Annotated in this window: 114 protein-coding genes and 1 tRNA gene (2 of these 115 cut by a window edge); 57 read left to right on the plus strand and 58 right to left on the minus strand. The window is 62.7% G+C overall.

Translation table 11 applies throughout. From position 1 onward, the window contains the following. The 6 genes from DQG18_RS05640 to DQG18_RS05665 form a co-directional block, all read right to left on the minus strand. Positions 1–176, minus strand: the 5' end (the start) of a protein-coding gene (locus DQG18_RS05640) for a hypothetical protein (protein WP_157970019.1). It extends 268 nt beyond the left edge of the window; 176 of the gene's 444 nt are visible here — the first part of the coding sequence; the start codon lies at positions 174–176; its stop codon lies beyond the left edge, outside the window. Between the two features lie 148 nt (positions 177–324). Then, positions 325–819, minus strand: coding sequence for an MmcB family DNA repair protein (locus DQG18_RS05645; protein WP_425454212.1), 495 nt, complete (start codon positions 817–819; stop codon positions 325–327). A gap of 23 nt (positions 820–842) precedes the next feature. Next, positions 843–1,304, minus strand: a complete 462-nt coding sequence (locus DQG18_RS05650; protein ID WP_116653245.1) for a GNAT family N-acetyltransferase — start codon at positions 1,302–1,304, stop codon at positions 843–845. A gap of 54 nt (positions 1,305–1,358) precedes the next feature. Continuing rightward, on the minus strand, positions 1,359–1,727 hold the full coding sequence (locus tag DQG18_RS05655; RefSeq protein WP_116653246.1) for an MliC family protein: 369 nt from the start codon (positions 1,725–1,727) through the stop codon (positions 1,359–1,361). Between the two features lie 93 nt (positions 1,728–1,820). Continuing rightward, on the minus strand, positions 1,821–2,141 hold the full coding sequence (locus DQG18_RS05660; RefSeq protein WP_116653247.1) for an AzlD domain-containing protein: 321 nt from the start codon (positions 2,139–2,141) through the stop codon (positions 1,821–1,823). Continuing rightward, positions 2,138–2,845, minus strand: coding sequence for an AzlC family ABC transporter permease (locus DQG18_RS05665; RefSeq protein WP_245958374.1), 708 nt, complete (start codon positions 2,843–2,845; stop codon positions 2,138–2,140). Before DQG18_RS05665 ends, DQG18_RS05660 begins: the two co-directional genes overlap by 4 nt. A 199-nt stretch (positions 2,846–3,044) precedes the next feature. Here DQG18_RS05665 and DQG18_RS05670 point away from each other — a divergent pair, with 199 nt between their 5' ends. The 5 genes from DQG18_RS05670 to DQG18_RS05690 all read left to right on the plus strand — a co-directional run bounded on the left by DQG18_RS05670 (position 3,045) and on the right by DQG18_RS05690 (position 8,271). Continuing rightward, positions 3,045–3,536, plus strand: a complete 492-nt coding sequence (locus DQG18_RS05670; RefSeq protein ID WP_157970020.1) for a hypothetical protein — start codon at positions 3,045–3,047, stop codon at positions 3,534–3,536. 142 nt (positions 3,537–3,678) lie between these two features. Next, positions 3,679–5,298, plus strand: coding sequence for an apolipoprotein N-acyltransferase (lnt, locus tag DQG18_RS05675; RefSeq protein ID WP_116653249.1), 1,620 nt, complete (start codon positions 3,679–3,681; stop codon positions 5,296–5,298). Positions 5,299–5,423: 125 nt separating this feature from the next. Continuing rightward, positions 5,424–6,593 (plus strand): methionine adenosyltransferase, encoded by a 1,170-nt coding sequence (metK, locus tag DQG18_RS05680; protein ID WP_116653250.1) that lies wholly within the window; start codon positions 5,424–5,426, stop codon positions 6,591–6,593. A 155-nt stretch (positions 6,594–6,748) separates the two neighbouring features. Further along, the gene (trmB, locus tag DQG18_RS05685) at positions 6,749–7,462 is read left to right on the plus strand and encodes a tRNA (guanosine(46)-N7)-methyltransferase TrmB (RefSeq protein WP_116653251.1); all 714 of its coding nucleotides are present in this window, start codon (positions 6,749–6,751) and stop codon (positions 7,460–7,462) included. Continuing rightward, on the plus strand, positions 7,459–8,271 hold the full coding sequence (locus tag DQG18_RS05690; protein WP_116653252.1) for an inositol monophosphatase family protein: 813 nt from the start codon (positions 7,459–7,461) through the stop codon (positions 8,269–8,271). The genes trmB and DQG18_RS05690 overlap by 4 nt, the downstream gene beginning before the upstream one ends. Here DQG18_RS05690 and dld read toward each other — a convergent pair. Continuing rightward, the gene (gene dld / locus DQG18_RS05695) at positions 8,255–9,940 is read right to left on the minus strand and encodes a D-lactate dehydrogenase (RefSeq protein WP_116653253.1); all 1,686 of its coding nucleotides are present in this window, start codon (positions 9,938–9,940) and stop codon (positions 8,255–8,257) included. The genes DQG18_RS05690 and dld overlap by 17 nt on opposite strands. 108 nt (positions 9,941–10,048) lie before the next feature. Beyond that, positions 10,049–11,854, minus strand: a complete 1,806-nt coding sequence (locus tag DQG18_RS05700; RefSeq protein ID WP_116653254.1) for a polysaccharide biosynthesis tyrosine autokinase — start codon at positions 11,852–11,854, stop codon at positions 10,049–10,051. A gap of 161 nt (positions 11,855–12,015) precedes the next feature. Here DQG18_RS05700 and DQG18_RS05705 point away from each other — a divergent pair, with 161 nt between their 5' ends. After that, positions 12,016–12,993, plus strand: a complete 978-nt coding sequence (locus DQG18_RS05705) for an NAD(P)H-quinone oxidoreductase (protein WP_116653255.1) — start codon at positions 12,016–12,018, stop codon at positions 12,991–12,993. Positions 12,994–13,042: 49 nt separating this feature from the next. Here the strand turns inward: DQG18_RS05705 and DQG18_RS05710 are convergent, their stop codons facing one another. The 3 genes from DQG18_RS05710 to DQG18_RS05720 are packed head-to-tail and all read right to left on the minus strand — an operon-like array spanning position 13,043 to position 16,692. Continuing rightward, positions 13,043–14,533 (minus strand): hypothetical protein, encoded by a 1,491-nt coding sequence (locus DQG18_RS05710; protein ID WP_116653256.1) that lies wholly within the window; start codon positions 14,531–14,533, stop codon positions 13,043–13,045. 10 nt (positions 14,534–14,543) lie between these two features. Beyond that, positions 14,544–15,479 (minus strand): DUF6384 family protein, encoded by a 936-nt coding sequence (locus DQG18_RS05715; RefSeq protein ID WP_245958376.1) that lies wholly within the window; start codon positions 15,477–15,479, stop codon positions 14,544–14,546. Positions 15,480–15,513: 34 nt separating this feature from the next. After that, positions 15,514–16,692, minus strand: a complete 1,179-nt coding sequence (locus tag DQG18_RS05720) for a cell surface protein (protein WP_116653258.1) — start codon at positions 16,690–16,692, stop codon at positions 15,514–15,516. A 152-nt stretch (positions 16,693–16,844) separates the two neighbouring features. Between DQG18_RS05720 and DQG18_RS05725 the strand changes: the two genes are divergently transcribed. The 14 genes from DQG18_RS05725 to upp all read left to right on the plus strand — a co-directional run bounded on the left by DQG18_RS05725 (position 16,845) and on the right by upp (position 30,611). Next, on the plus strand, positions 16,845–17,312 hold the full coding sequence (locus DQG18_RS05725; RefSeq protein WP_116653259.1) for an SRPBCC family protein: 468 nt from the start codon (positions 16,845–16,847) through the stop codon (positions 17,310–17,312). A 154-nt stretch (positions 17,313–17,466) separates the two neighbouring features. Then, entirely contained in the window at positions 17,467–18,471 is a 1,005-nt protein-coding gene (locus tag DQG18_RS05730) for a BMP family lipoprotein (protein WP_116653260.1), read from the plus strand. A gap of 24 nt (positions 18,472–18,495) precedes the next feature. Beyond that, positions 18,496–20,079 carry an ABC transporter ATP-binding protein gene (locus tag DQG18_RS05735; protein WP_116653261.1) on the plus strand — a complete coding sequence of 528 codons (1,584 nt, stop codon included), beginning with the start codon at positions 18,496–18,498 and terminating at the stop codon, positions 20,077–20,079. Continuing rightward, positions 20,076–21,185 carry an ABC transporter permease gene (locus DQG18_RS05740; RefSeq protein ID WP_116653262.1) on the plus strand — a complete coding sequence of 370 codons (1,110 nt, stop codon included), beginning with the start codon at positions 20,076–20,078 and terminating at the stop codon, positions 21,183–21,185. The genes DQG18_RS05735 and DQG18_RS05740 overlap by 4 nt, the downstream gene beginning before the upstream one ends. Before the next feature lie 2 nt (positions 21,186–21,187). Continuing rightward, positions 21,188–22,150 (plus strand): ABC transporter permease, encoded by a 963-nt coding sequence (locus tag DQG18_RS05745; protein WP_116653263.1) that lies wholly within the window; start codon positions 21,188–21,190, stop codon positions 22,148–22,150. Then, entirely contained in the window at positions 22,151–22,570 is a 420-nt protein-coding gene (locus DQG18_RS05750) for a cytidine deaminase (RefSeq protein ID WP_116653264.1), read from the plus strand. A gap of 11 nt (positions 22,571–22,581) precedes the next feature. Beyond that, positions 22,582–23,376: a purine-nucleoside phosphorylase gene (locus DQG18_RS05755; RefSeq protein ID WP_116653265.1), complete on the plus strand. Its 795-nt coding sequence runs from the start codon at positions 22,582–22,584 to the stop codon at positions 23,374–23,376. Then, positions 23,373–24,362, plus strand: a complete 990-nt coding sequence (gene deoC / locus DQG18_RS05760) for a deoxyribose-phosphate aldolase (RefSeq protein ID WP_116653266.1) — start codon at positions 23,373–23,375, stop codon at positions 24,360–24,362. Before DQG18_RS05755 ends, deoC begins: the two co-directional genes overlap by 4 nt. Positions 24,363–24,372: 10 nt before the next feature. After that, positions 24,373–26,748, plus strand: a complete 2,376-nt coding sequence (locus DQG18_RS05765; protein ID WP_116653267.1) for an aldehyde dehydrogenase family protein — start codon at positions 24,373–24,375, stop codon at positions 26,746–26,748. A gap of 71 nt (positions 26,749–26,819) precedes the next feature. Further along, positions 26,820–27,047: a DUF433 domain-containing protein gene (locus tag DQG18_RS05770; RefSeq protein ID WP_116653268.1), complete on the plus strand. Its 228-nt coding sequence runs from the start codon at positions 26,820–26,822 to the stop codon at positions 27,045–27,047. Further along, complete coding sequence (locus DQG18_RS05775) at positions 27,044–27,421, plus strand: DUF5615 family PIN-like protein (RefSeq protein ID WP_116653269.1); 378 nt, start codon at positions 27,044–27,046, stop codon at positions 27,419–27,421. The genes DQG18_RS05770 and DQG18_RS05775 overlap by 4 nt, the downstream gene beginning before the upstream one ends. After that, complete coding sequence (gene deoA, locus DQG18_RS05780; protein WP_116653270.1) at positions 27,418–28,746, plus strand: thymidine phosphorylase; 1,329 nt, start codon at positions 27,418–27,420, stop codon at positions 28,744–28,746. The genes DQG18_RS05775 and deoA overlap by 4 nt, the downstream gene beginning before the upstream one ends. Beyond that, complete coding sequence (locus tag DQG18_RS05785; RefSeq protein WP_116653271.1) at positions 28,746–29,963, plus strand: phosphopentomutase; 1,218 nt, start codon at positions 28,746–28,748, stop codon at positions 29,961–29,963. The genes deoA and DQG18_RS05785 overlap by 1 nt, the downstream gene beginning before the upstream one ends. Before the next feature lie 18 nt (positions 29,964–29,981). After that, positions 29,982–30,611 carry a uracil phosphoribosyltransferase gene (upp, locus tag DQG18_RS05790; protein WP_116653272.1) on the plus strand — a complete coding sequence of 210 codons (630 nt, stop codon included), beginning with the start codon at positions 29,982–29,984 and terminating at the stop codon, positions 30,609–30,611. Positions 30,612–30,619: 8 nt separating this feature from the next. Here upp and hrpB read toward each other — a convergent pair whose 3' ends face one another. Together hrpB and DQG18_RS05800 are read right to left on the minus strand one after the other, a co-directional pair. Next, the gene (hrpB, locus tag DQG18_RS05795) at positions 30,620–33,073 is read right to left on the minus strand and encodes an ATP-dependent helicase HrpB (RefSeq protein ID WP_116653273.1); all 2,454 of its coding nucleotides are present in this window, start codon (positions 33,071–33,073) and stop codon (positions 30,620–30,622) included. A 42-nt stretch (positions 33,074–33,115) separates the two neighbouring features. Then, a complete protein-coding gene (locus tag DQG18_RS05800; protein WP_116653393.1) occupies positions 33,116–34,624 on the minus strand; it encodes a helicase HerA domain-containing protein in 1,509 nt (502 codons plus the stop codon). A gap of 201 nt (positions 34,625–34,825) precedes the next feature. On the opposite strand from DQG18_RS05800, the gene DQG18_RS05805 reads away from it, so the two are divergent. Beyond that, entirely contained in the window at positions 34,826–35,326 is a 501-nt protein-coding gene (locus tag DQG18_RS05805; protein ID WP_157970021.1) for an NUDIX hydrolase, read from the plus strand. On the opposite strand, the gene DQG18_RS05810 is transcribed toward DQG18_RS05805, so the two are convergent. The 7 genes from DQG18_RS05810 to DQG18_RS05835 form a co-directional block, all read right to left on the minus strand. Then, positions 35,293–36,798 carry an inorganic phosphate transporter gene (locus tag DQG18_RS05810; RefSeq protein WP_116653275.1) on the minus strand — a complete coding sequence of 502 codons (1,506 nt, stop codon included), beginning with the start codon at positions 36,796–36,798 and terminating at the stop codon, positions 35,293–35,295. The two genes, DQG18_RS05805 and DQG18_RS05810, sit on opposite strands and share 34 nt — an antisense overlap. A 98-nt stretch (positions 36,799–36,896) precedes the next feature. Next, positions 36,897–39,575, minus strand: coding sequence for a bifunctional diguanylate cyclase/phosphodiesterase (locus DQG18_RS05815; RefSeq protein WP_342771496.1), 2,679 nt, complete (start codon positions 39,573–39,575; stop codon positions 36,897–36,899). 617 nt (positions 39,576–40,192) lie between these two features. Next, positions 40,193–41,896, minus strand: coding sequence for a SulP family inorganic anion transporter (locus tag DQG18_RS05820; protein ID WP_116653276.1), 1,704 nt, complete (start codon positions 41,894–41,896; stop codon positions 40,193–40,195). Positions 41,897–41,994: 98 nt separating this feature from the next. Beyond that, entirely contained in the window at positions 41,995–42,879 is an 885-nt protein-coding gene (locus DQG18_RS05825; protein WP_116653277.1) for a hypothetical protein, read from the minus strand. Next, a complete protein-coding gene (locus tag DQG18_RS16295; RefSeq protein ID WP_198669667.1) occupies positions 42,879–43,355 on the minus strand; it encodes an AAA family ATPase in 477 nt (158 codons plus the stop codon). The genes DQG18_RS05825 and DQG18_RS16295 overlap by 1 nt, the downstream gene beginning before the upstream one ends. Beyond that, complete coding sequence (locus DQG18_RS16300) at positions 43,291–43,764, minus strand: ATP-binding cassette domain-containing protein (RefSeq protein WP_198669668.1); 474 nt, start codon at positions 43,762–43,764, stop codon at positions 43,291–43,293. Before DQG18_RS16300 ends, DQG18_RS16295 begins: the two co-directional genes overlap by 65 nt. Then, positions 43,761–44,117, minus strand: a complete 357-nt coding sequence (locus DQG18_RS05835; RefSeq protein WP_116653278.1) for a GntR family transcriptional regulator — start codon at positions 44,115–44,117, stop codon at positions 43,761–43,763. Before DQG18_RS05835 ends, DQG18_RS16300 begins: the two co-directional genes overlap by 4 nt. Positions 44,118–44,255: 138 nt before the next feature. On the opposite strand from DQG18_RS05835, the gene DQG18_RS05840 reads away from it, so the two are divergent. After that, positions 44,256–44,960: a pyrimidine 5'-nucleotidase gene (locus tag DQG18_RS05840; RefSeq protein WP_116653279.1), complete on the plus strand. Its 705-nt coding sequence runs from the start codon at positions 44,256–44,258 to the stop codon at positions 44,958–44,960. Positions 44,961–45,032: 72 nt separating this feature from the next. Next, positions 45,033–46,244: a hypothetical protein gene (locus tag DQG18_RS05845; RefSeq protein WP_116653280.1), complete on the plus strand. Its 1,212-nt coding sequence runs from the start codon at positions 45,033–45,035 to the stop codon at positions 46,242–46,244. Between the two features lie 247 nt (positions 46,245–46,491). On the opposite strand, the gene DQG18_RS05850 is transcribed toward DQG18_RS05845, so the two are convergent. After that, positions 46,492–47,340, minus strand: a complete 849-nt coding sequence (locus DQG18_RS05850) for an LOG family protein (RefSeq protein ID WP_116653281.1) — start codon at positions 47,338–47,340, stop codon at positions 46,492–46,494. Between the two features lie 181 nt (positions 47,341–47,521). On the opposite strand from DQG18_RS05850, the gene dapD reads away from it, so the two are divergent. From dapD to DQG18_RS05865, 3 genes are all read left to right on the plus strand, one after another. Further along, a complete protein-coding gene (dapD, locus tag DQG18_RS05855) occupies positions 47,522–48,367 on the plus strand; it encodes a 2,3,4,5-tetrahydropyridine-2,6-dicarboxylate N-succinyltransferase (RefSeq protein ID WP_116653282.1) in 846 nt (281 codons plus the stop codon). Positions 48,368–48,372: 5 nt separating this feature from the next. After that, positions 48,373–49,542, plus strand: a complete 1,170-nt coding sequence (gene dapE, locus DQG18_RS05860) for a succinyl-diaminopimelate desuccinylase (protein ID WP_116653283.1) — start codon at positions 48,373–48,375, stop codon at positions 49,540–49,542. A 102-nt stretch (positions 49,543–49,644) separates the two neighbouring features. Next, positions 49,645–50,199: a hypothetical protein gene (locus tag DQG18_RS05865; protein ID WP_157970022.1), complete on the plus strand. Its 555-nt coding sequence runs from the start codon at positions 49,645–49,647 to the stop codon at positions 50,197–50,199. Here the strand turns inward: DQG18_RS05865 and truA are convergent. Genes truA through def form a run of 3 tightly spaced genes read right to left on the minus strand, consistent with a single transcriptional unit; the run spans position 50,196 to position 52,397 of the window. Then, a complete protein-coding gene (gene truA, locus DQG18_RS05870) occupies positions 50,196–50,933 on the minus strand; it encodes a tRNA pseudouridine(38-40) synthase TruA (RefSeq protein ID WP_116653285.1) in 738 nt (245 codons plus the stop codon). The genes DQG18_RS05865 and truA overlap by 4 nt on opposite strands. Before the next feature lie 2 nt (positions 50,934–50,935). Beyond that, positions 50,936–51,859 carry a methionyl-tRNA formyltransferase gene (fmt, locus tag DQG18_RS05875; RefSeq protein ID WP_116653286.1) on the minus strand — a complete coding sequence of 308 codons (924 nt, stop codon included), beginning with the start codon at positions 51,857–51,859 and terminating at the stop codon, positions 50,936–50,938. Between the two features lie 22 nt (positions 51,860–51,881). After that, positions 51,882–52,397 carry a peptide deformylase gene (gene def / locus DQG18_RS05880; protein WP_116653287.1) on the minus strand — a complete coding sequence of 172 codons (516 nt, stop codon included), beginning with the start codon at positions 52,395–52,397 and terminating at the stop codon, positions 51,882–51,884. Positions 52,398–52,502: 105 nt separating this feature from the next. Between def and DQG18_RS05885 the strand changes: the two genes are divergently transcribed. Further along, complete coding sequence (locus DQG18_RS05885) at positions 52,503–53,648, plus strand: DNA recombination protein RmuC (protein WP_116653395.1); 1,146 nt, start codon at positions 52,503–52,505, stop codon at positions 53,646–53,648. 127 nt (positions 53,649–53,775) lie between these two features. Here DQG18_RS05885 and DQG18_RS05890 read toward each other — a convergent pair whose 3' ends face one another. Continuing rightward, positions 53,776–54,564, minus strand: coding sequence for a DUF72 domain-containing protein (locus DQG18_RS05890; RefSeq protein ID WP_116653288.1), 789 nt, complete (start codon positions 54,562–54,564; stop codon positions 53,776–53,778). A gap of 90 nt (positions 54,565–54,654) precedes the next feature. Between DQG18_RS05890 and recQ the strand changes: the two genes are divergently transcribed. Then, positions 54,655–56,529 (plus strand): DNA helicase RecQ, encoded by a 1,875-nt coding sequence (gene recQ, locus DQG18_RS05895; RefSeq protein WP_116653289.1) that lies wholly within the window; start codon positions 54,655–54,657, stop codon positions 56,527–56,529. 191 nt (positions 56,530–56,720) lie between these two features. Here recQ and DQG18_RS05900 read toward each other — a convergent pair whose 3' ends face one another. The 9 genes from DQG18_RS05900 to DQG18_RS05940 all read right to left on the minus strand — a co-directional run bounded on the left by DQG18_RS05900 (position 56,721) and on the right by DQG18_RS05940 (position 65,146). Continuing rightward, on the minus strand, positions 56,721–57,704 hold the full coding sequence (locus tag DQG18_RS05900; protein WP_116653290.1) for a type II secretion system F family protein: 984 nt from the start codon (positions 57,702–57,704) through the stop codon (positions 56,721–56,723). Between the two features lie 14 nt (positions 57,705–57,718). Next, positions 57,719–58,696 (minus strand): type II secretion system F family protein, encoded by a 978-nt coding sequence (locus tag DQG18_RS05905; protein ID WP_116653291.1) that lies wholly within the window; start codon positions 58,694–58,696, stop codon positions 57,719–57,721. Further along, complete coding sequence (locus DQG18_RS05910; protein ID WP_116653292.1) at positions 58,696–60,186, minus strand: TadA family conjugal transfer-associated ATPase; 1,491 nt, start codon at positions 60,184–60,186, stop codon at positions 58,696–58,698. Before DQG18_RS05910 ends, DQG18_RS05905 begins: the two co-directional genes overlap by 1 nt. A 20-nt stretch (positions 60,187–60,206) precedes the next feature. Continuing rightward, positions 60,207–61,487 carry a CpaE/TadZ family protein gene (locus DQG18_RS05915; RefSeq protein WP_116653293.1) on the minus strand — a complete coding sequence of 427 codons (1,281 nt, stop codon included), beginning with the start codon at positions 61,485–61,487 and terminating at the stop codon, positions 60,207–60,209. 17 nt (positions 61,488–61,504) lie between these two features. Next, on the minus strand, positions 61,505–62,884 hold the full coding sequence (locus DQG18_RS05920; protein WP_116653294.1) for a type II and III secretion system protein family protein: 1,380 nt from the start codon (positions 62,882–62,884) through the stop codon (positions 61,505–61,507). Between the two features lie 6 nt (positions 62,885–62,890). Beyond that, a complete protein-coding gene (gene cpaB / locus DQG18_RS05925) occupies positions 62,891–63,799 on the minus strand; it encodes a Flp pilus assembly protein CpaB (protein ID WP_116653295.1) in 909 nt (302 codons plus the stop codon). A gap of 295 nt (positions 63,800–64,094) precedes the next feature. Continuing rightward, positions 64,095–64,649 (minus strand): A24 family peptidase, encoded by a 555-nt coding sequence (locus DQG18_RS05930; RefSeq protein ID WP_116653296.1) that lies wholly within the window; start codon positions 64,647–64,649, stop codon positions 64,095–64,097. Further along, on the minus strand, positions 64,649–64,819 hold the full coding sequence (locus tag DQG18_RS05935; RefSeq protein WP_116653297.1) for a Flp family type IVb pilin: 171 nt from the start codon (positions 64,817–64,819) through the stop codon (positions 64,649–64,651). The genes DQG18_RS05930 and DQG18_RS05935 overlap by 1 nt, the downstream gene beginning before the upstream one ends. A 138-nt stretch (positions 64,820–64,957) precedes the next feature. Then, on the minus strand, positions 64,958–65,146 hold the full coding sequence (locus tag DQG18_RS05940; RefSeq protein ID WP_116653298.1) for a Flp family type IVb pilin: 189 nt from the start codon (positions 65,144–65,146) through the stop codon (positions 64,958–64,960). 457 nt (positions 65,147–65,603) lie between these two features. Between DQG18_RS05940 and DQG18_RS05945 the strand changes: the two genes are divergently transcribed. The 11 genes from DQG18_RS05945 (at position 65,604) to DQG18_RS05995 (ending at position 76,940) form a co-directional block, all read left to right on the plus strand. Next, complete coding sequence (locus tag DQG18_RS05945; RefSeq protein WP_116653299.1) at positions 65,604–66,065, plus strand: pilus assembly protein N-terminal domain-containing protein; 462 nt, start codon at positions 65,604–65,606, stop codon at positions 66,063–66,065. A gap of 115 nt (positions 66,066–66,180) precedes the next feature. Continuing rightward, entirely contained in the window at positions 66,181–66,735 is a 555-nt protein-coding gene (locus tag DQG18_RS05950) for a TadE/TadG family type IV pilus assembly protein (protein WP_116653300.1), read from the plus strand. A gap of 225 nt (positions 66,736–66,960) precedes the next feature. Then, positions 66,961–67,764, plus strand: a complete 804-nt coding sequence (locus tag DQG18_RS05955; protein ID WP_245958377.1) for a sugar transferase — start codon at positions 66,961–66,963, stop codon at positions 67,762–67,764. A gap of 140 nt (positions 67,765–67,904) precedes the next feature. Next, positions 67,905–69,335 (plus strand): phosphohexomutase domain-containing protein, encoded by a 1,431-nt coding sequence (locus DQG18_RS05960; RefSeq protein ID WP_116653301.1) that lies wholly within the window; start codon positions 67,905–67,907, stop codon positions 69,333–69,335. Next, positions 69,332–70,768: a mannose-1-phosphate guanylyltransferase/mannose-6-phosphate isomerase gene (locus DQG18_RS05965; protein ID WP_116653302.1), complete on the plus strand. Its 1,437-nt coding sequence runs from the start codon at positions 69,332–69,334 to the stop codon at positions 70,766–70,768. The genes DQG18_RS05960 and DQG18_RS05965 overlap by 4 nt, the downstream gene beginning before the upstream one ends. Before the next feature lie 51 nt (positions 70,769–70,819). Continuing rightward, positions 70,820–71,794 (plus strand): NAD-dependent epimerase/dehydratase family protein, encoded by a 975-nt coding sequence (locus DQG18_RS05970; protein WP_116653303.1) that lies wholly within the window; start codon positions 70,820–70,822, stop codon positions 71,792–71,794. Between the two features lie 35 nt (positions 71,795–71,829). Next, on the plus strand, positions 71,830–72,567 hold the full coding sequence (locus tag DQG18_RS05975) for a WecB/TagA/CpsF family glycosyltransferase (RefSeq protein ID WP_198669670.1): 738 nt from the start codon (positions 71,830–71,832) through the stop codon (positions 72,565–72,567). Next, positions 72,564–73,868, plus strand: coding sequence for a lipopolysaccharide biosynthesis protein (locus DQG18_RS05980; RefSeq protein ID WP_116653305.1), 1,305 nt, complete (start codon positions 72,564–72,566; stop codon positions 73,866–73,868). The genes DQG18_RS05975 and DQG18_RS05980 overlap by 4 nt, the downstream gene beginning before the upstream one ends. Before the next feature lie 71 nt (positions 73,869–73,939). Beyond that, positions 73,940–74,653, plus strand: a complete 714-nt coding sequence (locus DQG18_RS05985; protein ID WP_157970023.1) for a sulfotransferase domain-containing protein — start codon at positions 73,940–73,942, stop codon at positions 74,651–74,653. After that, positions 74,650–75,780, plus strand: coding sequence for a hypothetical protein (locus DQG18_RS05990; RefSeq protein ID WP_116653307.1), 1,131 nt, complete (start codon positions 74,650–74,652; stop codon positions 75,778–75,780). Before DQG18_RS05985 ends, DQG18_RS05990 begins: the two co-directional genes overlap by 4 nt. Next, positions 75,777–76,940: a glycosyltransferase gene (locus DQG18_RS05995; RefSeq protein WP_116653308.1), complete on the plus strand. Its 1,164-nt coding sequence runs from the start codon at positions 75,777–75,779 to the stop codon at positions 76,938–76,940. Before DQG18_RS05990 ends, DQG18_RS05995 begins: the two co-directional genes overlap by 4 nt. 81 nt (positions 76,941–77,021) lie before the next feature. Here DQG18_RS05995 and DQG18_RS06000 read toward each other — a convergent pair whose 3' ends face one another. The 10 genes from DQG18_RS06000 to DQG18_RS06045 all read right to left on the minus strand — a co-directional run bounded on the left by DQG18_RS06000 (position 77,022) and on the right by DQG18_RS06045 (position 85,731). Beyond that, the gene (locus DQG18_RS06000; RefSeq protein WP_116653309.1) at positions 77,022–77,738 is read right to left on the minus strand and encodes an ABC transporter ATP-binding protein; all 717 of its coding nucleotides are present in this window, start codon (positions 77,736–77,738) and stop codon (positions 77,022–77,024) included. Further along, on the minus strand, positions 77,731–78,489 hold the full coding sequence (locus tag DQG18_RS06005; protein WP_116653310.1) for an ABC transporter ATP-binding protein: 759 nt from the start codon (positions 78,487–78,489) through the stop codon (positions 77,731–77,733). Before DQG18_RS06005 ends, DQG18_RS06000 begins: the two co-directional genes overlap by 8 nt. After that, positions 78,486–79,481, minus strand: a complete 996-nt coding sequence (locus DQG18_RS06010) for a branched-chain amino acid ABC transporter permease (protein ID WP_198669671.1) — start codon at positions 79,479–79,481, stop codon at positions 78,486–78,488. The genes DQG18_RS06005 and DQG18_RS06010 overlap by 4 nt, the downstream gene beginning before the upstream one ends. A gap of 13 nt (positions 79,482–79,494) precedes the next feature. Further along, a complete protein-coding gene (locus tag DQG18_RS06015) occupies positions 79,495–80,358 on the minus strand; it encodes a branched-chain amino acid ABC transporter permease (protein ID WP_116653312.1) in 864 nt (287 codons plus the stop codon). 153 nt (positions 80,359–80,511) lie between these two features. Beyond that, positions 80,512–81,681 carry an ABC transporter substrate-binding protein gene (locus DQG18_RS06020; RefSeq protein ID WP_245958378.1) on the minus strand — a complete coding sequence of 390 codons (1,170 nt, stop codon included), beginning with the start codon at positions 81,679–81,681 and terminating at the stop codon, positions 80,512–80,514. Between the two features lie 258 nt (positions 81,682–81,939). Beyond that, positions 81,940–82,260, minus strand: coding sequence for an HPr family phosphocarrier protein (locus DQG18_RS06025; RefSeq protein ID WP_116653313.1), 321 nt, complete (start codon positions 82,258–82,260; stop codon positions 81,940–81,942). Next, on the minus strand, positions 82,257–82,655 hold the full coding sequence (locus DQG18_RS06030) for a PTS sugar transporter subunit IIA (protein WP_116653314.1): 399 nt from the start codon (positions 82,653–82,655) through the stop codon (positions 82,257–82,259). The genes DQG18_RS06025 and DQG18_RS06030 overlap by 4 nt, the downstream gene beginning before the upstream one ends. Positions 82,656–82,750: 95 nt before the next feature. Further along, positions 82,751–83,218 carry an HPr kinase/phosphorylase gene (locus DQG18_RS06035; RefSeq protein WP_116653315.1) on the minus strand — a complete coding sequence of 156 codons (468 nt, stop codon included), beginning with the start codon at positions 83,216–83,218 and terminating at the stop codon, positions 82,751–82,753. Further along, complete coding sequence (locus DQG18_RS06040) at positions 83,215–84,918, minus strand: stimulus-sensing domain-containing protein (protein WP_116653398.1); 1,704 nt, start codon at positions 84,916–84,918, stop codon at positions 83,215–83,217. Before DQG18_RS06040 ends, DQG18_RS06035 begins: the two co-directional genes overlap by 4 nt. 96 nt (positions 84,919–85,014) lie before the next feature. Next, positions 85,015–85,731 carry a response regulator transcription factor gene (locus DQG18_RS06045; RefSeq protein WP_116653316.1) on the minus strand — a complete coding sequence of 239 codons (717 nt, stop codon included), beginning with the start codon at positions 85,729–85,731 and terminating at the stop codon, positions 85,015–85,017. Positions 85,732–86,055: 324 nt separating this feature from the next. Between DQG18_RS06045 and DQG18_RS06050 the strand changes: the two genes are divergently transcribed. Continuing rightward, complete coding sequence (locus DQG18_RS06050) at positions 86,056–87,654, plus strand: phosphoenolpyruvate carboxykinase (protein ID WP_116653317.1); 1,599 nt, start codon at positions 86,056–86,058, stop codon at positions 87,652–87,654. Between the two features lie 83 nt (positions 87,655–87,737). Here the strand turns inward: DQG18_RS06050 and DQG18_RS06055 are convergent, their stop codons facing one another. The 4 genes from DQG18_RS06055 to lepA all read right to left on the minus strand — a co-directional run bounded on the left by DQG18_RS06055 (position 87,738) and on the right by lepA (position 92,127). After that, a complete protein-coding gene (locus DQG18_RS06055) occupies positions 87,738–88,334 on the minus strand; it encodes a cell wall hydrolase (protein WP_116653318.1) in 597 nt (198 codons plus the stop codon). A gap of 216 nt (positions 88,335–88,550) precedes the next feature. Then, positions 88,551–89,444, minus strand: coding sequence for a cation diffusion facilitator family transporter (locus tag DQG18_RS06060; RefSeq protein ID WP_116653319.1), 894 nt, complete (start codon positions 89,442–89,444; stop codon positions 88,551–88,553). A gap of 87 nt (positions 89,445–89,531) precedes the next feature. Continuing rightward, complete coding sequence (locus DQG18_RS06065) at positions 89,532–90,224, minus strand: HAD family hydrolase (RefSeq protein ID WP_116653320.1); 693 nt, start codon at positions 90,222–90,224, stop codon at positions 89,532–89,534. Between the two features lie 85 nt (positions 90,225–90,309). Further along, complete coding sequence (gene lepA, locus DQG18_RS06070; protein ID WP_116653321.1) at positions 90,310–92,127, minus strand: translation elongation factor 4; 1,818 nt, start codon at positions 92,125–92,127, stop codon at positions 90,310–90,312. Here lepA and DQG18_RS15995 point away from each other — a divergent pair. Beyond that, positions 92,126–92,335, plus strand: coding sequence for a hypothetical protein (locus DQG18_RS15995; protein ID WP_157970024.1), 210 nt, complete (start codon positions 92,126–92,128; stop codon positions 92,333–92,335). The genes lepA and DQG18_RS15995 overlap by 2 nt on opposite strands. Positions 92,336–92,345: 10 nt before the next feature. Then, entirely contained in the window at positions 92,346–93,149 is an 804-nt protein-coding gene (locus tag DQG18_RS06075; RefSeq protein WP_157970025.1) for an alpha/beta fold hydrolase, read from the plus strand. Positions 93,150–93,155: 6 nt separating this feature from the next. Here DQG18_RS06075 and yihA read toward each other — a convergent pair whose 3' ends face one another. The 4 genes from yihA to rpmH are packed head-to-tail and all read right to left on the minus strand — an operon-like array spanning position 93,156 to position 96,211. Further along, a complete protein-coding gene (gene yihA / locus DQG18_RS06080) occupies positions 93,156–93,785 on the minus strand; it encodes a ribosome biogenesis GTP-binding protein YihA/YsxC (RefSeq protein ID WP_116653323.1) in 630 nt (209 codons plus the stop codon). A gap of 52 nt (positions 93,786–93,837) precedes the next feature. Continuing rightward, positions 93,838–95,673: a membrane protein insertase YidC gene (gene yidC / locus DQG18_RS06085; protein ID WP_116653324.1), complete on the minus strand. Its 1,836-nt coding sequence runs from the start codon at positions 95,671–95,673 to the stop codon at positions 93,838–93,840. After that, a complete protein-coding gene (gene rnpA / locus DQG18_RS06090) occupies positions 95,670–96,065 on the minus strand; it encodes a ribonuclease P protein component (protein WP_116653325.1) in 396 nt (131 codons plus the stop codon). The genes yidC and rnpA overlap by 4 nt, the downstream gene beginning before the upstream one ends. A gap of 11 nt (positions 96,066–96,076) precedes the next feature. Further along, positions 96,077–96,211 carry a 50S ribosomal protein L34 gene (gene rpmH, locus DQG18_RS06095; protein ID WP_116653326.1) on the minus strand — a complete coding sequence of 45 codons (135 nt, stop codon included), beginning with the start codon at positions 96,209–96,211 and terminating at the stop codon, positions 96,077–96,079. Between the two features lie 328 nt (positions 96,212–96,539). On the opposite strand from rpmH, the gene DQG18_RS06100 reads away from it, so the two are divergent. The 3 genes from DQG18_RS06100 (at position 96,540) to DQG18_RS06110 (ending at position 99,656) form a co-directional block, all read left to right on the plus strand. Next, on the plus strand, positions 96,540–97,964 hold the full coding sequence (locus DQG18_RS06100) for a dihydrolipoyl dehydrogenase family protein (protein WP_116653327.1): 1,425 nt from the start codon (positions 96,540–96,542) through the stop codon (positions 97,962–97,964). Positions 97,965–98,032: 68 nt separating this feature from the next. Next, positions 98,033–99,421, plus strand: a complete 1,389-nt coding sequence (locus tag DQG18_RS06105) for a sensor histidine kinase (RefSeq protein ID WP_157970026.1) — start codon at positions 98,033–98,035, stop codon at positions 99,419–99,421. A gap of 158 nt (positions 99,422–99,579) precedes the next feature. After that, positions 99,580–99,656, plus strand: a tRNA-Arg gene (locus DQG18_RS06110). Positions 99,657–99,747: 91 nt separating this feature from the next. Here the strand turns inward: DQG18_RS06110 and DQG18_RS06115 are convergent. Continuing rightward, positions 99,748–100,550, minus strand: a protein-coding gene (locus DQG18_RS06115; RefSeq protein ID WP_116653329.1) for an IS5 family transposase whose coding sequence is annotated in 2 segments (ribosomal slippage) — positions 99,748–100,220 and positions 100,220–100,550 — 804 coding nt in all. Because the reading frame shifts where the segments join, the coding sequence is not laid out codon by codon here. 59 nt (positions 100,551–100,609) lie between these two features. Here DQG18_RS06115 and DQG18_RS06120 point away from each other — a divergent pair. Beyond that, positions 100,610–101,410 (plus strand): ThiF family adenylyltransferase, encoded by an 801-nt coding sequence (locus DQG18_RS06120; RefSeq protein WP_116653330.1) that lies wholly within the window; start codon positions 100,610–100,612, stop codon positions 101,408–101,410. Further along, on the plus strand, positions 101,407–101,841 hold the full coding sequence (locus tag DQG18_RS06125) for a ubiquitination-like system serine protease family protein (RefSeq protein ID WP_116653331.1): 435 nt from the start codon (positions 101,407–101,409) through the stop codon (positions 101,839–101,841). Before DQG18_RS06120 ends, DQG18_RS06125 begins: the two co-directional genes overlap by 4 nt. 141 nt (positions 101,842–101,982) lie before the next feature. On the opposite strand, the gene DQG18_RS06130 is transcribed toward DQG18_RS06125, so the two are convergent. Continuing rightward, on the minus strand, positions 101,983–102,801 hold the full coding sequence (locus DQG18_RS06130; RefSeq protein WP_157970027.1) for a hypothetical protein: 819 nt from the start codon (positions 102,799–102,801) through the stop codon (positions 101,983–101,985). A 164-nt stretch (positions 102,802–102,965) separates the two neighbouring features. Continuing rightward, positions 102,966–103,103, minus strand: a complete 138-nt coding sequence (locus DQG18_RS16000; protein ID WP_157970028.1) for a hypothetical protein — start codon at positions 103,101–103,103, stop codon at positions 102,966–102,968. A gap of 99 nt (positions 103,104–103,202) precedes the next feature. Here DQG18_RS16000 and DQG18_RS06135 point away from each other — a divergent pair, with 99 nt between their 5' ends. Then, entirely contained in the window at positions 103,203–103,889 is a 687-nt protein-coding gene (locus DQG18_RS06135; RefSeq protein WP_116653333.1) for a ParA family protein, read from the plus strand. Position 103,890: 1 nt separating this feature from the next. Further along, positions 103,891–104,262: a stability/partitioning determinant gene (locus DQG18_RS06140; protein ID WP_116653334.1), complete on the plus strand. Its 372-nt coding sequence runs from the start codon at positions 103,891–103,893 to the stop codon at positions 104,260–104,262. Here the strand turns inward: DQG18_RS06140 and DQG18_RS06145 are convergent. Beyond that, positions 104,259–104,444, minus strand: a complete 186-nt coding sequence (locus tag DQG18_RS06145) for a hypothetical protein (RefSeq protein WP_116653335.1) — start codon at positions 104,442–104,444, stop codon at positions 104,259–104,261. The two genes, DQG18_RS06140 and DQG18_RS06145, sit on opposite strands and share 4 nt — an antisense overlap. A 263-nt stretch (positions 104,445–104,707) precedes the next feature. Between DQG18_RS06145 and DQG18_RS06150 the strand changes: the two genes are divergently transcribed. Continuing rightward, positions 104,708–105,700, plus strand: coding sequence for an IS481 family transposase (locus tag DQG18_RS06150; RefSeq protein WP_116653336.1), 993 nt, complete (start codon positions 104,708–104,710; stop codon positions 105,698–105,700). On the opposite strand, the gene DQG18_RS06155 is transcribed toward DQG18_RS06150, so the two are convergent. Together DQG18_RS06155 and DQG18_RS06160 are read right to left on the minus strand one after the other, a co-directional pair. Further along, entirely contained in the window at positions 105,663–105,953 is a 291-nt protein-coding gene (locus DQG18_RS06155) for an alpha/beta hydrolase (RefSeq protein WP_245958380.1), read from the minus strand. The genes DQG18_RS06150 and DQG18_RS06155 overlap by 38 nt on opposite strands. A gap of 88 nt (positions 105,954–106,041) precedes the next feature. Beyond that, the gene (locus DQG18_RS06160) at positions 106,042–106,926 is read right to left on the minus strand and encodes a LysR family transcriptional regulator (protein ID WP_198669672.1); all 885 of its coding nucleotides are present in this window, start codon (positions 106,924–106,926) and stop codon (positions 106,042–106,044) included. Positions 106,927–107,091: 165 nt separating this feature from the next. Here DQG18_RS06160 and DQG18_RS06165 point away from each other — a divergent pair, with 165 nt between their 5' ends. From DQG18_RS06165 to DQG18_RS06195, 7 genes are all read left to right on the plus strand, one after another. Then, positions 107,092–107,481 carry a RidA family protein gene (locus DQG18_RS06165; RefSeq protein ID WP_116653399.1) on the plus strand — a complete coding sequence of 130 codons (390 nt, stop codon included), beginning with the start codon at positions 107,092–107,094 and terminating at the stop codon, positions 107,479–107,481. Next, positions 107,481–107,954, plus strand: a complete 474-nt coding sequence (locus DQG18_RS06170; RefSeq protein WP_157970029.1) for a RidA family protein — start codon at positions 107,481–107,483, stop codon at positions 107,952–107,954. Before DQG18_RS06165 ends, DQG18_RS06170 begins: the two co-directional genes overlap by 1 nt. A gap of 60 nt (positions 107,955–108,014) precedes the next feature. Continuing rightward, complete coding sequence (locus tag DQG18_RS06175) at positions 108,015–109,004, plus strand: TAXI family TRAP transporter solute-binding subunit (protein WP_157970030.1); 990 nt, start codon at positions 108,015–108,017, stop codon at positions 109,002–109,004. A 72-nt stretch (positions 109,005–109,076) separates the two neighbouring features. Beyond that, entirely contained in the window at positions 109,077–111,005 is a 1,929-nt protein-coding gene (locus tag DQG18_RS06180) for a TRAP transporter permease (RefSeq protein WP_116653340.1), read from the plus strand. A 15-nt stretch (positions 111,006–111,020) separates the two neighbouring features. Continuing rightward, a complete protein-coding gene (locus DQG18_RS06185) occupies positions 111,021–111,875 on the plus strand; it encodes a fumarylacetoacetate hydrolase family protein (protein ID WP_116653341.1) in 855 nt (284 codons plus the stop codon). Continuing rightward, the gene (gene lhgO / locus DQG18_RS06190; RefSeq protein ID WP_198669673.1) at positions 111,872–113,089 is read left to right on the plus strand and encodes an L-2-hydroxyglutarate oxidase; all 1,218 of its coding nucleotides are present in this window, start codon (positions 111,872–111,874) and stop codon (positions 113,087–113,089) included. Before DQG18_RS06185 ends, lhgO begins: the two co-directional genes overlap by 4 nt. A gap of 3 nt (positions 113,090–113,092) precedes the next feature. Then, positions 113,093–113,420, plus strand: the start of a protein-coding gene (locus tag DQG18_RS06195) for an SDR family NAD(P)-dependent oxidoreductase (protein ID WP_116653342.1). The gene runs 437 nt beyond the window's last position; the window shows 328 of its 765 coding nt (coding positions 1–328); it begins with the start codon at positions 113,093–113,095; its stop codon lies off the right edge, out of view.

The raw sequence follows: 113,420 nt of genomic DNA on the forward strand, positions 1-113,420 counted from the left end.
ACGTTCGAGCCATTGAGGATGCCCCCATTGAGCACCGAGATATGGCCCGTCTGCACGCCGAGCAGATTGTTGCCCAGTCCGAGCAGACCGCTATTGCCCGAATTGAACAGTTGGGCATGCGCCGGAGCGGCAAGCGCCAAAGTCGCGGCAGCCGAGAGTACGAGAAGTTTCTTCATTTGAGCCTCCTTGGTAGCTTGAGAGGCACTGCGCCTCGTCAACGCGAGCGAGAAGGCCGCCGGAACGCCGGTGGCGCAACCAAAGGGCGCCATTTTATGCGTTTGATGCGAATGCCCGCGAAAATCGGCCGCAATTAACGATAAACGGTCACCTTGCGAGGGGGCCGGGGTCCATCAGGGCGTGCACACGGTCGGCGCCCAGCCGGGCGAGCTTGAGCATCATCGCCTTGCGCCGGGCGGGGGCGAGGGTATCGAGAGGGGCCGGGCGCAGGATATCGCCGCCATGGCCATCGGCAACCATCAGCCCTTCCCCGGCGGGAAAAATTCCGGCGTCGAGCTCGGGGGGCTTGCAGAAAAAGAAGCGGTCGCAGAAATCCTTGTAGTTGGGCCATTTCATATCGACCCGATAGTCGATGAGGCTCGACTTGATCTCGACGATCCAGATCTCGCCCTTGCCCCCCACCGCCAGCACGTCGGCCCGGCGGCCGTTGACCAATGGCACTTCGGCATAGCACGCCATATCGTGCACCGAGCGCAGGAACCGCATGACGCCGCGCTGTACGCGCAAGGCGGTCGGCGACTGGCGGCCATCGACGAGCACTGGCTCGATCGGGTTGGAATCGAATTGGGTCATAAATTCCATTTTACGCCTGCATCCTGGGACTGTCATCCTGATGGCAGGAACCCCATGCGCCGAAAAAACCTTTGGGCGGCGATGTTGGCGGGCAGGACTTTGAGGTCCAGCGTCTTGTGATAGCGGTTGCGGCAGGCCTCGAAGGTGCGCAGCATCAGTGCCTCGCCGATGCCCTGCCGCCGCCAGCCGGGCATGACGACGAGATCCTTCAAAAAGGCCGAATTCCGGCAATGAGCAAGAGCCACCAGCGCCCCATTGGAGGCCTGGGCCACCAGCATCAGTTCGGCATCGTATTCGGGGTCGGCACCGAGGGCAGCCCACCAACTGTCAAAACCGGGTACCTCGCCTTCGCCCTTGGCATAGCCCGCCTTTAAAAGCCCATGGAGTTCTTCGGCCATCGTTTCGGAAAACAGCACAGGGGCGACGCCATCGGGCCATGACGGCTCGGGGAAATCCGCGGTGAGGTCTCTGCGCATACGGATCGGATCGGCCATAGTGGCGCAACGATACCAGAAGCGGTGTCCCCGCTCAAACGCCCGGCCGTGTCCTCAGGGCGTATCGATATCGGAAAAGCACGAGAGGGGTTCTGCGTCCTCTGACGCCATCTCGTCGTAGAGCTGTGCCTCGACCCCGCGCGTCCACCAGACATATTGGCCGGACGCGTAGCGCGCGCCGGACCCCGAAATGACATTGACGAAGATAAGACGCTCGCCTTCGACCGGAACGATGGCGAGGAAAATCGGGTGGGCGTTGACATATTCGACCGTCAGCGGCTCGTCGCTTCCCTCGCACCGATAAACCATCACATCGCGCTGTGCATTGCCCTCGAGCGTCAGGACGAGCTGCATCGAGGTTTCGACCGCCGGAGCAGGAAATGCGAAGAGCCCCAGCGTTGCTGCGGCGAGGAGCCTTTTCATGGATCGTCTCCCTTTGGATCGATGGCAATGGCATCCAAAGCCTAGTCGAGTTCGGTAACAAGACCAAGGCGGGACCTCGGCGGGATGCGGTCCCTAAAGCAGCCAGAAGGCCAGCCCGTAGCCGAGCGCGCCGCCGATCGAGGCGATGGAGATATCGCGGCCCAGCCTGAAGCCGAGATAGGTTCCGGCAAGGCCAGCCGCAAGCATGGCCAGCGCCTTTACGTCGGCCTCGATGAGCGGGAGGAAGGACGCAACGCAGAGCGCAGCGATCGCGGCCGGGCCGGTGGCGTCCAGAAAGCGGCTGACGGGGCTGCCGGGCTTGATCGAGGACACATCGATCCTTGTCGGCAGATAGCGCATGGCCCAGGTGCCGACTCCCACGATCAGTCCGACAAAAAGCAGGTCGCTGTTCATCGATTGCCCCCTTTCCAGTCGACAAGGCTCGAAAGCGCGCCCGCCACCATGCCGCCAACGATGCCCACCGTGGTCGAAACGAAAAGCGTGAGCGGGACCGCCGCAAGGATGGTCACTGCCACGACCCCGAGCGTACGGCGCGAGACGAGGGCGAGCAGCATGGCAAGGAACAGCGCGGGCATCAGAAAGCCAAGCGCCGCATCGAGCACGGGATAGCCGGAGACCGCACCGGAAAAGACCGCCCCCGCCACGGTGCCGGCGAGCCATGAAAAATAGGGGCCGACACCCACGCCGAACATGAAGCGTTCGGAAAAATGGGCGCGCGACCTGTTGAGCGCGATGATCGCCGCGCCGAACGCGCCGTCGCTGAGCCATCCGGCCCAGCCCCAGGCGTGGCGGGTGGCGGCGCGCTCGCGAGCCTTTTCGAGAATGGCCGGCGCATAAAGGACATGCCGCAGATTGGTCGCCATGATCGAAAGCGCGGTGACGATCAGCGGGGCGCCGGTGCCCATCAGCGCGATGACGAGGAACTGACTGGCTCCCGCATAGATGACCGCCGACAGGAACCCCGCCTCGAGCGGAGAAAACCCCGCCCGCGCCGCCGCGATCCCGAAAGCGATACCCACCGGGAAATATCCAAGCGTAACGCCAAGGCTGGCCCTTGCGCCGGACCGGAAACTGTCTGGTGAACTCAAAGTGGACATTTGGGGGACAACTTGAATCTGGGGCTTTGCCTATAAGCCATCAGCCCAGGCTTGGCCAGCACGGCAACAGGTATGGCAGGCTGCATTTTTCTTTGTGGCAATTTTGCGCTTCCGCCACGAAATGGTCACGCAACCTCGCATCGGACGATCGCGTTTTCATCTCCGAGGGAGACAGCTCCCCACGCAAATGGAGATAAAAATGAACAAGCTTTCCGCTCTTGCCCTTGGCGCCGCGCTCGCGGTTGCCGCGCCTGTCGCCGCGACCGCACAGGATACCGATCTGGACCTCGACCTCGATAGCGGGGTTGGCGTCGAGCTTGGCGGCGATACCGTCGTCGGCGTCGACGCTGGCGCCGATGCCGGGGTTGAACTCGATCTCGGCGCCCTTACCCACGCCGATGTCGATACCGCCATACAGTCTTCGGGCAGCGTTGATCTGGGCGATGTGGATGCGACCACCGACATCAGGGTCGTGACGCTCTCGTCGCTCGCCGCCAATGATGGTGGCGATGCCTCTGTGCTCGCCGATAGCCGTGCGGCGCACGAGGCCGATATCACGGCGCTTCAGGGCAAGGTCAGCGCCAATGCCGACGTGGTCGCGGCGCTGGAAGCCGAAGGCTATTCGGCCCAGGACGTGATTGCCGTCTCGACGCAGGGCTCGGGAACGGTGGTGCTATTCGTGGACGCCTGAACCAATCACCATCTATGAAAGTTGCGGGCGGGCAGATTTCTGCCCGCCCGTTTTTTTGACCGTCTCGAGGCATCATTGACGCCCCTGCCCCTCGCGTTCACCGTTCCCGCAGACTGATTCGCGATTTTTCTCGGGAGCGCAGATGACCGCACTGGCCGAATTCGCCATGCTCAGCCACGGCTGGCGGCGGGCATTGCTGCTGATCGTTGCAGGTGGGATTGCCGCGCTATCGACCGCGCCGCTCTTTTTCCTTATCGCTCTTTTTCTGGGTCTGCCGGTGCTGGTCTGGACGCTGGACGGGGCCGAACGGCGCCGGGGTATCGGGGCAAGGATTTTCGGGCCCGCCTTCCGCATCGGGTTCTGGTTCGGACTGGGCTATTTTTCCGCCTCGCTGCACTGGCTCGGCTCCGCCTTTTTCATCGATGGCGGATGGCTCGTCGTGGTGATGCCGTTCGCGATCGTCGGGCTTGCGGGAATTCTTTCGATCTTCTGGGGCCTTGGGACCGCGGTCGCCCATCTTTTGTGGTCGGGCGGCACGGCGCGGATCTTTGCGCTCGCCTCGTGCCTGTCGCTGGCCGAACTGGCGCGCGGCACGCTTTTTACCGGTTTTCCCTTCAACCTTCTGGGCTACGCGCTCACCGCCAATATCGAGATGATGCAGGCGGCGAGCCTTGTGGGCGTTTACGGGCTGACCTTTGCCACCATCGTTGTCGCTGCGACCCCGGCGCTGGTCTGGCCTTCGGGCGACCGCTCGCTGGTTGCGCGGCTGCTGCCGCTTTTCGCCGGGCTGGGGCTCATCGCGTTGCAACTGGCCTGGGGACATCAGCGGCTTTCGAGCCTTGTGACCGAGCCCTATGACGAGGTTGCGATCCGCATCGTCCAGCCCGTGGTACCTCAGGACGAGAAATGGCAGGTTTTGGCACGCGAGGAGATCGTCAACCGCCTGATCGATCTTTCGGCCATGCGCACCGGACCGGACGATGCCGGACTCGACGACGTCGATCTTCTGGTCTGGCCCGAAGCCGCGCTGCCGTTCTTTTTGTCCGAAGAGCCGCAATATCTGGCGCAGATCGCGCGCATGCTGCCCGAGCAAACCATGCTCCTCACCGGCGCGCCGCGCGAGGCCTACGGGACCGACGGCATGATCGTTGCCGGGGCCAAGCCCTATAACTCGATCCTTGCCATAAACGCCGATGGCGAGGTGGTGACCAGCTACGACAAGACCCACCTCGTACCCTTTGGGGAGTATCTGCCGTTCCAGGATTTTTTCACCCGCTTCGGGATCAGCCAGTTCGTTCATGGCTCGGAAGGCTGGGCGGCGGGTGAGGCACGGCGGCTGATGGAACCGCCCGGCCTGCCCTCCTTCCTGCCGCTCATCTGCTACGAGATCGTTTATTCCGGCGCCCTCGGGCCGCTGGTCGAGGAGGCTGGCTTCATCCTTGTCGTCACCAACGATGCCTGGTTCGATGGCTCGATCGGCCCCGCCCAGCACTTTCATCATGCACGGATCCGGGCGGTTGAGGAGGGAAAGAGCCTCGTGCGCGCCGCCAATTCCGGCGTCTCGGCCTTCATCGATCCTCTGGGGCGGATCACCGGAACGCTTGCGCCGCGCGAATCGGGGGTTCTGGACGGTGCCCCCGCCAGACCGCTCGAAACCACGCTTTACGCCGATTTGCGGAACATCCCGTTCCTCGCCCTTGTCGGGGCCGGGTTCATCATCGCGCTGGCGGGGCGCCGGGGCGGACGCAGGAGGCGGACATAAGGAACTCTTTATGTCTATTGATTTCATGACGCCAACCTGCGACAAGCGCCGTTGAAAGTGCGCGGGAGAGGCCCGCGCACGCGCATCCCCCGTGCGCCCTCAGCCCACCTGCCAAGAGGTTCAACGTGGCCAGTTCTGATTATCTCTTCACCTCGGAATCGGTTTCCGAGGGCCATCCCGACAAGGTCTGCGACCAGATTTCCGATGCAATCGTCGATGCGTTCTTCACGCTCGACCCCTATTCGCGCGTCGCGGTCGAAACGCTGACCACCACCAACCGCGTCATCCTGGCCGGTGAGGTGCGCGGGCCCGCCGAAATCAACGCCGACAAGATGGAATCGCTCGCCCGCAACGTGGTGCGCCGCATCGGGTACGAGCAGGACGGCTTTCACTGGAAGAACCTCGATTTTTCCTGCTACGTCCACGAGCAATCCGCCCATATCGCGCAGGGCGTCGATGCCTCGGGCAACAAGGACGAGGGCGCGGGCGATCAGGGCATCATGTTCGGCTTTGCCGTCAACGAGACGCCCGAACTGATGCCCGCCCCGCTGATGTATGCCCACACCATCCTGCGCAAGATGGCCGAGGCGCGGCACAAGGGCGAGATTTCCGCCTTCGGGCCGGACGCCAAGAGCCAGGTGACCCTGCGCTATCGGAACGGCAAGCCGGTGGGCGCGACCTCGGTCGTCGTTTCCACCCAGCATGGCGAAAATATAACACAGGACGAAGTGCGCGAACTGGTGCGCCCGTTCGTTGAAGCGACGCTGCCCGAAGGCTGGATGCCTCCGGAGTCCGAGTTTTACGTCAACCCCACCGGCGCGTTCGTCATCGGCGGGCCGGACGGGGATGCTGGGCTTACGGGCCGCAAGATCATCGTCGACACCTATGGCGGGGCAGCCCCCCATGGCGGCGGCGCATTTTCGGGCAAGGATCCCACCAAGGTCGACCGCTCGGCGGCCTATGCGGCGCGCTATCTCGCCAAGAACGTCGTTGCGGCGGGGCTGGCGGACAAATGCGTCATCCAGCTCTCCTACGCGATTGGCGTTTCCAAACCGCTTTCCATCTTCATCGACACCTACGGCACGGGCAGGATCGACGACGACCGGCTCGAGCCAGTGCTCCAGAAGGTCATGGATCTCTCCCCGCGCGGCATCCGCTCCCATCTGGGCCTCAACAAACCCATCTACGAGCGCACCGCCGCCTACGGCCACTTCGGTCGCGAGCCGGATGAAGATGGCGGGTTCTCGTGGGAAAAGACGGATCTCGCCGAGGCGATCAAGGCTGAACTCACGTAAAGCAACCGTTCCGGTTGCTCACCCCTCCCCAGCCCTCCCCGTCAAGGGGAGGGTGTTTTCCTTTTCCTTGTTGTCTCCCTACGCACAAGGCCAGCACCTCCCCCCTTGCGGGGGAGGATGGGAGGGGGGTATCAGCGGCCCGACAAGGACAGGCCATGACTCTCAAACCCATTCCACAGGACCCGCGCGGGCCGCGCGCCTTTTTCGGGCGGCGCGCGGGGAAAAAGCTCCACAAGGGGCAGCAGGCGCTGTTCGAGACGCTGCTGCCCGCACTTTCGCTCGATATTTCCGTGCCGGTCGATCCGCGCGCCGTGTTTCCCGACGCGCAACGCATTCATCTGGAAATCGGCTATGGCGGAGGCGAGCATCTGGCACGGATGGCGCGCGAAAACCCCGAGGACGGGTTTATCGGCTGCGAGGTCTTTGCCGGCGGGATCGGCAAGCTGCTCGAAACGATCGATATCGAGGGCATCGAAAACATCCGCCTGTTTTCCGATGACGTCATCAAGCTGCTCGCCGTGATGCCCGCCGCATCGGTCGATTGCCTTTATGTGCTCTATCCCGACCCCTGGCCCAAACCGCGCCACCACAAGCGGCGGCTGATCCAGTTTCCGGTGCTGGCCGAGTTCGCCCGCGTCCTCAAGCCGGGTGGCACGTTCCGTTTCGCCACCGATATCGAGGACTATGCCAACTGGACGCTGGCCCATATCCTGAAGGCTCCCGGCTTCACCTGGCCGCCCTGCGCGCCCGGCACATGGCATACCCCCTATCCCGGATGGCAGGCGACGCGCTATGAGATAAAGGCGCGCCGTCAAGGGCGCGACACCAGCTTCTACCTTGAATTCAAGCGTACGGACCCTCAAGATTGACCCTTCATCCAGACCATCAAGCCCGCCATCGCGCGGTGCAGGCCATCGCGCGGGAAGCCGGGACGCTGGCGCTCGATTATTTCCTCAACCGCGAAACGCTCGTGATCGAGGACAAGGCGGGCCCGCAGGACGTCGTCTCGATTGCCGACCGCAACGTCGAGACCCTGATCCGCGAACGGATCGCCGCGCAATTTCCCGAAGACGGCATCATGGGGGAGGAGCACGCGCCGGTGCCGGCACGCTCGGGCTATACCTGGGTCATTGATCCAATCGACGGCACCTCGCCTTTCCTCATGGGACTTCCCGACTGGTGCGTGTCGATCGCCATCCATGATGGCAGGCAGACGGTTGCCAGCGCTATCTGTGCGCCGCGTGTCGAAGAGCTTTATCACGCCATACGCGGCGGCGGGGCGTGGCTCAACGGCAAGAAGATGGCCGCCGATCCGGAACGGACCGTACAATCAGGGCTGGTCGGTATGGGCGCCAATTACCGCATTCCGCGCACCTTCATCACCACCTTCGCCGAACGCCTGCTCGATGCGGGCGGCATGTTCTTTCGCAACGGCTCGGGCGCGCTGATGATCGCCTATGTGGCGGCAGGGCGACTGGTGGGCTATTTCGAGCCGCATATCAACGCCTGGGACTGCCTTGCGGCCAACCTCATGGTCGAGGAGGCGGGGGGATATCTCGCGCCCTATTGCCCGGACGGCGATCTGACGAAAGGCGATGCCATTCTGGCCGCCGCGCCGGGCGCGCGCGACGTCATGATCCGGCTGGCCGAGGGGCTGGCGCTCAGGCCCAGTTCTTGAGTTTCGATGTCTTGCCGATACCGGGGTTGAAGCTGTTGGTGGGGTCGAGGGACTTGTAGAAATCGGCGAGCGCGGGCTTGGCCTCGTAAAGATGGCCGACATTGTGCTCGGCGGGATATTCGACTCCTTCGGCATCGAACAGCGCCAGCAGCTTTTCCTTGATCGCCTCGACGTCGCCGCCCTTTCTCACCATGTAGTCGAGATGGAGCACGTGGCAGAAAAAGTGTCCGCAGGCGCCCTGATGGACCATTTCGCTGGCGATATCAGGCGGCAATGCGGGGACGAACCGGGTGGCGTTGCGCGGCAGGGCGACGTCAAGCGCGAGGATGTCCTCGACCTTTCGCGAATGGATGGCGCGATAACGCCCGCCCGCCCCGCCAAAGGCGAAACGATGCAGAAAGGCGTCGCGCCCTTCTTCGGGCGTGCACTCGAAAAAATCACCATCGGCCGACGGAAAGATCGAGGAGAGATAGGCCCGTGCCTCGGCAACCCCCTCTCCGCCCATCTTGACCATCAGATAATGGCTGAAGCGCTTTTCATAGTCGTTCATGCGCCTGGGCAGATGCTGGGGGAAAAACCGCACCAGTGCCTGCAAGACCTGATCGGTCACCCCGCTGCCCAGCCCGAGCTTTTCAGTCAGCCCGTCGAACCAGCTCTTGACCGCAAAGGCGAGCGGCACGCGGTCGGTGCCCAGATATTTGATGAGCAGGAAGACGTCTTTGCCGTATTTGCGCGTCGTCCCATAGGCGTCGCGGTCGAAATATTCGCCCTGGATGGGAAGAGTGCTGAAGTTTGCAAGGATATGCCGGCGGATGGCGGTCAGTTCGGCGGGATCGTTGGTGCCGATGTAAAAGACCTGACTTTGGTCGTCGGCGGGGAAGGTATCGAGCCGCAGCGCAAAGACCGCAAGCCGTCCGGCGCTGCCCGAGGCCTCGTAAAGCCGGCGCGGATCGGCGTTGAACCGGGCCGGCGTTGGCGCATCGATGTCGCGCACATGATCGCAATATTGGTGGTCGGACGCCCACTGATTGGTGCCATGGGCAATATCGGCTTCGGTGTAATCGCTCCGGTCGAGCCGGGAGAGAACGGTTTCGGCGTCCTCACCCAGTTCCACGCCCAGATGGTTGACCAGCCGCAACTGGCCGTCCGCACCGAGCTGGGCGAAGACCGCGAACTGGGTGTAGGCGGGCCCTCGCTGAATAAGCGAGCCGCCCGAATTGTTGCACACCCCGCCGGTGACCGACGCCCCGATGCAGGACGAACCGATCACCGAATGGGGCTCGCGCCCGATGGTGCGGAGCGTCTTTTCCAGTTCGTCAAGCGTTGCGCCGGGCAGGGAAATGACCTGCTTGCCACCATCGATCAGGTCGATGCGCTTAATGCGCATGACGTTGATGATGACCATGGGCCGGTCATATCCCTCACCGAACGGGGTCGATCCGCCCGTCAGCCCGGTATTGGCGGCCTGCGTGATGACGATGACGCCCGCCTCGACGCACGCCTTGAGCGCTCGCCATTGTTCGAGAAGACTACCCGGCCGCACCACGGCCAGCACCTCGCCATCCCCGAACCGGTAGCCCTTCCTGAAACGCCGCGTCGCCCGGTCCCCGACAAGGACGTGACGCGGCCCGGTGATGGAACGCAGGGTAGTGATGAGATGATCGGTCATGGAAGGCATTCTCTATAAAAATCGCCGGACCATAATCCGCCCTTGCCGATTTTGCCACCACGACCGCGATCATTGCGAAAATTTGACGCCTGGCCTTCGCTATGGCCATCATATTTCCGGCCATAGGCGAGGGAGCTGCTGGTTGAGCGCCATCAGGATGGGCGTGCCGGGCGGCGACATGAGCGCGAGCCGTTCGAGCGCACCACGCACGTCGATCTGGGCGGTGGCAGACCATTTGACGACAAACAGCACCGCATCAGCATGACCGGCAAGATAAAGCCCGTCCACCACCTCGCGGATGGGCGGAGTATCGAGAACCACGATATCGAAGTGATCGGCAGCTACCGCAACAAGCCGCGCGAAGATCGCGCCGGACACCAACTGGTCGGTGGGCATGCCCGAGCGGCGCGAGCCGACCAGGAGATTGAGGCCCGTATCCCCTTCCCGCACGACCATGCTGGTGAACGATCCGGCCTGACCATCCCCGATGAGATAGTCGAGCAGTCCCTTGTCGGGCTCGAAGTCGAGATGGTCATGGATCGAGGGACAGCGCAGATCGCAATCGATGATGAGCGTTTTGCGGCCCGACGCCGCATAGGCGCGCGCCAGCGAAAGCGCCAGCGCGGTCTTGCCCTCGCCGGTGAGCGAAGATGTGACCATCACCACCCGGCCCCGGGCCCCGTCGGCTTCGAGCGCCAACAAGTGTCGGTCCATGCCCGCGCGAAGCTGACGTATCGCTTCGGCATAACGCGACAGAGGCGCATCAATCATGAGTTGGGAAGCCGAGGCCATGTCGAGGGGCAATTTGTGGAATGGAACCTCGCCCAAAGCGGGCCGGCGCGTGACGGCCGCAAGCTGGGCACTGCTTGTCAGGCCGCCAAGGAAATTATCATAAATAAAGGCCAGCCCGATCCCCAGACCAAGCCCACCCAGCCCGGCAAACAGCAGCATTGCCCGCGCATTGGGGAAACTTGCCTCTGCCGGGGGAATGGCGGGCGATACGATGCGGCTGTCGGAAAGCTGGAGTTCGGCCTCCGCCTCGAGGTCGCTGCGGCGGGCCAGGAGCGTCTGATAGTGCGTGCGCGCCAGATCGGCGGCCTGCTGCAACGCAAAGAGCTCCGTCAGCACATCGAGCGGCAGATCGTCCGTCACGAGGCCCGAACGCATCTGCCGGCCCAGCCTGCCCATAGCCTCATCGGGCATTGCCGTCCCCGCCGTGCGCGTTTGCGCATCCTCGCTGGCGCTCTGTTCGATATAGCCTGACACAAAGATGTCGAGACGCCGTTCCGTTTCGGCCATATTGGTGCGCGCCTGCTCGGCACGCGCCTCGAGGGCCCTGCCCGCCGCCAATACGTTATCGATCTTGGCGCGCAACTGGTCCGCGATGTAGGCCTCGGCGAGCGTATTGGCGAGAAGCGCGGCGCGCACCGGATCGCGGGAGCGCACCTGTACCGAGATAAGGTAGGTAAGCCCCCGCCGCTGCACCGTTGTGGCGTCCTTGAGCTTACGCAATACTTCCTGGCGCGCCGCATCGCCCGTGGAGGGTTCTGCCTCTATGTACAGGAAGGCCCGCACACGATCCCGCCAGCCGGGGCGCACTCCGAATTCCGGGTCCGTTTCGAGCCCGAGCGTTGTAATGACATCGAGAAAGATCATGTCCGAGCGCAGGATTTCCGCTTCGCTGTCGATCCGCGCGTGGTCCGAGGCCGCGCTTGCTGCCTGCATGTCGGGATCGAGCAGGTTCTTGCGGCTCGGATCGATGAGGATGAGCGCCGAGGCGGTAAAGAACTTTGGAAGGGCGATCGCCGCCACCCCCGCCAATCCCGTAACCACCAGCAAGGTCATGACGATCAGGCGAAACCTGCGCCGCAGGAGACCCCAAATATCCCGTATATCAATGTCCGCCCCCGCCATGCCCGACCTACAATTCCCATAAGCCCTGCAAATTGCCCGGTTACATTAGCCCGGTAAGCCCGACATTGCATTCTGAATAAATTGAAGCCCGGGCATGGCATTGAACCGGCGCGCCTTTCATGACAGGGAGGCGCATCGGTTCTTGTGCAGAGTCTCCTTTCATGCGCGCGATTGAAATTTCCGAGCCCGGCGATCCGGACGTCCTGCGTCCGGCCGAACGCCCCCTTCCCCAGCCACAGCCCGGCGAAGTCCGCATCGCCGTAGCGGCAGCCGGAGTCAATGGCGCAGATCTGGCCCAGCGGCGCGGTGCCTATCCACCGCCAAAGGGAGCCTCGGACATCCCCGGGCTCGAGGTCTCGGGCGTCATCGATGCGTTGGGCACCGGGGTTTCCGGTCTTGCCATCGGCGACCGTGTCTGCGCGCTGCTGTCTGGCGGGGGGTATGCCCAATACTGCACCGTACCGGCCGGTCAGGTTCTGCCCCTTCCGCATTCCCTCGACATGATCGAGGGCGCGGGCCTGCTGGAAACCGTCGCAACGGTCTGGGCCAATGTCTTTGAACTAGGCAAACTCAGAGCCGGCGAAACCCTTCTGGTCCATGGCGGAGCGAGCGGCATCGGGACCACCACGATCCAGCTTGCAAAGGCATTCGGCGCAAAGGTTCTGGCAACGGGGGGAACAAACGAGAAGGCGGAAGCGTGCCGCAGGCTTGGCGCGGACCGGGCCATCAATTATCGCACCGAGGATTTTGCCGTCATTGCGCGCGAGGAACATAACGGCGCCGACGTCATTCTCGACATCATCGGCGGGCCTTATCTGGCGGGCAACATCAAGGCGTTGCGGCGCGGCGGCAGGCTCGTCTTCATCGCCTTTGGCGGGGGCCGGACGGGCGAACTCGACATCGCGCGGGTCATGATGAACGGGCTGACCGTCACCGGTTCGACCCTGCGGGCCCGGCCAGTTGCGGAAAAGGCGCAGCTCTTGTCCGAAGTGCGAACCCATGTCTGGCCGCTCATCGAGACCGGCGCGTTCCGGCCCGTCATCGATACCGTCTGGCCGTTGGACGAGGCCGCCGACGCGCACCGCCATATGGAAAGGAGCCGACACACCGGCAAGATCATTCTCAGGGTTGGCGGATAGCGGCGGGGTTACCTATATCCCCCCGCTCGTCCGGAAAAAGCACAAAGCCCTAAAACCCGCCGCCGGTGCGGAAGCCTCCTTTTTTTCCGATGCCGCCGGTGCGGGGGCGCGAGAAGCTGCCGCCGGATTTGCCGGACGATCCCATTGACTTGCCCCAGCTTCCTCCTGAGGGCGGACGCGGGCTGAAACCGCCTGGGGGGATGGGAAAGCCGCTCGAACGTGACGTTCGTTTGGGCGCAACGATCGGGCCGGGGGAGCCGGTCCAGTCCTGCGAACGCCGCCAGTGACCCCAATAGGTCGCCGCCGTCATGCCGCCCTTCAGGAACTCGGTCAAGAGATCGCCGACGAGATTGTCCTCCTTGAACCGCGAGCGCGGATCGTCGAATCTCGATTTCTTGAACTCATATTCGATGTCCTCAAGCTCGCGCCGCCGTGTCTCAAGTGTCTTGAGCCGGGCGCGCTGGTCCTTGAGTTCGCCTTCCTCCTCGGTAAACCGGGCGCGCACCTCATCGACCTTGGAGATGATCGCATCGTCCTGCGGGGTCGCCGTGCGACGGGCGTCTTCCATCAACTGGGCCGTATCGGCGTTACGCATGGCTGTGGTCAACATGTCCACCGCAGATGTGAATTTGGTGTCGCGCCCCTCGGCCAGCGCCTTCTGCCTTTCGGTCAACGTCTCGCGCGCGTCCTCGGCCTCAAGGCGCTTTTGATCGATTTCGGCGATCCGCGCCTGAGCCGCTTCCAGCGCCTCGCGCGCCGGGCGCCCACCCGCCGCATCGAACGCCTTGACCTCGAGCGCGGTTACCGCCGCCTGCGCATCATATGCATCCTGGGCAAGCCGATCGGCATGCTCACGCAGGCGGGCGGGGATTTCGTTGAGCATGGCGTAGTTAGGCCGCGCATCGGCGTAGCGCACCAGCCGGGCGACCCAGGCATCGAGCATACGCGCGATATTGCCCGCTTTATAGTCCGGGGTCAGATAACCGCGATCCCACAGATAGATGAACAGCGGATCGTCGCGATAGGGCTGGCCCTTTTCGGCACGATCCGTCTCGGACTGTCCGGCCTTCTTGTCGGCCTCCTCGGCGACCCGTTCGGCCTCGGCCTGCGCCTTGAGCGCATCGTCATAGGCGGGATCGGCCGCAAGGGCAGCCTCGACCGCACCCGAAAGTGCATCGAGTTCGGCCTGCCGGACCGCGACGGCTTCGAGTTCCTTGCCGCGCTCCATTCCCAGATCGGCGATGGCCGTCTCGTGGCCGGCCAGGTCGCGGTCGAGCGCGGCGAGATCGGCGGCGTGTTCCTTCAGCATTTCGCGGGCACGGGTTTCCGCTTCGCTCAACCGCCCGCCCAGTTCGGCCTGCGCCTCCGGGGAGAGCCGGATTTCGGCCAATACACGCAATTGGGCCAGTTCGGTCTCGTGCAGCTTGCCGATCCGGTCGGTGGTGCGCGCGATCCGGCGGGTGATCTCGTCTTCCTCGCGGCGGATGTCACGCAGCGCGTCCTCGATCGCCTTGATGGCCTGCGGTCCGTTAAGCGTCATGGCCTGGCCCTCACCATCGGGTTATCGCGCCGTCGAGAACGGGCATCGTATATTCGGTGTCGAGGAACCCGTATTGTTTTACGCCAAGAATGTTGCGCTGAATGATACCATCATCGAGCCGGTCGATGCGGATCGTCTCGTAGGTGACATCGGGCACGCGCTGGGCCCAGACCGAGACCTCCTCGGTTTCGCGGGTTTCCTCGTTCTCGATTGGCAGGGTCAGGACCTCGCCATCGAGCCCCACCGCCTCGACGATGATATAGTAGTTGGTGGCATCCGAATTGGCTTCCGGGAAGCGCCAGATGCCGGTCGATTCCCCTTCCTTGTCGACGATGCGCAGTGAATATTCGGCCAGAAGCGTCTGGAGGATCGTTTCGAGTTGTCCGATCGCGGTGAGCGCTGCGTCGCGGTCCCCCCGGTCGGCGGCGGCCTTGCCGCGCTCCACCCAGGGTTCGGCCAGATCGAGCGCGGTCTGCACCTTGGTTTCGGTATAGATCCGGTCGTAAAGCGCGTCGATCCGCGTAGGGAGCGTCTCGGCCAGTTCGATCCGCGCCGCCTCGGTCTGCGCCGCAAGATATGGCCGGTAGGCAAGGAAATATCCGCCCAGCCCCAGCGCCAGAACGGCGATGAGGATCAGGACCGGGCGGCCCCATTGGCCGCGATTGACATAGAGCCGGGCGAGCCGTGTCTGGAAATTGTCGGGGGGCGGGGTATAGACGAACCGGCTTTCATCGAGCGCCTTCACCCCTTCCTTGAGGATATGGTCGGGGACCTCGATGCCCTGATCGCGGTAGATGGCGCGCAGGCGGGCGATCAACTGGTCCTCGCGCTGGCTGGCGCCGAGTTCGCGGGCCACCAGATCACTCTGATGGCGCAGCGTATCGACCACGTCCATGGCGAGCATGACTTCGTCCAGCGGCGCTTTCTGACTTTTGGCGCCCGTCATCATCTCCTACCGCCCCCTGTCACGCGCCGCTATCTCAGCGCGCGCTCAAAAGCGCATTCCCATCGGCCGCCAGTGCTGCGAGCCGCTGCTTGCCATCCTCGACCGCGTCGCGGATTTCCCCGGAGTTCCTCGTTGCCTGTTCGCGCATCTCGTTGATGATGACACGTGAGTGCTCCTGAAAGCTCACCACCGAATCCACCAGCGCCTTGACCGCATCGGCCCGGATGGTGGGACCGTATCCGGCCTTCAATGCCTCTTCCTGCACCTTACCGCCGATTTCGGCCAGCGTTTCGAGGCTTTTCGACATACCCTCCTTCATGGCGTTGAGGGTTTCGGTCGATTCATGGAGCCCGAACAGGCCCGTAAACGAAGCGGAAAGCGCAGTGAACACCGTCTCGTTGGTCGAAAAGAACGAGATCGACTGCTGATAGACACGCTCCTTGGCGTTGGTGGTCTGCATAAGCCGCGCCATGATGACTTCCGAGGTGGAATAGGAAATCGTCAGATTGTCGGAAAGGTCCTTGGCGATCTGATAGCGGCGCTCCTCGTTCTGGAGCTCGCGCAGCCGCTCGTCGCGCGCCATTTCGAGCCGCGCGCGGTCGGCGGGTGTGCCTTCGGTGAACGCTGCAAGGGCATCGGCGGCGGCCTTGAGTTCGGCCTGTTTTGCGTCGAGCTTATCCTGGGCGATATCAAGCACCTCGAGCGCCATGACCTCGGCCTGCTTGAGCGCGCCGCGGAAATCGCGATAGGCCTCGAGGATGGTGTGCTCGCGGTCGATCTGGTCCTTGGTGTCGCGCGACACCCCGATATAGGTGTCCTTGATCTTGTCGAACCGGGTCGCGATATCACCGCGCGTCACCTTCATCCAGACGTTGGAGGCGCGCTCGAGGATATCGAGTTTGCCGTCATCAAGCTGATCGACCATTGACTTGGCGTCGTCGCGGATGGAATCGAAGGATTTGGTGATCTCCTCATAGCGCTCGCCGACATTCATCGCGGCAACCTGGGAGCGCACCACCTCGTTGAAGGCGCTCGCCTGAGTGAGAACGCGGCCGATGAGGACGACCCTCGTGTCGTCGAGATCGGTGATCTGGGCCAGAAGGCCGGTAATGGGAGCTTCCTCGGTCTCTTCGGGCCAGAGGCCCATCTGCTTGATGGCGCCCACCGCGCGATCGAGATACTGCAAGGGTTTATCGAGCACTTCGGTTGCCATTTTCGCGCATTCCCTGTTGATAGTCCGGCAGATGTAAGGACATGATTCCGCCTGGCAAGGTTCAAGACAATTGCCCAATCGCGTCAGGGGATTAATTTATTGCCATTGGTGCCAAAAAGCCGCAATCGGCGGCCCGGACGATGAGGTGAGCGGTGGAGTTTGGCGGACGGTACAGGCTGGGGGCGCCCCGATTGCAGGTCTGGGAGGCGCTCAACAGCACCGAGGTGCTCAAGGCTTCGATTCCGGGCTGCAAGCGCATAGAGTGGATCAGTGAAACGAACCTCGAAGCCGAGATCGGGGTCAATCTGGGGATCGCAAAGCCGGTCTTTACCGGGGATCTGATCCTTTCGGACGTCATCCCGGCGGAGCGCTATATCCTTACCGGTCAGGGCCGGGGCGGCGTGCTGGGCAAGGCGCAGGCCAGCGCCGAGATCGAACTTTCCGACATCGGCCTGGATACGCTTCTGGTCTTTACCGCCACGGGCGGCGCCTCGGGGCAGATCATGAAGCTGGGCAGGGCGCTGATCGGCAACTCCGCCCAGAAGGTGATCGACGGGTTCTTCGAACGCTTCGCCACCGCCATGGGCGCACCCGTCGAGCCCCTCGCGCATGAGGATTAGACGGCTCTTGCACCGGATTTTTGCCCAAATGGTCAAAAAGCTGAACTTGGCACTTGCGCCCGGACAAATTGCGCGATTGTATCGTGCCTCATCGTGCGCGATCGGCGGCGGCAACGCCGCCCTGTCCGCGGCGCGAAAATAGGGAGCATCATCAATGAAAATCAAGCAGACTCTAAAAACCCTTGTCGGCGGCCTGACCGTCACCGCGCTCATGGCAGGCACGGCCCTGGCGGACCCGGCGCTCGTTTATGACGGGGGCGGCAAATTCGACGGCTCGTTCAACGAAGCGGCCTATACCGGCGCCGAACGCTACAAGGCCGATACCGGCACCAATTATCAGGATCTCGAAATCGATGGCGTCGCTCAACGCGAGCAGGCGATCCGCCAGTTCGCCGCGCGCGGCAACAATCCCATCGTGCTCCCCGGCTTTTCCTGGGAAGAATCTCTGCGCGCGGTCGCCCCGGACTTCCCCGACACCATGTTCGCCATTATCGATACGGTCGTCGATGATCTGCCCAATGTCCGCTCGGTGGTGTTCAAGGAACAGGAAGGCTCCTATCTCGTGGGCGCGCTGGCGGCCATGGCCTCTGAAACCGGCACCATCGGCTTCATCCCGGCCTTTGACTTCTCACTGCTGCTTGCCTTTGGCTGCGGTTACAAGCAGGGCGCCAAATACGTCAATCCCGATATCGAGATCATCGAAACGGCGATCGGCACGGGTTTCGATGCCTTCAATAACCCGGGCGGCGGCACCGAGGTCGCCCGCTCGCAGATCGACCGCGGCGCGGACGTCATTTATCACGCGGCAGGCGGTGCGGGTGTCGGCGTGCTTCAGGCAGCGGCCGACGCAGGCATTCTGGGCATTGGCGTTGACTCCAACCAGAACCACCTGCATCCCGGCCAGGTCCTGACCTCCATGATCAAGCGCGTCGATGTTGCGACCTACAACGCCTTCGCCGATTATGAAAATGACGAATGGACCAGCGACGTGATCGTTCTCGGCCTTGCCGAAGACGGTGTCGGCGCCGCGTTCGATGAGAATAACGCCGACCTCATCACCGACGAGATGCGGGCAACGATCGAGGACATTACGGCCAAGATCGTCTCGGGCGAGATCGTGGTGCACGATTCGCGCACCGACAACACCTGCCCCGCCTGACCGGCTTCAAGACGCAAGAGCACGATGGCCAGTCCGACCCATCAAACCGACCAGCGGCCCTCACCGGCCGCTGGTTCTCCGCTGGCGATCGAGCTTAGAAAGATCAACAAGCGGTTCGGTCCGGTTCACGCCAACAAGGATATTGACCTCGCCGTCAAGCGCGGATCGGTGCATGGCATCGTCGGCGAGAACGGGGCAGGCAAGTCGACGCTCATGTCGATCCTTTACGGCTTTTACCACGCCGACAGCGGCGAGGTGCTCGTCGGCGGCCAACCCGTTACCATCAATAATTCCTCCGATGCGCTCGCGCTCGGCATCGGCATGGTGCACCAGCACTTCATGCTGGTCGACAATTTCACCGTTATCGAGAACGTCATACTGGGCGCCGAGGATTCCGCGCTGCTCGACCCCTCGATCGACAAGGCAAGGCGCGAGTTGCAGCGGCTCGCCGACGAATACGGCCTTGCGGTTCCCGCCGATGCGGTGATCGAGGATCTTTCGGTCGGCCAACAGCAGCGCGTCGAAATCCTCAAGGCGCTTTATCGCGGCGCCGACATCCTCATTCTCGACGAACCCACCGGCGTTCTCACCCCCGCCGAGGCCGACCATCTGTTCAAGGTGCTCGAAACCCTGCGCGACGAGGGCAAGACGATCATCCTCATCACCCACAAGCTGCGCGAGATCATGGCGATCACCGATACGGTCTCGGTCATGCGCCAGGGCGAGATGGTGGCAACGCTCGAAACCACCCAGACCAGCCCCGAGCAACTCGCCGAACTGATGGTGGGACGCCGCGTTCTCCTGCGCGTGGAGAAGGGGCCTGCAAAACCCGGCGAGGTTTTGCTCGAAATCGAAAATCTCGTGGTCGCCGACGATCTGGGCACCGAGCGCGTCAAGGGCGTGAGCCTTTCGGTGCGCGCCGGCGAAATTCTCGGCATCGCCGGCGTTGCAGGGAACGGGCAGTCCGAATTGCTTGAAGCCGTTGCCGGCATGCGGGCGGTCAGATCGGGCGCGATCCGCCTCAATGGAGAAGACGTCACCGCCCAGGACGAGGACAGCGCCGCGGACTTGCGCCGCAAGGGGCTCGCCCATGTGCCCGAGGACCGGTTGCGCATGGGGCTGGTGACCAATTTCTACGAATGGGAAAACGCCATTCTGGGCTATCACGGGGAGGCGCGCTACGGCAAAGGGGTGATGCTCAACGTCGACGCGGCGCGCGCCGAAGCCCGGCGCCAAATCGAAAAGTTCGACATCCGCCCTGCCGACACCGACTTGAAGACCGCCAATTTTTCGGGCGGCAACCAGCAAAAGATCGTTCTTGCCCGCGAGATGGAGCGCGACCCGGACGTACTGATCGTCGGTCAACCGACACGCGGCGTCGATATCGGCGCAATCGAGTTCATCCACGGCCAGATCGTCAAGATGCGCGATGCGGGCAAGGCGATCCTTCTGGTTTCGGTGGAACTGGACGAAATCCGCGCGCTCTCCGACCGCATCGTCGTGCTGTTCGACGGGCGGATCGTGGGCGAAGCCGACCCCGAGACCGCCGATGAGGGCGAACTGGGCCTGCTGATGGCGGGCGTCAACCAAAAGGAGGCGGGCCGATGAGCGCGCGCGTTTCCCTTCCGCGCTGGGTCGATATCGTTCTGTTGCCCGTGCTCAACGTGACGCTGGCCTTCATCATCGGCGGTATCGTCGTGCTCGTCGTGGGTGAAAACCCCATCGAGGCGGTGCGCATCATGCTTTATGGCGCGTTCGGCTATGGGTACGGGTTCGGGTTCACACTTTATTACACCACCAATTTCATCTTCACCGGGCTTGCGGTGGCGGTGGCCTTCCATGCCGGGCTCTTCAACATCGGCGGCGAAGGGCAATCCTATGTCGCCGGGCTCGGCGCGCTGTTGATCGCCTTTGCGGTGGGCGGGCTGCACTGGGCGCTCGCCCTGCCGCTCATCATCATCGCGGCAGGCCTCGTGGGCGGTTTCTGGGCCTTCATTCCCGGTTGGCTGCAGGCGCGGCGCGGCAGCCATGTGGTCATCACCACAATCATGATGAACTTCATCGCGACCTCGCTGATGAGTTATCTGATCTCGCGCATCCTCAAGCCCGCCAACGTCTCCTCGGACATGAGCGCGCCGATTGATCCGGTGACCCGGTTGCCGTTCCTTGCCGAATGGTTCCCGCTCTTGCGCAACACCCCGGCCAATATCTCCTTTTTCGTCGCCATCGCCTCGCTGTTCTTCGTTTACTGGCTGATCTGGCGTACCAAGTTCGGCTACGCTATCCGCACCATGGGCCACAACCCAACGGCGGCCCGCTATGCGGGCATGTCCAACGCCCGGCTGATCATGCTCACCATGGCGATTTCCGGCGCGCTGGCCGGGATGATGGCGCTCAACGAGACCGCGGGCGCGCAAGGCCGGCTGATGCTCAACTATGTCGCCGGGGCCGGGTTCGTGGGCATAGCGGTTGCCTTCATGGGCAAGGCGCATCCCATCGGCGTGGGACTTTCGGCGCTTTTGTTCGGGGTGCTCTATCAGGGCGGGCAGGAACTGGCCTTCTCCATGCCCGCCATCACCCGCGAAATGATCGTGACGATCCAGGCCCTCGTCATCCTTTTCACCGGCGCCATGAGCGAGATGCTGCGCCGTCCGGTCGAAATCGCTTTCTTGCTTTCAAGATTGCGAAGTGCCGACGAAGGGGGAGGGCGATAGCGATGGAAGACATCATTTCAATTCTCGTCACCACCGTGCGCGTATCGACGCCGCTCATTCTTGCGTGCCTCGCCGGGCTTTATTCCGAGCGATCGGGCATCGTCGATATCGGGCTCGAAGGCAAGCTGATCGCTTCTGCGTTCGGCGCGGCGGTCGTCGCCGCCGTCACCGGCAGCGCATGGGCCGGGCTTCTGGCCGGGATCGGGGTATCGCTGGTCTTTTCGGCGGTGCACGGGCTGGCGTCCATCAACTTCAAGGGCAACCAGATCATTTCGGGCGTGGCGCTCAATTTCCTTGCCGCCGGGCTCTCCACCTTTCTGGGAGCGGCATGGTTCGGGCGCGGCGGCAACACCCCTCCGGTTTCGGGCGACGCGCGCTTTTATGGCATCCAGTTGCCGTTTGCCGCCGAGTTGCGGGACGTGCCCATCGTTGGTCCGATCTATTCGGGGCTCATATCGGGCCATGCCATCATGACCTATATCGCCTTTCTCGCCGTGCCCGTCACCGCCTGGGTGCTCTGGCGCACGCGGTTTGGCCTGAGGCTCCGCGCGGTAGGCGAAAATCCCAAGGCGCTCGATACTGCCGGCATGTCAGTGTCCTGGCTGCGCTACAAGGCGCTGATCATTACCTCCGTTCTGGTCGGCATCGGGGGCGCATATCTTTCGATCGCACAGGCGGCGAGCTTTACCCCCAACATGGCGGCGGGCCGTGGCTATATCGCGCTTGCCGCGCTGATCTTTGCCAAGTGGAAACCGGTGCCGGCGATGTTTGCGTGCCTGCTGTTCGGGTTCCTCGAAGCCATGCAATACCGGCTGCAGGGGGTCGACCTGCCCGTTATCGGCCCGGTGCCCACCCAGGCCATGCAGGCCCTGCCCTATATCCTCACCATCCTGCTGCTCGCCGGGTTCGTGGGCCGCGCCATTCCGCCCAAGGCTTCGGGCCTTCCCTACGTCAAGGAGCGGTGAATGGTTACGCTTTCCGATGAGGATCGCCTGCTGTTCGATGCCGCCGAAAAAGTGCGGGCCAGGGCCTATGCGCCCTATTCGGGGTTTTCCGTTGGCGCGGCGATCCTTGCCGATGATGGAAACATCTATGCGGGCTGCAATGTCGAGAACGCCGCCTACCCCGTCGGCAATTGCGCCGAACCCTCGGCCATCGCCGCAATGCTGGCGGGCGGGGGCACGCGCATCGAAAAGATATTCGTGACGGGGCCGGGCACCGCCCCCGTTACCCCTTGCGGCGGCTGCCGCCAGCGCATCCGCGAGTTTGCCGGACCCCGGACCCCGATTATCTGCCTCGGGGTCGAGGGCGAACCGCTTTTTACGACGCTGGCAGAATTGCTGCCGCACTCCTTCGGCCCGGAATTTCTGGGCCGTCAACCATAGCGGTTCTCAAAATGGCCAAAGCACTCAAGACCATCCGCAACAAGGCAGGTGATGCGCCGATAGAGGCCGCGCTGATCCTTGGGTCGGGCCTCTCGGACGTCGGAACCCTTCTGGACGGCAAGATCACGATCCCCTTTTCCGAACTCAAGGGGTTTCCTCAAGGCGGGGTTTCGGGGCATGGCAAGGAGTTGCTGATCGGAGAGATGGGCGGCAGGCGCATCGCCATTCTCACCGGCCGCCAGCACTATTACGAGCATGGCGACCCCGCCGCCATGCGCCCCGCGCTCGAAACGTTGAAGCAACTGGGGGTAAGAACTCTTCTGCTCACCAATTCGGCCGGATCGCTCGACCGGGACGTGCCGCCCGGCAATCTGATGCTGATCGCCGACCACATCAATCATGCCGGGGTCAACCCGCTGATCGGCGAGGATACCGACGCACGCTTCGTCAATATGGTCGACGCCTACGATCCGACCTTACGCGCAGCCACCCACGCCATTGCGGCCCGCCTCGAAATCGCCCTCAAGGAGGGCGTCTATATGTGGTATTCTGGCCCGAGCTTCGAGACGCCCGCCGAAATCCGCATGGCGCAGGTGCTTGGCGCCAGTGCCGTGGGCATGTCGACGGTGCCCGAGGTGATCCTTGGGCGGTTTTTTGGAATGCGCGTCTGGGCGTGCTCCTCGATCACCAATATGGGCGCGGGGATGGCCGAGGAAACCATCTCCCACACCCAGACCAAGGAAGTGGCAAAATGGGGGGCGGAAAAACTGATGCGCCTTCTTCCGGCGCTGGTGGAGGAACTATGAGTCTCAAGATCGTTGATACAAGGCCACAGGCGCCCGCCCACAGGCGCAATCCCGGCTTCCCGCTCGATCTCGACTGGATCGGGCGCGTGAGGATGAACCGTTCGGCGCTCGAACGGCGCGCCGCGACCATCGGAACGCGCCGGACGGTCAAGAAGGACTATCAGCTTGCCTGGCTCTTGAAGGCCATCACGCTGATGGATTTGACGACGCTCAATTCCGACGACACATCGGGCCGGGTCGAGCGGTTGTGCGCCAAGGCACGCAATCCCCTGCGCGCCGATCTCGTCGAGGCCATGGGCGTCGAGCGGCTCGGCATCAAACCGGCGGCGGTCTGCGTCTATCACAATTTCGTCGCCACCGCGGTGAAGGCCCTCGAAGGCACCGGCATCCCCGTCGCTGCCGTCTCGACCGCTTTCCCGCATGGGCTGACGCCGCTAAAGATCCGCCTTGCCGAAATCGAGGCCTCGGTCGAGGACGGCGCCCAGGAAATCGACATCGTCATCGAGCGCCGCCTGGTGCTCAACGGGGAATGGGAAGAGCTTTACGATCAGGTCAGAGCCATGCGCGAGGCGTGCGGGGAAGCCCACATCAAGACCATTCTCGGTACCGGGGAGTTGGCAACCCTCACCAATGTGGCGCGCGCCTCGCTGGTGTGCATGCTGGCGGGGGCCGATTTCATCAAGACCTCGACCGGCAAGGAAAAGACCAACGCAACCCTCCCCACTTCCCTCGCCATGGTCCGTATGATCCGCTGGTTCTTCGAGGAAACCGGCATCGAGATCGGCTACAAGCCCGCCGGTGGCATTTCAAAGGCCAAGGACGCGCTCTCCTATATGGCGCTGATGAAAGAGGAGCTGGGCCGTAAATGGCTCGAACCCCACCTCTTCCGGTTCGGAGCATCGTCCTTGTTGACCGACATAGAGCGGCAGATCGAGCACGGCGTCACAGGCCATTACGCCGCCGATTATCGTTTCGCGATGGCTTGAGGAAAATCCAATGAGCAAGGTGGCGGAAATCTTCGAGACCCTTGAATACGGCCCGGCACCCGAAGCCGCCGGCCCTGCGCTGGAATGGTTGGAGAAATACGGGAAGAAATTCGGCCATTTCATCGATGGTGAATTTTCAAAGCCCGCAAAAACCTTTGCTTCGACCAACCCGGCGTCGGGCGAAAAACTGGCCGACATTTCGGAAGGCTCCAAGGCCGATGTGGACAAGGCCATCAAGGCCGCGCGCGCCGCTTTTGCCGGCTGGTCCGCGCTTTCCGGTTTCGAGCGCGCCAAATATCTCTACGCCATCGCGCGCCAGATCCAGAAGGAATCGCGACTTTTCGCGGTGCTCGAAACGCTCGACAACGGCAAGCCGATCCGCGAGACGCGTGACATCGATATTCCGCTGGTGGCACGCCATTTCTATCATCACGCGGGCTGGGCCCAGCACATCGAAAAAAGCTTCCCCGATCACGCCCCCTATGGCGTTTGCGGTCAGATCATCCCGTGGAATTTCCCGCTCTTGATGCTCTCCTGGAAGATCGCGCCCGCGCTCGCGGCGGGCAATACGGTGGTGCTCAAACCCGCCGAATTCACCTCGCTGACCGCGCTGCTCTTTGCTGAAATCTGCGGGCGCATCGGGCTGCCCAAGGGGGTGGTCAACATCGTCACCGGCGCGGGCGAGACCGGCGAAGCCATCGTCACCCACCCCGGCATCGACAAGATCGCCTTCACCGGCTCGACCGAGGTCGGCAAAATCATCCGCCGCGCCACCGCCGGATCAGGCAAGGGTCTTTCGCTCGAGCTGGGCGGCAAGTCCCCCTTTATCGTCTTTGACGACGCCGATCTCGACAGCGCCGTCGAGGGGCTGGTCGACGCCATCTGGTTCAATCAGGGGCAGGTATGCTGCGCGGGGTCGCGGCTTCTGGTGCAGGAAAGCATCGAGGAAAAATTCATCGCCAAGATCAAGGCGCGCATGGCAACGCTCCGCGTCGGCGATCCGCTGGATAAATCCATCGACATCGGCGCGCTGGTCGCCCCCGTGCAGGTCGAGCGTGTGCTCGATCTCTTGAAGGCAGGAAGAAAAGAAGGGGGCGAGTTTTATTCCCCCGACATGCCCGTGCCTGAACAGGGCTACTTTGTGCGCCCGACGCTGGTCACCGGCATTTCTCCCGCGCACACGCTGGCGTCAGAAGAAATCTTCGGTCCAGTACTCGTCGCCATGAGCTTCCGCACCCCCGAGGAAGCCGTGGCGCTGGCCAACAACACGAGGTATGGGCTCGCCGCTTCGGTGTGGACCGAGAACGTCAATCTGGCGCTCGACATCGCCCCGCAATTGAAGGCAGGCGTTGTCTGGATCAACTCGACCAACCAGTTCGACGCCGCGGTCGGCTTTGGGGGTTATCGCGAATCCGGCTTTGGCCGCGAGGGCGGGCGCGAAGGGATGAGGGCCTATCTCAAGCCAGACTGGGAGAAGGCGCTCAAAGCGGTTCCTCCCAAGGCGGCCTCCGCAAAAGCGGGAACCACCCGCAATGATAAGATGAGCATCGACCGCACCGCAAAGCTCTATATCGGCGGCAAGCAGGCGCGCCCGGATTCCGGCTATGCCCGGCCGGTCATCGGCACGGATGGCCAAATGCTCGGCGAAGTGGGCGAGGGCAACCGCAAGGACATCCGCAACGCCGTGGAAGCGGCGCGTGGCGCGCTCGACTGGGGCAAGGCGACGGCGCATCTGCGCTCGCAAATCCTCTATTATCTCGGCGAAAACCTCGACTATCGGAAAGCGGAATTTGCCGATCGCATCCGGGCGATGACCGGCGCTTCGGCAAACGCTGCGAAACGCGAAGTGGACCTCTCCGTCGAACGGCTGTTCGCCTTTGGCGGCTGGGCCGACAAGTTCGACGGCGCCGTCCACAATCCGCCCGCGCGCATGATGGCGGTCGCCATGGTCGAGCCCATCGGCGTCCTCGCCATCGCCGCACCCGATGAAAGCCCGCTGCTCGGCGCGGTCTCGCTGCTGGCTCCGGCGATGGCCATGGGCAACACGGTGGTTCTCGTCCCCTCCGAGCCGCACCCGCTGGCCATGACCGACTTCTATCAGGTGCTCGAAACCTCGGACGTGCCCGCCGGCGTCGTCAATATCGTCACCGGCCCCAAACGCGATCTGGCAAGGACCCTCGCCGAGCACGACGGCATCGAGGGCATCTGGTTCGCCGGATCGCTCGAGGACAGCACGATGGTCGAGGCGGCGAGCGCCGGCAACGTCAAGCAGAGCTGGACAACGCGCGGACTCGGTTTCGACTGGACAGCTCGGGAAATGGAAGGCCCCCACCTCCTCGACCGTGCAACCCAGATCAAGAACGTCTGGGTGCCTTATGGGGCTTGAGCCAAAGGGCGTTCGTTGCTTCTGGTGGGGAGCAAACGGCTGGCCTATATTGGCCTTAAAGGAGACGGGCCATGACTTTTGACCGCATTACAAGAACGCCGGGACTGATGGGCGGCAAGGCATGCATTCGCGGAATGCGCGTGACGGTCGGTATGATCGTCGGCCAGATCGGTGACGGGGTTTCGATTGAGGAAATTCTGGAGGCCTATCCCTATCTCGAGCGCGAGGACGTTCTCCAGGCTCTGCGCTATGCGGCATGGCGCACGGAAGACCGCGAAATCGACCTCGAGATCGCATGAAATTCGTCATCGATATGAACTTGTCTCCGAACTGGACGGCGGCGCTAAGGTCAGCAGGCTTTGAAGCCTTCCACTGGTCCAGCATCGGACCAGCCGATGCCAGCGACGTCGTGATCGCCGAATTTGCCCGCAGCAACGGGATGGCGGTCATCACCAACGACCTTGATTTCGGCAAGCTGCTTTCCACAGATCGCGCGCAGTTGCCCAGCGTCATTCAGATCAGGTTGGGTGATCTGAGGCCGGCAACCCTTTTGAGCACAGTCTGCCAAACCATAGAGGCGACCAGAGCGGATCTCGAGAAGGGCGCATTGGTGACGATCGGCGGCTCCAAGGTCCGCATTTCCACACTCCCCCTCGTAGACGGTGCCCCATGACCCTCCTCCCCCAGGAAATCATCGCCAGAAAACGCGACGGCGCGGTTTTGTCCCGCGACGAGATCGCCGGGTTCATCACCGGGCTCACCAGCGGCGCGGTCACCGACGCGCAAGCGGCGGCTTTTGCCATGGCGGTCTATTTCCGCAACATGGAGATCGACGAGCGCGTGGCGCTGACACTGGCCATGCGCGACAGCGGCACGGTGCTCGACTGGTCCCGCCTCGATGGCCCCGTCATCGACAAGCATTCGACCGGCGGGGTGGGTGACAATGTTTCGCTGATGCTCGGGCCCATCCTTGCAGCGTGCGGGGCCCATGTACCGATGATCTCGGGGCGCGGGCTCGGGCACACCGGGGGCACGCTCGACAAGTTCGACGCCATCGAGGGCTACACCACCAATCCCGATATTGAAACGCTGCGGCGCGTCGTCAAAGACGTCGGCTGTGCCATTATAGGGCAGACCGACGACCTCGCCCCCGCCGACCGGCGGCTTTACGCCATCCGCGACGTGACGGCGACGGTCGAGAACGTCTCGCTCATCACCGCCTCGATCCTGTCCAAAAAGCTCTCGGCGGGGCTCGATGCGCTGATCCTCGACGTCAAGGCCGGCTCGGGCGCCTTCATGAAAACGCTCGATGAGGCGACCGGGCTTGCCGAAAGCCTTGTGACCGTCGCCAATGGCGCGGGGATGAAAACCGGCGCGCTTCTGACCGACATGAACGAGCCCTTGGCCTCGGCGGCGGGCAACTGGCTCGAAGTCAAGAACGCCATCGATTTTCTGACCGGCGCACACCGGGACGAACGGCTGCTCGAAGTAACGCTTGGTCTTTGCGCGCACGGGCTCGTTCTCGGGGGGCTGGCGCTCGATCAGGACGATGGGTATCTGCGCGCCAAGGTGGCGCTTGAAAGCGGTGCGGCCCTGACAAAATTTACCGCCATGGTCCGGGCGCTGGGCGGGCCGCCGGACATCGAAAACCCCCGGCATGGTGAGCGGCACCACTGCCCCGTCATCCGCGACGTCTTTGCCGAGGGCGAGGGCCACGTCGCCGCCATCGATACGCGGGCGGTGGGCATGGCGGTCGTCGTGCTGGGCGGCGGGCGAACCGACCCCACCGCCAGCATCGATCATGGCGTCGGTCTCGACCGGCTGGCAAGGCTTGGCGCGACAGCCGACAGCAACACCCCCATTGCCCGCATTCATGCGCGCGATGAAGCGGCAGCCGACGAGGCCGAACGGCGTCTCAGGCGCGTATACAGGATCGGGGAAGCGCCCAAGGCCAACCCGGTCGTCTATCGCTATCTCGCACCGAAAGAGGAAAGCTGATGCCGCGCGCCATCCTTTGCGTTCTCGACAGTTTCGGAATCGGCGGCGCACCCGATGCCGCCGATTTCGGCGATGAGGGCGCCGATACGCTGGGCCATATCGCGCAGGCTTGCGCCCAAGGCAAAGCCGATGTGCCCGGTGTGCGTGCGGGGCCCTTGAGCCTGCCCAACCTCGATGCACTGGGCCTTGGCGCGGCAGCCGAACTGTCGACCGGCAAAGTGCCACCCGGCCTTTCCAACCATCCCAAGGGCGGATGCTGGGGCGTGGGGCGCGAGGTTTCGATCGGCAAGGATACGCCCTCGGGTCACTGGGAAATCGCCGGCGTGCCGGTGCCGTTCGAGTGGAGCTATTTCCCCAATACCGAACCCGCCTTTCCCGAAGCCCTGATCGAAAACGTCATCCGTGCGGGAAACCTTCCGGGCATCCTGGGCAATCGCCACGCCTCAGGAACCGCGATCATCGAGGAGTTGGGCGAGGAATCGATCCGCACCGGCAAGCCCATCTGCTATACTTCAGTCGATTCCGTGTTTCAAATCGCCGCGCACGAAACCCACTTCGGGCTCGAACGGCTCTACGATCTGTGCGAAACGGTTTTCCAGTTCACCGCGCCCATGAAGATCGGCCGCGTCATCGCCCGGCCTTTCGTGGGCGAGGATGCGAAAAGCTTTAAGCGCACCGGCAACCGTCGCGATTTTGCGATCGAGCCGCCGGAGCCAACGCTGCTTGACCGCGCCAACGAGGCCGGACGGCAGGTCTACGCCATCGGCAAGGTCTCCGATATCTATGCGGCGCGCGGGGTGACCCACAAAATCAAGGCCTCGGGCAATATGGTGCTGTTCGACAGAACGCTCGAAGCGCTCGACATGGCGCAGGACGGCGCGCTGGTCTTTACCAATTTCGTCGATTTCGACACCGAATACGGCCATCGGCGCGATCCCGGCGGCTATGCGGCGGCACTCGAGGCGTTCGACCGGCGGCTGCCCGAACTGATCGCGAAGCTGCGCGACGACGATCTTCTCATTCTGACGGCGGATCACGGAAACGACCCGACTTGGCGGGGCACCGACCACACCCGCGAGCAGGTGCCGATCCTGCTGTTTTCCCGTTCATTGCGCGCCGGGAGCATTGGCTTGCGCCCGGTTCTGTCCGATATTGGCGAGACCATCGCCCACTGGCTCGGGTTAGCCCCCGGCCCGCACGGCACCAGTGCGTTATAAGGACAAAAAGAGCGGCTCATGCAGAACCTGACTGTGATCGACCATCCCCTTGTCCAGCATAAGCTGACGATCATGCGCTGCAAGGAAACCTCGACCGCAGGCTTTCGGCGCCTCTTGCGCGAGATCGCACATCTCTTGTGCTATGAGGTGACCCGTGATCTCGAGGTTGAACTGGTCGATATCGAAACGCCGGTCAAGGCGATGCGTGCGCCAACCCTTAAAGGCAAGAAGCTGGTCTTTGCTTCCATCCTGCGCGCCGGCGAAGGGCTGCTCGAGGGCATGCTCGACCTCGTGCCCTCGGCACGCGTCGCCCATATCGGGCTTTACCGTGACCCGGAAACCCTCGAAGCGATAGAATATTATTTCAAAGCCCCGTCGGATGTCGCCGACCGCCTGGTGATCGTCGTCGACCCCATGCTCGCGACCGCCAATTCGGCCATCGCGGCGGTGACAAAGCTCAAGGAGCGCGGCGCCAACAATCTGCGCTTTTTGTGCCTTCTGGCCGCCCCCGAGGGGGTCGAGCGTTTTACAAAAGCCCACCCCGACGTGCCGGTCTTTACCGCCAGCGTTGACGAAAAGCTCAACGAACACGGCTATATCGTTCCCGGCCTCGGCGATGCGGGGGACCGGATGTACGGCACGAAATAGGCCCGGCGCTATCCCCTCGGCTTGGCACGATTGGTGGCTTTTGCCGCCAGCGGGTCATCGGGCCAGTGATGCCTGGGATAGCGGCCCTTGAGGTCCCTTGCCACATCCTTCCAGCTTCCGCGCCAGAAGCCCGGCAGGTCGCGGGTGGTCTGGATGGGGCGATGGGCCGGGGACAGCAGCGAGAGCAGGAGCGGCACCTTTCCCTCCGCGATTGAAGGATGCACGTCGAGCCCGAACAGCTCCTGCACCCGGATGGCCAGCACCGGGCCGTTCCCGGCCCCATAATCGATGGGGATGCGGCTGCCCGAGGGCGCATCGAAATGGGAGGGGAGCAGCCTGTCCATCTCCCCGCGCCTATCCCACGGCAAAAGATCGTAAAGCGCCGCCGAAAGGTGCTCGGCGGTGATCTCATCGAGGCGAGTAAGGCCATGGATATGAGGCGCGAGCCAGTCCGCATCATCTCCGGCCAGCGCCCTATCGGAGAGATCCGGCCAGTCATCGCCCAGATGCTGGCGGAGAAAGCCCGCGCGCCCGCGCAGGGATTTCTGCTCGCGGGCCCAGGGCAAGGCGGCGATACCGGTTTCGGCGATGCCCGCCGCGAGCAGCGTCGCGGCAGCGTCCATGTCGGTGATCCTTGCGGGTGCATCCCCGAGCCGCAGCGCGCCCAGCAGACGTTGGGTTCTCGCGCGTACCGCCCGTGCCTCGCGGTCGAAACCCAGAACGGTCTTGTCGATGATCCTTGAGGCGAAAATCTCCTCGATGGTCTGCCGGTCGATCGCCGCCGCCGCGCGGATCGTCGCGCTCGCCGCCTTGCCGGTCATGTCGGCAACGACAATGAGGGCCTCCTGGGCCAGCGCATCGGTTTCCTCGACACGCCCCTGACGGCCATTGGCGAGCCGGAAATGGCCGCGCGCCCCGGCGGCCTGCGCCACGCGGTCGGGAAAGGCGCGCGCAAGGTGACGGCCGATATCGAACGTACCCGCCTTTGCCGCCCCGGCCAGCCTTGCCCAGCCCTGGGCCATGCGCCGCGCCTCGGCGGCCCGTTTCGTATCCTCTCCCATGACGCGGCGGACGCGGGCGGCAAGGTCGGTATCGCTGCCGCCCAGCCCCTGCTCGCCCAGAACCACGCCGAGCAGCGCGGCATCGAACGCCGCGCCCTCTTGGCCCGCCAGCACGATCATGTGACCGAGGCGGGGGTGGAGTGGGAGTTTGGCGAGCAGCCTGCCGTGGGGTGTGATGCGGCCTTCACCGTCCAGCGCATCAAGGCTCTTGAGCAAGGCGACCGCCTCGGACCAGGCGGGCGCGGGCGGCTGGTCGGGGAACGTCAGGGTCCTTGGATCGGTAACGCCCCAACCGGCAAGGTCGAGCACAAGACCCGAGAGATCGGCCTCGGTAATCTCAGGGGGATCGAAGGGCACGAGGCTGGCCGTCTGGCCTTCGTGCCAGAGCCTGTAGCAGATCCCCGGTTCGGTGCGTCCGGCGCGGCCCCGGCGCTGGTCGGCGGCGGCGCGCGAGACGCGACGGGTCTCGAGCCGGGTGAGGCCGGTGTCCGGCTCATAGACCGGCAGGCGCGAAAACCCGGAATCGATGACGATCCGCACCCTCTCGATGGTCAGCGAGGTCTGGGCGATACTGGTTGCCAGAACGATCTTGCGGCGTCCCGCCGGGGCGGGCTGGATGGCACGGTCCTGCTCGGCGCCGCTCAACTGGCCGTAAAGCGGGGCGATGTCGGTATCCGGCCCAACACGTCCCGCCAGTGCTTCGGCCACGCGCCGGATTTCGGCCTGTCCGGGCAGGAACACCAGTGCCGAGCCCGGCTCCTCGCGCGTTGCGGAAAGAACGGCGGCAACAACAGTATTCTCGATTCTTGCGCCCGGCGCGGGCGTGATGTGCCGGGTTTCGACCGGGAAGGCCCGACCGGTACTTTCGATCACCGGCGCATCGCCCAGAAGCGAGGCGATCCGTGCGCCATCAAGGGTCGCCGACATGACGAGGATGCGCAGATCCTCGCGCAGCGCCGAGGCATCCATCGTCAGCGCCAGACCCAGATCGCCATCGAGGCTGCGTTCGTGGAACTCATCGAACAGCACCGCCGCGACGCCCGAAAGCTCGGGGTCGGCAAGGATCATGCGGGTAAAGACCCCTTCGGTCACAACCTCGATGCGTGTTTTCTCCGACACTTTCGTATCGAGCCTGACGCGATAGCCGACCGTTTCGCCCACCTTCTCGCCGAGCGTTGCCGCCATGCGGCGGGCGGAGGCACGGGCAGCAAGGCGCCGGGGTTCGAGCATTACGATTCTGCCATCGCCGCGCCATGGCGCATTGAGCAGCGCCAAAGGCACGCGGGTGGTCTTGCCGGCGCCGGGCGGGGCGACCAGCACGGCGCACGTATCGGCATCCAGCGCCGCTTGCAGCGCGGGGATCACGTCATCGATGGGGAGCGGATCATCTGGCAAACGCATTGCCCATCTCTTGCCGGTTTGCATACTGGAGGCAAGCGGGAGCTATTCGGCGGCGTCCCGGCCCGGCATGTCGGCGGGGGCATTGGGATCGCCCGCCAGCGTCTCGCAGCCCAGATCGGGGAAGGCTGCGATGCGGCGGCCGGAAAAATCCTCGCGCAGCACGATGAGGTCGCGTTCCTCGAAATAGGTCAGAAGCCGCCGCGCGCGCCCCGCCGAATGGCTGCCATAGGCGCGGGCCAGCGCCGCATCGGAGGGACACGGCAGACCATCGACCGCGGCGCGGGCCAGCAAAAGGAAAACGCCCTGCACGTCTTCGGTCAGCCCGTTGGCCAGGGCGAGCGCCTTGCGCCAGATCTCGCTTTCCGCCGTTTGTGCATCGACACCGGCACGGGCCACCGAGAAGCGACGCTTGAAACCGTTAAGATCGGGCGGAGCCCCCGGCACGCGCCTGATGCGGCAGCGCACGAGGAAATCCTGATAAAGCACCGCGACCGAGCGATAGCTCGCCTCAGGATCTTCGAGGATTTCCTCGAGCACGGCGGCAATCATTTCCTCGCGCTCGGCCTCGTCGATCTCAGGGAAAAGCGTTTCCGCCTGCGGTTGTGGAGCGGGCGTGCTCAACTGGGCGAGAATATCGAGGGTCGGGCGTGGCGCGGGCGGGGTGGCGCGCCGGGGCGGAACACGCAGATCCTCGTCGGCGCCGGGCGTAAAGATCAGATCGGCCGCATCCTCCCCGCGCGCCGCTTCAGGCAGCGGCATCAATCTGGGGCTCGTCGAACGGGCGCTGGTTTCGACCGCACCGATCACCACGGGAAGCGGGCGGCGCGACAGCGCGGGACCGAGCGCGACGAACTGGCCGCGCTCGAGATCGCGGAACATTTCCGTTCCGCGCCGGTCCATGCCCAAAAGATCGCCTGCCCGCGCCATGTCGATATCGAGAAAAGTGCGGCCCATCAGGAAATTGGACGCCTCGGCGGCGACGTTCTTGGCGAGCTTGGCAAGGCGCTGGGTGGCGATCACCCCGGCGAGCCCGCGCTTGCGGCCCCGGCACATGAGGTTGGTCATGGCGCCCAGCGAGAGTTTTCGCGCTTCATCGGAAACCTCGCCGGCGGCAGCGGGGGCAAAGAGCTGGGCTTCATCGACCACCACCAGCATGGGATACCAGAAATCGCGCTCGGCGTCGAACAGCCCGCCCATGAAGGCGGCAGCGGCGCGCATCTGAGCTTCGGCATCGAGCCCTTCGAGCGAAAGGACCACCGAAACGCGGTGCTGGCGGATACGGCCGGCGATCCGGGTCAACTCATTTTCCGAGCGGTCCGCCTCGACGACCACATGCCCGAACTTTTCGGCCAGCGTCACGAAATCGCCCTCGGGGTCGATGACGCATTGCTGCACCCATTTCGCGCTCTGCTCAAGCAGGCGGCGCAGAAGGTGCGACTTGCCAGAACCCGAATTGCCCTGCACCAGAAGGCGGGTGGCCAGCAACTCCTCGAGATCGAGCGGGACCGTCTGGCCGGTCCGTGCTGTGCCCATATCGATCTCGACGGTCATATCCCGATAAAGCTCCGACATTTCTCAAGGGGTGATTCCTGGTCGCGGATGCGGCCCGCGACAAGGTTATCCCAGCACGCGCCGCCGAACCATAGCTCGGAGATGGTTTTCCAGAGGGCTAACCTTGCCGCAGACGTTGCCGAATCCTTGCGATCCGCGATAGATTCGACCACTCGCCATATGAAGCTGGAAGGCCCGCTGATGCTCGATAGACTGCTCGCGCTCGTTCGCCGCCCGTTTCGCCGCGAAATCGAGCCCGCCGGGCCGCAATATGGCGCCCTGCCCTATACAGTATCCGACGGCCAACTCGTCGTGTTGCTCATCACCTCACGCGGGCGGGGAAAGTGGATATTCCCAAAGGGTGGGCTGATGGCGGACAAGACCCCCTGGGAGAGTGCGGCGCACGAGGCCTATGAGGAAGCGGGCGTCGAAGGGGAGATCGACCACACCCCGATCGGCTCCTATTTCCTCCCCGTCACCGATGAGCGGCCCGCCCCGGTCGAGGTCAAGATGTTCCCGCTCAGGGTCTCGAGCCAGCGTGAGGGCTGGAAGGAAATGGGCCAGCGCTATCGGCACTGGGCGGTGTTGGCCGAAGCCAGGCGCCTGATCACCCATGAAGGGCTCGCCGATCTGGCCGTAGCGCTCGCCGAACGCGAACTGGGTGGCGCTCAGAGCCCGAAAAGAAGCTTCATCAGAAGATAGATCCCCGCCGCGATCCCTGCCGCGGCAGGGACGGTCACCACCCAGGCCGCACCGATCGAAAAGGCGTGCTCGCGGCGCACGAGATAGCGGCGCTGACGCTTCTGAAAATTGGCGATGGCTTCCTCGGGCGTTGCATTGAGGTGGTCGGTCTTGAGAAAGACTCCCTCGGGGCTCACCGCCTTGTTGGGAATACCCTTGTTGGACAGGCTCTCGCGGAAAAATCCGACCCCGAAAACCGCGCCCACCGCAATATGGGTCGATGAGACGGGAAGCCCGAGCGCTGAAGCGATCAGAACCGTTATGGCCGCGGAAAGGGCGACGCAAAATCCCCGGATTTCGTTAAGCTTGGTGATCTTTTCGCCCACCGTGCGAATAACGCGCGGGCCGAAGAGCGCAAGCCCAAGGGAAATGCCCAGCGCGCCGATGGCAAGGACCCAGAACGGCAGGGCAACGCTGCCATTGCCGGCCCCGCCGCCGCCGGCGGCGGCCACGATGGCGGCGAGCGGCCCCACTGCATTGGCAACGTCATTTGCGCCATGAGCAAAAGACAGCAGGGCTGTCGAAAAGATCAACGGCAGGCGAAAAAGCGCGGCGATGTTCTTGTTGGTGCTCTGGCTGTCGCTGGTGCGTTTTTTGACCCAGGGCAAGGCAACGAGCCAGCCGATACCGGCAAAGGCAAGCCCGAGGAACAGGACGACATGGAATTCGGGGCTCCATACGCGCCTCAGCCCCTTCATTGCGATATACATCGCAAAAATGCCGGTCATCAGCGCAACGAGTATCGGCACCCAGATGCGCGCTGCCTCGGTCTTTTCGCGCTTGTTGAGAATGGTCGCATAAACGATGGCCAAAAGGGCTGCGGCAAGCCCGGCGCCCATGAGCGGGGAGATCACCCAGCTTGCCGCGATCCTCAAGATTGTCGGCCAGATGATTGCCGACATGCCGGCCGCCGCGACGCCCGCGCCCACAACGCCGCCCACAACGGCATGGGTGGTCGATACCGGCGCGCCCAGCACGGTTGCAAGATTGACCCATAGGGCGGAGGACAGGAGCGCCGCCATCATCACCATGATGAAGGCGTCAGTCGAAAGTGTGATATCGGGCGCTATGGTATCGCGCGAAATGGTCGTCACCACATCCCCGCCCGCAAGAAGGGCCCCGGCGGCCTCGAAGATCACCGCGATAACCAGCGCGCCGGTCATGGTCAGCGCCTTGGCGCCCACCGCCGGGCCCATATTGTTGGCAACGTCGTTGGCGCCGATGTTGAGCGCCATATAGGCGGCAATTACCGTTGCGATGACGACGAGATAGGAGAGCGGACCGCCGCCCACCACAAACACCGCCCAGACCAGCACGGCGAAAAGGAAGACAAGCGCCATCCCCGGTGCGGCTACGGCGCGGGCGGTTTCATGGGTGGCTGTTCCCAGTTGGCTGACCCGCTTGAGATCCTTGTCGATCGTCGTTTTTGCCATGTGCCCCAACTGGACGAGCTTAACTTCAAAGCCAGCCCATAGCCAAGCAGTCCGCGCAAAGCCAGAGCAAATGTGATAAAATTGCTGTATTTTTCCGGTTATCCGGCGTTTCGCCAGCCGGCCGCCCGGACGAAAGCGGTTATGTCATCGGCTGCCATGGGGCGGGCGAAGGCATAACCCTGTACGGCCGCGCAACCCATATCGGCGAGGATTTTCGCATGCTCACGACTCTCGACTCCTTCGGCAATCGCCGAGATGCCGAGCGTGGCGCCAATATCGATCATCGATTGCACCAGCGTGCGCTGTTCATGCGAGACGGTGATGGGCATGACAAGCTGGCGATCGATCTTGAGCCGCTTGGGCCTCAACTGCATGAGGCTCAGGATCGAGGCATAACCGGTGCCGAAATCGTCGATCTCGATATCGATGCCCAGTTCCTTGATCTGATCGATGTTCCAGCTCACGATGCCATCGCTTTCATCGAGATAGATCGATTCCACCAACTCGAACGCTATCGATCCGGGCGCGATATCGAGCGCCTTCAGATTCTTGATCAGCCCCTCATCATTTAGCCGCCGCGCCGAAACATTGACCGAGATGCGCGGGATAAGAACCCCGTCCCGGTCCCAGATGCCGCGCTGGGCGAGCGATTGCTCAAGAATCAGCCGGTCAAGGGTCGCAACGACGTTTATATCCTCGGCGATGGGCATGAAGGCGTCTGGCGCCAGAAGGCCGTGCAGGGGATGGTTCCAGCGCGCCAGCGCCTCGACCCCGATGATATCGAGGGTAACGGCATCGAACTGGGGCTGGTAGAATGCGACGAACTCGCCATTGTCGAGACCGGCAAGGATGTCGTCGGCCACCCGCTTTGCGGTCACGATCTCGGCCTGCAACTCATCGGAAAAGAATTCCGAGCGGTTGCGACCGTTCTTTTTGGCACGGTAAAGCGCGATGTCGGCGTTGACCAGCACCTGCTTGGGCATGACGCTCGTTCCGTTCGAGCTTGCAATGCCGATGGACACGCCGAACCGGCATTCGTGCCCCTGATAAGTCACCGGGCGACGCATGGCCGCGATGATCCGGTCGGCCAGCGCGCGCAGTTCATCGTCGGTCTTTTCCCCAAGGCAGAACACTACGAACTCATCGCCGCCGATGCGCGCCACGAAATCACTCTGGCGCACCGCCGATTTGAGGACACCTGCGGCATGGATCAGCATAGCATCGCCCGCCGCGTGGCCCAGCGTATCGTTGATCTGCTTGAACCGGTCTAGATCGACATGCAGGATCGAGGCGGAAATGGGTACCCTTGCAACCCGCCTTGCGTGCATTTCAAGCACATCGTCGAGATACCGCCGGTTGGGCAGGCCGGTGAGAGGGTCGTGCAAGGCGTTGTGCTCTATGCGTGCCTTGGCGGTTTCGAGCTCGAAATTCTTTGCCTCGGCCTGGGTCTTGGCGCGCATCAACGCTTCGGAAAGCAGGGCGTCGGAGGTGGCGTCGATATTGACCCCCAGGATGCGAGGCGCCGCCCCCTGATCCTGATAGAGCGCGCCGATCGCCCGGATATGGCGAAGCTGACCGTCCGGCGTCATGATGCGGAAACTGGAGACATAGCGCTCGCCGGTCCGCAGGGCCTCGTGAAACTCGCGTTCGGCCCGTTCGACATCCTCGGGGACGATCCTGTCGCGCCAGGTGTCGTAATCGCACGCGGGCCCGTTGCCTGGCACGCCGTAAAGCTCGTTCATCCTGTCGTCCCAGGACATTTCGCCCGTTGCAACGTTCATCTCCCAGACCCCGACCTGCGAGGTCTCGAGGGCAAGTTCGAGCCGTCGCGAAAGCCTGGCCAGGTCCACCTCACGCCGCCTTTGCTCGATAAGGCGCCGGCGGCGTTCCGTGTTAAGGTACGAGGCAAGGATGATGGGCACGAGAACGAGCGCGGCAGCGGCCGCCATGATGAGGCGCAGGGCCCATGTGTTGGGCGGCTCGGTTCCCCAGCCACCGCCGGGCGTGGCGGCGATCAGCCAGCGTCCGGTCGGCAATGTCACATCGGCAATAACCGGATCGTGTTCGAGGACGGCGGCATCGCCAAAAAACACGCGACCATCGCCGAGCGCGCCGTCGACACCGGCAACCGCAATTCTCAGATCGGGGGCAAGGTCGAGAAGCCCGCTTTCGGCATAGAGCCGGTCGGCGTCGATAACTGCCGAAACGATACCCCAGAACCGGTCCGGCCCATCCCCCTCATCGACAAAGACCGGGAAGCGCGCAATGAACCCGCGCCCATCCTGTACGAGGTGGACCGGGCCCGCCAATATCATCTCCCCGGTATCGCGGGCGCGCAGCGCGGTTTCGGACTGCTCGGGGTGGGCGGTGTAATCGAGCCCGATGGCGGCTTCGTTGCCAGCCACCGGATACATCAGCTCAAGAACGAAACCGGGCGCTGCCGCAAGGTTGTTGAGCTGATTTTTCTGGGCGAAAAGATAGCCGGCCAGCGCCGAGAAGCGCTCCTGGCTCATATCGGGTTCGGTCGCGATCGTCGAAACAAGGCCGTGGACGAGCTGGATATTGGAATTGACCATCCCCTCGAGCTGGGCGCGCACCAGTCCCACCTTGGCCAGCACCTCATTGCGTTGGGTCTGGATATGGATCGAGCGGTTCTGCATTTCGGCGAATGCCATCGCGGCAACCATCACGATAAGGGCGATGGCCGTGGGGATGTTGCTCGAATGGAAAGCCTTACGCGCAAACCGTCTCAGCGCGCCCGGAATGCCGCCTGCCACTCTATCCGATGCCCCCCTTGCACAGATTACCGGTGCGTTTGGCCGGCAAGTCTAGGGCTAGAGGGTTTAACAGGCCCTTTAAAGGATTTTCCGCCGCTCACAGATTCGTTACCGGCGGGCCTGCTCAAGAACTCGGGCGATACTATGGCTTTGCCAGCACAATCGCGGTAACATCGAGGTCTTCGCGAGAGCGCGAAGGGCAAGAGCAACCTTCGGCGGCGATATGGGGTCTCCCATGTTTCCGCCGTTTTTTTATCTGCCCCGGCCACTTCCCAAGCCTCCAAAGCAAAAGGACCACCCGGGTTTCGAGTGGTCCTTCCATGAAATCGTCACGCTAAAGAGTGACTGAACCAGACAACGGTTCGGTGGAGGGGGATCAAAGCGCCAAGGGCTGCCTCGCCGTTGTCACCCCACACCCAAGGCCACTCCCGCATGCGCGGATCTCACTAGACATTGGATCACCTCCTTTCATCTGGTTGAAACCGGGTTCGATGCTGCCCGTGTTCGATTCCGATGGCAAGGCCATAAGGGCCGATAAGAAAGGCGATTGGGCGGTTCACAAGCCCGATCGTTTGAACGATAATCCGCGCCTGATTTGCTCTGCTGATTTGGCGGGGTCAGCTTTCCTTCTTTTCGAGATGGGCCAGCGCGGTCTCGACGCTGCGCCGATACCTTACCAGCGGCGGACGGACGCCGTGGGTCATGAGCATGCGCCTTATGCCCGGCCGCGCGCCCGCGATGATGAAGCTGATCCCCGATTGCTTCGCCTTGCGGGCCGCCCCTTCGAGCGCATGGGCGGCGGTGGAATCGATCACCGGCAGGTCCGAACAGTCGAGAATGAAATTCTTGCGCTGGTCAGCGATGCGGTCGAGGATCGCGCCCACGCTGGCTGCCGCCCCGAAAAAGAAGGCGCCGGAAATCTTATAGACCACGGTATCGTCATCGGTCGCCTGGTGGGGGTCGTAAGGTGTCTCGCCATCGACCGGATAGGCAGCAAGCGCTGTCTCGCTTTCTTCGATCGCAACGGCTCCGGCCATGCGGTGGATAAAGAGCAGCGCGCCGAGCGAAAAACCGACGACGATCCCCTCGGTCAGATCGCGGAAGACAACGAGCAGAAAGGTTACCGCCAGAACCGCGGCATCGCCGCGCGACCCGCGAAACAGCGCCGAAATGGCGTGGCGTTCGACCATGTTCCAGGCGATGACGATGAGCCCGCCCGCCAGCGCTGCGAGCGGGATGTAGCTGGCCAGCGGGGCGGCGACCAGCATGAAGCCCAGAAGAAACAGCGAATGGAGCATGCCGGCGACCGGGGTCCGTCCGCCCGAGCGCACATTGGTGGCGGTCCGTGCGATGGTGCCGGTGACGCATATGCCCCCGAACAGGGCCGAGCCGATATTGGCGATCCCCTGCCCCAACAGCTCGGAATTGGATTTGTGCCGCCGCCCGGTCATCCCGTCGGCGACCACCGCCGAGAGCAGGGATTCGATGGAACCAAGCAGGGCAAAGGCAATCGCGTCCGGCAGGACGGCGATGATCCGCTCGGTGCTCAAGTCGGGCAGCGCCGGCATCGGCAGGGTGGAGGGAATGCCGCCGAACTGGCTACCGATAGTGGCAAGGGGAAGGTCGAACAGTCCCGTCGCCAGCGCAGCCCCGGCCACGGCAACGAGCAGGGCCGGCAGTCTTGGCGCGAAACGGGCGAGCGCCACCATCAGTGCAATGGTGGCAAAACCGACCGCGACGGCCACCCCGTTCATCGTCGGGCGCGCGGCCCAGAGCACCTGGAGCTTTTCGACCAGTTCGCCCGGTTCGGGTCCGGCCAGCGCCAGCCCGAACAGGTCGCGCAACTGGCTGGCAAAGATGATGACGGCGATGCCCGCTGTGAATCCCACGGTCACCGGATAGGGGATGAACTTGATATAGGAGCCCAGCCGCAACAGCCCGATGCCGATCATGATGACGCCCGAAATCAGGGTGGCGAGCAGCATGCCCTCGACGCCGTGGCGGGCGACGGTTGCCGCAACGAGGATGATGAAGGCGCCAGCCGGCCCGCCGATCTGGAAGCGGCTTCCCCCGAAAAACGAGACGAGGAACCCCCCGACGATCGCGGCGTACAGTCCCCGGTCGGGGGTGGTCCCCGAGGCGATCGCAATGGCCATCGACAGTGGCAGGGCGACGATGGCCACGGTCAGCCCTGCTATGGCATCGGCCCGCAGTTCGACGAGACCATAGCCTTCGCGAAGCGTGACCAGGCTCTTGGGGGAGAATTCTTCAATGAACCCGGGCTTGTCCGCCACGAGCTGGCGGGCGGGAACGGACGACATGGGAAAGGTGCCTCATCTGACAGGAGCGGCGAGGCGGCAAGATTAAGCTCTCACCGCCCGATAAGGCAACAAGCCGTCGCGAGGCCATCGCTGACGTGTCAGGCAAGCACCCAGCGGCGCCGGTATTCGCTGGCGAGCCAGACGAGGATCACGGCGATGGCAAGCCCGCCTGCAAGCGAAATCCAGTCGAGCCCGAGCACCATGCGCCCGATCAGTTCGGGCGCGTTCCATGGCTCGCCCAATATCCAGACCACCTCGAAATCGAGGCCATCGAAGCGGAAGTTCATACGTTCGCCCAGATAGCTCAAAAGCGCGCCGCCATCACGCGACCAGCGCCGCGTCACGAGATTTTCGGCCAGCCCCAGCGCCACGGGGATGAGAAAGGCCAGCGGAATGGCCCAGCGCCGGAAAAGGACGCTGAGAAGGCCCACCCAGGCAAAAAAGGGCGCATACCACAAGAGCCCCAGGGCAAAGAACACGATGGCGGTCGTCATGATGTTGGCCCAGGCACCGAGCGTGTCGAGAAAACCGGGAGGCGCATAGCCGGGGATCGCGGCGCCCACCGACAGGGCCGGCAGGTAGGCGATGATCCCGCTGATCGCCACGGCAAGCAGGATCGCGGCCGGAAAGACCGTGAACGCGGCGGCCATCTTGGAGCCGAAGATCTTGAAATCGGTCTGCGGCATCGATTTCCAGAACAGCATGGAATTGTTGCGGCTGTCGGACGAGAACGCATCGGCGAAATAAAAGAACAGCATGACCAGAAGATAGGCCCACCATCCCGCGACGATGATCGAGAACGCCGCTTCATAAAAGCGCAGGGAACCGGGAAGCTCATCGGCAATCCCGGTATGAACGCTCGCCGACCATGTCGAATAGAGCGATGCGAACAGCATCAGGCCGAGCAGAATGGCCGGACCGAAGACGAAGGCTCCGCGATGCTCGATATATTCACGTTTGACAAGTGCGATCATCGCCCGCATCAGGCCGCTCCAGCGTTAAAGGTTTCGCGCTGCATCAGCGCCACGAAAAGGTCTGAAAGGGTGGGCGTCGAGAGCTGGCCCAGAGCGGCCAGCGTCCCGCGCGGCACGCCGTCGAAGATCATCACGGTCTGGCCGAACCGGGTTTCGGTAAAGACCGGGCCCAGCGCCCGCGCTTTTTCCAGACTGGCGGGGTCCGAAACGATGAGCTGGAGATATTTCTCGTTCACGGTCTCCATCTGCATGTGCACGATCAACTCGCCATCGCGGATGAACATGATGTCCGAGAGCATGAACTCGATCTCATCGACCTGATGGGTGGTGATGAGCAGGGTGCGTTCCTCGGTCATGTAATCTTCGAGCAGGCGCCGGTAAAAGCGCTTGCGATAGGTGATGTCGAGACCCAGCGTCGGTTCATCGAGCACCAGCAGCCTCGCGTCGATCGCCATGACGACGGCAAGATGGAGTTGGGCGATCATGCCCTTGGAGAGATTCTTGATCTTCGCCCCTGGCCGGATGTCGGTTCCGGCGAGAAAATCCTGCGCCTTGGCTTGGGAAAAATTGGGGTGGATATTGGAGAGCAGGGAAAAAAAGCTCACGCACCCGCAAGAAGCGCGGCAGGCTGGCCACGTCGGAAATGAAGGCGACGTTCTCCATCAGCCTTGCGCGGTTGGCGAACGGATCGAGCCCCAGGACTTCGATGCGCCCCTCGCATTGGGTGAGGCCCAACAGCGCGTTCAGCGTCGTGGTCTTGCCCGCCCCGTTATGGCCGACGAGCCCATAGATGCGGCCCGCGGGGATGTCGAAATCGAGCCCGTGCAGGACTTCGGTCTTGCCGAACCGCTTGCGCAGGCCGCGCGCGGAAACGATAGGGGTCTCATCGTTCATTTGCTGTCTTCCCGGTTCAAGAGATCGTCTGCCGAAAGCCCGAGCGCTGCGATGCGCGCAAGGATGGCGGGCCAGTCTTCGGCGAGAAATTTTTCGCGCTCATGGGCGAGAAGCGCGGGCCGCGCGCCTTGCGTCACGAACATCCCCAGCCCCCGGCGCTTTTCGACAATGCCCAGATCGACGAGAGTTTCGTAGGATTTGGTAACCGTCAGGGGATTGACCGACAACTCGGTCGCCACCTGCCGGACAGAGGGCAAGGCGTCGCCTTCCCCGATGGTCCCGTTGAGGATCATGTCGATCATCCTTTGCCGGATCTGAACAAATATCGGCTGGTCGTCGCGCCACTGTGTCATGTGCAATTCCAGTTAGTGTGCTATATATGTAGCACACTAATACGCTATGGTCAACTTCCATTATGGACTTGCCAGCGCCGCCCCGGACCGGCACGAGTGCCATTTCCCATTTCAACCGCCTCATGCGATAATGGCTGAATGAACAAGATGATCCTTCCACAGCCCAAGCTCGATCACGTCACCGACTGGGTGTTCGACCTCGACAACACGCTCTATCCGCGCGAATGCAACCTGTTCGCGCAGATCGATATCCGTATCACCCACTACGTGATGGAACTGGCCCGGCTCGATTTCACGGCGGCGCGCGAGTTGCAAAAGACCTATTACCGGGATCACGGCACAACCCTCAAAGGGCTGATGCATACTCACGACATCGATCCCGACGACTATCTTTCCCAGGTCCACGCCATCGATTACTCCCCCGTTGCGCCCCATCCCAATCTGGTCGCGGCGATCAGAGCACTGCCGGGGCGCAAGTTCATCTTTACCAACGCGGATGCGGCCCATGCCCGGTCGGTGCTGGCCCGGCTGGGAGGCGAGGATCTGTTCGAGGCGATCTTCGACATCCGCTCGGCGCGCTTCCAGCCCAAGCCGCTGCACGTCGCCTATGAGGCGTTCCTTGAGAACCACGATGTCGACCCCTCCCGCGCCATCATGTTCGACGATCTGGAAAAGAACCTCGTCGTGCCCCACGAGCGCGGGATGACGACCGTGCAGGTGGTTGCGGGCGACGGTTTCATCCACGAGCAGGTCGACGAATGGGAGTTGGGGCGCGGCCATGAGCTTGCCCATGTCCATCACATTACTGACGATCTTTTGGGTTTTCTTCATCGCCTTGGGTGAACCCTCGCCCAACGATCAGACCGCGCATCCCGCAAGAAACAACGCGGCAGCGCCCAACAGCAGGGATTAAAGATGTTCGACAAGGTTCTGCCCATAACGGCATTGGGTGCGATAGCGGTTCTGGGCGCACAACCGGCATGGGCCCTCGATGCCGATCAGTTCGGCGCAAGGCTCAAGGGCGCCGTGGAACTGCTCGGCGTCGCCATCGACTACGACTCGGCCAGCGTTACCGGCGACACGGTAACGCTTTCCGATTTCACGATATTCATACCCGGCGAGGAAAAAGCCCGGGTGCCGGGCGATGTGGTCTTTTCGGGCGTTACGGAAACCGCCGAAGGCGGGTTCACCATCGAGACCGCGACGACCGCGGACCTCGAGATCGACGATCCCGAGGAAGGCCTGTCGCTTTCCCTGCGGAACGTCGCCATGGAAGGGATCACCCTTCCCGGGTCGATCGAGGAGGGCAATCTCGTGCCCGCCGTCATGAATCTATATCGCAGCATATCGGCCGGTCCGCTGACCGTCTCGCAGGATGGGTCGGAAATCTTTGGCATCAGGCGTTTTTCAACGACGATCGAGGGCCCCGCGGACAATAGCGATGTCGTTTCCCGCCTCGCCGTCGAGGGGATCAGCGCCGATCTTTCGGCGGTTCCCGATGCCGAAGCCCAGGAGATTGTCGCGGCCCTGGGGATCGAGCGCTTCAGCGCAGTCCTTACCGGAGATTCCGTCTGGAACCCGGAGACGAGCCGGGCCGGCATCAGCGATTTCACCTTCGCGGTCAAGGGGCTGGGATCGATCACGATGGACGGCGCACTCACCGGCTTTGACCGGGCGTTCGTTGAAGACCTCATGGCGCTCAACCTCCAGATGGCCCGGCTGGCGCAGGAGGACGAGGAGGTTCTGGAAAGCGAGATCGCCCGGATCGAGCAGACCATGCTCGATCGCTCGGCAAATACGGGAATCGAGGGCTTTTCAATCCGCTATAACGATGAATCGCTGTTCATGAAGGCGCTCGACATCGCCGCCGCCGAACAAGGGATCGACGGCCAGACGTTGGCGACCGGGCTCAAATTCATGGTCTCGATGGGGCTGACCGAATTGCCCGACGCCGCGTTCAAGGCCATGGCAACCACCCAGATCAACGCCTTCATCGATGATCCGCGCAACCTGACGATCTCCGCCGAACCCGATACGCCCGTCGACGTCACGGCCCTCGAAAATGCCGAGGAAGACCCGCTGGCCCTGATCGAGCTTTTCAACATCACCATCAAGGCGAACCAGTAGACGGGATTAACATCCGGCGTTTTTCCCCGCACCGCTGCCCCCTCCCTCCCAGCCCCTCTCCCACGAGGGGAGAGGGGAGCTCGTGTGACGGCCCCACGGTTGCCCCTTCTCCCCTCATGGGAGAAGGGGGGCTTTTGCGCAGCAAAAGGTCGGATGAGGAGGCCACGATGCCACCGCCGGCCATCAATCTCGATTGAGCCTGACCAAACTGGAACTTCCGAAGCCCCGCGCGGCCAGATTTTCCGCCTCAATCGATAGAAATAACCGGCAAATTATAGGCCTTGCGCACGCACTCCCAGGCTTCCTCGGCTGTGTCGACGATCCGGAACAATTCGACATCGTCGGGCGAGATAGTGCCTTCCTCGGCCAGCGCCTCGAGATTGATGACCCGGCCCCAGAAGGCCTTGCCGAACAGCAGGACCGGGATGCGATCCATGCGCCCCGTCTGGATCAGGGTCAGGGCCTCGAAGAACTCATCGAGCGTCCCGAACCCGCCGGGGAAGATCGCCACCGCCTTGGCGCGCACGAGGAAATGGATCTTGCGCGTCGCGAAATAGTGGAAATTGAACGAATATTGTGGGGTGATGAACAGGTTGGGGGCCTGTTCGTGGGGCAGGACGATATTAAAGGCGATCGAGGGTGCCCCGACATCGGCCGCGCCGCGATTGCCCGCTTCCATCACCCCCGGACCGCCCCCGGTCACCACTACGTAATCCTTGTAGCCGGTGGCCTCGGAGGTCTTTGAGGCCAGTTGGGCGAAGCGTCGCGCCTCGGTATAGTATTTCGAGCTTTTCTCGAGGTTCTTGCGCGCGATCTCTGTCTTGGCGGCCCAGGCCTCCTTGCCCGGCTCGGGGATACGGGCGCCGCCGAACAGCACGACCGTCGAATCGATCCCGGCCTGGCGCAGCCGGTTCTCAACCTTGAGATATTCGAGGTGGAACCGCATGCCACGCAGATCTTCGGAGGTGAGGAATTCCTCATCGGCAAACGCGAGGCGATAGGCCGAGGATCTGGTCTGGGGGGTTTCCGGCGTATGGCGGACGACCTCAATGTCCTCAACCGAGGACCTGAGGGAAGAATGGCGCTTACGGCCCATCTCCGGGCTCCTTGTTGTTTTTCCGATTGTTCCTGTTTTCGCAGCCCGGGGTTAAGGATCGGTGCCGGGCTATGCAAGCACAATCGAATTTGCCCCGCTCAAGGGTTTCTTGACCCCACTCCTTGCGATAAGGTCCGCGCCCGACACAGACCCATCAACAGCTTCAAGGCTCCGTCCGCCCATGCCCCACGCCGATCTCGCCGCAACGATCGATGCTGCTTTCGAGGGCCGGGACGCCATAACCCACGGGACGGATGGTGCAATCCGTAAGGCGGTGGACGAGGCGCTGAACCTGCTCGATTCCGGTACAGCGCGGGTGGCGGAAAGAGATGCGAGCGGGAGCTGGCAGGTCAATCAGTGGCTCAAGAAGGCCGTGCTGCTCTCGTTCCGCCTCAACGACATGCAGACCATCCCCGGCGGCCCCGGCGGCGCGCACTGGTGGGACAAGGTGCCGTCCAAATTTTCCGGCTGGGACGAAAACCGCTTCCGCGAGGCCGGGTTTCGGGCCGTCCCCGGCGCCATCGTCCGCCACTCGGCCTTCATCGGCCGAAACGCGGTCCTGATGCCCTCCTTTGTCAACCTGGGCGCCTATGTCGATGAGGGCGCCATGGTCGATACATGGGCGGCGGTGGGTTCGTGCGCCCAGATCGGCAAGCATGTTCATCTCTCGGGCGGCGCCGGCATCGGAGGGGTGCTCGAACCCTTGCAGGCCGGACCGGTCATCATTGAGGACAACTGTTTTATCGGCGCACGCTCGGAAATCGTCGAGGGGGTCGTGGTGGGCGAGGGCTCGGTCATCTCGATGGGCGTCTTCATCGGGCAATCGACCAAAATCATCGACCGCACCACCGGCAAAATCCATTTCGGCAAGGTGCCGCCCTATTCCGTCGTCGTCTCGGGTTCGACGCCGGGCAAGCCGCTGCCCGATGGCACCCCGGGGCCCGGCCTTTACTGCGCGGTCATCGTCAAGCGGGTCGATGCCCGCACCCGCTCCAAAACCTCCATCAACGATCTGTTGCGCGATTGATCCCCATGCCCAGCCCCTCCGTCCTGCTTCTCGCCGACCTCATCCGCCGCCCCTCTGTGACCCCCGCCGAGGAAGGCGTGCTCGACGTACTCGAAGCCTTCCTGACCCCGTTGGGCTTTGTCTGCACGCGGCTGAGGTTCGAGGGCGACGGGTCCTATCCGGTCGACAATCTTTTTGCCACGCTCAAGGCCGATGCACCCGGCCCGCATCTCTTGTTCGCCGGGCATACCGATGTGGTTTCACCGGGCGATGTCGCGGCGTGGACGCATGATCCGTTTTCGGGGGAGATCATCGACGGGGTGATGTGGGGGCGCGGGGCGACCGACATGAAAAGCGGGGTCGCCGCCTTTTGCGGGGCGATGGCACAACTCGTTGGGGACGGCGGACTCGAAAGAGGCACGGTTTCCCTCGCCATCACCAATGACGAGGAGGCCGATGCGGTCAACGGCACCAAAAAGCTGCTCGAATGGGCGACGAGCCAGGGCCACAGTTTCGATTTCGCCATCGTGGGTGAGCCATCCTCGTTCGAGAGGTTCGGGGATTCGATCAAGATCGGGCGGCGCGGCTCGCTCTCGGGCCGGATCACCGTTTCGGGCAAGCAGGGGCACGTCGCCTATCCCCGGCGCGCCAACAACCCCATGCCGGTGCTGGCACGGCTGGTCGAGGCGCTTTACGTGCCCCTCGACACCGGCACCGAACATTTCCAGCCCTCCAATCTCGAAGTCACCACCATCGACACCGGCAACCCGACTGCCAATGTCATTCCCGCCCGGGGGGAATTGCGGTTCAACATCCGGTTCAACGACACGTGGACGGGCGAAACGTTAAAGGCCGAGATCGAGCGCCGCATCGCAGCGTTCGATGCCCAGGGATGCACCATCGGTTTCGAGGTCATGGGACCGATCTCGCGCTGTTTCATATCCCCGCCCGAAGGCCATGTCGCCCATCTCTGCGAAGTGATGGAAGAGATCAACGGCATCGCACCGGCGCTCTCCACTATCGGGGGCACATCGGATGCGCGGTTCATCGCCGATTATTGCCCGGTGGTCGAATGCGGGCTGATCGGGGCGACCATGCACCAGGTCGATGAAAGGGTGCCGGTTGCCGATGTGGACCGACTCGCCGGGCTTTACGCAACCTTCGTTGCGCGGTTCCTCGCCAAAGGGCGCTCTTAAGCACTGCAAGCGTGTTGCAGGTCGGTGCCACACCCTCTACATGATGGCGGATGGATGGCGTTGCCATTTTTCCTTTAACCTGACTTCGAGGCCATAATCCCCGTGTCCGCCACTCCGCCGTCATTGCAGCAGGAAACCTTTCATGCGGCGCAGGGTGCGTGGCGGCTTCTGATCGGGCGGCGCGACGCGCCGGGCTACTTCGATACCAGCCTGCGCGGGCTCGTTTCGAGCTTTATCGCATTGTTTGCCTCGATCGCCATCACGCTGGGGGCGGCGGCACTCAGCCAGACGGGCACGGGGGTTTCCAGCTTTGCGCTGGTCGTGACCAATGCGGTCCTTTATGCCGCGCTGGTCGCGGCAAGCTGGGTGGTGTTGCAGGCGGTCGGCAAGCGCGAGAAATTCGTGCCGTTCCTTGCCGTCGACAACTGGCTCAACGCCTTCATCTCGATCGTCCTCGCCCTGGTCGGGCTGATGGGATTGAGCGGGGAAATGGTGATGTTCGCAGCCATCGTCGCGGGCCTTGCCGCACGCATCAACAACGCCCGGCTGGTGGCCGAACTCTCCGTCGGGCAGATCGTGATGCTGATGGTCGCGCAGGTGATTGGCGTCTTCATCGGGCTGGCCGTCCTTGGGTTGTTCATCCCGGTGCCAGTCTAATAATCCACCCCGACGAGATAGAGCCCGGATGCCGGGGCCATGGCGCCGCAGCGGGCACGGTCGCGCGCATCGAGCGCTTCCCGGAGCCCCTCCATCGGCCATTTGCCTTCCCCCACGAGCTTGAGCGAGCCGGTGAGCGAACGCACCTGATGATGAAGGAATGAAAGCGCGGAAACCCGCAGGACGACCATCTCGCCCTCTCGTGACACATCGAGCCGGTCGAGCGTTCTTATCGGTGATTTCGCCTGGCATTCGGCGGCGCGGAAGGTGGTGAAATCGTGCTGGCCGAGCACGGTCTGCGCGGCTGCGTGCATCGCATTTGCATCGAGGGGAACCGGCACGTGCCACACTCTTTTCTCGTCGAGCGCGGGCCGGGCGCGGCGGTTGAGGATGCGGTATTCATAGTGCCGGAACCTGGCCGAAAACCGCGCCTCGAAATCAGCGCCCACCTTCTCGCATGAAAGGATCGCGACGGGGTGGGGCCGCAAATGATAATTGAGCGCTTCGGAGACCCGGAACGGGTCCCAGTCCTTTTCAAGATCGAAATGGGCCACCTGCCCCAGCGCATGCACCCCGGCATCGGTCCGCCCCGCCGCCTGGGTGCGGATGGTCTCCCCGGAAAACGCCTTTATCGCGGTTTCCAGCACCTCCTGCACCGAAAGCTGCCCGTCCTGCCACTGCCAGCCGACGAAAGGGGTTCCGTCATATTCGATTTTGAGATTGTAGCGGGGCATCCCTAGCCCGCCCTTCGACCCGCCAGATCGCCCGCGCCCCGCAGGAAGGTCGCTGCATCCATCGCGCCCTTGCCCTCGCGCTGGACGTGGGTGAGGCGCACCGCACCCTCTCCGCAGGCGATGGTCAGTCCGTCCAGAATCGTGCCCGACTCCCCTTCCCCTTGCGCACGGATCGAGCGCAGCGCCTTGATGCGGGTGGGCCTGCCGCCCAACTCGACCTCGAACCATGCGCCGGGAAAGGGCGAGAGCCCGCGGATATGGTTGTGCACCGCTTCGGCGGATTTTGAAAAATCGATCCGGCTTTCCGCCTTTTCGATTTTCTCAGCGTAGGTGACGCCCTCCTCGGGCTGGGGGGTGAAATGGAGCGCGTCGCGCTCGAGCGCGGCCAGCGCCCGGCCCATGAGATCGGCTCCGCGCCGCATCATCTCGTCATGAAGTTCGCCCGCCGTCATGTCGGGCCCGATGGGGATTTCCTCGACCAACCCGACCGCGCCGGTATCGAGCCCTTCGTCCATCTGCATGATCGAGACCGCCGTCCGGGTATCCCCGGCCATGATAGCGCGCTGGATCGGGGCCGCGCCGCGCCAGCGCGGCAGAAGCGACCCATGCAGGTTGAGACACCCCTTATCCGGCGCTTCAAGAACCTCGGGCGGCAGGATCAGCCCATAGGCGACCACCACCGCGACCTCAGCCCCGAGCGCGGAGAATGTCGTGCGATCGGCGGGATCGCGAAAATTACGCGGGGTGAAGACGGGAATGCCGAATTCTTCGGCAGCCTCGTGCACGGGGGATCTGCGCTCGGCCTGGCCGCGTCCTGCGGGCTTTGGCGCGCGGGTATAGCAGGCTACGACCTCGTGCCCGCGCATCACGATTTCGGTGAGCGTGGGAACGGCGAAATCGGGCGTGCCCATGAAGACGACCTTCATCGCCGATCCTCCGGGAAATGCCCTAGCCGGCCAGCCGGGCGCGCTTCTGGAACTTCTTGTTCACCCGGTCGCGCTTCAAGCGCGACAGGTAGTCGATATAGAGCACGCCATCGAGATGGTCGATCTCGTGCTGCATGCAGACCGCCAGCCGCCCCGTGGCGTGGCGGGTGACTTCCTCGCCCTCGGCGGTAAGGAACCTGACGGTCACCTCGGCGGGGCGCTCGACCTCGTAATAGAATTCGGGGATCGACAGGCACCCTTCCTCGGTGATTTCGGTCTCCTCGCTCATGGCGACGATCTCGGGATTGACCATGACGATCTTGCCCGAATCGGGATTTTCCGGATCGGCGAGATCGATGACGATCAGGCGCTTCATCACTCCGATCTGGGGCGCGGCCAGCCCGATGCCGGGGGCGTCGTACATGGTCTCGAACATGTCCTCGACCGTCTTTTTGAGCGCGTCGTCGAAGACGGTGACCGGCTCGGTCACTTGCCGCAAACGCGGGTCGGGCAGGATCAGGATGGGACGGACGCTCATTTGGGCCTCTGTTCGGCGGGTTCGGGGCTCGTGGTAATGCACCTTGGCGGGCGCGGTCAAGCAAAGCCGGATATGGGGGCCTGCGAATCAGATAACAAGAACATTATGGAAACGGTTCTTTTCGATCTGGGCGGCCGACCGGTGACGGCCATCGAACTGCTCGCCGGCGGGCTGGCGGTGACGGTCCTGCTGTTGCTAATCATGTTCACCCTCCAGATGCGCGCCTCACGCCAGCGCGCCGTGGAAGCAGACGAGGAGGCGCGGCGCGCCTCGGAGATGGAGCGCCATCTGGCCGACATGATGCGCGTCCAGTCCGAGATGACGGGACGGATGCAGACCATGAGCGAGATTTTCGGCAACCGCACCTCCGATCTCGCCAAACTTTTGACCGACCGCATCGATGCCTCGAGCCATCGCGTCAACCAGTCGATGACCGAAAGCCGCGAGAAGACCGAGGAAACGCTGACGAAGCTCGCCGAAAGACTGGCGGTGATCGACCGGGCGCAGACCAACATCACCCAGCTTTCGAGCGAAATCGTCTCGCTGCAATCGATCCTCGCCAACAAGCAGCAGCGCGGTGCATTCGGGCAGGGGCGGATGGAAGCGATCATTGCCGATGGGCTGCCCTCGGGCAGCTATAGTTTCCAGGCGAGCCTTTCCAACAGCTCACGCCCCGACGCCCTCATCCACATGCCCAACGCCGCCCCGCCGCTGGTGGTGGACGCCAAGTTCCCCCTCGAAGCCTGGCAGCGGCTCAACGAAGCGGACGGGCCCGAGGCCCTGCGCGCCGCGATGGCCAGCTTTCGCAAGGATTGCGGGGTGCACATCAGGGCGATCTCGGAAAAGTACCTGCTGGTGGGCGAAACCCAGGACACCGCCTTCATGTTCGTACCCTCGGAATCGATCTTTGCCGACCTTCACGAACGCTTCGAGGACGTGGTGCAGAACGCGGCGCGGGCGCGGGTGGTCATCGTCTCACCCTCGCTCCTGATGCTCTCGATCCAGGTTATCCAGGCACTTTTGCGCGACGTCAGGATGCGCGAGCAGGCGCATGTGATCCAAAAGGAGGTCGTGGCGCTTCTGGGCGACGTCAATCGCCTCAACGAGCGGGTCAACAAACTGCAGAACCACTTCCGGCAGGCCAATGACGACATCGGCGATATCCTCATTTCCACCGGCAAGCTCACCAGGCGCGGCGAGCGGATCGAAGCGATGGATTTCGAGGAAAGGCCAAAGCTCGAAGGCGAGTGAGGTCGATAATTCCCCCCGTCTTCACCTGGTTTATCCGGGTGATCCAGTAGCCACCGGGCTGGATTGCCCGGCTAAACCGGGCAACGACGGAGAGGGTGCAGTTCGGTGCTGACCGGCACTCCCCTTTCTACAGCCGCCCGATCAGCGCCTGCGCGGCGGCGGGGTTTTTGTGCTTGGCGCCGGCGATGATATAGGCAAAGACATCGCGCGGCTTTTTTTCCGGTTTGGCGCCATAGGTGGGCAAATCGTCGGGCACGCCGCCAGCGGCAAAGGTCTTGAGCCGCCCGGCCCAGGCGTCGAGTTCGGTTTCCGAATAGCCTTTTTCATTGTCCTCGCTCGTGCCCATCAGCCGCAGATAGACGAAATCGGCGGTGGGGTCGGCGATGACCGGGAATTTGCTGTCGCACCCCGCGATCAGCGCAACGCCGTACTCACGAGCCAGATCGACGGCCTTTGCGTCGCAAAAGCTTTCGTGGCGCGCCTCGACCGCGTGGCGGATGCGCAGGCCGTCCATTTCATGGGGCAGGAGCTTGAGGAAAGCGGCGAAGTCTTCCGCGTCGAATGTCTTGGTGGCCGCCAGTTGCCAGTTGATCGGCCCGAGCTTTTTGGCAAGCCCCGTCACCCCGCTCGAAAGGAAACGTTCGAGCGAATCGCCCGCCTCGGCCAGCACGCGCCGGTTGGTGACGTAGCGCGTGCCCTTCAGGGCAAAGACGAAATTCTCCGGCACCTCGTCGTGCCATTTCTGGAAGCTTTCGGGCTTCTGGCTGCCATAGAAGGTGCCATTGATCTCGACTGAGGTCAGGTGCTCGCCCAGATAGGCCAACTCGCGCTTCTGCACGAGCCCATCGGGATAGAACGTCCCACGCCAAGGCTCGAACGTCCAGCCGCCCACCCCGATAAAGATCGATCCCGCCATCGTATTCCTCCCGCTCGCTCATTCAGCCTGGCCCGATTTTATCTCCGCCGCAAGGCTTGCATCCACGCAAACCCTGCGGGCACAAAGGACATGCGGGCGATTCGCCCGCGCCGTTTTTCTCCCAGCGACGTGAGCGCCAAGGTGACATCGCTTCTTGCCCCCGCCTTTGTCCATCATGACCCGTTAAACGTCCTCGCCTCGGTTTTCGGGCACAAGGCGTTTCGCGGCCAGCAGGAGGACGTGGTCAGACACGTGACGGGGGGCGGGGACGCGGTGGTCCTGTTCCCGACCGGCGCGGGCAAGTCCTTGTGCTACCAGATCCCGGCGCTCTGCCGGGCCGGGGTGGGCGTCGTCATCTCCCCCCTCATCGCACTGATGCGCGATCAGGTGGAGGCGCTGAAACAGGCGGGCGTAAAGGCGGCTTCGCTCAATTCGTCGATGGGCGGAGACGAGCAGCGCGCGGTGCGCGATGCTCTCTTTGCCGGCAAGATTGACCTGCTCTATGTCGCCCCCGAGCGTTTTTCCGCACCCGGCTTCCATGATCTGCTCTCGCGCATCGACATTGCGCTTTTTGCCATCGACGAGGCCCATTGCGTGAGCCAGTGGGGGCATGATTTCCGGCCCGAATACCGCGAACTGGTCCAGCTCAAGGAGCTTTACCCCGACGTTCCGCGCATCGCGCTTACCGCAACTGCCGATCCCACGACCCGCGCCGACATCATCGAGCGGCTCGGGCTCGAGCGGGCCGAGATTTTCACCGCAAGCTTCGACAGGCCCAACATCGCCTATACGATCGTCGAGCGCGCCAACGCCAGACGGCAGCTTCTGGCCTTTCTTGTCCGGCACAAGGGCAATTCGGGGATCGTTTATTGCCTGTCGCGCGCCAAGGTCGAGGCTACCGCCCAATGGCTGAGCGGCGAGGGCATCGCGGCGCTCCCCTATCATGCCGGGCTCGACGCGGCGGTGCGCAGCCGCCATCAGGACGCGTTTCTGCGCGAAGAGGGGCTGTGTCTCGTCGCAACCGTCGCCTTCGGCATGGGGATCGACAAGCCGGACGTGCGGTATGTGGCCCATCTCGATCTCCCCGCCTCGATCGAGGCTTATTATCAGGAAACCGGGCGCGCGGGGCGCGACGGCCAGCCCGCCGATGCCTGGATGAGCTACGGGATGGCCGATGTCGTCCAGCGCCGCCGCATGATCGCCGAGGGCAACGCGCCCGATGCGATAAAGCGGGTGGAAAACGCCAAGCTCAACGCATTACTGGGGGTGTGCGAAACCGCTTCATGCCGCCGACAGGCGATCCTTGCCCATTTCGGGGAAAGCCATCCGGGCAGTTGCGGCAATTGTGACACATGCCTCACCCCCGTCGAGACTTGGGAGGGGACCGAAGCGGCAATCAAGGCGCTGGCGGCGATCTACCGCACCGGCCAGCGTTTCGGCGCGGCCCATATCGTCGATGTGCTCGTGGGCAAGGCGACCGACAAGGTGGCCCGCTTCGGCCACGACAACCAGCCGGTTTTCGGGGCGGGGCGCGATATCGATGCAAAGGTATGGCAATCGGTCATCCGGCAATTGACAGCCATGGGGCTGATCATCGTTGACCACGACGCCCATGGCGCGCTGACGCTCGATGAAAGCGCGCGGGCCGTGTTCCGGAAAGAACGCCCGATCACCTTCCGGCGCGATCCGGGGCGCAAATCGGCCGAGGTGAGGCGCGCGCTGAGCGTCAGCGCCGATCTGGGTCCCGAGGCGCGCGAGATTTTCGAGGCGTTGCGCGCCAAAAGGGCGGAACTGGCCAAGGCGCAAGGAGTGCCGCCCTACGTGGTCTTCCACGATTCCACCCTCAAGGCGATGGCACTCGCCCGGCCGCGCTCGCTCGACGCGATGGCCCTGCTGCCCGGCATCGGCGCCGCCAAACTGGAGCGCTATGGCGAGGCGTTTCTGAAAATGCTGGCACAAACATAGGTGCATTTGGCTGGTGCCGCAGCACCCCTCACCCCCAACCCCTCTCCCACAAGGGGAGAGGGGGGCGTGTAAGCCGAGACATACGCAGGGTTGCCCTTCTCCCCCTGAGGGAGAAGGTGGGCTTTCGCGCAAGCGAAAGGTCGGATGAGGGGTGCAGCGATATCTGCAGCAGCCATCCGGAACCAGTGTTCTTAAAGCGACATCGCCGTGATGATGGCAGGAGCCATGATGACGATGAACAGGACCGGCAGGAAGAACAGGATCAGCGGCACGGTCATCTTGGGGGGCAGGGCCGCCGCCTTTTTTTCCGCTTCCATCATGCGCTGGTCGCGGCCCTCGACCGCCATGACGCGCAGCGCCTGACCGACCGAAGTACCGTAGCGGTCGGCCTGGATGAGCGCGGTCATCACCGAGCGCACGCCGTCGAGCCCCGTGCGGCGGCCAAGGTTCTCGAAGGCGCGGGTGCGGTCTTCGAGAAATGACAATTCGGCGGTCGTCAGCGTCAGTTCCTCGGCAAGCTCGGGACTTTGCAGCCCGATTTCCTTGGCGACGCGTTTGATGGCGTGCTCGATGGACATGCCCGCCTCGACGCAGAGCAGCATCAGGTCGAGCGCATCTGGCCAGGCCTTCTTGATCGAAGCCTGCCGCTTGTCGATACGGTTGCGCAGCAGCAGCACCGGCAGATAGGCTCCCACAAGCCCCACACCCATCGCATAGATCATGTTGAGGAAGGGCGGACGGTCGCCGGGAATGATGAGCAGAAGATAAACGGCTGCAAGAACGAACAGCACGATCGGGCTCACGAAACGCATGAACAGGTGACGCGTGAGCGCCGCCTGCCCGCGCTGGCCGGACTGGGCGAGCCGGTCGACCGTGTGCTCGTCCATGAAGGCCTTCTGGAGCGAAAAGCGATCGACCACATCCTTCATGTAGGTCTTGCTTTCCGCCCCGCGGATATTGCGTCCCTGCGCCTTGGCCGCTTCCTGATTGCGCAGGCGCGCCATTTCCCTCGCGCGCATCTGTTCGCGTTCGGTCGCGACACGCTTCATGCGGTCCTTGCGCTCGATCCGCTCGGCAAGGTGGGCACCGAACGTAAAGACGATCGCGGCAGCCGATATCGCCGCGAAAACCGCGGTCAGGAATTCAGGTCTGACGATCTGGTCGGCAAGGGACACGGGCGCAAAAACTCCTAATAGTCGAACTGGATCATGCGGTTCATGACGAAGGTGCCCGCCGCCAGCATGAGCGCGGCGACACCCAGGCAGATGAGCCCACCGTTGGTGGTGAACAGCGGCATCAGATAGTTGGGGCTGATGACCGACACCGCGCCGGCAACGAACAGGGGCAGCGAGCCGATGATCAGCGCCGAGGCCTTAGCTTCCGAACTCATGGCCTTGACCTTGGCCTTCATCTTCTTGCGGTCACGCAGCACCCCTGCAAGGTTGCCCAGCGCCTCGGAGAGATTACCGCCCGATTGCTGCTGGACGGTGATGACGACGATGAAGAAATTGACCTCCGGGAGCGGCACCCGCTCGAACAGGATCTCGACCGCCTCCTGGATGGTGCGGCCGATCGATTGCTGTTCGAGAACACGGGTGAACTCGGAGCGAACCGGTTCCTTGACCTCGCGGGCGACCAGCCGGATGGAATCGTTGAGCGGCAGGCCCGACTTGACGCCCCGCACGATGGCCTCGACCGCATTGGGCAGTTCGTCTAGATATTTGTTCTGATAGGACTTTCGGCGGTTGGCCAGATACATGTTGGGTAGCACATAGGCCCCGGCGACCGCAAAGACAGCCGCAAAGAGTATCGGCACCTGCAGGACGAACAACACGATAAACAGCACCGCTCCGAAGATGATGCAATTGCGCACCCATGCGCGCACGTCGGTCTTGCTGCCGGACTGGAAGAGCCGCGAGCGCAGGTTGGTCTTGGCCTTACGGGCGTTAAGCTGGTCGGTCTGGGCCTTGAGCGCATCCTGTACGGTGCGGCGGCGGGTCTCGCGCGTCTTTTGCGCACTGACCGCCTGCCGGTGCACGGTGACGTCGCCCTTCAGCGCCTTCCTGCGCTTTTCGGCGCGCCCGCCCCCCGCAAGCGCGGGCACGAACGCAAAGCCCAGCGCGCCGATGCAGATGACGACCAGAATGCCGAGAACGAGCGGAGACATCAGCGCATCATATCCATATGTTCGACATTGGCCCGTTCGAGCGCGTCGACGAGCGCGGCTTCCTCGTTGAAATAGCGTGCCTTCTCGGTGAAGTTTGGCTTGGTGATGCCGGTAGAGCGGTGACGGCCCAGAAGGTTGCCGGCGGCGTCTTCGCCAAGGATGTCGTAAAGAAAGACGTCCTGGGTGACGATCACGTCGCCTTCCATGCCCAGCACTTCGGAAATGTGGGTGATGCGGCGCGAACCGTCGCGCAGGCGTGCGGCCTGTACGATGACGTCGATGGACGAGACGATCATCTCACGGATGGTGCGGCTGGGTAGCGCAAAGCCACCCATGGTGATCATCGATTCAAGGCGCGAAAGCGCCTCGCGTGGGGAGTTGGCGTGGAGCGTGCCCATCGAGCCGTCATGGCCCGTGTTCATGGCCTGAAGCAGGTCAAAGGCTTCCGAGCCGCGCACCTCGCCCACGATGATGCGCTCGGGCCGCATACGCAGGCAGTTCCTGACCAATTCGCGCATGGTGATCTCGCCCTCGCCCTCCAGGTTTGGCGGGCGGGTTTCCAGCCGCACCACATGAGGCTGCTGGAGCTGGAGTTCGGCGGAGTCCTCGCAGGTGATGACGCGCTCGTCCTTTTCGATAAAGGCTGTGAGACAGTTCAAAAGTGTCGTCTTGCCCGACCCCGTGCCGCCCGAGATCAGCACGTTGGCGCGGATACGGCCCAGAACGCGCAACACCTCAGCACCCTCGGGAGAGATAGAGCCGAACTTCATCAACTGGTTGAGGGTCAGCTTGTCTTTCTTGAACTTACGGATGGTGAGTGCGGGGCCATCGATCGAGAGCGGAGGTGCGATGACGTTGACGCGCGAGCCGTCGGGCAGGCGCGCGTCGCATATGGGCGAGGATTCATCGACCCGGCGGCCGACCTGGGACACGATGCGCTGGCAGACGTTCATCAGGTGCGCATCGTCGCGGAAGCGCACATTGGTGAGCTTCACCTTGCCACCCACTTCGATGTAGCAACGGTGGGCGCCGTTGACCATGATGTCTGCGATGTCGTCGCGGGCAAGGAGCGGTTCGAGCGGGCCGTAGCCGAGGACGTCGTTGCAGATATCCTCGAGCAGGTCTTCCTGCTCGGCGATCGACATGACGAAATTCTTGAGCGCGATGATCTCGGCGACGATATCGCGGATTTCCTCGCGCGCCGAGATTTGATCCATCGCCGCAAGCTGGGACAGATCGATCGAATCGATCAGCGCGTTGAAGATCGAGGACTTGGTCTGGAAATAGTTCTTGTCGCGTGCCGCCGATTCGGTGGCGTGGATATCCATCACCTCCTCGCGCGGCGGCTTGGCCTGCTGTTGCGCAGGCGCAGGCCGCGCCTCGGGCGCCGGAGCCTCGGCCTGCGGGGTGGGCCTGGGCTCCTCCACCGGGCGCGAAGGGGGAGGCGCGCTTTGCGTATTGCCGCCAAAACTGGTGCGCTTGCCAAACATCTGGTCCGGTTCCTTCCCCTTTAGGCCCGCTTGAGCTTGCGCAGCAATCCGGGGATCTTGAGGCCCGCCGCCCGCGACTGGGCTTCGGCGGCGCTGCGGCCGGTCACCTCAAGCCCGATGGTGCGCAACAGATCGTTGATCTTGTGGGTTGCGGAGACCTCGGCAATCATCTGCCCGTTATTGGCCGCCGTACCGAACAACGCCGCCTCGAAGGCGATCTGCCCGATCAGCCGGCATTCGATGGTCGCGGCAAATTCCTCGGCGGGGATTTCGGGGCGGCGGGGGATGCCCGCCTTGTTGATGACCAGCAACGGCTCGCTTTCGCCGGGCCGCAGGCCCTTGACGACATCGGCGAGGCTCTTGGCGTTGCGCAGGTTCGCAAGGTCGGGCTCGGCAATGATCACCACCTCATCGACCGCCGCCAGCGTATAGCGCACCCAGTCGGTCCAGATGTGGGGGATATCGAGGATGACGCAGGGCACCTGCTTCTGGCTCAACTCGATGATCTGCTCAAAACTGCGCTCGTCAAGATCGTATGTACGTTCGAGCGTTGCCGGAGCGGTCAGGAGATTGACGTGGGCGGCGGCCTTGCTCATCAGCCGGTCGAGCATCACCGCGTCCATCTTCTCGTTGGCAAACACCGCATCGCCCATGCCCTGGGGGGGGTCCTGGTTGAAATTGAGCCCGACCGTGCCGAACGGCAGGTCGAGATCGAGCACCAGCACGTCCTGACGGATGGCACGGGCGACCGACCAGGCAACATTATGGGAAATGGTCGAGGAGCCCGAACCGCCTTTGGCGCCGACAAAAGCGATGGTGCGCCCGATGGGGGCGGCCCCTTCGCCAGCGAACAGCTCGGAGATCGCGTTGACCAGCGCAGGCGTTGTGGTCGGCGTCACGATATAGTCCGACACCCCTGCCCGCATCAGTTCGCGATAGAGCACCACATCGTTGACATGGCCGATGACGATGACGCGGGTCGAGGCGTCGCACACTTCGGCGAGCCGCGCGAGCGCACCGAGCATGGTTTCGGCGGGAAGCGTCGTTTCGACGATGACGAGGTTGGGCGTGGGGTTGGTGCGGTAGGTCTCCACCGCCCCCTCAAGCCCGCCATTATGGGTCGTCAGCGCCACCTTGGCCATACGCCGGTCGAGGGCTGCGTCCTCGATCATCTGGGCGGTCTGGGACTGCTCGCAAAACGCCTGGATGGTGACGCGCGGCACCAGCCGCGCGCCGCTCGGGGCTTCGGCGGGCGGCACATCCCTGGCGGTTTCGGGCCTGTCGTTATCGAGAAAGCTCATCTTATCGTTCCCCCGGCTCAATCCAGCACGAACCCGACCGAGCCACGGAACTGGCCGCCGCCATGCCCCCCGCTCACGCCATAAAGGCTTTCCATGCGGCCAAGAAACATCGCCTCGGCATCGGACGACGGTACATAGGTATCGGTGGGCAATTGCGGCTGGGCGTGGGTCGGCTGCGCGATCATTGGCGTTACGAGGATCACCAGTTCGGTCTGAGAAGTGCTGTATTCATATGAGCGGAACAGCGCCCCCAGGATCGGGATATTGCCAAGACCGGGCAACTGGTTGATCTGGCGGCGGGTGCGCTCTTCGAGAAGTCCCGCGATGGCCAGCGTCTGGTAGGCGGGCAACTCGACCGAGGTGGCGGCGCTCCGGGTGTTGAGCGCGCCGGTTATCGTATCGGAGACTTCGGAAACCTCCGTATCGATGTCGAGCGCGATCAAACCGTTCGAGCGCACGGTGGGTGTGAAATCGAGCTTGATGCCGTATTCCTTATAGTCATAGCTCGTCTCGCCGTCCTTGGTGACCCGGATCGGCAATTCGCCGCCCACATGAAAGTTGGCCGCTTGCCCCGACATGGCGGTGAGGACAGGTTCGGCCAGAAGGCGCAGCGCGTCGCGGTTCTGTAGCGCCCGCAGCGAGGCGTTGACGGAGAAATTGCCCTGAGTGAAATCGCCACGGTAGGCGCCCACCGTATCCCCCACGGGAGGATTGGAATTGAGGCCCAGATTGAGCGCGCCGACCGACAGCGAACCGGAGAGATTGATCCCCAGCGCGCGCGCCGCGTCGCGCTTGATCTCGGCAACGACGACTTTCAGCGCCACCTGCTGGCCGCCAGCCACGTTGATGACCGAGGTGACGTTCTGATCCCCGCCCACATATTGGGCGGCGATCGCCACGGCCTTTTCCATGTCGTCGCCCGACTGGACGTCGCCCGAAAGGATGACGGAGTTGGAAAAGGATTGCACCTGGACCCGCGCGCCCGGCAGCAGGCGGTTGATGGTGGCCGCAAGGCCCGAGGAATCCTGGGCGACCGAAATCTCGATCACCGCGATGCCCGACCCGCTGGGGTCCAGAAAGAAGATGTTCGTTTCCCCCGCCGCCATGCCCTGAATGACAGCGCGCGAACGGGTGCGCATAATCGCGTTGGCGACCTCAGGCTGGGAGACGATGACCTCGCCCGCTTCGAGCGGCAGGTCGATGATGATCGACTTGTTGACCCCGATCTCGATGTGCTGGGTGCGGCCGATCTCGTTGTGGCCGATCAAAAGATGGGCCGAGGAACTGGCAAGCACCGGCTGGACGCCAAGCGTAAGCCCGAGAGCCAGAAGCGCCGCGCCGAGATGGCGGGCACGGGGCAGGAAAACACCCTTGAGCATGCGGATATCAAACATCATCGGTCCCTATCTCAGCTCGATCGTCTCTTGGGTCGCGGGGGGCACGGCGGGTTCTGGTTCCGCGGTCATGGCGCTGATGCTGCGGCCGGACTGGGCCGCGGGGTCCGAGCCCTGATAACTGCCCGACATGACCGCCTCGGTCTGGCCGTAACGGATGAGGCGCACCGCCTGGGTGCGGCCCTGTTCGGCGGAGGGGCTTTGCGCGAAATCGACCACCGAGCGCAGGACCAGCGCCAGCCGCCCCCCCGAACTCGCGTTGAGAATGGTTTCGGATTGGGTGGGGGACAATTCGAGCGTTGCGATCTGGCTGCCCTCAAAGACCTGCGAGGTCGGCTCCTGCGGGTTGGCCGTGCCGGCGGTCTCTCCCACCTCGCCCAGCCGCTTGCCGATGGCGAGCACGCGCACATTGGCCAGAATGGTTTCCGAAAAGGCCGAGCCGGAGCGCGTCAGGACCACATCGACCCGGTCGTTGGGCACGATATAGCCGCCCGAGGCGGATTCGGGGGTTACGGGGATCGAAACGGCGCGCATGCCCTCGGTGATGACGGCGGAAAGATAACCCTGTTCGGAGCGGACGAGCTTGGCTTCGCGGATCGGCTCGCCGGGGAAGAACTCGAACCGCGCCACCGCCCCGGCGATCTGGGTCGGCGCGTCGGGCACCTGCCCGGCGGTGATGTATTCGGCGCGCAGCGCGCCTTCGGGCCAGTCCTGCCAGGCAACGTCATTGGCGGTGAGGCGCTGCCCGAGCCCGATGGCGCGGGTGGCCACCAGCACGCGGTCCCTCGTCTCGGGCCGCGTCTCGGCGACCTCGACGGCCTGGGGCGCGGGGGTATTGCCGCCACGGGTAGCAAGAAACGCCGCGAGCCCCCCGGCCACGAGGGCAACAACGATAAGCAGAATACGCGCCGGTTTCATCGCCTTAACTCCTGGTACCGCCGCTCGCGGCAGGCGGGATTTGAGGCGAAACTATGCGCAAGAAGCGTCAAAACTTGGTTAATTACGGCTTTTTTCTAAAGGTTAACCAATGGTTTAGAGAGTCCCGTTTGGTGCCGGAACGACTCTCTTCTCGCTGTCCCGGCGAAAGCCGGGACCCAGAGCCGTCCATCCACAACGAGGAATGAACAAGCATGGACTCCGGCTTTCGCCGGAGAAGCGATCGGCGGGAGGGTTAGTCCTGTCTATCCCCACAGACGCCGAACCACCAGCCGCGCTAAAGACTCTGCAACTGCTCGAACAGCACCTCGGACTGAGACGGGACGTCTGCAAAATGCTTGAAGATCGGCGTCTGAGGATAGACCATCAGCGCGGCGGCAGCCAGCGCGATGCCGTAGGGGATTCCGGTCTTTTCATTGTGCAACTTGACGATCCAACCGACACGCAAAAAAGATGCGGGCAACATGAAACGACGACTCACCAAGATAATCAGCGTCAACACACCACCGACTATCGCTGCGTAAAGCAGAAAAGGTAAAAGCAGGTCAAACCCGAACCAAAGCGCAATTCCAGCGGCTAATTTTGCATCCCCCCCACCGATCCAGCCTAATGCGAAGAAGGTAAAGGTGACGGCCAACACGACCGCACCGGCGGCCAGATGCCAGCCAATACCGGGAAACCCCATTCCCATGAGAAGGGCTGTACCGAAGAACGCTAAGGTGACCAGCCCTACGAGTATGTTGGGAATGCGCATGGTCAAGAGATCATAGAATGCCGAAATGAGCATCAATATGGGAAAGATGAAGACAACAAGCGTATTCAAGATATCCATTACCTACCCAGGGCGCCCGAAACCGCGTCGCGAACGGTTTCATACATACCGGTTAAATTTTCATTTATAAGAATAAGCGCTGCAATAATCACGATTGAGGTTACCGAGGCGATCAAGGCGTATTCAATTGCTGTTGCACCGTTCTCATCGGAGAAGAATTTCAAGAACATTTGATCGCTCCAGTATCCATGCGCGGCAAAATTCGCCCTGTGGATTTGATCAGCGTAGCGATTACTTTTTAAAAAAATCTCACTAAAAAAGGGGGTTTTTCAACCCCCTCTTACGTATGCCATCATTAGAATACTAAATTATTCGGGGCAATTAGTAGAATTGGGATCGCCCAAACAATCGCCGATTGTTTCAAATGTAGTTTGCAGGTTATCACCGAGCGTAAAGACAACCCCAATAATCACGACGGAAATCAGCGCCGCAATCAGCCCATACTCGATCGCCGTTGCGCCGGATTCGTCGGCGGCAAACTTCTTGAAGAGACTCATAACTCACTCCTTGTTCGTGCGTCCTCACACGTGACTGCATCGTTCGACGCGTCACACATCGAACTCGCACCAACGCTAGTCTTTAGCGGTTGAAATTGAGTTAATCCGATGCAGCAAACCGCCAGCATTCGCGGCAACACTATTCATGATTATTGAATGGTTATTGCAATCGTTACAAATTGAAATATTCCTGAAGGGCGCAAGGCCGCCGCCCTCGCACGGCGCGCCCCACCTTCCCCGTCGTCACCCGGTTTATCCGGATGATCCAGAGCAGGGCTTTCCATGAGTTCAAACGCTCGTGGAGATCGGTATGGGTCACCCGGATAAACCGGGTGACGACGGGGGATGGGCATCGAGCGCGCCACAGGCCGCCAACACTCATTTGCCAAATATAAACCATTGCCCGCCATGATCGGGTAACCATAGCGGGTTTGCCCCTTACCGACGGGAAAGTGCCATGCCGAGTTTTATGCGCAGCGCGTTGATTGCTGCGGGCCTTACAGTCTCAGCCCTCACCGGCATCGCGCCCGCCACGGCCAGCGACGAGACGACGCTGGTTTCGGTCAATGCCAACATGGCGCGCGTGCTGCGCCTTTCGGCGCCCGCCGCAACGGTGATCATAGGCAACCCCGCCGTTGCCGACGTCACCATCCAGGACCCACAGACGCTCGTTCTCACCGGCAAGAGTTTCGGGCGCACCAACATGATCATCCTCGATGGCCGGGGCGATCCCATCGCAGACACCGTGGTCGAGGTGACCCAGCTCTCGAGCGACACGGTGACCATGTTCATGGGCGCCCAGCGCACCTCGCTTTCCTGCGCGCCGACCTGCCAGCCTACCATAATGCTGGGCGATGACCCGTCCTATACCTCGACCGTCATCGGCTCGAGCTCCATGGTCAACGAGGCAGCGCGCTAAGTTTTCGTTTACCCTGATCCCCGATCGAGGGAACTTTAACGGCTCTCCTAAGATTGCATTAGGGGCCCGGTGCCTACATTTGCCGCCCAAATCGGCATTGGCACCGGCTGGACCCATGAGATCGGCAAACCGCAGCTTTATTTCATTGACACGCCTTGTGGCGCGCCGTTTCAGGCGCGGCGAGGGCGGCGCGACCGCCATCGAGTTCGCCATCCTCGCTCCGGTCTTTTTTGCCATCATCGGGGCGGCGATGGAAACGGCGCTGGTGTTCTTTGCCGGCCAGATGCTCGACAGCGCCGTCCACGACACCGCAAGGCTGATCCGCACCGGTCAGGCCCAGCAACAGGGCATGTCATCGGCACAATACAAGCAAGCGCTGTGCGGGCGGCTCCACGGGATGTTCGATTGCGACGGCCTGCGCGTATCGGTGCGCCAGATCGATACCTTTTCGGATTTTTCCACCGGCAGCGCACCGATCGACCCCGATAGCGGCGACTGGACGATAAACGAACCTTTCGTACCCGGCACGGGGACGGATACCGTCGTCGTCGAAGCCTATTACAAGTGGCCCACCATCATCACCATTCCGGGCCTGATGGCCGGGGTGACCGCTGATGGCAAGCGCCTCCTGAGCGCCACCCGCGTCTTCCGCAACGAGCCGTTCAGCTAACCCGGGCTTTTCCTGCCCCGCCTGCCGAGTCAAGTCAGTCCACGCCCCTCTGGATAACCCTGGGGACAACGAGGGCGACAGGGACGCAATAAAGCGCGCATCGGGGCGAATGGTTAATGAAACGTAAACAGCCAATGGAGTCTTTTACTGACGTGAACTATACTTAGGGGCGGACGATCCACGGCCCCTGTCTTTTGACTTCGGCCCCGGATCGGGAGGGGCAAAATGTCAGAAAAAGCGGCGATCAGGACGCTCGATTACTGTTCTGCACCATGGCTTGCCGGGGAAATTGCCGCAAAAGACTTTGGCGGCACGTCGGTTGCCACCACTTCTCCTTATTACGCCCGCCAGACCGTAAGGGACGTTTCCGGCCTGCCGCTGGTTTTCGACGGGGCCATGCCGGTGTCGAGCTCGCCGCCACGCCACGCGCTCCTCGTAGGCAAGCGCGCCATGGACATCATCTTGTCCCTGTTGGCGCTGCTGGCCCTGGCGCCGCTGATGCTCGCCGTTGCCGCGATCATCAAGGCGGCGAGCCCTGGGCCGGTGCTCTTTAGCCAGATGCGCGAGGGGGTCGGTGGCCGGCCATTCCGCATCTACAAGTTCCGTTCGATGTATTGGGGCCGGTGCGATCCGACCGGCCTTGCCCAAACGGTGAACGGAGACCGGCGGGTCAATGCTTTCGGGCGCTTCATCCGGCGCGCCAATATCGATGAGCTTCCCCAGCTCTTCAATATCCTCAAGGGTGAGATGTCGCTCGTCGGCCCGCGCCCGCACCCCATCGGCATATCGGGCGGAGGCATCCCTTACGAAAGGCTGGTCGGCTATTATCAGCGGCGCCACGTCGTCAAGCCGGGGTTGTCGGGCTGGGCACAGGCCAATGGCTATCGCGGGCCTACCGATGACCCGCGCCTTGCGCGCGCCCGGATCGATCACGATCTCGCCTATATCGCCAATTTTTCCCTCTGGCTCGACATCAGGATCATCGCAAGGACCGTGGTCCGCGAGATTGCCGGCGGCTCGGGCAGCTAGGATGCGTTCGGGCAGGAGATACATCCTCGTTACACAGACGGTAGCCAGACGCGCTCGTTCTGCTATGTCGGGGTCTGGCCGCTGCACGCGAGCAAAGGCGCGGCGGAGCGGCGATGGACATCTATCAAGGAGAGGCCGGTATGGCTGATATCCCTGCCATATCCTTTGGAACCTCGGGGCTGCGTGGCCCGGCGGAAGGATTTTCCCCGCGCCGCGTCGATGCCTATGTCGGGGCATTCCTTGCGCGGGTTGGCACAGGCGGGGGAAAAACCGTGCTGATCGGGGCGGATCTGCGCGCTTCGAGCCCGCGCATCGCCGCGCTGTGCGTTGCCGCCGCCGGGCGGGCGGGGTTTAATCCCGTTTACGCAGGGACCGTACCGACCCCGGCGCTTGCCGCCTATGCCATGGCCCGCAACTGGCCGGGCGTGATGGTGACGGGCAGCCATATCCCGGAAAGCCATAACGGGCTCAAATTCTATCGCCGCGACGGGGAATTGCTCAAGGAAGACGAAGAGCCCGTGCAGCGCGAGGCCGCCCGGCGCCTGTTGGAGAACGGCGAACTTGAACCCACGCGCCTGCCCGATGCCGAGCCGGCGGTGGCCGCCCAATACGTGGCCCGCTACCGCAACGCCTTTCCACCCGATGCGCTGACCGGGCTCAGGATCGGGGTGGACCTTCATTCGGCGGTTGGGCGCGACCTGCTGGTCGAAATCCTCACCGCGCTCGGTGCGCAGTGCTTTGTCTTTCGCCGCATGGAGAGGTTCATTGCCGTCGACACCGAAGCCCTTGCGCCCGATGATATCGTCCGCGCCAAAGAGCAGATCTCCCGCCATGGGCTCGATGCGGTTGTCTCCACCGATGGCGACGGGGACCGGCCACTGGTGATCGATGAGACCGGCAGGCAGATCAATGGCGATATCCTCGGCGCGCTCACCGCGCGGCTCCTTGCGGTGGATAGCGTTGTTACCCCGCTGACCTCGACCACCGCGATCGAGCAATCGGGGTGGTTCAACCACATGGAGCGCACCCGCATCGGCTCGCCCTATGTCGTTTCCGCCATGCGGGAGATGCGCCAGGACCGCACCATCGCCGGGTTCGAGGCCAATGGCGGCTTCCTGCTCCAGTCCCCCGTCCAGATGGGAAAGCAGGTTCTTGCCGCCCTGCCAACGCGCGATGCCGTCCTTCCCATTCTCGCCGTTCTTTTTTCGGCCAGAAGGGAAGGCATGCCACTATCTTCGCTTGCCGCCCTGCTCCCCCCGCGCTTCATGCGCGCCGACCGGCTCAAAGACGTTGCACCCGACACCGGCAAGGCGTTCCTCTCCGCCGTCCTCGCCTCCTCCGGGACGCGCGCATCCATCCATCCAGCGCTTGCCGAGCCCGCTGGCATCGACACGCGCGATGGCCTACGGATGACGCTTTCCGGCGGCGAGGTGATCCACTTCCGCCAGTCGGGCAACGCGCCGGAAATGCGGTGCTATATCGAAACCGGCGATGTGGATACGACCGAAAGCCTGCTCTCCTCGGTACTCGCAGGCATGCGGCGAGTCATCGCGCAAGAGGAACGATCATGACGACACCGGACCGGGACGATCGCGTGGTGCCCGTCATCCTTGCCGGGGGCAAGGGCACGCGGCTCTGGCCCATGTCGCGCGCCGCGCGCCCCAAGCAATTCCTGCCGCTGACCGGCGATCTGAGCCTGTTCCAGCTCACCCTCAGGCGGCTCGATGACCCGGCGCGCTATGGTGCGCCCATCGTCATCACCAATGAGGATTACCGTTTTCTCGTCGCCGAGCAGGCGCTCGAGGCGGGAGTGGAACTCAAGGCCATCCTGCTTGAACCCGTGGCGCGCAACACCGCGCCCGCCATTGCCGCTGCAGCGGTACTGGCCGGGCGGGACGGCGATAAACTTTTGCATATCCTGCCCTCGGACCACGACATCGTGCCCGATGCCGCCTACCACGCCGCGCTCGATGTCGCGATTGCCGCCGCGCGCGAGGGGCATCTGGTGACCTTCGGCATCACGCCCACCGAACCGGCCACCGGGTTCGGCTATATCGAGGCGGGCGAGGCGCTGGGGACGGGCGCCAACAGGGTACAGCGCTTCGTTGAAAAGCCCGACGCCCCCCGCGCCGCCCAGATGCTGGCCTCGGGCAATTTTTACTGGAACTCGGGCATGTTCCTGTTTGGTGCGGAACGCTTCCTCGCCGAATGCGCGCAACATGCGCCCGACGTCCTCGCCGCCGCCAGCGCCGCCGTCGAAAAGGCCCGCGAGGACCTCGACTTTCTAAGGCTCGACCGGGAGAGCTTTGCCACCGCGCCCGATATTTCGGTCGATTACGCGATCTTTGAAAAGACCGCCGACGCCGCCGTCGTCCCCGCGCCTATCACCTGGTCGGATCTCGGCTCGTGGGATGCGGTATGGAAGGCCAGCGCGCGCGATGTGGCGGGCAATATCACGCGTGGGCCCGCGAGCCTCACCAACTCACGGGACACGCTGGTCATTTCCGAAAAGCTCCATGTGGCGGTCGACGGGGTCGAGGACATCGCGGTCATCGCTTCGGAGGACGCCGTATTTGTGGGGCGGCTCTCGATGGCGCAGAACGTTGGGGCGGTGGTCAAGGCACTGGGCGCGCGGGCCGAGACGGCGGCGCTCATCGAAACCCACCAGACCAGCTACCGGCCATGGGGCGGCTATTCATCGGTGCTCAATGGCGAGCGGTTTCAGGTGAAAAAGCTGTTCGTCAAACCCGGCAAGCGCCTTTCGCTGCAAAAGCACCACCACCGCTCCGAGCATTGGGTGGTGGTAAAGGGCACCGCGGAGGTCCAGATCGGGGACAAGGTGATGACGCTGGGCGAAAACGAAAGCGTCTATATCCCGCAAGGGGAGATCCATCGGCTGCACAATCCGGGCAAGATCGTGCTCGAATTGATCGAGGTGCAGTCAGGCTCCTATCTGGGCGAGGACGACATCATAAGGATCGAGGACGAATTCGGGCGCAGTTGAGCGGGCACAAGGCCTGCCCGGGGAGGGGCAGCGCAAACGAGGGGGCAGAACATGGCAAGGACCGCGCTGGTGTGCGGGGCGGGCGGCTTTATCGGCAGCCATCTGGTCAGGCGGCTCAAGGCCGAGGGGCTCTGGGTGCGCGGCGCGGACCTTCGCTATCCCCCATTCAGCGACACCGCCGCCGACGATTTCCTCATCGGCGATCTACGCGACAAGGATGTGTGCGACCGGGTGATCGACCGTCCCTTCGACGAGGTCTATCAGCTTGCCGCCGATATGGGTGGGGCGGGCTATATCTTCACCGGCGAGCACGACGCCGACATCATGAGCAATTCGGCGACCATCAACCTCAACATCGCCGCGCTGTGCCACAGGCGCAAGGTGGGGCGGGTGTTCTATTCGTCCTCGGCCTGTATCTATCCCGCCCATAACCAGCAGGACCCCCACACGCCCGATTGCGCGGAAGCGTCGGCCTATCCGGCGGCGCCCGACAGCGAATATGGCTGGGAGAAGCTTTTTTCCGAGCGCCTGTTCCTCGCCTATAACCGCAACCACAACCTCGGCGCCCGCATTGCGCGTTACCACAATGTATTCGGGCCCGAAACCGCCTGGGAGGGTGGCCGGGAAAAGGCTCCCGCCGCGATCTGCCGCAAGGTGGCAATGGCCCCTGATCATGGAGAGATCGAAATCTGGGGCGATGGGCTCCAGACCCGCTCGTTCCTTTATATCGAGGATTGCCTCGAAGGGACGATCCGGCTGACGCGGTCCGGTTTCGAGGGCCCGGTCAATATCGGGTCCGATGAAATGGTCACCATCAACCAGCTCGTCGACATGGCGTGCAAGATCGCCGGCAAGACCTTGCATAAAAAGCACATCGCGGGGCCGACGGGGGTGCGCGGGCGCAATTCGGACAACCGGCTGATCGCCGAAAAGCTCGGCTGGCGGCCAGAGGGATCGCTCTATGCGGGCCTTGAAAAGACCTATCAATGGGTCGAAGCCCAGATACGCCGCGGCATGGCCGCCTGATGCCGGGGCCGCCACACAGTCATCGGATGCTTGGCATGCGGCTCGATTACGCCGAACCGCAAACCTACCTTGCGCACATCATGGACCGGGCGGCGAGCGGCCAGCCGGGCTATTGCTGCATCACCGATGTCCACCAATGCGTGCGGGTCCATGACAACCCCCGGTTCGCCGCAAAGGTGAACGGGGCAACACTGGTCATCCCCGACAGCGTCATCCTGCAGCGCGCTCGGGCCCTTTTCCACGGCGTCCCCTATATCGAGACGATGCACGGGGCCGACATCATGCTGGAGTTGTGCCGCCGCGCCGAGGCGCAAGGGGTGCTCATCGCGCTTATCGGGGGCCGGGACGACGCCGCGCTTGCCCAGTTGCAGCACCGGTTAATGGCCCGGTTCCCCGCGCTCGAAATCGCCTACGCGGTCTCCCCACCCTTTCGCCCACAAAGCGCACGGGAAGATACGGAAATGACCGGGGCGATCGCGGCTTCCGGCGCAAGGCTGGTGTTCGTGGGGCTGGGATGTCCCAAGCAGGAAAACTGGATGGCCGACCATACGGGCCGGATCGATGCCATGATGGTCGGGGTTGGCGCGGCGTTCGATTTCAACGCCGGGATCGTGCGGCTTTCGCCCCGCTGGGTGCACAGGGCCGGGCTCGAATGGCTCCATAGACTCGCAAGCGAGCCCCGGCGGCTCTGGAAGCGCTATCTTTGCACCGCGCCGCGTTTCCTCTGGCTCCTCGCACGCGATGCGGTGAAACGCCGGGGCAAGCCGGCATGAGCACGTGGCTGGAAACGGGGTCGGCGCTGGCAGCAAGGCTCTACCGGGGCTCGCGCCAGCCGCGCTGGGTCATGGCCAGCCAGATGGTCACCTCGGGCGCCAATTTCGCAACGACGCTCATTGTCGTCACCTGTCTCGGGCTCGAAGCGTTCGGCCAGTTCAGCCTCTGTTTCATCCTGATGATGATCGCGCGCAACTTTCTTGTCGGGCTGGTACTGGCGCCGATGTCCGCCATCGCGCCAAGGCTCGGGCGCCGCGCGCTGGCCGGTTATCGCGGCTTTCTCGCTGCCAACACCTTGGTCTTTTCGCTGGGTTCGAGCCTGTTGCTCTATGCGCTTGCCACCCCGTTGGGCGTAATGCTCGACGCGTCTTGGCTGCCGCAATTGGCGCTGGCCATGGCGTTGGCCAATTTTACCGCGAACGGCGCCGATTTTTTCCACCGTCATCATCTCGTGCAGGATGCCTCGGTCCGCGCCTTCATGGTCGATGCAGTCCGCTTTGCCGTGCAGCTTGGGGTGCTGCTGGCGCTGGCCCTTTCCGGGGGCGAAGGGTTTTCGGCCTATTCCGCTCTTTACACTCTGGCCGTGGGCGGGCTGGCCGGTTGCCTTGCCGGATTGCCGCGCTACGGCGCCACCGGCTGGTCCAGCCGCCTTGCGCGCACGGTCTGGCCACGGCACTGGAATTTCATCAAATGGATGACGCCCGGCGTTCTGGCCGAAACGGCGCAATCCCATCTGCCGATGATCGCCGCCACCGGTTTTTTCGGGGAAAGCGCGCTGGGGCTGTTGCGGGCGGTCCAGTCCCTCGCCAATGTCCTCAACCTGCCGCTCAACGCGCTCAATCAGGTGCTGCCCGTCATGGCCTCGGCTACCTATGCCCGCAACGGCGTAAGGGAACTGAGAAAGCTCGTCACGTCATCGATGCGCGTTTCCACCGCGCTTTACCTCCTCATCACCTGCCTTTGCATCGCCGCCTTTCCTTACCTCACCTCGATGTTCCGCTTCGATCGCGGCCCTGACGCCCTCATCGTATTCGTCATGTTTTCCCTGGCCAACTACGCCCGCCTCGTGCGCGTCAATCATTCGGTCTTCTTTCTGGCAACCGAGCGGCCGGGCCTTGCCTTTCTGGAAAATCTGGTTGGCACGATAACCTCCATGGCAATCGTTGCCCTCGCCATCGCCTTCGATCAGTTCCTTTTGATCCCTGCGGCGATCCTCCTCGCGAACGCCTTCGCCGCCGCCTGTCTTCCGGCGTTGATGGGGCGCGGAACCGTTGAATGCCATAACCGGGCATCCGCATGAAAACGGCGCGCAGGCTATATTGGAGCGCGGCCCGCTTTATCCCGGCTCCATGGCCGGGGGATGCGCCAAAAGTGTTCGCCAATGCGATCCCCAAGAGCGGAACGCACCTGCTCGAACGTATCCTCTGCTTGCACCCGCAAATATCCCGGGTTTTCAGGAAAAAGCTGTTCTCCGCCAACATCACGGCCCATGGCGGCTGGGAGAAAAGCATTGCGCATCTCGCGCGGGGCCGGATGCTGCTCGTTCATGCCGATTATGACCCTGCGACCCACGACGCCATCCGCATCCACGACGTCAGGCATATCCTGATGGTCCGCGACCCACGAGCAATCGTTCTGTCGCAGGCCCGCTATATCCTTGGCAATGAGCGCCATGAATTCCACCGCCACGTCCGGGGGCGCAATCTTGATTACGCGCTCGACTTTTGCCTTTACGAGCCGGTCTGCTGGGGCGGAGAGACCTTTATCGACACCTGCTGCCGCTATTCGGGCTGGAGCGAGCATGACGATGTGCTGATCGTTCGTTACGAGGACCTTGCAAGCCTCGACCTGCAAAAAAGAACAGAGGAAATCACGCGGCTCTATGGCTTCCTCTTCCCCCGAACCGACGACCGCCTCGTCCGGAACGTCGCCCGGAATGCCGTATCGGCGGCGAGCCAGACCTTTCACAGCGGCATCATCGATGCCTGGCGCGACGGTATGACCCCCGCCGTGGCCGAGAAGATTTACGACTATTGCGCCGATCATTTTGCGTGTTTCGGCTACCACAAGGCGGGGCCGAGATGACGATCCCCACCGACACAGCCGATGAGGGCGCACCACCCAGCACGATCGTTTTCGCTCCGCTTCTCTTCTGCGCGCTCCTTGCGCTCTATGTCACCCTGCCGGTCGGCCATCCGGGGCGCTGGGCCATCTATACGACGCCAGTCCTCATCGTGTTCGAGCTGCTGGCCCGCAAAGCCCTCACATTCAATCCGAAGACGATTGCGCTGTTGTGCCTCTATGGTGTTTATGGCGCGGCATTATCGCTGGGCACGGATGACGTTTCCTTCGCCATCAGGGACATGATCTTCATCTCGCTTCCCATTTTCCTCGCATCCGTCCGGTTCCGGGTGCATTGGGGCTTTCCCTATACGTTCCTTTTATCGGTCTTTGCCGGCATCGCGATCCTCATATCCCGATCCGACGCTCCGCTTTTCGCCGTTTCGCTCGATACCAGCCGCAGCGCGGCGGAAGCGAGCGTCGGGCTGGCTATTCCGCTCGGCGGTCTGCTCTTGCTTTATCGCGGCAAATGGGGTGCGGCGCTCCTCGCCGTTCTTGCCATGACGCTGATGTACAAGCGCATCGCCCTGGGCGGCTTCCTTTTTGCCTCGGCGCTTTCCGCCTGTTTTGGCCTCTTGAGGGCCGGACGCTTCCCCGTCGTCGCCGGCGCGGTACTGATCATCCTGTTGTTTGCCATCGGCCTCAACGCCCATTGGGTATTTCATCAGGTTTCTGGCATCCTTGCCGACATGGGGATATTTGTCTCCCCGAACCAGTTGTCGGCAGGCCGCTATGCGATGGAACTCAATTTCCGCGCCGCCGTCCTCGACCAATACAATACATGGCAGATCGTTTTCGGCGGCGGGCCGGGGTCCAGCACGCAGTTTTTCGATTTTTACGCCCAGTACATCGATGCCGCGTTTCCGCTGATGCACAATGATTATCTGCGCATCGTCTCCGAATACGGCATCTTTGGCGCGGCAACCGCCCTGTTCCTGATGCATCGCGCCATCTCATCGAGCCCCCTCGCCGGGCTCCTGATCCTTTATACAGCCATCTGCTTTTTGACCGACAACGTCCTCACCTATTCCTTTTATTGGTTTGTCCTCATCTTCTGCCTGCGCACGCAAGAAAAACCGGAGGCGGGATGAATATCCTCATCCTTCACAACTCCTACCAGCAAACGGGCGGCGAGGACGCGGTGGTCGCCGCCGAAAGCGCGTTGCTGCGCGGCGCCGGGCACAGGGTACGAGTGGAAACGGTTTCCAACCACGCCATTTCCGGATTGGCCGCCCGGGCAACAACCTTTCTCAATGCCCCATATGATCCCAAGCGCAAAGAATGGCTTGCTGACCTGGTCGCCAGGGAACGTCCCGACCTCGTCCATATCCATAATTTCTTTCCCCTCCTCACCCCGGCAATCCACGAGGCAGCGGCGGAGATGGGGCTACCGGTCGTCCAGACGCTGCACAATTACCGGCTGGTCTGCGCCAATGCCCGGTTGTTCCGCAAAGGTTCGATCTGTGAAAAATGCCTTGCGGGCAGTCGTTTCTGGGGTGTCGCTCACCGGTGCTATCGGGGGTCCTTCCCCGGCTCGCTGGCGGTGGTGCGCATGCAGGAACGCGCCTTTCGCGTCGGCATGTGGCACAGCCATGTGCATCGGTACATCGCCCTCACCGCCTTTGCGCGCAAAAAGTTCATCGCAAGCGGCCTCCCGGCGGACCGCATCGCGGTCAAACCCAATTTCGTCGCACGCACCTCAGCCCCGGCCGATGCGCGCCACGGGGCGCTGTTCGTCGGGCGGCTTTCTCCCGAAAAAGGCGTCGAAACACTCATCAAGGCATGGAGGCGATTGCCCATGTTCCCGCTGACCATCGCGGGCAGCGGCCCCGAGCTTGAAAGCATGCGCGCGCTTGCCCCGGCCAACGTCATGTTTACCGGCGCGCAAGAGCCGGAGGAGATTGCCCTGCATATGGCAAAGGCGCAGGCACTCATCGTGCCTTCCCTCTGGTATGAGGGCTTTCCGATGGTGGTGGCTGAAGCGTTCGCCGCCGGGCTGCCCATCATCGCCTCCAACATCGGCTCGCTGGCCGAGATTGTCGTTCCGGGCCGGAACGGCAGTCATTTTGTCCCCGGCGATGCGCAGAACCTTGCGGTAATGGTAAAGGCGCTATTGGCCGATCCCGCCGCCCTGCAACGCCTCGCCGCCGGCGCCCGCGCCAGCTACGAGACCCATTACAGACCCGAAACCAATCTGGCTCAGCTCGAGCGCATTTATGCCGAAGCTATAATAACGGCCCGGATGGGTTGAAAGACAAGTCTTAAAACACACCCCGTCGGGCAATGACGGAGAAGATAGATGCGTAAGGCATTTCCTTGTCTTTGCCCCTCGTCACCCCTCCCCGAGTTTCAGGCCCAGATAGCGGTCGAGGGCATCGTGATCCTGCAAAAGTTCTGCCGAAGGGGCGCTGTGGGCGATGCGGCCGCGTTCGATGATGATGGCATTGGTGGTGAGCGCCAGCGCCACCGGGGCGTGCTGTTCGACGAGGATCATGGCAATGCCCTCGTCCTCGGTCATTTTCCGCACCGCCAGCGTCAGTTCCTCGATGATGATGGGCGCAAGCCCCTCGAACGGCTCGTCGAGCAGAAGGAGTTTGGGATTGGTCATCAGCGTGCGGGCTATGGCCAGCATCTGCTGCTCACCGCCCGAAAGCTGGTTGCCCATATTGGTGCGGCGTTCCTTGAGGCGCGGGAAGACCCCGTAGATCGCCTCGACATCCCAGCGGCCAGGCCGGGCGGCAACGGTGAGGTTCTCCTCGACCGACAGCGAGGGGAAGATGTCGCGTTCCTGGGGCACCCAGCCGAGTCCCGAATGCGAACGCTTATGGGGGGCAAGTTTCGAGATATCCTCGCCCGCAAGGCGGATGGCGCCGCGCGAAACCGTTACGAACCCCATGGCGGTCAACAGCAGCGTCGTCTTGCCCACGCCGTTGCGGCCCAGAAGCGCCAGCGTACCGTTGGCGGGCAATTGCAGGGAAACCCCGTCGAGCACCACGGCCTCGCCATAGCCTGAGCGCACATCGATGAACTCAAGAAGCGGCTCAGCCATGACCCTGCCCCAGATAGACTTTGCGCACGCGCGGGTCGGTGCGCACGATTTCGGGATCGGCCTCGAGCAGCACCGCGCCGGATACGAGCACGGTGATGCGCGAGGCGAATTTGAAGACGATGTCCATATCGTGCTCGATGAACAGCACCGAGATATCGCGCGGCAGCGCCGAGATGACCGAGAACAGCGCCGCGCTTTCGTCCTTGGGCACGCCCGCAGCTGGCTCGTCGAGCAAAAGAACGCGGGGCCTTGTTGCCAGCGCCAGCGCGATTTCGAGCAGGCGCTGCTGGCCATAGGCCAGATGGCGCGTGGTGCGGGTCGCGGCATCGGCAAGGCCGAGCTGGTCGAGAATGCCGTGGGCCTCATCGATCGCCTCGGCGTGCCCGGTGAGCCTGCGCCAGAACTGGCCCGCCCTGCCCTCGCGCTCAAGGATGGCGAGTGTCACCGCTTCGATGGGGGCCAGGTCGGGGAACAGGGTATTGATCTGGAAGGTGCGGGCCAGCCCGCGCCGGACGCGCGCCTGCGGCGAAAGCGCGGTGATATCCTCGCCGTTGAGCGCGATCGAACCGGCATCGGGGCGCAATTGCCCCGTGATGAGGTTGATGAGGGTCGTCTTGCCCGCCCCGTTGGGACCGATCAGCGCGTGACGCGCGCCCTGTGGCAGCGAGATCGAGACATCACGGGTCACTTCGAGCTTGCCAAAGCTCCGGGTGAGACCCGCGGTCGAAAGGGACAGGGTCGCCTCGCTCATTTCCCCCGCCTTTCGACAAGACCGGCAAGAAAACCCAGAATACCCTTGGGCATGAAGAGCACGACGAGCATCAGCAGCACGCCGATGCCGAAATACCAGTATTGCGGATTGATCCCGGCCAGTTGGTCGCGTGCCACGAAGTAAATGAAGGCACCAAGGATCGCGCCGTAAAGCCGTCCGGTGCCACCCAAGATGAGCATGACGACAACGTCGGCAGAGCGCTGGAAGGACAAGGCATCCATGCCCACGACATTGGTGGTCTGTGCTGTCAGTGCGCCCGCCAGCCCGGCCATCGCGGCGGAAATCGTATAGATCTTGCGCAGGTGCCATTTGTGGTCCGAGCCGATGGCAGGCATGCGCTTGATGTTCTCGCGCACCCCGCGCAGGGCCAGCCCGAAGGAGGAATTGACGAGGCGCCGGCTGAGCAAAAAGCAGATAAAGAGCACGACCAGCGAATAGGAATAGGCCGTATAGCCCCAAAGATCGAAGCGGAAGGTATCGAAAATCGGCCAGCGGTTCATGCCGCGCAGGCCATCGGTTCCCCCGGTCAGCCAACTCATGGCGTTGGCCAGTTCAAGGGTCAGATACCCCAGCCCGAGCGTCACCATGATGAGCGCCAGATGCTGGACGCGCGTAATGAGGAAGCTGGAGACAAAGCCGACGAGCCCTGCAAAGGTCCCGGCCATCAACAGCCCGGTGATCGGCTCGCCCCAGCCATGAACCGATATGATCCCGGCAAAATAGGCGCCCAGCCCGAAGAACATGGCGTGCCCGAGGGTAACGATCCCCGCATAGCCCAGGATCAGGTCGACCGAGAGGGCAAAGAGCGCGGCAATGGCGATCTGGTTGGCCAGCGGAAGATAGGTCGGGAACAGGAAAAACGGCGTAATCGCGGCGGCCCAGGCAATCAGTTCATAGACCGACCAGCGGCTCTGGCGTTTCATCCAGTCCCTGGGCGAAAGTGATTTGGGGGCGGGTTCGGGTACGCGCATCGGCCGGCCCCTCCTAACGCTTGCCGAAAAGGCCCGCGGGCCTCACCAGAAGGATCGCCACGAGGAACAGGTAGATGAAGAATCCCCCGAACTCGGGCAGGAAATATTTCCCCGCCACGTCCCCGATCCCCAACAGGGCCGCGCCCACGAAAGAGCCGGTGATCGAGCCAAGGCCGCCCACCGAAACCACGATGAGCACATAAACGAGAAAATGCAGGGCAAATGAGGGCGACAGCCCCACGATATCGATGGCGAGCGCGCCGCCCAGTCCCGCAAGACCGCTACCGAGCGCGAAGGTGATGGCAAAGACCCGCTCGACATTCAAACCCAACCCCTGCGCGACGCGCTGGTTGTCGACCGAGGCGCGAATCTGCGCGCCCAGCCGGGTGCGCTCGAGCCCGAAGACGAGAACAGCGGTAACGATCAGCGCCACGACGATCAGGAAGACGCGGTAGGAGGTGAAGTTCAGCCCCGCGAATTCGACCGACCCCCTGAGCCACGAGGGCAGGATGATGACCTGCTGGACGGTACCGAACAAAAGGGTGGCAAGCGCGATGGAAACAAAGACCAGCCCGATGGTGAACAGCACCTGATTGAGTTCTCCTGCCTTATAGAGCCGGCGAAAGAGCGTGCGCTCGAGAACCACCGAGGCGAGTGCGGCGGCGATGAAGGCGAGGGGAAGCGCTGCAAGGAACGGCAGGCCGAGCTGGCGCATCACCAGCACCGTGACATAGCCCCCCAGCATGCCGAAGGCGCCATGGGCGAGGTTGATGAACCCCATCAGCCCCAGCGTCACCGACAGTCCCACCGAAAGCAGGAACAGCAGCATGCCGAAGGCGAACCCGTCGAACAGCACAATGGCGATCTGGCCGATCATGGGCGTGGACCTGTCCTGAGCGTGATGATGGTCATGGCCGATACCGAGGGAGCCCGGCTTCGGCGGGCGAGGGAAAGAAGGGCCGGCCCCGATGCGGGCCTTGCAAGGAGCCTTCCGCCCCGGTCGGGGCGGAAGGCGATAGCTTGCCGCGGCCTAGTGGAGCGGGTCCTTGACCTCGGGGATCTCGTGGATGATCACGTTCTCAAGCTCACCATCCACTTCCTGAACCTCGCGGATATAGACCGTCTGGATGACGTCGCGGGTCTCGGGATCGATCGACATGGGGCCGCGCGGGCTTTCCCAGGCCATGCCCTTGGCCGCTTCCACCAGCGCGTCGCCGGAGGTGTCGCCATTGGTCGCCTTGAGCGTCTCGAAGATCAGGTGCATGCCGTCATACCCGCCAATCGAGAACAGGTCCGGCTCGCGGCCATTGTTGGCGGCGGTATAGCCGGCGACGTATTCATTGTTGAGCGGATCGTCGCGTTCAAGGGTGTAGTGGAACGTGGTGATGATGCCACGGGCGTCCTCGCCCATCGATTCCAGCGCCTCGGGGTGGGTCAACTCGCCCTGCGCGAAAATCGCGGTATCGGGCGGCGCAAGGCCACGATCGACCAGCGCACGGCCGATGGCCGCAGGCTGCGCGCCGCCGGGCACGAAGATATAGACCGCCTCGGGATTGGCATCGCGCACGCGCTGCACATAGGCCGAAAAGTCGGGGTTGTCGACCGGGGTGCGGTCCGACCCCAGGATCGTGCCGCCCACTTCGGTAAAGCCCCGGGAGAATGAGGATTCGGCATCATGGCCCGGTCCATAATCGGAAACCAGCGTATAGGCCTCTTTGATCCCGGCCTCTTCATGGGCCCATTGGCCCAGCGCGTAGTTAAGCTGGGGAATGGTGACCGAGGTGCGCACGATATAGTCGGACTGCTCGGTGACGACCGAAGTGGCCGCGTTCATGACGACCATCAGCTTTTGCGCTTCCTGGGCGACGGGAGCCGCGCCGAGCGCTTCAGGGGTGAGGGCAAACCCGGCGAGGATGTCGACGCCGTCGCGCACGACCAGTTCCTGAGCCAGACGTTGCGCCACGTCGGCAGCCGGACCACCCGTATCACGCTTGATGATCTCGATCGTCTTGCCCGCCACCTCATTGCCGTGGGTGGCGAGGTAAAGGTCGATACCGGCCTGCAACTGGTTGGCCGCGTCCGCGAACGGGCCCGAATAGGGCAGGATGACACCGACCTTGACGGTATCCTGCGCGATTGCCGCCGAGCCCCAGGCCATTCCCAGGCCCAGCACGATGGCTGCCGTTGTTCTTCCCAACATGAAGTCCTCCCTTGGTTCCTTCCTGACGACAACCCCGAATGCGGCCGCTGAACGGGCGCGGAGCGTCGTTGCCTAAATTGTATACATAATATCGTGCTCTCGCCAAGAGGCGAAAACCTACCCGCCATCGCCGGAGCGACAGAAGCATTATCGCCTCCGGGCGAAACCGGTCATATCCTCCATCACAGCAATGTACACAAAGCCTACTGCTGCACACCCTATCAGACGAGCCGGCGGCGGCCAATGGGCTTTGCCTGCTCAGCCCTCGGCGCTCTGCGCGCCTTCATTGTCTTCATAAAACCCGTTCTCGACCAGTTCGGTAAGCGCCTCGACCGCCTCACGGGCCTCGGCACCGGTCGCCTGCACCAGAATGGTGGTGCCTGGCCCCGCCGCCAGCATCATCAGCCCCATGATCGAGGTGCCGCCCACCGTCACCCCGTCGCGAGTAACGGTGACGTTGGCATCGAAATGATCGGCGGTCCTTACGAACCGCGCGGAGGCGCGGGCGTGCAACCCGCGCTTGTTGCAGATGGTGAGGCGCTGGCAGACGGCGCGGTCGGTATCGTTGGTCGCGTTCATTTGCCGAGGAAATCGTTTGCCACGTTGATGTATTTGCGCCCCGCCTCGGCCGCAAAGCGGGCCGCCTCGCGGATGTCCATGTCCGAGCGCACGCGGGCGAGCTTGACCAGCATGGGCAGGTTGAGCCCGCACAGCACCTCGACATTGCGGTCCTGCATCACCGAGATGGCAAGGTTGGACGGCGTGCCACCGAACATGTCGGTGAGGACGATGACGCCCTCGCCCTCCTCGACCGTCTCGATAGCGGTGATGATATCGTTGCGCCGCGCTTCCATGTCGTCGTCCGGACCGATGGAGACGGCGGCGACCGCCTCTTGTGGACCGACGACATGCTCGAGCGCGGATTTGAACTCTTCAGCCAGTTTGCCGTGGGTCACAAGGACCAAACCAATCATTGCGATACTTTAAATCCCTGTTCTAAACCGGGCCGCCGCGAGAGGATCGGAGTGTCGATTGCTCCGCTGCCGGTTTCAAGTCTTTTGTCGAAAAATCAACCGATACGCGCACCGAGGGCCCTGAGGGCGGCGTGAACGAGAAATCTCTGGTGCAGCCCGTCTATACGGCCGCGCGTCGGCACGGGGCACCGGGGAACCCAGATGCCATGAATCTTGGTGGTCATCTCCGATTCTTCAAGGAGGCGCTGCTCGTCCTCGACCAGTTCGACCACCAGATGCACATGCGCGGACTTCACATATGGCAGGGTGATGATGCCCCGCCCGCGCAATTCGATCATCCCCTCGATGGTCGGGGGCGGCTCCATCACCAACCCGTCCTCGTCGGTCGAGAGCAGAACGCGGTCATCGGAAATCAGAAACGCGGTTTCGCGGCGCAAACGGGCCTGCTCGATCAGGTCGAGCGCCAGCAGCGACTTGCCCGCCCCCGAGACTCCGGTGAGCAGAATGCCGTGATCGCCGATCAGGATGCCCGTGCCGTGTGTATTGTGTTTCTTGACCGTCACGTCCTGGCTCGCGGTAAGGTTAGCGTGAACAAGGCGCCGGCCCTGCCGTCATCCCTGTTCCCCGCTTCTAGCGCGCCTTTATGGGCCTGTGCAATCTGCCGTGAGATGGAAAGCCCCAAACCCGAATGATCTCCAAAGGATTCGGCCTCGGGGCGGTCGGTGTAAAAGCGCTGGAACACCTTTTCGGGGTCGGAAACCCCCGGCCCCTCATCGGTGACGCGCGCCACCACATAATCGCCCTCGACGCCCACCGAGACCCCCACCGTCCCGCCCGAAGGCGAAAAGGAGATGGCGTTGTCGATGAGGTTTGTGAACACCTGGGCGAGCCGGGTGTCGTGCCCGAGCACCAGCGGCTCGGCCTTGCCTTTCTTTTGCGAAAAGACCACCGAGACCCCGTGGGTGGCGGCAAGATCGCTCTGGATGGCGCAGATGGCCTGGGCGAGCCCGGCCAGATCGACCTTTTCGGTATTCTCGCGTGCCAGTTCGGCATCGATCCGGCTGGCGTTGGAGATATCGGAGATCAGCCGGTCGAGCCGCCGTACGTCGTGCTGGATGATCTCGGTGAGCCGGGCGCGATCCGCATCGGTTCGGGCCAGCGGTAGAGTCTCGACCGCGCTTCGGAGGGAAGTCAGCGGGTTCTTGAGTTCGTGCGCCACATCGGCCGCGAACCGTTCGATGGCGTCGATCCGGTTGTAGAGCGCGTTGGTCATGGCCCTGAGCGAGCCCGAAAGGTGCCCGATCTCGTCGGACCGGTCGGTGAAGTCGGGGATCTCCTCGCGCGCGGTGATCGAGGTCTGGACGCGCTCGGCGGCCTCGGCCAACCGCCGCATCGGCCCGGCAATCGTCCCCGCCATCAGCGCCGAGAGCGATCCGGTAACGAGCGCGGAGACCAGCGCGATCCGCAGGATCGACCAGCGCTCCTGGGTGACGATCTCATCGATCTCACCCGGCGATGTCGAGAGCAGCAGCGCCCCCACGATCGAGCGCTGGCGTTGGATCGGGACGGCGACGGCGACAACGAGTTGGCCGCGCGAATCGACCCGCACGATATCGGCGGGCGATCCGTTGAGCGCCGAGGCGACTTCGGGGTAACGCAGCCCCTCATTGGCGGGATAGTCCTGATAGAGAGGATAGGTTCCCCCAGGCAGGAACCGGGCCACCCAGTTCCAGATATCGAAGAGGAAAAAGCCGGTGCCCTCGGGCTCGGCGGGCGCTGCTGGCGCGCTGAGAATCTCTCCGCTCGCAAAGATATTGTTGGAATCGATGATCATCATCCCGTCCCGCCCATAGATTCGGGCCCGTGTCCGGGTCGGCGCCACCACGTTGCGCAGGAGCGGGGCAACCCGCTCGGGATTGATGGGGAATTCGAGCGTGGGATCGAAAAACGAAAACGGCGAGGAATATTCACCCATATAAAGTTCGAGCAGGCGGTCGGGGTTGACCTCGATAACGTTGGAATCGGCGGTGGCCGACGCCGCGATCGCTGCCGAGATGATCTCGCCCTGGACCCTTAGCGCCTGCACGCGCACATCGATCAATCCGGCGCGGAAGGAGTTGAGGTACATGATTCCCGCGACCAGTGCGGCCAGCGCCACGAGGTTCAAGATGACAATGCGGCGGGTAAGCGAAGAAAAGAAGGTGAAGTTGATGAGCCGCCCCAGCCCGCGAAAGAACGCAAAGACTGGACGGGCCAGCGGCATGCGCGCCGCGCGGCGCTCCTCGTCCGCGCGCGCCTTCTGCTCGGCACGCGAGGCCGGAGCACCGGTCTGACTTGTCTCTCTGATGTCCAAGCCGGACTATTGCTCCTTGAAGCGGTATCCGACCCCGTAAAGGGTCTCGATCATGTCAAAGGCCGTGTCCACGCTCTTGAACTTCTTGCGCAGCCGCTTGATGTGGCTGTCGATGGTGCGGTCGTCGACATAGACCTGATCGTCATAGGCCGCATCCATCAGCGCGTTGCGGCTCTTGACGACGCCGGGGCGCTGGGCAAGGGCCAGAAGGATCAGGAATTCGGTGACCGTCAGCGTCACCCGCTGGCCCTTCCAGGTGCAGGTGTGGCGCTCCTGGTCCATCACCAGCGCGCCGCGTTCGATCGAGGTCCGGGCCGCGCCCTCCTCGCCATTGGCGGCGGGGGTGGTGCCTTCCTTGGGGGCGGCGGCGCGGCGCAGTACGGCCTTGACGCGCTCGACCAGAAGCCGCTGGGAAAAGGGCTTGGTGATGAAATCGTCCGCGCCCATCTTGAGCCCGAACAGCTCGTCGATCTCTTCGTCCTTAGAGGTCAGGAAGATCACCGGCACGTCCGATTTCTGGCGCAGGCGGCGCAACAACTCCATCCCGTCCATGCGCGGCATCTTGATGTCGAGAATGGCAAGGTCGGGCCGGTCGCTGGTCAGCCCCTCGAGGCCCGAAGCACCGTCCGTATAGGTGGCCACGTGATAGCCTTCGGCTTCGAGCGTCATCGAAACCGAGGTGAGAATGTTGCGATCGTCGTCAACGAGAGCGATCTTTGGCATGGACTTCCCTTCATGTTTGCCGCGCACCGGCCCGGTTTCTCAGGTGTTGCGGGCGCCAGTACTGCCGTCACGATTGGTCCATTGCGTAATGGAACGCATATTACGCGGAAAATATGGCAAGGCCAATTGGTTCCATTTGCTACCCCAGATGGGGATAGTCGGCCCGGAAACCAATCCTTTTGCGCCGGGCCGCAACTGCCATCGGCTAGACGAACGTCTTACGACCCATTGCCAGATGGCGGGCGAACGCCGCGCGCGGCTAGTCTTGCCTCACAATGGCGGGCCATGACGGACTGCCGGACAACATTGCCCAGAGTATTTGCGATGACCACCGTAAGCAGCCAGAGCCTTGCGACCGAAACGGCCCGCAAAGCCGCAAAGGTTCACCTCAACGATGCCGCGCCCGCCCTCGTGGAGATGGCGATCGCGCGCGGGGAGGGCTCCTTGAGCGTCGATGGCGCCTTTGTCACCGATACCGGCCAGTTCACGGGCCGCTCGCCAAAGGACAAGTTCATCGTGCGCGACGCGCTGACTGAAAAGCTCGTCTGGTGGGACAACACGAAAGCCATGGCGCCCGAGCAGTTCGACGTGCTGCTGGCCGATTTTGCCAGGGGCATGGAAAATAGCGAGATTTTCGTCCAGCAGCTTTACGCCGGCGCTGATCTCAAGCACCAGCTCAACGTCGCGGTACTGACACCTTCGGCCTGGCACGCGCTGTTCATCCGCAACCTTTTGATCCGCCCGGCAAAGGCGGCGCTCGACGGGTTTGCGCCAGACGTCACCATCCTTCACAACCCTGCCTTCAAGGCCGACCCGGCACGGCACGGCACCCATTCCGAAACGGTCATCGCGCTCGATTTCTCGCGCAACATCGTCCTGATCGGGGGCACCGCCTATGCGGGCGAGATCAAGAAATCGGTGTTTTCGCTCTTTAATTTCCATGCTCCCAACAAGGGTGTCCTACCCATGCATTGCTCGGCCAACACCGGCAAGGCAGGCGATACCGCGCTGTTCTTCGGGCTCTCGGGCACCGGCAAGACGACGCTTTCGACTGACCCTGAACGCGTTCTGATCGGGGACGACGAGCATGGCTGGTCCGAGGACGGGGTCTTCAACCTCGAAGGTGGGTGCTACGCCAAGACCATCAACCTGTCGCCAAAGGCCGAGCCGGAAATTTTCGCGGCGACCAAAGCCTTCGGCACGGTACTCGAAAACGTCACCATGGACCCCGACACCCGCGAGCTCGATTTCGGCGACGGCTCCCGCACCGAAAATACCCGCGCTGCCTATCCGCTCTATGTGCTCGACAACGTCTCGCGCACCGGGACGGGGCCGACGCCGGCCAATGTAGTGCTTCTGACCGCCGATGCCTTCGGCGTCCTGCCCCCTATCGCCCGGCTCTCGCCCGAACAGGCCATCTATCATTTCCTTTCCGGCTACACCGCAAAAGTCGCCGGGACCGAGCGCGGGGTGACCGAGCCTGAAGCCACCTTTTCGGCCTGCTTTGGCGCGCCGTTCATGAGCCTGCACCCCACCGTTTACGGCCGCATGCTTAAAAAGCGCATCAAGGAGAGCCTTGCCGAATGCTGGCTTCTCAACACCGGCTGGACCGGGGGGGCCTATGGGGTCGGCCAGCGCATCTCGATCAAGGATACCCGCGCCCTGCTCAACGCCGCGCTTTCGGGCGCGCTGGTCAACGTGCCTTCGCGGGTCGATCCCGTCTTCGGGTTCTCGGTGCCGCTCGAAGTGCCCGGCGTTGACGCAAAACTCCTCAACCCGCGCGAAAGCTGGGCCGACAAGGCCGCCTATGACCGCCAGTCGGCAAAGCTCGTGGGGCTGTTCGAGGCCAACTTTGAAAAGTTCGCCGCAGCCGACGTGCAGATCGCCGAAGCCGGGCCAAGGCTGGCCGTGGCAGCGGAATAGATCGCCATTGAGTTTTATTTTCCTCCGTCGCTTTCCCGGCGAAAGCCGGGGAAGCGAAGGGAGAGGCAGGGGCGCGGGCGCGGTTAATAAAAAATATGCGCGCCAATAGTGGCGACCGCCACATAGGCCGAGGCCCATTGCGGTTCCACGCTGGTGGTGTGGAAGTGCAGCGCTGTGGTCAGACCGTCCTCGTGCCGCTTGCCGCGCAGGTATTTATCATAGGCGATCGAGGCGAGGAGGTGGGATTTGACCCAACTCTGGCGATCGATGCGGTTGCCGTGCCCGCCATCGTCGGGCCGCCCGTCGCAGGCAAAAGAGAACTGGCAGCGGTTGGGCATATGCGCGTTCTGGAAGACGACGCCGCAGACCGTATCGGGGTATTGCCGCGATTCGACGCGGTTGAGGATGACCGAGGCCACTGCCCATTGCCCCTGATCGGGCTCGCCGCGCGATTCGTGATAGACCGCTTGTCCAAGGCAGTGAACTTCGCTTGCCGCGAACGCCTTGCGCTCCTCGGTCAGCCGGAAATCGGGCGAGGCCACGTAGCTGGCGACCAGGTCAGGGGTCAGCGCTTCCTGGGCGAGCGGCGCGGACAGAGCCGCCAAAGCCAGCGGCAACGCAAGCGCGGCCGCTTTCGCGCCGCGCAAAATTCCACCTATGGCGTTTCCACCCAGCGCCATCCCGATTGTCCCAAGCCCTTGTTCTTGCACCGCACCTCGAACGGGCGCGGCCTGCCCTGTTGCATCGCTTTTTAACCAAAGCTTAGTATTAACGCGATGTTAAGCTTAATCAATGGTTAACGGCGCCCTTTACGGCGCGATAGGGCTCAATAAGGGTCCGGGATTAGCACCGGCTTGTGCCAAAGGATGGCATTTTAGCGAAATTGGCGCGGTCGGTCACACGACCACGATACCTGAATGCTTGGCCTTGTGCTCGGGCTCGACATGGATGGTGACGCGGGCGCCATCTGTTGCGGCCTTGAGCGCGGCTTCGATCCGGTCGCAGATTTCGTGGGCGGTCTCGACGCTCATTTCTCCCGGCACGACGAGGTGGAACTCGATGAAGGTCGCCGGCCCCGCCCGCCGGGTGCGGATGTCGTGAGCCTCGATCGCCCCTTCGGCGTTGGTCTGGATGGTCTGGCGCACGGTTTCGAGGTCCTCGGGGGGAAGCGCTGCGTCCATCAGCCCGCCCACCGAACGCGCCACCAGAAGCGAGCCCGACCACAGGATGTTGAGCCCGACCAGAACGGCGATCAGCGCATCGAGAATCATCCAGCCCGTCAGCAGCGCAGCGGCCAGCCCCACGATGACCCCGAGCGAGGAGAGCACGTCGGTCCACAAATGATGGCCGTCCGCCTCGATGGCTGGGGAGCGCAGCTTTCTGCCCTGGCCGATCAGCACCGCGCACCACGCGCCATTGATCGCGGTGGCAGCAAGGACGATGGCGGCGCTTTGCACATCGAGCGCGATCGGGTGCGGATTGGCGATGGCCTGCCAAGCCTGGTAAAAGATCGCGAGGGCGGCGATGAGGATGAATACACCCTCGAGCACGGCGGAGAAATACTCGGCCTTGTGATAGCCATAGGGGAGCGTCGCATCGGCCGGCCGCGCGGCGAGCCGCACCGCGATCAGCGCGGCAAAGGCAGCCACGACATTGACGATGCTTTCGAGCGCATCCGAGAGGAGCGCGACCGATCCCGTGATCTCCGCCGCCCAGAATTTGAGCGCAAGAACCACAAGCCCGACAAGGATCGAGCCGATGGCAAGACGGATCGGGGTAGGTTTGAACATGACGTCGTCCGCGCGGGAAGCAGGGTGTGAACCTTCCTTACGTGCGCAGGCGCACCTTGTCTATCCCCTTGTTTTTACTTGCAAATGCTATTGAGAACCAGTTGCATCACCGGGGCTGGATGCAAGCTGGAAACGGGCATGCTCGAGGCTGTCGATTACCGCATGGCACAGCGCCCTGATGTCCTCGGTGGGGTCGACGAGATCGGGCACCATGACCGTACGCATGCCCGCTGCATGGGCCGCACGAACCCCGGCCAGCGAATCCTCGAACGCCACGCAATGACGGGGCGCGGCGCCCAGACGGCGGGCAGCGGTAAGATAGGGTTCGGGGTGCGGCTTGGGGTTACTGACGTCGTCGCGGGTGATGATCGTATCGAAATGCTCGAGGATTCCGGCGCCGCTCAGATGGGTTTCGGCGTGGGCGCGCCGGGAGGAGGTGGCAACCGCGAGCGGCACCCCTTGCGCACCGAGCGCTGCAAGCAGGTCCGCGGCACCCGGCTTGAGCGGCACCGGGGACAAGGCCACTTTCCTGTGCATGTGGCTGCGGCACATATCATCGAACAGGGCATAGGGAAAGCTCACCCCATAGGCCTCGACCAGCAGCTTTTGCGTCGCCTCGTGGGAACTGCCGACAATCGACTTGTGGACGAGGTCGGTCATCTCGAAGCCGAGTTCGGCGCACACATCGAAAACGATGGTGCGGAACACCGCTTCGGTATCGAGCAAGGTGCCGTCCATATCGAAAATGACGGCGTCGAAAGGATCGGAAAAATAGAGCATGGATCGCTGGAAAGGCTTCGGACAGAAGAAGCACTCGTTCCTATCACGCCCGGGCGGAAAGGTTAAGGGCTCCTCCTTTGGGGCGTTATTGATCCCCCATCTTGAGCGCCTTGATAAAGGCCTCTTGCGGGATTTCGACCTTGCCGAACTGGCGCATCTTCTTTTTCCCCTCTTTCTGCTTTTCGAGCAGTTTTCGTTTACGCGTCGCGTCGCCGCCATAGCATTTGGCAGTCACGTCCTTGCGCAGCGCGCGCACCGTTTCGCGGGCGATGATGCGTCCGCCGATGGCGGCCTGGATGGGGATGACGAAGAGGTGGGCGGGAATCAACTCCTTGAGCTTTTCGCACATGATGCGCCCGCGATATTCGGCCTGCGAGCGGTGGACCAGCATCGAAAGCGCGTCGACCGGCTCGGCATTGACCAGAATCTGCATCTTGACCAGATCGCCGGGGCGATGGTCGGAGAGCTGGTAGTCAAAGCTCGCATAGCCCTTGGAGATCGATTTCAGCCGGTCGTAGAAATCGAACACCACCTCGTTCAACGGCAGGTCGTATTCGACCATGGCCCGGTTGCCCACATAGGAGAGGTTGGTCTGGATGCCCCGCCGCTCCTGGCAGAGCTTTAAAATCGCGCCGAGATAGTCGTCGGGCGTCAGGATCGTCGCCTTGATCCACGGCTCGCGGATTTCGGCGATCTTGACCACCTCGGGCATGTCGGCGGGGTTATGGAGCTCGATCTGGCTGCCATCGGTCATCTCGATTTCATAGACCACCGAAGGCGCGGTGGTAATGAGGTCGAGATCGAATTCGCGCGCCAGCCGCTCCTGGATGATCTCGAGGTGCAGAAGGCCAAGGAACCCGCAGCGGAACCCGAAGCCCAGCGCCGCCGAGGTCTCCATCTCATAGGAAAAGCTCGCATCGTTCAGCCGCAGCTTGCCCATCGCGGCGCGCAGGTCCTCGAAATCGGAGGCATCGACCGGGAAGAGCCCGCAGAACACTACCGGCTGGGCAGGCCGGAAGCCGGGGAGCGGCGCGTCGGTCGGCTTTCTGTCATCGGTGATGGTGTCGCCCACATTGGTGTCGGCGACTTCCTTAATGGAGGCGGTGAAGAACCCGATTTCGCCGGGGCCAAGCTCGCCCACATCGATCAGCTTGGGGGTGAAGACGCCCACCCGGTCGAGCTCATAGGAGGCGCCGGTTGCCATCATGCGGATCTTCTGGCCCTTTTTGATGCGCCCGTCGATCACCCGGATAAGCACCACGACGCCGAGATAAAGGTCGTACCAGCTATCGACCAGCAGCGCCTTCAATGGCGCATTCTCATTGCTCTTGGGGGCGGGCAGGCGCTCGACGATTGCGGCGAGCACCTTGTCGATCCCCAGCCCCGTTTTGGCGGAAATCTCGACGGCATCGGACGCGTCGATCCCGATCACGTCCTCGATCTGCTGCTTGACGCGCTCGGGCTCGGCGGCGGGCAGGTCGATCTTGTTCAGGACCGGCACGATCTCGTGATTGACCTCGATAGCGTGATAGACATTGGCCAGCGTCTGCGCTTCCACCCCCTGCGCGGCGTCGACCACCAGGAGCGAACCCTCGCAGGCGGCGAGCGAACGGTTCACCTCATAGGCAAAGTCCACGTGTCCCGGCGTATCGATGAGGTTGAGCACGTAATGCTCGCCATCGGTGTGCTCATATTCGAGCCGCACGGTCTGCGCCTTGATGGTGATGCCGCGTTCGCGCTCGATCTCCATGGAATCGAGCACCTGCTCTTTCATCTCGCGCAGGTCGAGCCCGCCCGTCATCTGGATGAGGCGGTCGGCAAGCGTTGATTTCCCGTGGTCGATATGGGCAACGATCGAGAAATTGCGGATGTGGCTCAAAGGGGTTCTGGACGGCTTTGTCATGGCGCCGCTGATAGCAGGAAACCCGGGGCGTTTGGAAGATGGTTTATTACCCCTTAAGCGCGCCCGGCAGCAGGCAGCGCAAATATCATTCCCCCTTTTCCCGAGCGGCAAGGATGCCGCCGCTACCATCGGGTTTGTCGAATTCCGGACAATCGCCTATATCGGGGGAAAATTCATGGCCACACCGGTTTTACGGCAGGCATTGTGATCGGGAACGCATGACCGGGACGGCACGCTTCGAGCGCAGGACCATGACGGGCGACGGTGTCGAGATCGTCTGGTTCGATCATGGCCAGTCGGACGGCCGCCCCTTGATGATCGTCCACGGCATGGGCGCGGGGGCCGACCAGTTCGACGCCGACGCACGGTTCTTTGCAGGCCAGGGGTTCCGGGTCATCGTGCCCGATCTGCGCGGTCATGGCCGCTCGGGGCGGGCGCCCGAGGCGAGCTACACCATCGAGCGCATGGCCCGCGACCTTCTCGAAATCATGGACGATGCCGGATGTGAGGCGGTCGATTATGTCGGCAATTCGCTGGGCGGCATTTTGGCGCTTTTTCTCGTCAAGGACCATGCCCGACGCTTCCGTACGCTGACGACATTCGGCACGGCCCCGGCGCTCGGTTTGCCGAGAGTGACACCCTCACTCCTCCCGCTCACCTACCGGTTGATGGGCAAGCGCGCCGTGGGCTGGGTCGCGGCGCGCGGTACCACCCCGACCGCCGAAGGGCGCGCCATCATCGGCCCCCTTGTGCGGGACTTCGACCCCACCGTTGCGCTGGCCGTGGGGAGAGCCGTGCACCGCTATGATCTCACCGCCAATGCACTGGGTTTCGAGGGGCCTTATCTCATCATCCGCGGCGCGCGCGACAGCGCGGTCAACCGCGCGCTCGATCCAAAGCTCAAGGCGCTGGAGCAACGGCCAAACGTCACGGTGGTTCGCATGCAAGGCGCCGGCCATTGCGCCAATCTCGACCGGCCCGATGCGTTCCGCAAAGCGGTTCTGGAATTTATCGAGAGATAAAGTCGCTCAGCCGTTGCCGATCAGTGCCGCGATCTCGGCGCGCAGGGTGTCGATCCCCTCGCCCTTTTCGCTCGAGGTCACGATCAGTTCGGGATGGGCAGCAGGGCGCTTGGCGATGAATTGCGCCGTTGCGGCCAGCACCGCATCGAGCCCCTTTTGCGGCAGCTTGTCGGCCTTGGTCAGCACCACCTGGTAGGAAACGGCGGCCTTGTCGAGTTCGTTCATCACCGTTGCATCATTGGCCTTGGGCCCGTGGCGCGCATCGACCAGCACGTAGACGCGCCGCAAATTGGGGCGCCCGCGCAAAAACTGGTGGATGAGTCTCGTCCATTTCTCGACGACGGGCTTGGGCGCCTTGGCAAACCCGTAGCCGGGCATGTCGACGATACGGATGCCGCCCTGTTCGGGCGCGAAAAGGTTCAACTCCTGCGTGCGCCCCGGGGTGTTCGAGGTCCGGGCCAGCGCGCGCTGGCCGACCAGCGCGTTGATGAGCGAGGATTTGCCCACATTGGAGCGCCCGGCGAAGGCCACTTCTATTACGTTATCGGCCGGCAGGTCCGATACGCGCACACACCCCTTGAGGAACACCCATGGGCGCGCGAACAGCAGGCGGACGGTTTCGGCGGGATCGGTCATGGTGCACCAGAAGCGGGAAAGGCCGGTTTCCCGGCCCTTCCTGTTGTCTTGATCAATCCGCAGCCTTGGGCTTGCGCTTGAAGCTGTTCTTGATGTTGCCCAGAAGGTCCACCTCCACGCCATGGCGCTTCATGATGACCCATTGCTGGATGACCGAAAGGAAGTTGTTCCACGCCCAGTAGATGACCAGCCCCGCCGGGAAGGTCGCAAGCATGAAGGTGAAGATCACCGGCATGAGCGAAAAGACCATCGCCTGGGTCGGATCGGCCGGGGGCGGGTTGAGCTTCATCTGCACCCACATGGTAACGCCCATGATGAGCGGCCAGATGCCCACCTGCAGGAACGGACCGATGACCGGCACGATGGTGGGGTCGTAAGGCAGAAGACCGAACAGGTTGAAGACCGTCGTGGGGTCCTGGGCCGCGAGGTCCTGGATCCAGCCAAAGAACGGGGCGTGCCGCATTTCGATGGTGACGAAAAGGACCTTGTAGAGCGCAAAGAACACCGGAATCTGGATCAGGACCGGCCAGCAGCCCGAGACCGGATTGATCTTTTCTTTCTTGTAGAGCTCCATCATCGCCTGTTGCTGGGCGGCGCGGTCGTCCTTGTACTTTTCCTGAATCTCCTTCATCTGCGGCTGCATGCGCCGCATATTGGCCATCGAGGCATAGCTCTTGTTGGCAAGGGGGAAGAAGATCGCCTTGATCATCACCGTGACCGCAAGGATGGCGAGCCCGAAATTGCCCAGGAACTCGTAAAGCAGCCGGATGAGATAGAACATGGGCTTGGTGATGAAGTGGAACCAGCCCCAGTCGATCAGGAGCTCGAACCGGTCGATCCCGTGGCCCTGCTCATAAGCATCGATGATCGATTCGACCTTGGCGCCGGCAAAAGCGAGGCTCGTGTGCTCGGCGGTGGCACCAGCCGGCACGGCAACCGCCGACTGGGAAACGAAATTGGCGCGATAATCATTGCCGTTTCCGGCGCGCGGGGTGTGGAAGAACCGCGCATTGATCGTCTCGTCCTGACCGGGAATGATCGCGGTCGCCCAGTATTTGTCGGTAAAGCCCAGCCACCCGCCGGTCGCCGCGTAATCGCGCTGGCCGTCCCCTTCGAGATCGCCATAGCTCATCTCGATGAGATTGGCATCGCCCAAAACCCCGATAGGGCCTTCGTGCAGGATGAAGAAATTCTGCGTCCGGGGCGTATAGAGCCGCATGATGCGCGAATAGGGATAAAGCGCGATCTCGGCGGCGCCGGTGTTTTCAACGCTCTGGGTGATGGAGAACATATAGCTCTCATCGAGCGCGATGGTGCGGCGGAAGACAAGACCTTCCCCGTTGTCCCAGGCAAGGGTCACAGGGGTTTCAGGCGTCAGGGTCTCCCCGGTCTCGAGCGTCCACATGGTCTGGCCGTCCGGCAGCGCGATCGCGCTTCCCGCCGGGGCCACCCAGCCCTGTTCGAGGAAATAGGGTTCGGGCGAACCGGCCGGGGACAACAGCGTGATGGTGGGGCTGTCGTCGTCGATCGTCTCGCGGTAGCGCAAAAGATGCAGATCGTCGATCTGCGCCCCCACGAGATTGATCGAGCCGGAAACCGCCGGGGTCCGGATGGGAACGCGGGGGCTGGCGGCCAGCGCGGCATCGCGGGTTGCAAAGCTGAGAATGTCGGTCGAAGAGGACGTTGCGGCCCCCGCTCCCGGTTCGCCCTGGGGGGCGGCGATATCGAGCCCGTCGCGCGCCACCTCGCCGGCGGCCTGCTGCTCGGCGGCAGTCTCGGCCTGGCGCTGGGCCTGTTCGAGCTGCGGCCCGGCGATGAAGAATTGCCAGCCAAAGAGCACAGCCATGCTCAGGACGATGGCCAGGATCATATTGCGTTGGTCGTTCATGGCTCTACTTCAACACCCGCTCGGCCCTTGCGTGGTTTATCGGGCCGTTCAACCTTGTGGATACGCCTTATCGAAGCGGAGAGGTCCTCCACCAGCGCAGCAAAGGGTTCATTTAAGGCCTCGCGCCGCCCGATCAAGACATAATCGTGTCCTGCGGCAAGCTGGCCGCCGGTTTTTGCGACGGCCGCGCGCAGCCGGCGCCTGATCCTGTTGCGCGCGGGCGCGTTGCCGGTCTTGTTGGTGACCGTGAACCCCACGCCCGGGCTGTCTTCTCCGACCCGCACCGCCTGCAACACAAAGCCGCGCCTGGCAACTTTCGTGCCCCGCGCGGCTTTAAGGAACTGCGCCCGCTTTTTGAGGCGTCTTAACGGTAATGCCGGGGTGTCCGGCACGGCGCCGACAATTACGCCGAAAGCTGGCTGCGGCCCTTCGCACGGCGGCGGGCCAGGATGATGCGGCCGTTCTTAGTGGCCATGCGGGCCCGGAAACCGTGGCGGCGCTTGCGAACAAGATTGCTCGGCTGGAAAGTACGCTTCATGGGTCTTTACCGCGCGCGCCGGCGCGATCCTCTTGATAAAAAACTTGCGTTGGTCTTTTTCGACCGCTTCGGTCCACCAAAGAGCAAAGGCATGACGCCCGCTGCCATGGCAAAGGTTGGGCGGCTTATAGGTAAAAGGGAACCTCAAGTCAATCGAGCAGATGGCCTGCGCACCGATCAGGCCCCGACTGGTCAGCCCCGGCGATCTACGCTAGATAATTTGAGGTTCTGATGGAAACGGATGACGTTCTGGCTTCAGTCGTGACCCGGAACGGTTTGCAATGATCCCAATTTCAAGAGCGGCGCGTCGAGGGGGCCGGAAGAACGAGTGGCAGTTGCGGAAAAATTCGACCTGTGCGTGATCGGCGCGGGTCCGGCCGGGCTTGCCGCCGCCGAAAAGGGGCTCGCGCTCGGCAAGACGGTGGCGATCGTTGAGGCCGTCGAGATGGGCGGGGTGGCGCTCAACTGGGGCGCCCTGCCCGCCATGGCGCTCGCTGCCTCGGCGCGCCGCGCCCTCGATATCCGCAACGCCGCCGAGTTCGGCATCGGGGCTGACGCCCCGCGCATCAATTTTTCGCGCCTCAACGCCCATATCAAAACGCTGATCGAGGAAGCCCGGCCGCAAAGCTCGGCTGAAAGGCTGGCGGCGCTGGGCGCCGAGATCATCCGCCAGCCCGCGATCTTTACGGGACGGGCAGCCATTATGGCGGGCGAACGGCGGATCGGGGCGAAAAAATTCATCCTCGCCACCGGCTCGCGCCCCTTCGTGCCCGAAATCCCCGGTCTCGATACGGTCGCCTTTCTCACCCCGGAAACCGTTTTCGAGATCACCCGCCGCCCCGGCCATCTCATCGTCATCGGCGCGGGAGCGACGGGCCTGATGCTGGCGCAGGCCCACCGGCGGCTGGGCAGCGCGGTAACCGTCATCGACATGCTGGTCCCGCTCGGGGACGAAGATCCCGAACTGGCCGGCCTGCTCACCGCCCGGCTGGAAGAAGAAGGGATCGAGATCATCGCCAATAGCGGCATCGTCTCAGTGGGTGGCGAAGAAAACAACATCGCGGTGATCGTCAGGACCGGCCCCGAGGAGCGCAGCATAGAGGGCACCCATCTGCTGGTCGCGACCGGGCGGACCTCGAACCTCGATACCCTCGATCTGGGCAAGGCGCGCGCCCGGGGCGGCGGGAACGGACCGATACTCGACAAAATGGCGCGCACCTCCAACCGCCGCATCTATTGCGTGGGCGATGCGGCGGGCACGCGCTCGGTCCACGCCGCGCGCTTCATGGGTGCCTGGACGGCGAACCACGCCGTTGGGGGCCGGCTTGGCCTTTTGCCCCCCCCGGTGCTGCCCCGGCTCATCGCCACCGACCCTGAAATCACAGCGATCGGCCTCACCGAAGCCCAGGCCCGTGCCCGCTACAAGGACCGCTTCACGGTTCTCCGCCATGGCTTTGCCGGACTCGACAAGGCCCGTGTCAACCGGCGCGAGGACGGGCACATCAAGCTGCTGGTCACCAGCAGGGGCAAGATCGTGGGGGCAGGGCTATGCGGCGAGGGCACGGGCGAGATTGCGGGGATATTGGGGCTGGCGATGGCGCAGGGGCTGACGCTGTTTGACCTCGAAAACCTCCTTGCCCCCTACCCGGCCCTCTCCGAGATCGTGCCACGCATGGCCGCCCAATACGCCTCGACCCACCGGCAGCCACCCTTCTGGCGAGCTGTCGGGGCGCTTAAGCGTTTGTTGCCATAGAAAAAATCCCCCTATAGGCTTTCATGATGACGCGCGATGGCAAAAAGGTTGGGGGGCCGGTAAGGGGTTTGTCCTTCAAACTCATCACCGCCATCGCCTTTGTCATCCTGCTCGTCGAAGTCGCGGTGTTTTTCCCTTCGCTCGCCAATTACCGGGCAAGCTGGCTCGACGACCGGCTGCGCATCGGCGGGGTGGCGGTGCGGGTGTTCGACGCGGTGCCCGACGTCATGGATCTGCCCGTCGAGATCACCGATCCACTGCTGCAATCGGCGGGCGCGCTCGCCATCGTCTACCGCCGGGCCGGGCAGACCGATCTCATCGCCATCGAGGGCGCCACGATGCCCGCCGAAGCCCATCTCGCCGACATGCGCGACCGCAACCCTGTCCGGCTGATCATGGATGCCACCGAAACGCTGTTGTTGGGCGGAGACCGCATATTGCGCATCGTGGGCGTGCCGCCCGGCGCCGGGGACGTGGTGGTCGAGGTGCTGATGCCCGACGGACCACTGCGCGCCGACATGCTCACCTATTCGGGCAATATCCTTGCGCTTTCGCTGATCATTGCCGGGGTGACCGCCATCGTCATCTATGTGCTGGCCGAAAGCCTGCTGATCGCCCCGATCAAGCGGTTGACCGCCAATGTGCTGGCCTTCCGCAACAATCCCGAGAACGGCACCCTCATTATCACGCCCGATCCGGACCGGGACGACGAGATCGCCGTACTCGAACAGGCGCTGGCCGATACCCAGGCCGAACTGTTCTCGATGCTGCGCCAGCGCCGCCATCTGGCCGATCTGGGGCTGGCGGTCGCCAAGATCAACCACGATCTGCGCAACATGCTGACCTCGGCCCAACTGCTGTCCGATCAGGTGGCGACGCTGGACGACCCCAAGGTGCAAAGGCTGGCGCCAAGGCTCGTCAACACCCTCGACCGGGCCATCGGCTTTGCCCAGTCGGTGCTCGACTATGGCCGCCAGCAGGCCGGACTGCCCCGGCCCCAGCCGGTGGGCGTGCGGGCGCTTGGTTTTGAAAGCGCGCTTGCTGCCGGTCTCGCCGGCCATCCGGTCATCCGGTTCGACAACCGGGTGGGCGACGACATCGTGCTCGAGCTCGATCCCGACCATCTTGGCCGCGTGCTGGTCAATCTCATGAAGAACGCGCGCGAGGCACTCGAGGCGGTGGACGGGAAGACCACCGGCCCCACCGTGACGCTTGATGCCGAACGCTCGCCCGGCCGGACGCGGCTCTTCCTTGCCGACAACGGCCCGGGCCTGCCGCCCCGGGCCCGCGAAAACCTTTTTGTCGCCTTTGAAGGCTCGGCCCGCGCCGGAGGCACGGGACTGGGGCTGGCCATCGCGCGCGAACTGGTGACGGCCAATGGCGGCGAGTTGACCCTGCTCGAAACCACCACCGGCGCCACCTTCGCCCTCGATTTTCCCACGCCCACCTGCGCCTGAACGGTACGGCACAGCACCCCAACACCCCGGCAGACTTTCCCCTTTGCAAGCCGCCGTCCACTTATTCCCAAAACGCTCGCACCGACACTTGCATTGCACGCCAACCCGGTATAAGCGTTCCCCCTGCCGCCGGGGACCACCCCATCAACCGGCACCGCGCGCCCGTAGCTCAGCTGGATAGAGCACCAGACTACGAATCTGGGGGTCAGAGGTTCGAATCCTTTCGGGCGCGCCATAATTACTTGATTTTATTGAATTTTTTGAACGTGACGGGAAGTATCATACCGGCCATGTTTTTTAATTATGCCGGTTTTGGCTAAGAACTCCTAACAAAACCGTTCTGTTGCTCTGAAGCATATGATTGCGGCAGCGATGACGAGGAAAGCGCGATAGAGATCGGCATGGCGTTCGTAGCGGACGATCAACCGCCTAAACTGGTTGATCCATGCGAACGTCCTCTCCACGACCCATCGGTGCTTTCCGAGGTGGCTGCTGGTTTCGACGCCGCGCCTTGCGATGCGGGGCGTGATGGAGCGGGCGCGCAGGTCGCGGCGGCAACGGTCGAAGTCGTAGCCCTTGTCGGCATGGAACTTGGCGGGTCGCTTGCGGGGCCGGCCGCGCTTCTGGCGCACGGGATGGACGGCCTCGACGACGTCGGTCAGCGCCATGCTGTCGTGCCGGTTGGCTCCGGTCAGGACGAGAGCGAGAGGGATGCCGGCGCGGTCGACCATGATGTGGCGTTTGGCGCCCGGTTTGCCGCGATCGGTCGGGTTCGGGCCTGTCGCATCGCCCCCCTTTTGGCGGGAACGGACGAGGCATCCACCGAGGCGCGCGACCAGTCGATCTCGCCGGCCAGATTGAGCCGGTCGAGCATATGGCGATGCAGCTTGTCCCACAGGCCCGCATTCTGCCAGTCGCGCAGCCGGCGCCAGCAGGTCATTCCCGAGCAACCGGCGACCTCAAACGGCAGCCGTTCCCACGGGATCCCGGTGTAGAGCACAAACAGGATGCCGATCAGCGCATCGCGGGCTGCAACCGGCGGACGACCGCTCTTCGGGCGTGCAGCGGGAACAGGCATCAGCGGGGCGACCTCTGCCCACAAATCATCAGGAAGGAGTTTCTTAGCCATGCCAGAAACTCGACCATCCATGGTTAACAAAAGGTTTTGTTAGGAGTTCTTAGGCCGACATGCTGTCGAGCCATGCGGCGGCCATCGATCCGACGGCCACGGCAAAGACGTTCCGGGTGATCGAAGCCGACGACCCCGATTCCGTATTTGAGTATCTGGACACGGCCTCAAGCCGCGCGGGCATCTACGCCCTGTCGCAAAAGCTGGCCCTGCCCAGGATGGCGATCATCGGCCTTGGCGGCACGGGTTCCTACGTCCTCGACGTGGTGGCGAAAACGCCGGTCCATGGGATCCATCTTTTCGACGGCGACCATTACCTCCAGCACAATGCGTTCCGCTCGCCCGGAGCCGCGACGCTTGCCGAACTGAAGGCCGCGCCGAAAAAAGTCCACTACTTCCGCGACCGCTATGCGCCGATGCGCCGGAACATCGTGGCGCAGGATTTTCACATCGACGCCGCGAATGCTGACTGCCTCGACGGGATGGTGTTCGTCTTCCTTTGCGTTGATCGCGGCGATGTAAAGCGGCCGATCATCGAGAAGCTGGAGGCCCTCGGCATCCCCTACGTCGATGTCGGGATGGGCATCGACCTTGTGGACGACAAGCTGCAGGGCATCGTGAGGACGACGACGTGCACCGCACGCATGAATGCGCACGTCCGCGACAAGAAGCGCATCGGCCTTTCCGCCGGCGCGGCCGATGACCTGTACGCCAAGAATATTCAGATTGCCGACCTGAACGCGGCGTTGGCGGTCATCAAGTGGAAGAAGCTGTTTGGCTTCTACCTCGATCTGGATGACGAACACCATTGCACCTACACGCTCGACGGCAACATGCTTCTGAACGAGGACAAGCCATGAAACAGCCCATCGTCCTCGACACGGAATTTGTCACGAGCGTCCCGGACCGACTCGCCGAGCATACGCTTTACGTGTCGATGGAATACGCCACGGTCGCGCATAAATGCTGCTGCGGCTGCGGCCTGGAAGTGGTGACGCCGCTCAGCCCGACCGACTGGAAACTGACCTATGACGGCGTTTCGGTGTCGCTTCATCCTTCGATTGGCAATTGGAGCTTTCCCTGCCGCTCCCACTACTGGATCGATAAGGGCAAGGTCCGTTGGGCGGGTAACATGACCCAGGAGCAGATCGACGGCGTCCGCGCCCACGACCGTCGCGCCAAAGCCCGTTATTTCGACCAGTCGGAACAGGCTGCCAAGCCGACTCGCTCCGCGCCGCCCGCCAAGCCGAAGAGCGGATTCTGGTCGTGGCTCTCCCGTTTGTGGTCCTGATACGGGAAGGCCCCTGATTTCGCCGAGGTTGCGTCAGGATGCGTTCTGGCGCTGACCGGGCCGAACACCCCCTGAAGGCCATACCGCATTCCCCGCCCCGCAATCGGGCCGGAATCGGCATGGCTGTAGCGGCCCGGATTGTCAGGCCGGAGCGATAGCAGGCAGCCCGGCGAGCGGGTCGGTTTTTATAAGGGAGCAGAAAACGCCGTCCATGCAGCGCATGGCCCATTGCTGAACCGGAATTTGAGGGCAGTTGCCCTTTATATAACCCTTGAACCTATGTTTCTGTGACGCCGCTGTCGCCCCTGCATTCCGGGCGCTGCCGAGCCATTTTTGCCGGTGATGGCGGGCGATCAGCGGATCGCACAGCCGCACGACCAGCCCGACGCACATGCGCGAGCGCGCCCCGGCAATCACATCGACCGCGATATAGCCTTCCCGTTCGAGCGGGCGGAGATAGCGTTGCACCGTGCGGCGGCAACGGCCGAGCGCCCGCGCGGGGTATGTGACTGTCACCGCCAGCGAACGGCTGTCCCGGTCCTTGCGGTAGGTTTCTTCGGCGAGCTTGCGCGCACAGCGCCGCGCGCCGTCGCAGAGATTGGGGTCGTCTTCGAGCCGCGCCGCCAGCTCCGGCACATAGGCCCCGCTATCCTTCGGCACCGGTCGCCGTTCCGGCTCGTGCGCCCGGTAGCGATGACAGGTTTGCAACGAGCGGGCGCGGCGTTCCGTGTTGACCGGAATTGCCGTGACCGGCGCGGGCGCACTGCCCTCGACGATTCGGGTTTTCAGGTGCCGGTGCGCGTCCACGAAGGCGGATTGCGCGCAGGCGTTTTGCATAGTCATGGTTTTCTCCCCTATCGGTTCGGAGAAAACCCGCAGAAAATCAGGGCGCACGAAAACATCGCAAAAATTACTTGCGTGATTGTAACTGTTTTGAGATATTTGGATTGCTGATTTCACAAATATCTCTATCTAACGAACGGCCCGACTCTGGTGGATTTTCTTTTTGTTAGGGGAATTTTCCTCGTAAGTTGTTGGAATAGATTGCGCGAGGTCGGAATCGACCACCGCAAATTGTCCGCAATGTACGGCGCTATGGCAAGTTTGTTCTGTCAGCCAAGTATTCACGCGGCTTTCGGAGCGCCTTTTTTCAAAAGCGCAGCCAGCATTGCCCCGAATCGTCCCGAGCGGCGCATCTTCATTCCGAATAATGAACACAGATAGCTACCAGAAAGCGCGCCTGTTGCTATCTGGTAGAACAAAAAACTATCCGGCCTCTTTCAAATACTCGTTTGGTATTTGATAACTATCTGGTATTTTTAATTAGTTATACGTTTCGACTATTTACATAGTGAGAGTGCATGCCCGTCATTTCTTTTGCAAATCCAAAAGGGGGAGCCGGAAAGACAACGTCCGCACTGCTGTTGGCCGGTGAATTGGCCGGAAAGGGCGCGCGCGTCGCCATTATCGATGCCGACCCCGAACGGTGGATCTCCCAGTGGGGCCGGTTGCCCGGCAAGCCCGCAACCATCGACATCATCGCCGAGGTCAGCGAGGACACCATCGTCGATCACATCGAAAGCGCCGCGAAGACAGCCCAGTTCGTCATCGTCGATTTGGAAGGCACGGCGAGCCTTATGGTCGCCAACGCCATCGGCATGTCGGACCTCGTCATCATTCCCGCGCAGGGCGCGTCGATGGATGCAAAGGGCGCGGCCAAGACCATCAAGCTGATCCGTAACCAGGAGCGCATGGCCCTGCGCACTATCCCGCACAGTATCCTGCTGACGCGCACCAGCGCCGCCATCACTTCGCGCGCCTTGCGCAATGTGCCGGACCAGCTCGACAAAGCGGGCATCGACGTGTTCTCCACCTCCATAGTCGAACGCGCCGCCTTTCGCGACATCTTCGATTTTGGCGGCGTGCTGGCGGGTCTGTCCAACGCACGGGTCAGCAATATCGACAAGGCGCGGGAGAACGCGCGGGCCTTCGCGGGTGAGGTGATCGCCAAGCTCAAGAGCACGGCAGTTGTCGGAAAGGCAGCGTAACATGGAACGCCAGCGCACCGATCTTGGCTTCGCCGACTCGCTTGACGATTTCGATCCATCCGAATGGCTGCCGCAGCCGGTAGTTACCGCCAACGACAAGCCGCCGCAGGCGGAAACGAAGAAAGCGGCGGCGGCCGCCGGATTCCGCAGCCGTGAGCCGCAGCCGGCGGTCGAGGCCCGGCCTGCCGAACTGCCGCGGCGCCGCCGCACCGGGCGCAACATGCAGCTCAATCTGAAAGCCCGGCCCGAAACAATCGCCGCGTTCTGCGCCATCGCCGACAGCCAGGGCTGGGGTCTCGGCGAGACTCTGGAACATGCGGTCACCCTGCTGGAGCGCGAAGTTGGCCCTGCCGGCTGGAAAGGCGGGGGCTAAAGCCCCCGACCCGGTCCCGCTGCGATGGCGCGGGAGATATTCTCCAGCGTGGCCAGGTTGTTCCGGCGCTCCGGGGTGCCGGTGGCGGTCCGCGCCAAAGTCTCGGTCGCCTGCCGGAACAGGGCGCGCAGTTCGGCTTCGGTGCGGGATTGCAGTTCGGCGATGGTCATCAGCTTGTTCATCTTCTTCCTCCTTGTTCACGCGGCCCCGGTCATCAGAGCCATTCCGTGCTTGCCCAGACACACAATCGGCACGGGGATGGATCGCCATGACTGGCGGCCAAAGAGGACATGAGGGAGACGGGGACGAGCTTGTGATCCGTCGTCAGGCTGAAATCTCCACCAAGTCGTAAAATGCGGGCGCGTCCGGCAGGCCGGACCGGGCTCTGGTGTTTGATCCCGGACTTTGATGGTGCAATCTTGTCGCCGGAATGGAAGGATGCACTATGGGCCAAATTCTACACAGCAGCACCACCACGACAGAGGCGATCCGTCGAGCGATACAAAATAGTGAAGAGAGCCTGAGAGTGCTGGCCAAGCGCTACGGGATCAACCAGAAGACGGTGGCAAAGTGGAAGAAGCGCACCTCTCCAGCCGATCTGCCGACCGGGCCGAAGGAGCCGCGCTTGACGGTCCTCTCGGTCGAGGAGGAAGCAGTCATCGTGGCTTTCCGGCGCTATACGCTGCCGCCGCTCGACGACTGCCTCTACGCCTTGCAGCCGACAATCCCGCATCTGACGCGCTCGTCATTGCATCGCTGCCTGCAGCGCCATGGCATCTCCCGCCTGCCCGATGTCGAAGGCGACCGGCCGGCAAAAAAGAAGTTCAAGGCCTATCCGATCGGCTACTTCCACATTGATATCGCCGAGGTGAGAACCGAGCAGGGCAAGGTGCACATGTTCGTCGCCATCGACCGCACCTCCAAGTTCGCCTTCGTGGAACTGCATGAGAAAGCCACCACCGCCGTCTCCAGAGACTTCCTGCTTGGACTGATCGCGGCCGTTCCCTACAAGATCCACACCGTGCTCACCGACAACGGCATCCAGTTCACCACGCCCGGCGCCGGTGGCTCGGCGGTGCCGCTGATCAAGGAGGCAATCGCCAATGGCGAAACTTTCCGCGCTCACGCCTTCGAATATGCCTGCGCCAGGAACGACATCGAGCATCGCACCACCAAGGTTAAGCACCCATGGACCAATGGCCAGGTTGAAAGGATGAACCGGACCATCAAGGACGCAACCGTCAAGCGCTTCTACTACGAGAGCAACGACCAGCTCAGGCAACACCTCGCAGACTTCGTTGCGGCCTACAACTTCGCCCGCAGGCTCAAAACCCTCAAGGGTCTCACGCCTTACGAGTTCATCTGCAAGGCGTGGACCTCACAGCCCGAACGCTTCACCGTCAATCCGCTCCACCAAATGCCGGGACCAAACACCTAGCTCCAAGGGGCAACGTCATGATCGCGGCGAGCGTCTTGATGCGTGGATCGATCTCGGCGGCAACGAGCGAGAAGCCGCCCGAACCGCAGACACCTATCACACCGATCTTGTTGCGATCCACTTCGGGCTGGATGCCGAGGAAGTCGACAGTCGCCGAAAAACAGTCTGCGAAGATTTCAAGCGAGGAAATCCGGCGCGGTCCGCCACCGCTCTCGCCGCCGAACGTCAAAGTGATGAAGCCGTGCTCGGCCATCGTCTGGGCATAAAAGCCGACAGTCTATTCCTTCAAGCCACAATAGGGATGGCCGAGGACCAGAGCGGGGCCCGGTGCATCGGAAGGTTCAGAATGCTTTTTCCAAAGCCGAGAGTAAAGTCCGCACATGCGGGGCAAAATTTCGGGAACGTTTAACGCAGAGTTCCGTCACGTAATGCTCGTTCTCAATATCGACGATCGGTATGAAGCACAGACTGGTGGAGTGGGACAAATGAATGGATTGGGCGAGAGGAAGAACACCTAAAAGATCGGTTGCCTCCGTCATTCGCCGGATGAATTCGAGCGAGTTGGACTCGAACGCCATGTTCATACTCAGATTCTGCCGCAGGATTTCCTCTTCGATCAAACGCCTTATCCCAAAACCTCTGCCGGGAAGAATGCTCGGAAAGCCCGATATTTCCTTTAAGGTGACTTGCCTGTTGTTTGCCAGCGGGTGATTGCCTTTGAGGCAGGCTGCGATGTGGCCCGGCCGCCGCTTGATCACCTCAATCTCGGGGCGCATCGGAATTCCGAATACAATCCCGATATCGACGGTCTCGCCCATGAGAGCTTCGGAGACGTGCTGAGCATCGAGGATGTCAATCGAAACCTTGACCAAGGGGAAGCGTTTGTAGAACTGAGCACAGGCATCGGCGAGCGTGGCGTTGGCCGCGCCCTCGACCGAGGCAATCCGCACATTGCCCCGCTGAAGACCCCTGAGATTGTCTATATCGTTCTGTACCTCAGAAATAGTCTGGAACAGGGTTCTGATTTTGACCGCCAAAATCTCGCCCGCTTCCGTCAGCCTGACGCCGCGGACGCTGCGGTCCAGCAGGTCTGCGCCTAGGTCGTGTTCGAGGTTCTGGATTTGCCTGCTGATGGCCGACGCCGCCACGTTAAGCCGTTCTGACGCCTTGCGGATCGAGCCGCTCTGCATGACTTCGTCGAAATATCGCAGCGCTTGAAAATTCATCTGCTCCCCCGAAAATTTTGTGACAGAGTGAATAGGTGCACTAATTTTGGCAACATAAATGTGCCAAATTTGTTCTTTTTTTGCGAGCGATCTTTGTTCTAAGCTTGGACGTCCAAATGGTCCGACCTTTTTCGTCGCGCCAGTTTTATTGAGAAGAAAGCAGATATGCCTAAGCAAGTCATTTATTGCGAGAACGTTGCCACGCCGCGCGCCCCTCACTGTCATGCCACAAAGATTGGTGGTCTGGTTTTCGTGTCGGGCACGACCCCGTTCGCAAAAGATCGCAGTATTTCGGTGGGGAATTTTGCGGATCAGATGCGGCAGACCATGGCCAACCTTTCCAGTATTCTCGCCGACTCCGGATCCTCCCTGGATAAGGTCGTGAAGGTGAACGTCTTTCTTGATAGGGTTTCCGATTTTCAAGAAATGAATGAAATCTATAAAGAGTTCTTCGGCGCCGACCCCCAGACATGGCCAGCGCGCACCACCGTGCAGGCGCGGTTGCCGGTAAAGGACTTTCTGCTCGAGATCGAGTGCGTGGCAGAGGCAATCTGATGGGTGTCGAGGCCAGACTTAAAGAACTTGGCATCGTTCTTCCCAACCCGCCTGTCGTCAAGGCGGCGCCGCACCTGGTGCCGGCGGTGCTGAGTGGAGATCTGCTGTTCTGCCAGGGGGCCTTGGGTCATGTGAACGGCCAATTCCCCTACCTCGGCAAGGTCGGCGGCGCGGTCACCGAGGAGCAGGCCAGGGAGTCGGCCCGTCTTTGCGCCATAAACCATCTGGCTCAGGCCAAGGCGGTGATCAGCGACCTCAACCGCATCAGCCGGGTGGTTCAGTTGACGTGCTACACCAATGGAGTGCCGGGCTTCGAGCGCGCGCCCTATGTCACCAACGGGGCCTCGGATCTGTTCGTGGAGGTGTTCGGGCCGGAGCGCGCGGCGATGGCGCGGGTCAGCCTGAGCGTGCCCGATCTCATCTATACGGCACCATGCGAGACGGTCTGCATCTTTGAGGTTTCAAGACAATAAGACGCGCGCCAAGCGCGCTTTCAGAGCACATTAGGCTATTCAAGAACATAAGGGATGAACATGAAGCGCAGTATTTTCACAGCAACGCTGGTCGCCGCGACGGCCCTGAGCGCAAACACCGTCCACGCCCAGCAGCAGGATGCAAGCCTGTCTCTGGCAGGGGCGCAGTCCTCCGCCTATGTGCTTGGGGGCGGGCTGGCCGAAGTCATCAATGCCCAAAGCGACATCGTCTCGCTGTCGGCGCAAACCTCCCAAGGGTTCAGCGCCAATATCCGCCTGGTCAACGCGGGTGATGCCGATTTCGGTCTTGCCGCGGCGCCGACATTTTATGAGGCGCTTCGCGGTGTGGGCGAGTTCAACGAGAAGTACGGCGATATTCGGGCGGTCACCGGTGTCTGGCCCGCCTTCCTCCATTGCGTCGCATATGCCGATTCCGGCATCGACAGCGTGGCTGATCTTGAAGGGAAGCGGATCAGCGTGGGCCTGCCGGCAACGAGCGGAGCGGTCGTGACCCAGACCCTGCTGGAGGCGGCGGGGCTGTGGGACAAGATCCAGCCCGTCTACCAAAATCCCAGCCAAAGCGCAGACGGTATGCGCGATGGCAAGCTGGATGTGATGTGCGCTAACAGCGGCGGGGCCTTCCCGGCTTTCGTCGGTTTGGCGAGCGGCGGCCAACTCAAGCTCATCCCTTGGGATCAGAATGTTCTCGAACAGGCAGCAGAGTCCATTCCGGGCCGCAGCGTGGGGGTGATCACGGCGGGTACCTATAGCTGGCAGTCCGAGGATGCCCCTTCTATTGGTCACTGGACTTTCCTTTTCGCCAACAAGGACGTTCCCGCTCCCATGGTAGCCGATATGCTCGATATCATGCTCTCGGAGGCGGGTCGCGCCACGCTGTTGACCTATGGTGAGGGCTGGAAAGACATCCCGGATGGACCGCTGGACGATGTTCTGGTTTCCGTGGGGCTGCCGTTTCACGATGGCGCCGTCGATTATTGGGCGGGCAAAGGGATGATGCTCCCCGAGATCGCCAACGTCGCCGACCAATAACCCGGTCTTCGGATCGCCCAAGGGCAGTGCCCTCCTTCAGAGATGCAGCGCCAATTTATGGATAACGCCTAAATGACATCTGTCGTGCAGACCCAACGTCCATCGATATGGCGCCAGATATTTGCCCCCGATATGCCCGATCAGCGGGTTTTGTCGGGGGCGAACAAGTGGCTGGTCTCGCTCGTTGCCATCAGTTTTGCGCTGTTTTACATCCATGCCGCGTTACGTTTTGTCGATGCCTCGCTTTTTCTTTCCACCTTTATCGGCTTTACCGGATTTCTCACGTTCCTGATCTATCCGGCGACGTCCCGCTCCCCCAAGGATCGGCCCAGCCTGCTCGACTGGGTCCTGGCTTTGGCCACGCTGGCCTTCTCGGTCTACTATGTCGTTTCGTATATGGACCGGCTGATGAATGCGGGGGGAAGCGTCGGGGCAGTGGAGGCCGGTTTCAGCGCCGTGGCGGTTATCGTTTGCCTCGAAATGTGCCGCCGGCTGCTCGGACCCATTCTGCCGACAATCGCTCTCGTTCTGATCGCGTACAATTTCTGGGGACCCTACTTCCCTTCTATGATTGCCCATAATGGCATTTCGCCGGAACGCTTTGTCAGCTACGCGTTTAGCGAGGAAGGCATTTTCGGGGTCGTGACCTCGACATTCGCGACCTACGTCTTCTTGTTCATCGTCTTCGGCACCTTCCTGCAAACCTCCAGTATCGGCCAGATGTTCATCGACCTGGCCTTCTCGCTTTTCGGGCGGAGCAGAGGGGGGGCGGGCAAGGTCGCGGTCGTCGCCAGCGGCCTGATCGGTAGCGTTCTGGGCAGTGGGGCCGGCAATGTGGTGGTGACCGGATCGATCACTATACCGCTCATGAAAAAGCACGGCTTCAAGCCGACTTATGCCGGAGGAATCGAATCCGTCGCCTCCCTGGGCGGCCACCTCATGCCGCCCATCATGGGAGGTACGGCATTCGTGGTCGCCGCCTTTACGCGAACCGATTATGCGACGATCCTAGCCATCTCGGTCGTGCCGGCCATTCTCTATTATCTGTCGCTCTTCATGAGCGTCCACTTTCATGCCGCCAAGCACGGTATCGGAGGCCTCAACGCCGAAGAACTGCCCGAATTCTGGACGGTGCTGAAAAGGGATTGGATTCTGCTCATCCCCGTCATCCTGCTCATCGCCATGTTGGCCTGGGGTTATTCGGCCTATTTTTCCGCCGTGGTGTCGACGCTGTCGATCATCGTCGTCAAGTTCCTGCGCTCGCCCAGAGATTTCCGCATCGGCTGGATTTTCTCGACACTCGAACAGGCGGCCAAGAGTTCGCTCATGGTCGGGGTGACGGGTGGGATCATGGGCGTGGTGCTCGCCGGTATGCTGCTTCCCGGTCTCGTGCTCAAATTCTCGTCTCTGATTCTGTCGTTTTCGTTCGGATTGCTGCCATTGCTGATCGTCCTCATCATCCTGATCAGCTATCTGTTCGGCATGGGCATGACCGTTCTGGCCTCCTACATCATCCTTTCGATCGTCGCCCAGCCGGCAATGCTCGAGTTCGGCATTCCACTGCTGACCATTCACATGATGCTGCTCTGGATCAGCCAGGACGCCTCGATCACCCCGCCCTTCTGCATCAACTCGTTTGTGGCAGCGAACATAGCCAAGGCCAATCCCATGAAGACCGGCATGGTTTCGGTGATGTTGGGCAAGCCGCTCTATATCATTCCGGTTCTCTTCGTTTACACGCCGATGCTCATGGATGGTCCGTGGGGCGAGATTATTGCGACCTGGGTTAGTAGCGCATTGGGATTTGTCGCCCTTGCCGCCGCGCTGGAAGGTTACATGAAGAAAAGCATGTCCGTCCCCGAAAGGCTTGCCGTAGTCGTAGCTTCCGTTCTCCTTTTCTGGCCCGGTCTTCTATTCGATCTCGCGGGCTTGTTTGTATTGGCCGCCGTTTATCTCGTTCAGCGGCGCGCCAATGCCGCACCGGTACCGAAAACATCCTGAAAGTTGGAGTTGGAAATGAAACTCGCCCGTCTGGGGATTCCCGGAGCCGAAAAGCCCGCCATATTACTCGATAACGGACGCTATGCTGACTTGTCGAGCCTCGTCGACGACATTTCGTGTGGAAGCTTGCTTCCCGAGGGGCTGGCCCGCGTGAAAGAGGCCGATCTGGCCGCGCTGCCGCTTCTCGAGGAAGGCTTGCGAATCGGTCCCTGTGTGGGGCAGATTCAGAAATTCATATGCGTTGGCCTCAACTATTTCGAACATGCTAAAGAAACCGGCCTTCCAGTGCCCCAGGAGCCGATTCTGTTCCAGAAGGCGACCAGCGCAATTTCCGGCCCGAACGATCCCATAATCATGCCACCCAGGTCGACGGGAACCGACTACGAGGTCGAGTTGGGTATTGTGATCGGCCGGCCCGCAAAATACGTTTCCGAAAATGAGGCTGCCGACCATATCGCTGGATATTGCCTGGTCAACGATGTCTCGGAGCGCAATTATCAGAAGTATCGCGGCGGGCAGTGGACCAAGGGAAAATCGGCGGACAGCTTCGGGCCGATCGGCCCCTGGCTGGTGACGTCCGACGAAATAGACGATCCCGACGCCTTGTCCATGTGGCTCGATGTCAACGGCGAACGCCGCCAGCAGGCGACGACGGCCGACATGATCTTCAATTCCCGCTTCCTCGTCCATTACGTTTCCCAGTTCATGACGCTCCAGACCGGCGACGTCATCGCCACCGGAACGCCGTCCGGCATCGGTTCGGCCATCAAGCCCGCGCCCGTGTTTCTCAAGCATGGCGACACGGTGACACTATCGATCGAGGGTCTGGGGACGCAGACTCAAAACGTCCTGGCATACGAACGCTCATGACCGCTCAGCATCTGAGGGCTGACATATGCGTCGTTGGCGGGGGTTTGGTGGGGCTGGCCACCGCCCTCAAATGCCTCCAATCCCGACCGGATCTGTCCGTGGTGGTGCTAGAAAAGGAAACCGAGACGGCCTTGCACCAATCGGGACGCAACAGCGGCGTCATTCATGCCGGCGTCTATTACACGCCGGGCAGTCGCAAGGCGGAGTTCTGCCGCAAGGGCCTGGTGCAGACAAAAGCATTCTGCACCGAGCACGGTGTGAAATGGGATGAATGCGGAAAGCTGATTGTCGCGACCGACCGGAGAGAACTCCAGCGCGTCGATGCACTTTACGAACGTGGCGTGACCAATGGCGTGCCCCTCGAAAGGATCGATGCGAAACGGCTTACCGATCTCGAGCCCCATGTTCGCGGCGCCGGGGGCCTGTTGAGTCCCGAAACCGGCATCGCGGATTATCGGGGCATGGCCGAGGCCATGGTGCGCGTCATCACCGAATGCGGCGGCCAGCTCGTCTGCGGGGCCACAGTTACCGCGATGCGGGAAACGGCGGGGGGCGTGCAGGTCAGTTCGTCGCGGATAACGGTCAATGCCGGGTACGTAGTCGTCTGCGCCGGATTGCAGGCCGATCGCCTGGCGCGGATCGCGGGCCTGAAACCTGATTTCCGCATCGTGCCGTTTCGGGGCGAATATTTTCAGTTGCCGCCGGAGCGGAACCGGATCGTCAAGCATCTGATCTATCCGGCGCCCGATCCCTCAGTACCGTTTCTGGGCATTCATCTCACCCGGATGATCGATGGAAGCGTTACGGTGGGCCCAAACGCAAGGGTGGCATTCGCGCGCGAATCCTATGGAAAGCTCGATTTCAATTTCACCGATACGCTGGATTTCGGTCTGTTTCCGGGCTTCTGGAAGTTTGTCGGCAAGCACATGTCGTCCGCTGCCCATGAGATGCGGGTTTCGCTTATTAGAAAAGCTTATCTGCGCGAGGTCAATAAATACTGTCCCGAACTCACCCTGGACGACCTTCGTCCGTACAGGGCCGGCCATCGCGCGCAGGCGATTGATCTTTCGGGGGCGCCAATTGAGGATTTCCATTTTCTTGAAACCGAGCGGATGATTCATGTGTGCAACGCGCCATCTCCGGCGGCGACCTCGGCATTGCCCATCGGCGAGGACATTGCCGGCAAGGTGCTGAACCGATTTTCTAGGAGCTAGACCATGCAACAGGACGACATGGCCCTCTCGGGCAAGACCGCGCTCGTTATGGGTGCCAGTCGCGGAATCGGCCGTTCGATCGCAATCGGGCTTGCCGAGGCAGGTGCGAAGGTTGCGGGGTTTGCAAGGACCACCCAAGCGCTTGGGGCCGTCGGGAAAGACATCGCGGCGCTGGGCGGCGGATTTCTGCCGCTTTGCGGTGATGCAACCGATTCGTCGAGCGTCTCGGCTGGGGTCGAAGCCGCCGACCGGGCGCTGGGCGGAATAGACGTACTGGTAAACTGCGTCGGTGGAGCGCTGGCCCGCGCCATCGCGGACATGAGCGACGAGG

Origin of the sequence: Pelagibacterium sediminicola (genome assembly GCF_003390885.1) — a bacterium.
Lineage (GTDB): Bacteria > Pseudomonadota > Alphaproteobacteria > Rhizobiales > Devosiaceae > Pelagibacterium > Pelagibacterium sediminicola.

Coding starts and splice junctions, on each gene's coding strand:
- DQG18_RS05645 (WP_425454212.1), bottom strand. CDS start 819: ATGGAATTTATGACCCAATTCGATTCCAACCCGATCGAGCCAGTGCTC.
- DQG18_RS05650 (WP_116653245.1), bottom strand. CDS start 1,304: ATGGCCGATCCGATCCGTATGCGCAGAGACCTCACCGCGGATTTCCCC.
- DQG18_RS05655 (WP_116653246.1), bottom strand. CDS start 1,727: ATGAAAAGGCTCCTCGCCGCAGCAACGCTGGGGCTCTTCGCATTTCCT.
- DQG18_RS05660 (WP_116653247.1), bottom strand. CDS start 2,141: ATGAACAGCGACCTGCTTTTTGTCGGACTGATCGTGGGAGTCGGCACC.
- DQG18_RS05665 (WP_245958374.1), bottom strand. CDS start 2,845: ATGTCCACTTTGAGTTCACCAGACAGTTTCCGGTCCGGCGCAAGGGCC.
- DQG18_RS05670 (WP_157970020.1), top strand. CDS start 3,045: ATGAACAAGCTTTCCGCTCTTGCCCTTGGCGCCGCGCTCGCGGTTGCC.
- lnt (WP_116653249.1), top strand. CDS start 3,679: ATGACCGCACTGGCCGAATTCGCCATGCTCAGCCACGGCTGGCGGCGG.
- trmB (WP_116653251.1), top strand. CDS start 6,749: ATGACTCTCAAACCCATTCCACAGGACCCGCGCGGGCCGCGCGCCTTT.
- dld (WP_116653253.1), bottom strand. CDS start 9,940: ATGACCGATCATCTCATCACTACCCTGCGTTCCATCACCGGGCCGCGT.
- DQG18_RS05700 (WP_116653254.1), bottom strand. CDS start 11,854: ATGGCGGGGGCGGACATTGATATACGGGATATTTGGGGTCTCCTGCGG.
- DQG18_RS05705 (WP_116653255.1), top strand. CDS start 12,016: ATGCGCGCGATTGAAATTTCCGAGCCCGGCGATCCGGACGTCCTGCGT.
- DQG18_RS05710 (WP_116653256.1), bottom strand. CDS start 14,533: ATGACGCTTAACGGACCGCAGGCCATCAAGGCGATCGAGGACGCGCTG.
- DQG18_RS05715 (WP_245958376.1), bottom strand. CDS start 15,479: ATGACGGGCGCCAAAAGTCAGAAAGCGCCGCTGGACGAAGTCATGCTC.
- DQG18_RS05720 (WP_116653258.1), bottom strand. CDS start 16,692: ATGGCAACCGAAGTGCTCGATAAACCCTTGCAGTATCTCGATCGCGCG.
- DQG18_RS05730 (WP_116653260.1), top strand. CDS start 17,467: ATGAAAATCAAGCAGACTCTAAAAACCCTTGTCGGCGGCCTGACCGTC.
- DQG18_RS05735 (WP_116653261.1), top strand. CDS start 18,496: ATGGCCAGTCCGACCCATCAAACCGACCAGCGGCCCTCACCGGCCGCT.
- DQG18_RS05740 (WP_116653262.1), top strand. CDS start 20,076: ATGAGCGCGCGCGTTTCCCTTCCGCGCTGGGTCGATATCGTTCTGTTG.
- DQG18_RS05745 (WP_116653263.1), top strand. CDS start 21,188: ATGGAAGACATCATTTCAATTCTCGTCACCACCGTGCGCGTATCGACG.
- DQG18_RS05750 (WP_116653264.1), top strand. CDS start 22,151: ATGGTTACGCTTTCCGATGAGGATCGCCTGCTGTTCGATGCCGCCGAA.
- DQG18_RS05755 (WP_116653265.1), top strand. CDS start 22,582: ATGGCCAAAGCACTCAAGACCATCCGCAACAAGGCAGGTGATGCGCCG.
- deoC (WP_116653266.1), top strand. CDS start 23,373: ATGAGTCTCAAGATCGTTGATACAAGGCCACAGGCGCCCGCCCACAGG.
- DQG18_RS05765 (WP_116653267.1), top strand. CDS start 24,373: ATGAGCAAGGTGGCGGAAATCTTCGAGACCCTTGAATACGGCCCGGCA.
- DQG18_RS05770 (WP_116653268.1), top strand. CDS start 26,820: ATGACTTTTGACCGCATTACAAGAACGCCGGGACTGATGGGCGGCAAG.
- DQG18_RS05775 (WP_116653269.1), top strand. CDS start 27,044: ATGAAATTCGTCATCGATATGAACTTGTCTCCGAACTGGACGGCGGCG.
- deoA (WP_116653270.1), top strand. CDS start 27,418: ATGACCCTCCTCCCCCAGGAAATCATCGCCAGAAAACGCGACGGCGCG.
- DQG18_RS05785 (WP_116653271.1), top strand. CDS start 28,746: ATGCCGCGCGCCATCCTTTGCGTTCTCGACAGTTTCGGAATCGGCGGC.
- upp (WP_116653272.1), top strand. CDS start 29,982: ATGCAGAACCTGACTGTGATCGACCATCCCCTTGTCCAGCATAAGCTG.
- hrpB (WP_116653273.1), bottom strand. CDS start 33,073: ATGCGTTTGCCAGATGATCCGCTCCCCATCGATGACGTGATCCCCGCG.
- DQG18_RS05800 (WP_116653393.1), bottom strand. CDS start 34,624: ATGACCGTCGAGATCGATATGGGCACAGCACGGACCGGCCAGACGGTC.
- DQG18_RS05805 (WP_157970021.1), top strand. CDS start 34,826: ATGCTCGATAGACTGCTCGCGCTCGTTCGCCGCCCGTTTCGCCGCGAA.
- DQG18_RS05810 (WP_116653275.1), bottom strand. CDS start 36,798: ATGGCAAAAACGACGATCGACAAGGATCTCAAGCGGGTCAGCCAACTG.
- DQG18_RS05820 (WP_116653276.1), bottom strand. CDS start 41,896: ATGTCGTCCGTTCCCGCCCGCCAGCTCGTGGCGGACAAGCCCGGGTTC.
- DQG18_RS05825 (WP_116653277.1), bottom strand. CDS start 42,879: ATGCGGGCGATGATCGCACTTGTCAAACGTGAATATATCGAGCATCGC.
- DQG18_RS16295 (WP_198669667.1), bottom strand. CDS start 43,355: ATGATCGCCCAACTCCATCTTGCCGTCGTCATGGCGATCGACGCGAGG.
- DQG18_RS16300 (WP_198669668.1), bottom strand. CDS start 43,764: ATGAACGATGAGACCCCTATCGTTTCCGCGCGCGGCCTGCGCAAGCGG.
- DQG18_RS05835 (WP_116653278.1), bottom strand. CDS start 44,117: ATGACACAGTGGCGCGACGACCAGCCGATATTTGTTCAGATCCGGCAA.
- DQG18_RS05840 (WP_116653279.1), top strand. CDS start 44,256: ATGAACAAGATGATCCTTCCACAGCCCAAGCTCGATCACGTCACCGAC.
- DQG18_RS05845 (WP_116653280.1), top strand. CDS start 45,033: ATGTTCGACAAGGTTCTGCCCATAACGGCATTGGGTGCGATAGCGGTT.
- DQG18_RS05850 (WP_116653281.1), bottom strand. CDS start 47,340: ATGGGCCGTAAGCGCCATTCTTCCCTCAGGTCCTCGGTTGAGGACATT.
- dapD (WP_116653282.1), top strand. CDS start 47,522: ATGCCCCACGCCGATCTCGCCGCAACGATCGATGCTGCTTTCGAGGGC.
- dapE (WP_116653283.1), top strand. CDS start 48,373: ATGCCCAGCCCCTCCGTCCTGCTTCTCGCCGACCTCATCCGCCGCCCC.
- truA (WP_116653285.1), bottom strand. CDS start 50,933: ATGCCCCGCTACAATCTCAAAATCGAATATGACGGAACCCCTTTCGTC.
- fmt (WP_116653286.1), bottom strand. CDS start 51,859: ATGAAGGTCGTCTTCATGGGCACGCCCGATTTCGCCGTTCCCACGCTC.
- def (WP_116653287.1), bottom strand. CDS start 52,397: ATGAGCGTCCGTCCCATCCTGATCCTGCCCGACCCGCGTTTGCGGCAA.
- DQG18_RS05885 (WP_116653395.1), top strand. CDS start 52,503: ATGGAAACGGTTCTTTTCGATCTGGGCGGCCGACCGGTGACGGCCATC.
- DQG18_RS05890 (WP_116653288.1), bottom strand. CDS start 54,564: ATGGCGGGATCGATCTTTATCGGGGTGGGCGGCTGGACGTTCGAGCCT.
- recQ (WP_116653289.1), top strand. CDS start 54,655: ATGCGGGCGATTCGCCCGCGCCGTTTTTCTCCCAGCGACGTGAGCGCC.
- DQG18_RS05905 (WP_116653291.1), bottom strand. CDS start 58,696: ATGTCTCCGCTCGTTCTCGGCATTCTGGTCGTCATCTGCATCGGCGCG.
- DQG18_RS05910 (WP_116653292.1), bottom strand. CDS start 60,186: ATGTTTGGCAAGCGCACCAGTTTTGGCGGCAATACGCAAAGCGCGCCT.
- DQG18_RS05915 (WP_116653293.1), bottom strand. CDS start 61,487: ATGAGCTTTCTCGATAACGACAGGCCCGAAACCGCCAGGGATGTGCCG.
- DQG18_RS05920 (WP_116653294.1), bottom strand. CDS start 62,884: ATGATGTTTGATATCCGCATGCTCAAGGGTGTTTTCCTGCCCCGTGCC.
- cpaB (WP_116653295.1), bottom strand. CDS start 63,799: ATGAAACCGGCGCGTATTCTGCTTATCGTTGTTGCCCTCGTGGCCGGG.
- DQG18_RS05930 (WP_116653296.1), bottom strand. CDS start 64,649: ATGGATATCTTGAATACGCTTGTTGTCTTCATCTTTCCCATATTGATG.
- DQG18_RS05935 (WP_116653297.1), bottom strand. CDS start 64,819: ATGTTCTTGAAATTCTTCTCCGATGAGAACGGTGCAACAGCAATTGAA.
- DQG18_RS05940 (WP_116653298.1), bottom strand. CDS start 65,146: ATGAGTCTCTTCAAGAAGTTTGCCGCCGACGAATCCGGCGCAACGGCG.
- DQG18_RS05945 (WP_116653299.1), top strand. CDS start 65,604: ATGCCGAGTTTTATGCGCAGCGCGTTGATTGCTGCGGGCCTTACAGTC.
- DQG18_RS05950 (WP_116653300.1), top strand. CDS start 66,181: ATGAGATCGGCAAACCGCAGCTTTATTTCATTGACACGCCTTGTGGCG.
- DQG18_RS05955 (WP_245958377.1), top strand. CDS start 66,961: ATGTCAGAAAAAGCGGCGATCAGGACGCTCGATTACTGTTCTGCACCA.
- DQG18_RS05960 (WP_116653301.1), top strand. CDS start 67,905: ATGGCTGATATCCCTGCCATATCCTTTGGAACCTCGGGGCTGCGTGGC.
- DQG18_RS05965 (WP_116653302.1), top strand. CDS start 69,332: ATGACGACACCGGACCGGGACGATCGCGTGGTGCCCGTCATCCTTGCC.
- DQG18_RS05970 (WP_116653303.1), top strand. CDS start 70,820: ATGGCAAGGACCGCGCTGGTGTGCGGGGCGGGCGGCTTTATCGGCAGC.
- DQG18_RS05975 (WP_198669670.1), top strand. CDS start 71,830: ATGCGGCTCGATTACGCCGAACCGCAAACCTACCTTGCGCACATCATG.
- DQG18_RS05980 (WP_116653305.1), top strand. CDS start 72,564: ATGAGCACGTGGCTGGAAACGGGGTCGGCGCTGGCAGCAAGGCTCTAC.
- DQG18_RS05990 (WP_116653307.1), top strand. CDS start 74,650: ATGACGATCCCCACCGACACAGCCGATGAGGGCGCACCACCCAGCACG.
- DQG18_RS05995 (WP_116653308.1), top strand. CDS start 75,777: ATGAATATCCTCATCCTTCACAACTCCTACCAGCAAACGGGCGGCGAG.
- DQG18_RS06000 (WP_116653309.1), bottom strand. CDS start 77,738: ATGGCTGAGCCGCTTCTTGAGTTCATCGATGTGCGCTCAGGCTATGGC.
- DQG18_RS06005 (WP_116653310.1), bottom strand. CDS start 78,489: ATGAGCGAGGCGACCCTGTCCCTTTCGACCGCGGGTCTCACCCGGAGC.
- DQG18_RS06010 (WP_198669671.1), bottom strand. CDS start 79,481: ATGCGCGTACCCGAACCCGCCCCCAAATCACTTTCGCCCAGGGACTGG.
- DQG18_RS06015 (WP_116653312.1), bottom strand. CDS start 80,358: ATGATCGGCCAGATCGCCATTGTGCTGTTCGACGGGTTCGCCTTCGGC.
- DQG18_RS06020 (WP_245958378.1), bottom strand. CDS start 81,681: ATGTTGGGAAGAACAACGGCAGCCATCGTGCTGGGCCTGGGAATGGCC.
- DQG18_RS06025 (WP_116653313.1), bottom strand. CDS start 82,260: ATGAACGCGACCAACGATACCGACCGCGCCGTCTGCCAGCGCCTCACC.
- DQG18_RS06030 (WP_116653314.1), bottom strand. CDS start 82,655: ATGATTGGTTTGGTCCTTGTGACCCACGGCAAACTGGCTGAAGAGTTC.
- DQG18_RS06040 (WP_116653398.1), bottom strand. CDS start 84,918: ATGCCGCTGGCCCGTCCAGTCTTTGCGTTCTTTCGCGGGCTGGGGCGG.
- DQG18_RS06045 (WP_116653316.1), bottom strand. CDS start 85,731: ATGCCAAAGATCGCTCTCGTTGACGACGATCGCAACATTCTCACCTCG.
- DQG18_RS06050 (WP_116653317.1), top strand. CDS start 86,056: ATGACCACCGTAAGCAGCCAGAGCCTTGCGACCGAAACGGCCCGCAAA.
- DQG18_RS06055 (WP_116653318.1), bottom strand. CDS start 88,334: ATGGCGCTGGGTGGAAACGCCATAGGTGGAATTTTGCGCGGCGCGAAA.
- DQG18_RS06060 (WP_116653319.1), bottom strand. CDS start 89,444: ATGTTCAAACCTACCCCGATCCGTCTTGCCATCGGCTCGATCCTTGTC.
- DQG18_RS06065 (WP_116653320.1), bottom strand. CDS start 90,224: ATGCTCTATTTTTCCGATCCTTTCGACGCCGTCATTTTCGATATGGAC.
- DQG18_RS15995 (WP_157970024.1), top strand. CDS start 92,126: ATGGCGCCGCTGATAGCAGGAAACCCGGGGCGTTTGGAAGATGGTTTA.
- lepA (WP_116653321.1), bottom strand. CDS start 92,127: ATGACAAAGCCGTCCAGAACCCCTTTGAGCCACATCCGCAATTTCTCG.
- DQG18_RS06075 (WP_157970025.1), top strand. CDS start 92,346: ATGACCGGGACGGCACGCTTCGAGCGCAGGACCATGACGGGCGACGGT.
- yihA (WP_116653323.1), bottom strand. CDS start 93,785: ATGACCGATCCCGCCGAAACCGTCCGCCTGCTGTTCGCGCGCCCATGG.
- yidC (WP_116653324.1), bottom strand. CDS start 95,673: ATGAACGACCAACGCAATATGATCCTGGCCATCGTCCTGAGCATGGCT.
- rpmH (WP_116653326.1), bottom strand. CDS start 96,211: ATGAAGCGTACTTTCCAGCCGAGCAATCTTGTTCGCAAGCGCCGCCAC.
- DQG18_RS06120 (WP_116653330.1), top strand. CDS start 100,610: ATGCTGTCGAGCCATGCGGCGGCCATCGATCCGACGGCCACGGCAAAG.
- DQG18_RS06125 (WP_116653331.1), top strand. CDS start 101,407: ATGAAACAGCCCATCGTCCTCGACACGGAATTTGTCACGAGCGTCCCG.
- DQG18_RS06135 (WP_116653333.1), top strand. CDS start 103,203: ATGCCCGTCATTTCTTTTGCAAATCCAAAAGGGGGAGCCGGAAAGACA.
- DQG18_RS06140 (WP_116653334.1), top strand. CDS start 103,891: ATGGAACGCCAGCGCACCGATCTTGGCTTCGCCGACTCGCTTGACGAT.
- DQG18_RS06145 (WP_116653335.1), bottom strand. CDS start 104,444: ATGAACAAGCTGATGACCATCGCCGAACTGCAATCCCGCACCGAAGCC.
- DQG18_RS06150 (WP_116653336.1), top strand. CDS start 104,708: ATGGGCCAAATTCTACACAGCAGCACCACCACGACAGAGGCGATCCGT.
- DQG18_RS06155 (WP_245958380.1), bottom strand. CDS start 105,953: ATGGCCGAGCACGGCTTCATCACTTTGACGTTCGGCGGCGAGAGCGGT.
- DQG18_RS06160 (WP_198669672.1), bottom strand. CDS start 106,926: ATGAATTTTCAAGCGCTGCGATATTTCGACGAAGTCATGCAGAGCGGC.
- DQG18_RS06165 (WP_116653399.1), top strand. CDS start 107,092: ATGCCTAAGCAAGTCATTTATTGCGAGAACGTTGCCACGCCGCGCGCC.
- DQG18_RS06170 (WP_157970029.1), top strand. CDS start 107,481: ATGGGTGTCGAGGCCAGACTTAAAGAACTTGGCATCGTTCTTCCCAAC.
- DQG18_RS06175 (WP_157970030.1), top strand. CDS start 108,015: ATGAAGCGCAGTATTTTCACAGCAACGCTGGTCGCCGCGACGGCCCTG.
- DQG18_RS06180 (WP_116653340.1), top strand. CDS start 109,077: ATGACATCTGTCGTGCAGACCCAACGTCCATCGATATGGCGCCAGATA.
- DQG18_RS06185 (WP_116653341.1), top strand. CDS start 111,021: ATGAAACTCGCCCGTCTGGGGATTCCCGGAGCCGAAAAGCCCGCCATA.
- lhgO (WP_198669673.1), top strand. CDS start 111,872: ATGACCGCTCAGCATCTGAGGGCTGACATATGCGTCGTTGGCGGGGGT.